Genomic DNA, 114,211 nt, shown 5'->3' with positions numbered 1-114,211 from the left:
CGCCGCGCACCTCGGCTACAGCACCCGCCAGGTCGAACGCCAGCTCCTGGCCGAACTGGGCGCCGGACCCCTCGCCCTCGCCCGGGCGCAGCGGGCCCAGACCGCCCGGCTGCTGATCGAGACGACCGCGCTGCCGATGGCCGAGATCGCCTTCGCCGCGGGTTTCGCCTCCATCCGCACCTTCAACGACACCGTGCGCGAGGTCTTCGCGCTGGCGCCGAGCGAACTGCGCGCCAAGGCGGCCGGACGCCGCGGCCCGGCCGTCACCGGAGCGCCCGGCACGCTGTCCCTGCGGTTGCCGTTCCGGGCGCCCCTCACCCCCGACAACCTCTTCGGCCACCTGGCGGCGACGGCGGTGCCCGGGGTGGAGGAGTGGCACGAGGGCGCCTACCGCCGCACCCTGCGGCTGCCCTACGGGCACGGCACGGTCGCCCTCACCCCGAACCCGGACCACATCGGCTGCCGACTGACCCTCACCGACCCGCGGGACCTCACCGTCGCCATCAGCCGCTGCCGCCGACTGCTGGACCTCGACGCCGACCCGGTCGCCGTGGACGCCCAACTCCACGCCGATCCGCTGCTCGCGCCCCTGATCGACCGGGCCCCCGGCCGTAGGGTGCCGCGGACCGTGGACGAGGCCGAGTTCGCCGTCCGGGCGGTGCTCGGCCAGCAGGTCTCGACGGCCGCCGCCCGCACCCACGCGGCCCGGCTGGTCCTCGCGCACGGCGAGCCGATCGAGGACCCCGCCGGCGGACTCACCCACCTCTTCCCCACCCCCGAGGCGCTGGCCGCCCTGGACCCCGAGACGCTGGCCCTGCCGCGCAGCCGACGGGCGACCCTGACGACGCTCGTCGCACGGCTGGCCGAGGGTGCGCTGCGCCTGGGCGCCGAGTCCGACTGGGCGAAGGCCCGCACCCAGCTCGGCGCACTGCCCGGCTTCGGGCCGTGGACCGTCGAGGTCATCGCCATGCGCGCACTGGGCGACCCCGACGCCTTCCTCGCCACCGACCTGGGGGTGCGCCGGGCCGCCGCAGGGCTCGGTCTGCCGTCCACCCCCGCCGCCCTCACCTCCCGCGCCGCCGCCTGGCGCCCCTGGCGCGCGTACGCGGTGCAGTACCTGTGGGCGACCGACGACCACCCGATCAACGTCCTCCCCGGGTGACGGCCCTCCCGTACCGCCGTACCCGCCACGACCAGGAGCACCGGCCATGAGCGCCACCAAGCACCACACCCACATCGACAGCCCGTACGGCACGCTGACCCTGGTCGCCACCGCAGGCGTCCTCAGCGGGGTGTACATGACCGACCAGCGGCACCGCCCGCCCGAGGAGTTCTTCGGCGACCGCGATCCCGGACCCTTCGCCGAGGCGACCCGCCAGCTCGACGCGTACTTCGCGGCCGACCTGACCGAGTTCGACCTGCCCCTGCGCCTGGACGGCACGCCCTTCCAGCGGTCCGTCTGGGACGCGCTCCTCACGATCCCGTACGGCGAGACCCGCACCTACGGGGAGTTGGCCGAGGCGCTCGGCAATCCCTCGGCGTCGCGCGCCGTGGGCCTCGCCAACGGCAAGAACCCGATCAGCGTGATCGTCCCCTGCCACCGGGTCATCGGGGCGAACGGCAACCTCACCGGCTACGGCGGCGGTCTGCCCCGCAAGCAGCGCCTGCTCGACTTCGAACGGGGTACGGGCACGGCCGCCCTGTTCTGACGGAGCGTCCCGCGGGCCTCAGGCGTCCGGACCGGGCTCGTCGGGCCCCGGGTCCCGGCGGGCCAGCCGCCGCAACCGCCGGTGCCGTTCGGGCCCCGCCTCGGAGATCGCCTCCCCGACCATCGCCCGCACCGCGTCCCGCAAGCCGTGCAACCGCTGCTGCCGGGGGAACCCGGCCCCCGGGTCCGTCCGCAGCTCCGTCACCAGGGCCCAGCACAGCACCAGCATCACCACCACGAACGGCACCGCCACCAGGATGGTCGCGGTCTGGAGCGATTGGAGTCCGCCGGCGACGAGCAGCACCGCCGCCACCGCGGCCATCAGCACCCCCCAGGTCACGACCAGCCAGGTCCGCGGGTGCAGCGTCCCGCGGCTGGTCAGCGACCCCATCACCAGCGAGGCGGAATCCGCGCTGGTGACGAAGTACGTCATGACCAGCAGCATCGCCACCCAGGCGGTGATCGAACCGAGCGGCAGCGCTTCGAGCATCGCGAACAGCGACGCCTCCGCGCCCTCCTCGACCTTCGCCGCCATGTCGACCCGGCCGGTCTCGTCCAGCCGGATGCCCGTCCCGCCCATGACGCAGAACCAGATGACGGTGGCCCCGCTGGGCACCAGCAGCACCCCCACCAGGAACTCACGGATCGTTCGGCCGTGCGAGATCCGTGCGATGAACGTCCCCACGAAGGGCGCCCAGGACAGCCACCACGCCCAGTAGAAGATGGTCCAGGCACCCAGCCACTCGCTGTCCGTGAAGGCACCGGTGCGGGTCGCCATGGGCAGCAGTTCGTGCAGGTAACCGCCGAGGCTCGCGGGGATGGCGTCCAGGATGTAGACCGTCGGCCCGAACAGGAAGACGAAGACCATCAGACAGGCGGCGAGCACGATGTTGAGAGTGCTCAGCCACTTCACTCCCTTGTGGAGCCCCGAGAACGCCGAGATCACGAACGCCGCCGACAGCACCACCACGATCAACAGTTGCAGGGTCGTCGAGTCCTTGATCCCCGCGGTCAGCCCGAGGCCCGTCGCGACCTGGAGCGTGCCGACCCCGAGGCTCGTCGCCGTGCCGAACACCGTCGCGAACACCGCGAGCAGGTCGATCACCCGCCCCGGCCAGCCGTCCGCGCGGCGCTGCCCGAGCAACGGCACGAACACCGAACTGAGCCGGTTGCCGCGGCCCTTGCGGAAGCCCGCGTAGGCGAGGGCGAGGCCGGCGATCCCGTAGATCGCCCAGGGCGTCAGCGTCCAGTGGAAGAACGAGTACTCCAGCGCGACCCGGGCGGCGGCCCCCGTCCGCGGTTCCACGCCGCTGGCCGGCGGCGGGTTCAGGTAGTGGGTGAGCGGTTCCCCCACGCCGTAGAACATCAGCCCGATGCCCATGCCCGCGCTGAACATCATCGCGATCCACGCCAGGCTGGTGAACTCGGGTTCGCTGTCGTCCGCCCCCAGTTTGACGCGCCCGAACCGGGAGAGGGCGAGCACCACGCACAGCACGAGGAAGGTGTCCGCGGCGATCACGAACAGCCAGGCGAAGTTGGCGAGGACCCAGTCCAGTGCGGTGCTCGAAACGGTGTCGAAGGAGTGCTTGCCGATCGCGGCCCAGCCGACTACGCCGAGGACGACGAGGACTCCCACTCCGACCACTACGGCGTCGGGTGCGGTGCTTTCGTCGTCCTGTGGGGCGGTGGCCTGTGTCTCTACGCTCATCGTGCCCCACTATGGTGGGAATCGTCCCCGTCCCGGGTGAGCCGCGCCGCGCAGTTCCCCGCGCCCCCTTCGGGGACGTTCCGCTCCCGGTGCGCTGCTCGGCCGCCGGTTCCCCGCGCCCCTTCGGGGTGCGTTCCCGTGCGGGTGCGCTGCTCGGCCGGCGTGCGCTGGCGTGTTGCGCAGTTCCCCGCGCCCCTCACCAGGCCCGCCATGCCCCCCGCCACCCCGCAGGGAAGCCCCGCCAGGGTCGCGGGCACCCCGCACCCGCAGGAAAGGTCCGGCCGCGGGCCCCGTCAGGGGCGCGGGGAACGGCGCGAGCAACCCCCACCGTCCCGCGGGGAGGGGCCCGGCCGTGGGGCCCGTCAGGGGCGCGGGGAACGGCGCGGGCAACCCCCACCGTCCCGCGGGGAGGGTCCGGCCGTGGGGCCCCGCTAGGGGCGCGGGGAACTGCGCGAGCAACCCCCACCGTCCCGCGGGGAACGGCGCGGGTGACCGGTCGCGACCCGCACCGGGAAACGGGTGTGGCCCCCCGGTCACAAGGACCGGGGGGCCACACCCGTTACCTACTGGCCGCCGCTACGGCATGTGCGCACGAGCCTCACGCCGATTGTCACGGAAGTTGTTCACCCGCCGGGCGGTCGCGAAGAGCGGGATCACCGCGCCCATCACGAGCTGGAGCGCGCAACCGGTCTGGAGCAGCAGCAGGCCCTCCGGCGCGTCGAACGCCCAGGCCGCCAGCAACCCCATGCTCAGCACGATCCAGGACAGCATCGCCACCGCGGTCCATCCCCGCGGCTTCGGGTACTCGACCCGGCTCACCATCAGCCACGCGGTGCCCACGATCGCGAGCAGCGTCGCGAAGAAGGGCAGGCCGAGCAGCACGATCGACACCACGGTCAGCGCCCCGAAGGGGCTGGGCATGCCCTGGAACACGCCCTCCCGCACGGTCACGCACGAGAACCGGGCGAGTCTCAGCACCACCGCCAGCAACACCACGATCGCCCCGACCGCGGCGACCTTCTGGTACGCGTCGTCGGCGACCATGCCGTAGACGAGCACGAAGTACGCGGGGGCGAGGCCGAAGCTGATCAGGTCGGAGAGGTTGTCCAGCTCCGCCCCCATCGGCGACGACCGCAGCTTGCGGGCGACGAGACCGTCGAAGAGGTCGAAGACCGCCGCGCACAGCATCAGGATCACCGCGGTGGCGGCGGAGTGCCGGGCCATGCCCGACTCGTCGCTGCCGGTGAGGTGCGGGATCAGGATGCCTGTGGTGGTGAAGTACACCGCCATGAAGCCGCAGGTGGCGTTACCGAGCGTGAGGGTGTCCGCTATCGACAGCCGCAGGGACAGCGGCATGTCCTCCGCATCGTCCTCCGCGCCGTCGGGTCCCTCGGACGCCTCGGCCTCCGGCACCCAGCCGGGTTGGGCCGGAGGCGAGGTCTCGGGATCAATCACGGTCAATGCGAGTCACCCCCGCGGTTGTCTTCTGTCCGACCTCGACATCCACGTCCACGCCCTCGGGCAGGTAGATGTCGACGCGCGAGCCGAAGCGGATCAGTCCGATCCGGTCACCCTGCTCGACCTTGGTGCCCTGCGGCACGTAAGGCACGATGCGGCGCGCGACCGCTCCGGCGATCTGCACCATCTCGATGTCGCCCAGCTCGGTGTCGAAGTGCCAGACGACGCGCTCGTTGTTCTCGCTCTCCTTGTTGAACGCCGGAACGAACCCGCCCGGGATGTGCTCGACCGACGTCACCGTGCCGGAGAGGGGGGCACGGTTGACGTGGACGTTGAGCGGGCTCATGAAGATCGCGACCCGGGTCCGTCCGTCCTTCCACGGCATGATGCTCTGCACCACTCCGTCGGCGGGGGAGATGACCCGGCCCTGGGCGATCTCGCGCTCGGGGTCACGGAAGAACCAGAGCATGCCGGCCGCGAGCGCGGTGGCCGGTACGGCGACGACGGCCGCCTTCGAGGAGCGACGCGACCGGGCCAGGCTGAGGGCAGCGGTGGCGACGGTCGGCAGGAGCCACGGCGACGCTCCGCGAGCGAGGCGGACCCGGCCGCGAGGTGCAGAGATTTGGCTGTCGGGCATGGATGACCTTCGTAGCGGATGATTGCCGCGCTGTACGGGGGACGGCGGCTGTACCGCGATCGTATCGGTTGCGGGCCGCAACTGGGCAAGCCAGGAAGCTGAGTCGGAGCCCGAACAAGGTGGACAGGATGTGACGTTCTTCTCGAAGAAACCACCCTTATCGGGGCAACCGACCCGATGCTCACCCGTGAAGTCGATACTCCTCAAGCAACCTGCGCCCGATGATCATCTTCTGGATTTCCGCGGTTCCTTCGCCGATCAGCAGCATCGGGGCCTCACGGTAGAGGCGCTCGATCTCGTACTCCTTGGAGAAGCCGTAGCCGCCGTGGATCCGGAAGGCGTCCTCCACGACCTCTTTGCAGTACTCGGAGGCGAGGTACTTCGCCATCCCTGCCTCAAGGTCGTTTCGTTCCCCGGAGTCCTTTTTGCGTGCTGCGTTCACCATCATCGCATGGGCGGCCTCGACCTTGGTAGCCATCTCGGCCAGCTTGAACTGGATGGCCTGGTGCTCGGCGATCGGCTTTCCGAATGCGTGCCGTTGCTGTGCGTAAGAAACGCCCAACTCGAAAGCACGGTGTGCGACCCCGCAGCCACGCGCGGCGACGTTCACCCGCCCGACCTCGACGCCGTCCATCATCTGGTAGAAGCCGCGGCCGGTGTCACCCCCCAGGACGCGATTGGCCGGAATGCGCAGGCCATCCATGATCAGCTCGGTGGTGTCGACGCCCTTGTACCCCATCTTCTCGATCTTCCCGGGGATGGTGAGGCCCGGCCTGACCTCCCCGAACCCCGGTTCCTTCTCGATGAGGAAGGTCGTCATCGAACGGTGCGGAGCGGTCCCCTCCGGGTGTCCCTCGTCACTGCGCACCAGCACGGCCACCAGGTGCGAGGTGCCCCCGTTGGTGAGCCACATCTTCTGCCCGTCCAGGACGTACTCCGCGCCGTCCCGCACCGCCCGGGAGGTGATCGCCGAGACGTCCGAGCCGAGCCCCGGCTCCGACATGGAGAAGGCCCCGCGCACCTCGCCGGTCGCCATCCGGGGGAGGAAGTGCTCCCGCTGTTCCGGCGTGCCGTGCTGCTTGATCATGTACGCCACGATGAAGTGGGTGTTGACGATCCCCGAGACGGACATCCAGCCGCGGGCGATCTCCTCCACGCACAACGCGTACGTGAGCAGTGACTCGCCCAGGCCCCCGTACTCCTCGGGGACCATCAGCCCGAACAGGCCCAGTTCCCGCAGGCCGTCGACGATCTCCTGCGGATAGGCGTCGCGGTGTTCCAGTTCCGTCGCGACCGGGATGATCTCCTTGTCGACGAACTCCCGGACGGTCGCCAGGATCTCCTGCTGGACCTCGGTGAGGCCGTGGGTCTGGGCGAGTCGGCTCATGGCGTCACTTCTCCTGCGGCTTCTGGGTCGGGTCGAGCGGCACGGGGCGGCCCGGCTGTTCACCGCCGCGCTCCGCGACGTGGGCCCGCGTGGGCACCATGACCTTGCGGCGGAACACGCACACCAGCGTGCCGTCCTGCTTGTGCCCCCGGGTCTCCACCTGGACCACGCCCCGGTCGGCCTTCGACCGTGACGGGGTCTTGCCGAGGACGGTCGTCTCCCCGTAGATCGTGTCCCCGTGGAACGTCGGCGCGACGTGGCGCAGCGACTCGACCTCCAGGTTCGCGATCGCCTTGCCCGACACGTCCGGCACCGACATGCCCAGCAGCAGGGAGTAGACGTAGTTGCCCACGACCACGTTCCGACCGAAGTCGGTCGCCCGCTCGGCGTAGTGGGCGTCCAGGTGCAGCGGGTGGTGGTTCATGGTGAGCAGGCAGAACAGGTGGTCGTCGTACTCGGTGACCGTCTTGCCGGGCCAGTGCTTGTACACGGCGCCGACCTCGAACTCCTCGTAGGTGCGGCCGAACTGCATCGCGCTCACCCCCGGGGTGCTTCGAAGGCGGAGGTGCGGGACAGTCCGGCGGCCCGGCCCTTGCCGGCGATCACCAGGGCCATCTTGCGGGACGCCTCGTCGATCATCTCGTCGCCGAGCATCGCCGACCCCTTCATCCCGCCCGCCTCCGAGGTGTGGTGGGCGTAGGCGTCGAGGATCAGCTCGGCGTGGTCGTAGTCCTCCTGCGCGGGCGAGAACACCTCGTTCGCCGCCTCCACCTGCCCGGGGTGCAGCACCCACTTGCCGTCGAAGCCGAGCGCCGCGGCCCGGCCCGCGACCTCCCGGAAGCCGTCCACGTTGCGGATCTGGAGGTAGGGGCCGTCGATCGCCTGGAGGTCGTGCGCCCGGGCGGCCATCAGGATGCGCATCAGGATGTAGTGGTAGGCGTCCGCCGGGTACCCGGGCGGCTGCTCGCCGACGACCAGCGTCCGCATGTTGATGGAGGCCATGAAGTCCGCGGGGCCGAAGACGATCGTCTCCAGTCGGGGCGAGGCCGCGGCGATGGCGTCGACGTTCAGCAGGCCCCGGGCGTTCTCGATCTGTGCCTCGATGCCGATCCGTCCGACCTCGAAGCCCATGGTCTTCTCGATCTGCGTCAGCAGCAGGTCCAGCGCCACGATCTGCTGGGCGTCCTGCACCTTCGGCAGCATGATGCAGTCGAGGTTCTGGCCGGCGCCCTCGACCACCGTCACCACGTCGCGGTAGGTCCACTCGGTCGTCCAGTCGTTGACCCGCACCACCCGGGTCTTGCCGCTCCAGTCGCCCTCGTTGAGGAACGTGACGATCGTGTGCCGGGCGGCCGGCTTGGCGAGCGGTGCGCAGGCGTCCTCCAGGTCCAGGAACACCTGGTCGGCGGGGAGCTGCTGGGCCTTCTCCAGGAACCGCGGATTGGAACCCGGCACCGCCAGGCAGGAGCGGCGCGGACGCAGTCGGTTGACGGGGGCGGTCATGCGGGGACCTCCAGGGGTGCTAGCTCGTTCGCTGAGCGGATCTCGTCGACGATACGGCCGATGATCTCGGTGATGGCGAAGTCCTTCGGGGTGAACACGGCGGCGACGCCGGCCCGCCGCAGCTGCTCGGCGTCGCCGTTCGGGATGATCCCGCCGACGATCACCGGCACCTCAGCGGCCCCGGCCGCCCGCATCCGTTCCAGGACGTCGGGGACCAGTGCGGTGTGCGACCCGGACAGGATCGACAGGCCCACGCAGTGCACGTCCTCGGCGAGCGCCGCGGCCACGATCTGTTCCGGCGTGAGGCGGATGCCCTGGTAGACCACCTCGAAACCGGCGTCCCGGGCGCGCACGGCGATCTGCTCGGCGCCGTTGGAGTGCCCGTCCAGGCCCGGCTTGCCGACCAGCAGCCGCAGCTTGCCCGCCCCCAGGTCGGCGGCGGTCCGGGCCACCCGGGTGCGCACCAGCGCCAGCGCGGTGCCCGCCTCGGCGGTCACCGCGACGGGGGCCGACGACACGCCGGTGGGCGCCCGGAACTCCCCGAACACCTCCCGCAGCGCCCCGGCCCACTCCCCGGTGGTCACCCCGGCGCGGGCGCACTCCAAGGTGGTCTCCATGAGGTTGTCCGTGCCGGCCGCGGCCGTCTTGAGCCGTTCCAGCGCCTTGCAGGGCCTCGGATGGTTGAAGGGCGGCTGGTAGCGGGTGTCCCGCCAGGCGCCCAGCGCGGCCACCACCCGGGCCTCCACCGCCGGGTCGACCGACTGGACGGCCGTGTCCAGATCGGCCGTCAGCGGGTTCGGCTCGCTCGTCGCGAAGACGTTGACCCCGACGACCTTCTCGGTGCCCGCTTCGATCCGGGCCCGCCGCTCGGCGTGCGAGGCCACCAGGCGCCCCTTCAGATAGCCCGACTCGACGGCGGCCATCGCCCCGCCCATCTCCTCGATCCGGTCCATCTCCGCCAGCGCCTCGGCGGTCAGGGCGATCACCTTCTCCTCGACCACGTGCGAACCGGCGAACAGGTCCTCGTACTCCAGCAGGTCCGACTCGTGGGCCAGCACCTGTTGGATGCGCAGGCTCCACTGCTGGTCCCAGGGCCGGGGCAGTCCCAGGGCCTCGTTCCAGGCGGGCAACTGCACCGCCCGGGCCCGGGCGTCCTTCGACAGCGTCACGGCCAGCATCTCCAGCACGATCCGCTGCACGTTGTTCTCGGGCTGCGCCTCCGTCAGACCGAGCGAGTTGACCTGCACGCCGTAGCGGAACCGCCGCTTCTTGGGGTCCGTGACGCCGTAGCGGTCCCGGGCCACCCGGTCCCAGATCCGGCCGAAGGCGCGCATCTTGCACATCTCCTCGACGAAGCGGACCCCGGCGTTCACGAAGAACGAGATCCGGGCGACGACGTCGCCGAACTCCTCCTCGGGCACCTGTCCGCCGGCGCGCACCGCGTCCAGCACGGCGATCGCGGTGCTCATGGCGTACGCGATCTCCTGGACGGGCGTCGCACCGGCCTCCTGGAGGTGGTACGAGCAGATGTTGATGGGGTTCCACCGGGGGAGGTGCCGGACGGTGTACGCGATCATGTCGGTGGTCAGCCGGAGCGAGGGGCCGGGCGGGAAGACGTGCGTCCCGCGCGACAGGTACTCCTTGACGATGTCGTTCTGCGTGGTGCCCTGGAGCGCGGTGAGGTCGGCGCCCTGTTCCTCGGCGACCACCTGGTAGAGCGCCAACAGCCACATGGCGGTGGCGTTGATCGTCATCGAGGTGTTCATCCGCTCCAGCGGGATGTCCCGGAACAGCCGCCGCAGGTCCCCGAGGTGGGACACCGGCACGCCCACCCGCCCGACCTCGCCGCGGGCGAGCACGTGATCCGGGTCGTAGCCGGTCTGCGTCGGCAGGTCGAACGCCACCGACAGGCCGGTCTGGCCCTTGGCGAGGCCCTGCCGGTACAGCTCGTTGGACGCCTCGGCCGTGGAGTGGCCCGCGTACGTCCGCATCAGCCACGGCCGGTCCTTGGATCGCTCGGTCATGCGTGCGCTCCCTTCCCGCGCTCAGACGTTCCGGAAGCGGTTGATGGCGTCGAGGTGCCGGGCGCGGGTCTCCCCGTCGCGCACGCCGAGCCCCTCCTCGGGCGCCAGGCACAGCACGCCGACCTTGCCCTGGTGGAGGTTGCGGTGCACGTCGTACGCGGCCTGCCCGGTGTCCTCCAGTGCGTACACCCGGGACAGCGTGGGGTGGATCTTCGCCTTGGCGACGAGCCGGTTGGCCTCCCACGCCTCGCGGTAGTTGGCGAAGTGCGAGCCGATGATCCGCTTCAGCGACATCCACAGGTAGCGGTTGTCGTAGGTGTGCTGGTAGCCGGAGGTCGATGCGCAGGTCACGACGGTGCCGCCCTTGCGGGTGACGTAGACGGAGGCGCCGAAGGTCTCCCGACCGGGGTGTTCGAAGACGATGTCGACGTCCTCGCCCCCGGTGAGCTCGCGGATGCGTTGGCCGAAGCGCTTCCACTCGCGCGGGTCCTGCTCGTGCTCGTCGCGCCAGAAGCGGTAGTCCTCGGCGTCCCGGTCGATGATCGCCTCGGCGCCCATGGCGCGGCAGATCTCCGCCTTCGCCGGGCTGCTGACGACACAGATCGGGGTGGCGCCGCCGGCCAGCGCGAACTGGGTCGCGTAGGAGCCGAGCCCGCCGCTGGCGCCCCAGACGAGGACGTTGTCGCCCTGTTTCATGCCCGCCCCGTTGCGCGAGACCAACTGCCGGTAGGCGGTGGAGTTGACCAGGCCGGGGGCGGCCGCCTCCTCCCAGCTGAGGTGGTCGGGCTTGGGCATCAGCTGGTTGGACTTGACCAAAGCGATCTCGGCGAGCCCCCCGAAGTTCGTCTCGAAGCCCCAGATGCGCTGTTCGGGGTCGAGCATGGTGTCGTTGTGCCCGTCGGAGCTCTCCAGTTCCACCGAGAGGCAGTGCGCGACGACCTCGTCCCCGGGGCGCCAGGCGTTGACCCCGGGTCCGGTGCGCAGCACCACGCCCGCGAGGTCCGAGCCGATGACGTGGTACGGCAGGTCATGGCGCCGGGTCAGCTCGGACAGCCTGCCGTACCGCTCCAGGAAGCCGAAGGTGGACAGCGGTTCGAAGATCGACGTCCACACGGTGTTGTAGTTCACCGAGGAGGCCATCACGGCCACCAGGGCCTCGCCGGGGCCCAGTTCGGGCACCGGCACCTCGTCCAGGTGGAGCGAGTCGCGCGGGTCCTTCTGCCGGGTGCTGAGGCCCGCGAACATCTCGGTCTCGTCCTTGTGCACGGTGACCGCGCGGTACGAGTCCGGGATGCGCAGGGCGGCGAAGTCGGCGGCCGTGCTGTCCGGCGACTGGATCGCGTCCAGGATTTCCTTCACGGTGTTGCCTCCGGCGAAGCGGTGTTCCCGACGGGGCGGGAGAACACGAGAGGGGATGCGGGGAACGCTCGGGGGCCCCGGGACGGGGCGGATGAGGTGCGTGGGCTGCCGTCGGTCCGGCGGAGGTGCGTGAGGCGCGGGTGGCGCCGAAGGTGCTGCCTGTGACGCAGGCGTCCGGGCGCACGGGCGGGTGCTCGCGGGGACAGTCCACGTACGGGGAATCCCGTGTCGTCGACCGCCCGGACCACTTCACGGTATTGGCACCCCGTGCCGCATCGCAAGACACTGCGTGCCAAGAATTGGTCTCATCTGGCTATTGCTTCCCTCAGATGAGCGATGATCGATCGTTCGCCCCACTCAGCCGCGCGATCACTCGGCCGCCCGGGTGCCCACGGGCACGGGAAACGCACACGGCCCTGGTGGCACCCCTCGTCGGGGTGTCACCAGGGCCGTGCGGGGCCTGCCGGAGGGGCGCGTGCTCAGTCGCCCGCGGGATGGCGCAGCGCGTGCTCGATGGTCCGCATGACCTCGTCCAACGGCGCATCGGTACGGGCGACGGCCACCAGTACCTGACCCTCGGTGCCCTCGGCGGTCGACACCGCCGTGCTGCGGCCCGAGCCGATCCCGGTGCCGAACGTCCGGCGGACGATGGCGAAGGCGTGGTCCAACTGTCCCTCGACGTCCCCCTCGCCGCCGGCCCGCAGCCACCGCCGCAGCACGTGGTTGTGCGCGGTCACCACCGCGGACGCGGCCACCTCCGCGAGCAGCGGATCGTCATTGCCGTGGTGGTGCGCCTGCTCGTCGAAGTGGGCCAGCAGATAACGCGTGAACAGCCGCTCGTAGCGGGCCACGGAGGCGATCTCCCGCTCCCGCAGGGTGGGCACCTCCCGGGTGAGCCGGTAGCGCTCCACGGACACCGCGGGCGAGGCGGCGTACATCTTCATGACCTCCTTGATCCCGCGGCACACCGTGTCGAGCGGATGCTCGTGCGGCGGGGCCGCGTTGAGCACGGCCTCGGCCCGGATCAGGGTGTCGTCGTGATCGGGGAAGATCGCCTCTTCCTTGGACCGGAAGTGCCGGAAGAAGGTCCGTCGCGCGACCCCCGCCGCCGCCGCGATCTCGTCGACCGTCGTGGCCTCGTACCCCTTGGTCGCGAACAGCTCCATGGCTGCCGCCGCCAGCTCCCGGCGCATCTTGAGCCGCTGCGCGGCGGCACGGCTCCCGGCCGCGCTCTCGGGTGCTTCGGACGTGGACGAGCGGGGTGCACGGCGGGCGGAATCCGCGGACTGGGACATGCCACGAACGTACTCCATCCCCGCGCACGGTTGCGCACGTCCCCGCTGCCCGCACAACGCGGGCGCGGGCAGCGGACGGGGCGGCGGACGGGACGGACGCGACCTGGCCCGCCGCGCCCGCCCCGCCCGAACCGGCCCGGTCCCGTGGGCGGTCGGGCCACCGCCCGACGGCTCAGCGACGGGCGTGCTCGCGGAAGCCGCGCCCCGACTTGCGCCCCAGGCAGCCCGCGGCCACCAGGTGTTCCAGCAACGGCGCCGGGGCGAGGCCCGGGTCCCGGAACTCGGCGTGCAGCACCTTCTCGATGGCCAGCGAGACGTCGAGCCCGACCACGTCCAGCAACTCGAACGGCCCCATCGGATAACCCCCGCCCAGCTTCATCGCGGCGTCGACGTCGTCGGGGGTCGCATAGTGCTCCTGCACCATCTTCACCGCGTCGTTGAGGTACGGGAACAGCAGCGCGTTCACGATGAACCCGGCGCGGTCACCGCAGTCCACGGAGTGCTTGCGGATGCCGGCGCAGACCTCCCGGACGGTCGCGTGCACGTCGTCCGCGGTCAGCACCGTCCGCACGACCTCGACCAGCTTCATCGCCGGCGCCGGGTTGAAGAAGTGCATCCCGATGACGTCCTCGGGCCGGTCGGTGGCCCGGGCGCAGGCGATGACGGGCAGCGACGAGGTGGTGGTGGCGAGCACCGCACCCGGCCGGCACACCCCGTCCAGCACGTCGAACAGCCGCTGTTTGACCCCCAGGTCCTCGGCGACGGCCTCGACCACCAGGTCCACCGGGGCGAACGCCTCGTACCCGCCGGCGGGCGTGATCCGGTCCAGCACCAGGGCGGCCGCCTCGGCGGAGGTCCGGCCCCGCGCGACCGAGCGGTCCAGGGAGGCGCCGATCCGGGTCCGGGCGGTCTCCGCCTTCGACCGGCTGCGGGCGGCGAGCACCACCTCGTACCCGGCCCCGGCGAAGACCTCGGCGATCCCGGAGGCCATGGTCCCCGACCCGGCCACGCCCACGGACCGCACCGGCCGCCCGGCGGCGGCACGCGGACCCGGCAGCCCGGGAGCGAGGGCGTCGGGTACCACCGCTGCGCCACCGCGCTCCTCGTACGTGTAGAAGCCGCGGCCCGCCTTGCGCCCCGTCAGACCCGCCGCCCCGAGCTGCCCGAGGACCGGGGCGGGCGCGTACAGCCGGTCGCCGGAGGCCGCGTACAGCGCCTCCAGGACGGTGCGGGCGGTGTCGACGCCGATCAGGTCGAGCAGGGCGAGCGGCCCCATGGGCAGTCCGCAGCCGAGCCGCATCGCCGCGTCGATGTCCTCGCGGCTCGCGTACTTCGACTCGTACATGGCGGCCGCCCGGTTGAGGTAGCCGAACAGCAGCCCGTCGGCGACGAACCCGGGCCGGTCGCCCACCGCCACGGGCTCCTTGCCGAGTTCCACCACGAGGTCCGTGACGGCGGCCACGGCGGCGGGCGCGGTGAGCACCGAGGAGACCACCTCGACCAGTCGCATCGCGGGCGCCGGGTTGAAGAAGTGCAGTCCGAGGAGGCGTTCGGGGCGCGCGGACTCGGCGGCGAGCCGCGTCACCGACAGCGCGTTGGTGCCCGTCGCGAGGACGGCACCGGGGGCCACGACCGCGTCGACCGCCCGGATCACCTGCTGTTTGGTCTCGTAGGACTCCGGGGTGACCTCGATGACGAGGTCCGCATCGGCGGCGGCCCGCAGATCGGTGGTGGCCCGGAACCGGGCGAGGGCGTCGGAGCGTTCGGGTTCGCTGAGCCGCCCGCGGCGCACCGCGCGGGCGGTGGACGCCGCCACGGTGCTGACGGCCCGGGCCGCGAGCTCGTCGGTGAGGTCCACGCCGACGACCTCGCGCCCGGCGCGCGCCAGCACCTCGGCGATTCCGGTGCCCATGGTGCCGAGGCCGATGACGGCCACCTTGCGCAGGGGACGGGGACGGGCGGCGTCGGGAGAAGGGGTCGGGAGGGGAGCAGGGGACAGGGGGGACGCGGGAGTTGCCATCGAGGGGACTCCAGGGAGGGAAGGGGTGACGTGCGTCCCGGGCCACGAGGGGCGGGCCCCGGGAGGAGAGCGGCGCGCCCTGTCCCGAGCCGCGCCGTGAGGAGACGTCCAGGGGGGGATGACGTGCCGTCACTGCCCCACCGGTCGCCGAACCGACCGCACTCCCGCCGGCTGCGTCACCAGGCCACCGGAAGCCGTACACGGGAGTTCATCCCGCTCGAATGAGCTTAACTCGCGAGTAACGAGCGCGCCAGCCCTCGGGAGGTGCGGCTTCTCGGTCACGGACGGCGACTGTCCGGTGACCCGAGGCGTCGATAGGCTCGTCGGCATGGACGAAGAGTTGCGAGCGCTCACGGAACGTCTCCGCAAGGAGTCCGGTGGGGCGGACCCGTTCGGGCCGCTCACCGCAACTGGTGACCCCGAGGTGCTGGCCGCGGTGCTGACCGCACCGGGCCAGCCGCTGTGGGCCCGTGAGCTGGCAGCCTTCCGGCTCGGCGGCGCCGGCGACCGACGCGCCTTCGAGACGCTGGTGCTGCTGCTCAACCACCGTGATCCCGCGCGGTGCGCGAGCGCCGCCACCGCGTTGGCCCGGCTTGCCGACCCGCGCACGGCCCGGGCGGCGGCGGCGCTCGCCACCAACGAGCTGCGCGTGGCGTACGCACTGCACCCCGTGCGCCTGCTGGTCGCCCTGCGCGCCCCGGAGTCGGTGCCCGCGCTGATCACCGCGCTGGAGCGCCGGTTGACCCCGGGCGACCCGTACCGTGCGGTGGCCCTCGCCTGTGTGGAGGGGCTGGGCGAGTTGGCTGACCCGCGGGCCCGCCCGGTGCTGCGGGCGGCCCGTGCGCACCCGGCGTTGACGGGGTCGGCGCAACGGGCCCTGGACCTGACCCGCTGACCCGTGCCGGGGTCGTCAGCCCTCGGTGGCCGGCGCGCCGGGCTCGGCCACGACGGCGTACGCCTCGATCTCCATCAGGAACTGCGGGGCGACCAGCGCGCCGACCTGGACGGCGGAACTCGCGGGCAGCCGGGCCGGGTCGAGGAACTCGCCGCGCACCGTGCGGACCGCGTCCAGGTGGGCGATGTCCACCAGGAAGTAGGTGAGCTTCACGACGTCGTCGAAGGTGGCGCCCGCGGCGGCGAGGCAGCGGCCGAGGTTGCCGAAGACCTGGCGGGCCTGGGCGACCGGGTCGCCCTCGCCGACCAGTCGTCCCTCTTCGTCGAGGGCCAGTTGGCCGGAGATCGCCACGAACCGTCCGGTTCCCAGGACGACATGGGTGTAGGCGGTGGCGGGGAAGACCCCGTCGGGCGCGGGCAGGCGGGTGAGATGGCTGGTCATGTCGCCATCCTCACCCACCCGTTCCCCGGCCCGACGGGCACCCCCGGTCAGCCCCGGAACCCGAGCAGTCCGTGCAGGGCGGCGCCCCGGGCGGCGGCGGAGCCGCGCGGGGCCCGCGGCTCGGGCTCCGGCAGACGCGCGCACACCGCGTCCGCCGCGGTCCCGTTGCCCGGGCCGTCCGGCACCCGCCCGGTGGCCAGGTAGTCGGACAGATGGCGGTCGAGGCAGGCGTTCCCGCTCAGGGTGACCCCGTGGTTGCCGCCGCCCTCCTCCACGACCAGCCGGGAGCCGCCCAGTGCGCGGCGCAGTGCGTGGGCGCCCGCCACGGGAGTGGCCCCGTCGTCAGTCGCCTGGAGGAGCAGTACGGGCGGGAGGTCGTCGGTGCCGATGTTCGGCGGCACCAGCGGTGCGGTCGGCCAGTGGGCGCACGGTGCGTTGTACCAGGCGTTGTTCCAGGTGGAGAACGGTGCCTTGGCGTGGGTCCGACGGTTGTCCGCCCGCCAGTCGTCCCAGTCGCGGGTCCACCAGGCGTCACGGCACTGCACCGCGGTGTAGGCGCTGTAGCCGTTGTCGCCCTCCGCGTCGACGGTGCCGAACGCCTCGTACGCCGCGACGAGCACGTCCGGGTCCCGCCGCTTGACGTACGCGGCGAACGCCTCGGCCAGGTACGGCCAGTAGCCGTCGAAGTAGGCGCCGGGCAGGAAGGTGTCCTCCAGTTCGGCGCCGCCCACCGTGCCGCCCGCCGGTTCGCGGGTCACGGCGGTGCGCATCGCGTACCACGCCTCCTCGATCCCGGCCGGGTCGGTGCCGAGCCCGTAGGCGGCGTCGTGCCGGGCGATCCAGGCGAGGAACGCCTGGTGCCGGGCCTGGAAGGCGGTGTCCTGGCCGAGGTTCGCCTCGTACCAGACCTCGTCCGGGTCCACCACCGAGTCCAGGGCCATCCGACGCACCCGCTGCGGGTACAGCGTGGCGTACACCGATCCCAGGTAGGTGCCGTACGAGTAGCCGAGGTAGCTGATCTGCGGGGCGCCCAGCGCGGCGCGGACGGCCTCCACGTCCCGCACCGTGCTGAGGGTGTCGATGTACGGGAGCACGTCCCCGTGCTTGGCGCCGCACGCCTGTGCGAAGGCCCTGGCCCGTTCGGTGTTCGCCGCTTCGACGGCGGGGGTGTCCGGCACGCTGGGCGGCCGTACCGGGTCGAAGTGGCCGGGGAGGCAGTCCAGGGCGGGCTCGCTCTTGCCGACGCCGCGCGGGTCGAAGCCGATGACGTCGTACTGGGCGGCCACCTCCGCGGGCAGTTCCCGGGCGACGTGTCCGGCGAGGGAGAGACCGCTGCCGCCGGGGCCGCCGGGGTTCACCAGGAGCGGGCCCTGGGAGGACTTCGCGGTGTGCGGGACCCGGGACAGGGCGAGGGTGATCCGTCGGCCGTCCGGGTCGGCGTGGTCGAGCGGCACGTCGAGGGAGGCGCACTGGAGTTCCGGGTACCGCCCGGTGCCGCACGCCTTCCACCGCAGGGTGGTGGCGGTCGGGGCGTCCGCGGCGGTGGTGGTGGAGGGGGTGGCGGTCGCGGAGTGGGGGAGGGCCGTGAGCGTCCCGGTCAGCGCCACGGCGATGCCGCAGAGCGCGGCTGCACGTTTCTTCATGGGGCCTTCAAGGGCTGAGGGTGCGGGGCCGTGGGCCCACGGCCCCCCGGGGCATGCTTCCGGACGCGGGCGCCGGATCGGCCCCGGCCGGCGGGGTGTTGCCGACCGTTGACCCGAAGGGGTGACCGCCCGGGCGTCCGGGCCCGGGCGGGCCCGCCCGTCGCCCCCGGGGTCACAGCAGCGACAACTGGGTGGCTCCGGGAGCCGGGGGCGACGGGCGGGGTGCGTCGTGGTCCGGCGTCCGGCCGGGCCGCCCCGGGCCCGCCGGGCCGATCCCGTACTCCTCGGCCAGTCGGTGCACCTGGCGGGTGATGCCGCGCTGGTACCAGTTCGGTGCGTACGCCCCGTGCGCGTACAGCCGTTCGTAGCGCGGCACCAGTTGCGGGTGGTGGCGGGCGAGCCAGGACATGAACCACTCCCGGGCGCCGGGCCGCAGGTGCAGCACCAGCGGGGTCACCGAGCTCGCCCCGGCCGCCGCGATCGCCCGGACCGTGTCGCGCAGCTGTTCGTGACGGTCGCCGAGGAACGGCACCACGGGAGCCATCAGCACCCCGCACCCGATGCCCCGTTCGGCGAGCGCCCGGACGACGTCGAGGCGGCGCCGGGGAGCGGGCGTTCCCGGCTCGATGCTCCGCCACAGCGCCGGATCGGTGAAGCCCACGGAGACGGAGACGCCGACCTCGGTGACCTCGGCGGCCTGCTGGAGCAGGTCCAGGTCCCGCAGGATCAGGGTGCCCTTGGTGAGGATCGAGAACGGGTTGGCCCGGTCGCGCAGGGCCGTGAGGATGCCCGGCATGAGTGCGTACCGTCCCTCCGCCCGCTGGTAACAGTCCACGTTGGTGCCCATGGCGACGTGCTCGCCCTGCCAGCGGGGCGAGGCGAGTTGACGCCGCAGCAACTCGGGTGCGTTGACCTTGACGACGATCTGGGTGTCGAAGCCGATGCCGGTGTCCAGGTCGAGGTAGCCGTGCGACTGGCGCGCGAAGCAATAGACGCAGGCGTGGGTGCACCCGCGGTACGGGTTCACCGTCCATTCGAACGGCATCCGGGAGGCCCCGGGCACCCGGTTCAGGATCGAGCGGGCCCGCACCTCGTGGAAGGTGACCCCGTGGAACTCGGGGGTGTCGAACGTCCTGGTGACGACCGCGTCCGCGTCGAACAGGGCGGGGGAGCGGTCCGGACGGTTCCCGGGCCCGTCGCTCAGGTTCTCCCAGCGCATGGTGCCTCCCTCGGTAGCACTCGTCCATAGAATAGAACACATGTTCCCTTCGGGTGGGGAGGGCGTCGGCGGGTCGTTTCCGTCGGTAGTCGGGAGGGCGCCTTCGCGTCACGGTCCGGCGCGAAGGTCGACCCCGATTTGGGGGCCCGGCCACCGGGGTGGTTGGCTTTCCGCGGACCGTTGGAAGAACAAGCCTTGGAGGAGTGCAATGGCGCAGGTCGAGGCCACCACGGAGCGGACCATCGCGGCGAACCCCGACGACGTCTTCGACGCGCTGGCCGACTACAGCGGTATGCGCGGGAAGCTGCTGCCGGAGCACTTCAGCGAGTACGAGGTCCGTGAGGGCGGTGACGGTCGGGGCACCGTCGTCCACTGGAGGCTCCAGGCCACCAGCAAGCGGGTGCGCGACTGTCTGCTGGACGTCACCGAGCCCAACGAGGGCGAGCTGGTCGAGAAGGACCGCAACTCCTCGATGGTCACCACCTGGGTCGTCACCCCCGGTGGCGAGGGCCGGGCCCGGGTCGTGGTCACCAGCCGCTGGCAGGGGGCCACCGGCATCGGCGGCTTCTTCGAGCGGACCTTCGCCCCCAAGGGCCTCGCCAAGATCTACGACGCGATCCTCGCCCGCCTCGCCGCGGAGATGGAGAAGTAGCGTCCGGTCCGGGGGTGCCCTGCGGGGCGCCCCCGGACGCTCCCGCGGCGCGCTCCGGGGCGCACCGCGGGGGTCCGGGTCCGCAGGGACGCCGGAGCAGGGGGGCGCACGGTAGTGGAAGACGGCGTGGGACGGCGCGAGTTCCTGCGTTGTCGCACACCGCGACACGGGCCGGACGTACCGTGGTCGCAGCGACCAGATCTTGTGGCACCGCCCGGAAGGAGCCTCGGTCATGGAGCACGGCACGGGACCGGTACGCCCCGGGGGTGCGGGGCCCGGCTCCCCGCGCCCGGCCGCCGGACGGGTCCCGCTGGCCGTCGTCGTCGTGGACGGCGGCGGCCTCGTCACCCACTGGAGCACCGGGGCCCGCCGCCTCTTCGGGTACGCGCGGGAGACGGCCGTCGGGTGTCGGGCCACCGATCTGCTCCCGGTCTCCGGCGCCCTGCGCGACCCGGACCACCCCGAACGCCCTGGTGGCCCCGACGACCCCGGTGACCCGGATGACCCCGACGGGTCGCCCGGGGTGCGCGAGGACCACGGTCCGGACCTCGTCGCCCCGCTGCTCGGCCGGACCGCCTACGCCACCGCCGGCCGCGCCCGGCTCTCCGTCGAGCCGGAGCCGCCCGCCCACCTCTCCAACGGTGCGGCCGGGCCCGCCGACGACCGGGTCCCGCGCCCCCGCTCCTCGAACGGCCGTCCCCCGGCCGAGGGCGGCGACGCCCCGGCCGGTACGCGGATCGACGTGCTGTGGTGGGCCTACCCGCTGGTCGGCCCGGGCCCGGAGCGGCTGCTCGTCCTCGCCGCGGAGGACCCGGGGTCGGGCGCGGACGGGACCCGGCGGGTCGTCCCCGGGTTCGCCCGGCACACCGACTTCACCGGCGCCGACGACCTGGCCCGGCGACTGCCCGAGATCCTGCCCAGCATGAGCGTCGCGGAGAGCGCCCGGATCGCCGCCCAGGTACTCGAACTCGGCTACCCCGTGATGGAGTTCAGTCAGCACGACCGGGTTCCCGTCACCCCGGACTGGGGAGTGGCCCGGCGGGCCGAGCGGATCGCCCGCCGGGAGCGCGCGGCCCGTGCCGCCGCCACGGGTGCGCCCCTGCCGCAGGACGGGTCCGGCGTCGACGACCTCGACGGCGGGGTCGACCTGGAGTACGCGGCCGTCCGTGAACGCCTGGAGTTCCTCAACGAGGTGAGCGGCCGGATCGGCTCCTCGCTCGACCTGTCGCGCACCATCGTCGAGGTGAGCCGGGCCGTCGTGCCCCGGTTCACCGATGTCGCGGGCACCTATCTGCGGGAGCAGGTCGTCGCGGGCGAGGGGTTCCCCGAGGGGCCGCCGGACGCGACCACGATGTGGCACCGGGTGGCCGTGGAACACACCGACGAGCCCGGGCGCTGGGACGACGTGGTGCCCGTCGGCGAGTCGATGCCGTTCCCCGTGCACACCCCGTTCTTCCAGTGCATGACCACCGGGGATCCGGTGCTCGTCCCCCGGATCAGCGAGGAGATGGGCAACGCCATCGCCGCGCAGTTCGAGAAGCGGGACATCCGCCCGCTGATCAACCACCGTTCGATGCTGGTCGTCCCGCTGAAGGCCCGCAACGTGGTGCTCGGCTTCATGATCCTGCTGCGCCACCGCGAGCGCCCGGTCTTCAACGACATGGACCGGGTCACCGGCGCCGAACTCGCCGCCCGCGCGGGGCTCGTGCTCGACAACGCCCGGATGTACACGTACCAGGAGAACGTGGCGGAGACGCTCCAGGACAGCATGCTGCCGCACATCGCGCCCCGCATGCCGGGCTGTGACATCGCCACCCGTTACCTCCCCGGCACCCTGCTCGGCCGGATCGGCGGCGACTGGTTCGACGCGGTGAAGCTGCCCGGTTCCCGTACCGCCCTGGTCGTCGGCGACGTGATGGGGCACGGGCTGAACTCCGCCGCGATGATGGGGCAGTTGCGGACGTCCGTGCAGACCATGGCGGCGCTCGACCTGCCGCCCGCCCAGCTGCTGCGCAATCTGGACGACCTGGCGCAGCGCCTCGGCGAGCACTACCTGGCGACCTGTCTCTACGCCGTGTACGACCCGGTCCGGGGCCATCTGGAGATCGCCAACGCCGGTCACATCCCGCCCGTGGTGGTCCGGGCCGCCGACGGGCGCAGCGAACTCCTCGACCTGCCCACGGGTGCCCCCATCGGGGTCGGCGGGGTGCCGTTCGAGACGGTGCGGGTGCCGGTGTCACCCGGTGACCGGCTGGTGATGTGCACCGACGGCCTGGTCGAGATGCGCGGCGAGGACATCGGCGTGGGATTGGCCACCCTGTGCGAGTCGGCGGCCCATCCGGCGGCCTCCATGGACCGCGCCTGCGACACCATCATCCGGACGCTGGCCCGCCGCGGCGGGCGCAAGGACGACGTGGCGCTGCTGATGGCCCGACTGAACGGCATCGCCCCCGAGGACGTGGCCCACCACCGGCTACCCGCCGATCCCGCCCGGGTGGGTGAGGCCCGGACGTTCGTCGTGGACCAACTCGGCGCCTGGGGCCTCGCGCCGCTCGCCGACACGGCCCGGCTGCTCGTCGGGGAACTCGTCGCCAACGCGGTGCGGCACGCCGGGGGCGGTGGGGTCGGGGTGCGGCTGGTGCGCGGCGGGGGCGCCCTGCTGTGCGAGGTGACGGACGACGACCACCACCTGCCCACCCTGCTCAGCGCCGGACCGACGGCCGAGGCCGGGCGCGGACTGCGGGTCGTCAGCGCGCTGGCCCGCGCCTGGGGCTCCGGTCGCACCGCCACCGGCAAGACGGTCTGGTGCGAACTACCGCTGCCGGCGCGGCGCACCCCCTAGGACCGCCGCCCGCGCGCGTGTTACTCCGGACGCCGCGGTACGTCGCCGAGCCCGGTCAGCAACTCCCGCAACAGGCCGGCCAGTTGCTGCTGCTTGTCCTCGTCGAGCGGGGTGAGGAGCCGCGACTCGGTGGCGAGGTGCCCCAGGAGGGCGGCCTCCACCGTGCGGTGGCCCTCGGGGGTGAGGGTGATCAGCAGGCTGCGCCGGTTGTCGGGGTCGGTCTCCCGGGTCACCAGTTCCTTGGCGACCAGCCGGTTCAGACGGTTGGTCATCGCCCCCGAGGAGATCATCGACGCCTCGCTGAGCGCCCCTGCGGTGAGGCGGTACGGAGGGCCGGACCGCAGCAGGGTCGCCAGGATGTCGAACTCGCCCAACTGGAGGCCGTGGGTCGCGAACTGCTCGGACAGTTCGCGTTCGAGCAGTCGGGCGGCGCGCTGGACGCGGCCGATCACCCCCATCGGGGTCGCGTCGAGTCCGGGCTTCTCGGCCCGCCACTGTGCGAGTACCCGGTCCACGTTGTCGCCCATGTGCTGTCCCCGCTCCCCGACCGCTCTGGATTGCTTTACATCGAACTGTTTGACGTGAAGGTAGCAGATCCGTACTCTGCTTCATGTCGAACAGTTCCACGTCAAACAATCCGGGGCGGGGTCCCGGAAGGGGAGGGACCGTCATGCGCGTCACCGTCTTCGGAGCCGCCGGGAACGCCGGCAGCCGGATCGTCAGCGAGGCCCTGGGTCGGGGGCACGAGGTCACCGCGGTCGTCCGCGACTCCGCCCGCTTCGCCCAACTGCCCGCCCGGGTCACCCCACGGGTCGGCGACGCCTCCCGGGCCGCCGAGGTGCGCGCCCTCGCCGTCGGGCAGGACGTGGTGATCGGCGCGACCCGCCCGCCGCAGGGCCAGGAGGACGAACTCGCCGCGGCGGCCCGGGGGCTGCTCGCGGGGCTCACGGGCACCGGGGTGCGGCTCCTGGTGGTCGGCGGCGCCGGAAGCCTCGTCGTGCCCGGCTCCGGCGGGCGGCTGCTGGTGGACGACCCCGCCTACGTGCCGCCCGCCTGGCGGCACGTCGCGCTCGGCAGCCAGCGGCAGCTGGAGGTCTTCCGGGCCGCCGCCGACGCCACCGACGCCACGGGTACGGCCTCCTCCGCCACCGACGTCCCCGGCACCGACGTCGACTGGGCCTACGTCAGCCCGCCCGCGATCCTGGAGCCCGGGGAACGCACCGGCCGCTACCGCACCGGTCACGACGAGGTGCTGACCGGGCCCGACGGACTGTCACGGATCTCGATGGAGGACCTGGCGATCGCCCTGCTGGACGAGGTGGAGCGCCCCCGCCACCACCGGACCCGCTTCACCCTCGTGGCCGACTGACGGCCCGCGCGCCTCGGTGCAGCGGTTCACGCCGGCGCGCCGGTCAGGGTGCGTGCGAAGTGGTCGCCGAGGTGGGGGAGCCACTGCGAGCGCGCATTGCCCAGGAGGTGGTCGCCGTGCGGGACGGACAGATAGCTGCCGCGCGGTGCCAGACGGGCCAGCGGCGCACCGTTCGTCACGCCGGGGATCACGTCCTGGCCGCCGTCCACGACCAGCAGCGGGGCCGTGATGCGGGGCGCCAGGGCGGTGAGGTCCACCCGGCGGGCGAACGCCCGGGCGGCGTCGGCTCCTCCGGTGCGTCGGGCCATGACGTCCCGTACCGGCGGGGGCAGTTCCTCCCAGTCGAGGCGGAAGGGGCCGCTGACCGTGGCGACGGCCGCCACGCGCGGTTCGAGCGCCGCGGTCCGGGCCGCGAAGTAGCCGCCCAGACTCAGGCCGACGAGCCCGATGCGGGCGACGCCGAGCGCGTCGACGACCCGCCCCACGACCCGCTCGTAGTCCGGTACGAGGGTTGTGCCGGCCGCGAGCGCGCCCTGCCCGGGGCCGTCCATCGCGAACACCGCCAGCCCCCTGGCCGTCAGCGCGGACACCAGATCGAGGAACTCCTCCTTGGCGGAGTCCAGACCGGGGACGACCACCACGGTCCCCGGCGCGTCACGGGGGCCGCGCAGCCAGCCGGTGAACCCCTCGCCGCTCACCCGCCGGGCGTCGGGCTCCAGCAGGGCGAGCGCCCTGCCCAGGGCGTGATCCGCCTCGGCGGCGGCCCGGGGTGTTTCCGCGCCCGGGCCCAGGGCGGCCAGGTGGAACCACCGGGCCGCCATCAGCAGGTGTGCACCCGCCGAGCGGGGCGATCCCGCGTCCTCGGCGTGCCGGAGGTGGCCGTGCCCGGTGCGCAGGAAGGCCGGCCCCCAGTCGGCGACGGAGGCGAGGCCCTCGGTGACCCGCCGGTACTCGTCGGGGTCCACGCCCGTGCCGAGGGCGCGGGTCCACAGGGCGGCGGCGAACTCGGCGGCGCTCACGGCGTTCCTCCGGTCAGCAGGACGGCCTTGCCGCGTATCCGGCGCTCCCGCAGGTCGACCAGCGTGTCGGCGGTCTCCGCCCAGTCGGCGGTGCGGCCGATCTCCGGATGCAGCCGGCCCTGCTCCACGAGGCGCACCAAGGTCGCGAGATCAAGGCCGTACGGGGCGCCGGCGTAGTGGAAGTGCTGGAGCGTGACCCGCTCGGGCCCTTCGAGCAGTTGGAAGAAGTCGAGGGTCACCGGGGTGCGGCTCGCCTGGCCGAACCAGACCACCACGCCGCCCGGGCGCACCTTCGCCAGGGCGAGCGGCAGATCCGGCCCACCCGTGGACTCCAGCACCACGTCGAAGGGTCCCCGGGCGTCCGCGACCCGGTGCACCACCTGCGCGCCCATGGCCGCGAGCCGTTCGCCGCGCGCCGGGGTCGCCGTCACCGCGGTCAACTCGGCCCCGGCCCCCACGGCGAGTTCCGTGACGTAGTGGCCGACGCCACCCGACGCGCCCGTCAGCAGCACCCGCCGGCCGGCCAGGGAGCCGGCCGTGCGCAGCAGCCGCAGGGCGGTGATCCCGGCCAGGGGCAGCGCAGCCGCCCGTTCGCTGTCGACGCCGTCCGGGAGCACCGCGAGCGAGTCCGTGGGCACGGCCGCGTACTCGGCCCAACCGCCCTGCGCCGGGTGCCCGACGACCCGGGTGCCGATGCCGGGACCGGAGCCGTCGGCCGCCGCCTGGACGACGAGTCCCGCGACGTCCTTGCCGGGCAGCAGCCCCGGCCGGGGGCGTTCGAGCAGGAACGTTTCGCCCCGGTTCGGGGCGAACGCCTCGACCTTGATCAGGGCCTCGGCGGGCTCCGGCAGGGGCGGGGGGACCTCGGCGAAGGCGACCGGGCGCTCCGCCTCTCCGGTGGGAATGAGTCTTCGCATGGAGGGGATGCAACCCCGGCGGGCACCCCGCGATCCAACAACGGCCGGGCACGGCCGACAACCATCGGTTGTCACCTAAGGTGAGGGCCATGGATCTCGACGTGGCGCAGGCCCGCGCCTTCGTGCGCACCGCCGAGGAACTCCACTTCGGCCGGGCGGCCGCGTCCCTCGGGATCTCCCAGCAGGCGCTGTCCAAAAGGGTCGCGCGGCTGGAAGCCCTGCTCGGCACCGCACTGTTGCACCGCGACGGCCACGGGGTGCGCCTCACCGAGGCCGGACGGCGTTTCCTCGCACCGGCCCGGCAGGCCGTCGCCGCCGCCGACACCGCCGTCGCAGCGGTGCTCGGGCCGCAACGTCCGCTGCGCGTGGACGTCTGGGGGCACCTCTACGCGCCGATGCGGACGCTGGCCCGGGTCGCCGGACGGGCCGGGGAACTGACCTCGGGACACGGGCGCGATCTGCCGTCGGTGACGACCGCGCTGCTGAACGGAGACATCGACGCGGCCCTCGGCCGGGTCCACCCCCCGCTGCCCGCCGGGCTCACCCACCGTCTCGTCCGCCTCGAACCGGTGGACGCCGTACTGGGCGCGGACCATCCGCTCGCCGCCGAACCGGCCCTGCGACCGGACCAGCTGGGCGACAGCGTGCTGTGGGCACCCGGTGCGCTGGACCGGCTCGACTTCCTGCACCGGTTCGCCGACCGGTTCGGCATCCGGGACACGGCCACGAGCGTCAACCTGGGGCTCGCCCACTTCCTCGCCGAGGTGGTGGCCGGGCCGCGACGCTTCTCGCTGGTGCCGGCCGACGTGCCGCTGCCGGAGGTGCCCGGGTTGCGCTCCGTGCCCCTCGTCGACCCCACGCCGCTGTACGCCTGGTCGCTGCTGTGGCGCTCCGGACACGGACACCCGGGGCTGAACGGCCTTGCCGCGGCCTGTGCCGAGGAGGCGGGGTGCAGCCGGTGGCTGGAGTACGACCCGACCCGCGACTGGCTGCCCGAACCGCCCACGAGCGGTCCCCGTCCCGGCCCCGGACCCTTGCCGACGGGTCCCCGGGAACGGTAGACCGGTCGTACCGGTGTTCGGTGAGGGCTCGTACGAACGGTGGAGGGGGGCGCGGATGAGCGTGGGACAAGCGCACAGGGCGGCGTGGCAGGGGTTTTGGGAGGGCGCACCCGGGGAAGCCGGCGGAGTCTTCTGGGACGCCGAGCCGGCGACCACCGTCGAGGTCCACCTGACCCTGTTCGAGTCCCACTTCGTCGGCGGTCTGCCGCTCGTGGACGTCGGGTGCGGCAACGGCACCCAGACCCGGTACCTCGCCCACCGCTTCCCCCGGGTCATCGGGACGGACCTGGCGCCCGCCGCGATCGCGCACGCCCGGCGCGGCGACCCCCGGGGCACCGTCGACTTCCGCACGGCCGACATGACGGACCCCGTCGAGACCGGGCGGCTGCACGACGAACTCGGTGACACCCACGTCTACATGCGCGGGGTCCTCCACCAGTGCCCGCCCGAGGACCGGCAACCGCTGCTGGACGGGATCGCGACCCTGCTGGGCGCCCGGGGCCGCGGATTCCTCGTCGAACTGGGCGAGGCCGCCGGCAGCGTGCTCCGGGGTCTCGCCGGCTCCCCGGCCGGACCCCCGGCGAAGCTCGCCCCGGTCCTCGCCCACGGCATCGCGCCCGGTGAGGTGTCCGACGAGTCCGCACCCGCGTACGTGCGGGCCGCCGGGCTGGACATCCTCGCCCGCGGAGAACTCCCGCTGGCCACCACGGAGGTCACCGAGGACGGCCCGATCGTGCTGCCGTCCCGCTGGATGCTGGTCACGGCCCGCGCCCGCTGAGCCCCCGTCGCGGCCCGCGCACCGGCCCGTCCCCGGCGCAGACCCGGCGCAGACCCGGACCGGTGAACCGGGCCGCGGGCTCCTGGCCCGACCCCGCCCCGGCGCGTACCGTGACGGCAAGGAAGAGGGGAGCCCCCTTGAAGATCCTCATCAGCGCCGACATGGAGGGCGCGACCGGAGTGACCTGGCCCGCCGACGTCCTGCCGGGCACCCCGCAGTGGGAGCGCTGCCGGTCGATGTTCACCTCCGACGTGAACGCCGCGGTGCTCGGCTTCTTCGACGGGGGAGCCGATGCGGTCCTCGTCAACGAGGCCCACTGGACCATGCGCAACCTGCTGCTCGAACACCTCGACGACCGGGTCGAGATGCTCACCGGCCGGCACAAGTCGCTGTCCATGGTCGAGGGCGTCCAACACGGGGACATCGACGGCATCGCCTTCGTCGGCTACCACACCGGCGCCGGGATGGAGGGCGTCCTCGCCCACACCTACCTCGCCAACTCCCTCACCGGCGTCTGGCTGAACGGCGAACGCGCCAGCGAGGGACTGCTCAACGCCCGGGTGGTCGCCGAGTACGGAGTCCCCGTCGTCCTCATCACCGGCGACGACCTGACCTGCGAGGACGCCCTCGGCTACGCACCCGGCGCGGTGAAGGTCGCCGTCAAGGACCACGTCTCCCGGTACGCCGCCGTGTGCCGCACCCCCACCCGCACCGCCGCCGCGATCCGCTCGGCCGCCAAGGAGGCGGCGGGCCTGTCGGAACGGCACGCACCCGTGTCTGACGGGCCGTTCACCGTGGAGATGGAGTTCGACGCGGAGCACCTGAGCCTCGCGGCCACCGTGGTCCCGGGGGTGGCCCGCACCGGTGAGCGCAGGGTCGCCTACACCAACGACACCATGTACGAGGGCATCAGGACCTTCAAGACGGTGACGACGGTCGTCTCGGCGGCGGTGGAGGAGTGTTATGGCTGACGCGGACCGGTCCGCCCTCGTGGAAGGCGCCGCCGGCGCCCGCGACGGCGTCGACGAGCAGGCGCTGGAGGAGGTGGTGCGGTTCACCTCCGACCTCATCCGCATCGACACCAGCAACGGGGGCGACGGGGACTGCCGCGAGCGGCCCGCCGCCGAGTACGCCGCGGCACTGCTCGCCGAGGCGGGCATCGAACCGACCCTCCTCGAACGGGTCCCGGGCCGCACCAACGTCGTCGCCCGCTACCCGGGCGGCGACCCCTCGGCGCCGGCACTGCTGCTCCACGGCCACCTCGACGTCGTTCCCGCCCGACCCGCCGACTGGTCCGTGCACCCCTTTTCCGGGGAGGTCCGCGACGGCGTGGTCTGGGGGCGGGGCGCGGTCGACATGAAGGACATGGACGCGATGATCCTCGCGACCGTGCGGCGGTGGGCGCGCGACGGCGTCCGCCCCCGGCGCGACGTGGTGATCGCCTTCACCGCCGACGAGGAGGCCAGCGCCGCCGACGGGGCGGGGTTCCTCGCCGACCGGCACGCCGACCTGTTCGAGGGCTGCACCGAGGGCGTCAGCGAATGCGGCGCCTACACCTTCCACGACGGGCGCGGCACCCAGATCTACCCGATCGGCGCCGGTGAACGCGGCACCGCCTGGGTGCGGCTCACCGCGCGCGGCCGGGCCGGACACGGCTCGAAGATCAACCACGCCAACGCCGTCACCCGGCTCGCCGCCGCGATCACCCGCATCGGCGACCACGCCTGGCCCGTCCGACTCACCCCGACCGTCCGCGCCTCCCTCACCGCCCTCGGCGCGTTGTACGGCCTCGACGCCGACCCGGGCGCACCCGACTTCGACGTCGACGCCTACCTCGACGCCCTCGGCCCGGCCGCCGCCCTGGTGGCCCCGGTCGTCCGCAACAGCACCAACCCGACCGTGCTGAACGCCGGCTACAAGGTCAACGTCATCCCCGGCGAGGCCACCGCCCTGGTCGACGGACGCTGTCTGCCGGGCACCGAGGAGGAGTTCCGCGACACCCTCGACACCCTCACCGGACCCGAGGTCAGCTGGGAGTTCCACCACCGGGAGATCCCGCTCCAGTCGCCCGTCGACACCCCCCTCTACGCACGGATGCGGGCCGCCCTGGAGGAGGCCGCGCCCGAGGCCCGGGTGGTGCCGTTCATGATGTCGGGCGGCACCGACGCCAAACACTTCTCCCGGCTCGGCATCACCGGGTACGGCTTCACCCCGCTGCGGCTGCCCCCGGGGTACGACTACGGCGCCCTGTTCCACGGCGTGGACGAACGGGTCCCCGTCGACGCCCTCCACTTCGGCGTCGAGGTCCTCGACCGCTTCCTGCGCACCGCGTGACCTCCCGCCACCCCCCGCGCACGGCGGCGGCCCGCCCCGCCCGACTGCGACCGGGCGCCCGGGTCGCGGTCGTCGCGCCCAGCGGCCCCGTCCCCGCCGACCGGCTCGCCGCCGGGCTGGACGTGCTGCGCGGCTGGGGACTCGACGCCCACGCCACCCGCCACGTCCTCGACGGCCATCCGCGGCTCGGCCACCTCGCGGCCACCGACGCCGACCGGGCCGCCGACCTCCAGCGCGCCTGGTGCGACCCCTCCGTGGACGCGGTGCTCTGCGCCCGCGGCGGCTACGGGGCGCAGCGGATCGCCGACCTCCTCGACTGGACGGCGATCCGGGCCGCCGGACCCAAGGCGTTCGCCGGGTTCAGCGACGTCACCGCCCTGCACGAAGCGTTCGCCGTGCGCGCCGGGTTCGCCACCCTCCACGCACCGATGACGGCCACGGCCGACTTCCTCGCCCTGCCCCCGCCCGGGGCCCCCGAGAGCCCCACGCACCCCACGCACCCCGAGACCCCCGACCGCACGGCCGCGCCGGACGGCACCCGGGCCCGGGACCACCTGCGGGCCACCCTCTTCGCCCCGGAGACCGTCCGCACCCTCGCCCTCGGCCGACCTCTGGTCCCGGGCCGGGCCGAAGGCGTCACCCTCGGCGGCTGCCTGTCGGTGCTCGCCGCCGAACTCGGCACCCCGCACGCCCGCCCCTCGGCCGCCGGGGGACTGCTCTGCCTGGAGGACGTCGGGGAGGAGCCGTACCGGCTCGACCGCTATCTGACCCAACTGCTGCGCTCCGGCTGGCTGGACGGCGTCGCGGGCGTGCTCCTCGGCTCCTGGTGCGACTGCGGCCCCTACGAGGCGGTGCGCGCCGTGCTGCTCGACCGGCTCGGTCCGCTGCGGGTCCCGGTGCTCGAAGAGTGCGGCTTCGGCCACGCCCCCGGTGCCCGCACCGTCGCGCTGGGCGCCCGCGCGGTCCTCGACGCCGATGCGGGCACCCTCACCCTCGCGGAACCCGCCCTGCGCTGACCGGTGCGTCCGCTCGCCGCGCGTAGGCGACCCCGGACGGCCGGTGACCGATGGCGTCCCCGCCGTGCAGGTCGGTCCTGCGCTGCCCATGCTGGTGGGGGAGGGGCGGGCCGGACCAGCGGAAGGGCATGCACCATGAGCCCCAGAACCACCACGAGCACCAAGTCCAAGAGCTCGGTCGGCGAGCTGGCCACCCCGGGCCGCGTCGTCGTCATCGTCCTCGCGATCCTCGCCCTGATCTTCATCTTCGAGAACACCCAGGACACGAAGATCAGGCTGCTGATCCCCGAAGTCACGATGCCGCTGTGGCTGGCACTGCTCGCCATGTGGATCATCGGGGCGGTGTGCGGGGCGTACTTCATGCGACGACGCGGACGCCGCTGACCCCCGACGCCGGCGGGCCGACGGAACAACGGCGTTGTCATCGGGGTCGTCGCCGTCCAGGATGGCCCGATGCGACGGATCGTGGTTCTTGACGCACCCTCCAACCTGGGCCTCCGCCCGCCCGCCCCCGGAACGGTCCCCGGCTGCCACAAACTCGCCGGCGCCCTGCGGGACCAACGGATCGTCCAGCGGCTGGGCGCGGTCGACGGCGGGGTCGTGGTCGCGCCCCGCTACGACCGGGGGGACTGGCAGGAGGGCGACGGGGTCTTCCACGCGGAGGCCATCGCCGCGTACACCGTGCGGCTCGCCGACCGGATCGGTGCCCACGTCGCCGCAGGTGAACTCCCCGTCGTCCTCGGCGGCGACTGCTCCGTCCAACTCGGCGCCTCGCTCGCCCTGCGCCGGGCCGGCCGCTACGGGCTGGTCGCCGTCGACGCCTCCGCCGACTTCCGGCACCCCGGGAACTCCGACCGGATCGGCGCGGCGGCCGGCGAGGAACTGGCGATCGCCACCGGCCGCGGCCCGGACTCCCTCGCCGACCTGGAGGGCCTGAAGCCCTACCTCAAGGACGCGGACGTCCGCCTGTTCGGCATCCGGGACGCCGACGAGGACCGTACGGAACTCGCCGCGCTGCACATCCCGGTGACCACCGTCGCGGAGATCCGGCAGCGGGGTGCTGCCGACCTCGCCCGGGCCGCCGAGCGGAGCTTCGCGCCCGACACCCACCGGGGGTTCTGGGTCCACCTCGACGCGGACGTCCTCGACCCGTCCGTGATGCCCGCCGTCGACAGCCCCGACCCGGACGGACTGCTGCCCCACGAGGTGACCGACCTGCTGCGGCCGTTGCTCGCCTCACCTCGCTGCGCCGGCATCAACATCACCATCTACGACCCCGACCTCGATCCCGACGGCACCGCGGGCGCGCTGCTCACCGACCTGGTGGTGAACGCCTTCCCCGCCGCCCGGGCCTGACGGCGGGCGGCACGCCGCCGACCTGGTCGGTACGGAGCGCCGCTGACGGGCCGTGCGGAGGGCCGTTGGCCGGCCGGTACGGAGCGCTGCTGACCGGCCGTGCGTAGGGGCGTTGGCCGGTCGGTGCGGAGCGGCACCGGGGCGGCCCGGCGGCGACCGGGAAAACCTTGGTGGAAACGTGACCGGCGAAAACCCTGGTCAGGACGGGCCCGGCGCTGTTCCATGGTCATCGTGAGGACGGGAACCGAAGAAGGAGAGGCTGCCGCCTTGACGCCGACGGCCACGACGATCCACCGCGACACCCTGACCCTGCCCGCCGCCGCGCTGGGTACGGCCAACCCGCTGCCCCCGCTGCGGTCCCGGCACGCGGTCCACGAGCTGGACGAACGCTCGCTGGTCGGGCTCCCCCGGGACATGGCCCGTCAGATCGGCTACGAACCGCTCCGCAGCGCCCTGCCCGCCCGGGTCCTCGACGGGTACGGGCGCGAGCGGACCGCCACCGCCCTCGACACGATCGTCATCGAGAACGACAAGCTGCGCGTCACCGTGCTGCCCGGACTCGGCGGCCGCATCCACGCCCTCCACCACAAGCCCAGCGGGCGGGACCTCCTCTACTCCAACCCGGTGTTCCAGCCGGCGGACTTCGCCCTGAACGGCGCCTGGTACTCCGGTGGCATCGAGTGGAACATCGGTGCCACCGGCCACGGCGCCCTGTCCTGCGCCCCGTACCACGCAGCGGTCGTCCCCGCCCCCGACGGCGGGTCGATGCTACGGCTGTGGGAATGGGAGCGGCTGCGCGACCTCCCCTTCCAGGTGGACCTGTGGCTGCCCGCGGACTCCGACTTCCTGTACGTCGGGGTCCGCATCCGCAACCCGCACGAGAAGCCGGCCCCCGTGTACTGGTGGTCGAACATCGCCGTCCCCGAGGAACGCCGGGTCCTCGCACCCGCCGACGAAGCCTGGCACTTCGGCTACGCACGCTCCCTGCGCAAGGTCCCCGTGCCCGCAGCCGACGGCGTCGACCTGACCTACCCGCTGCACAGCGTCCACCCGGCCGACTACTTCTACGACCTGCCCGACGGACAGCGCCGATGGATAGCCGCACTGGACGGCGACGGACACGGTCTCGTACAGACCTCCACCGACCCGTTGCGCGGCCGGAAGCTGTTCCTGTGGGGCAACGGCGCCGGCGGCCGGCGCTGGCAGGACTGGCTCACCGAGCCGGGCACCGGCGGCTACGCCGAGATCCAGGCCGGCCTGGCCCGGACCCAACTGGAACACGTCCGTCTCGACGCGGGCGCCGAGTTCAGCTGGCTGGAGGCGTACGGACCGCTCGGCGCTGACCCCGGGCTCGTGCACGGCGACGACTGGGCCGCGGCCCGGGCCGAGACCGAGGACCGGCTCGCCGCCGCCCTGTCCAGGGAAGCCGTCGACGCCGCGTACGCCGCCTGGCTCCCGCACGCCGACGCCGAACCCGTCGAGACCCTGGCCACCGGCTCCGGCTGGGGCGCCCTCGAAGTGCTGCGCGGCGGCTACAAGCTCCCCGGCACGCCCTTCGACGAGGCCCACCTCGGACCCGACCAGGAACCCTGGCACGCACTGCTGAGCACCGGTGACTTCCCGGTGCCGGACCCCACCGCGCCGCCCGGCCCCAGCCTGGTCGCCCCGCCCTGGCGGGACATGCTGGAGACGGCACTCGCCGAGCCCCACACCGAGTACCACCTCGGTGTGGCCCAGTGGCACGCCGGCGACCGGGCCCAGGCCGTCCGCAGTTGGGAGCGGGGCCTCGTCCTCGCCCCGTCGCGCTGGCCGTTGCTGCGCGCCCTCGCCGCCGCCGACCAGGTCGAGGGCTTCCCCGAACGGGCCGCCGACCACTACGCCGAGGCGTTCGACGCCCTGTGCGGGGAACGCCACGACGACGGGCCGGAGTGGACCGCCACCACCGCCGCGCTCGGCCGGGAAGCGCTCGCCGCGCTGATCGCCGTGGAGCGCACCGCCGAGGCCCGACGGGTGTGGGGGCAACTGCCCGCCGAGGTCCGGGCCCGGGGTGCCTTCCGGCTGGTCGAAGCCCAACTGCTGCTCGCCGAGGGGAAGCCGGAGGCGGTCCGGGCGGTCTTCGCCGAGGGCTTCGAGGTGGCGGACCTGAAGGAGGGCGCCGAGGTCCTCGGGCAACTGTGGGAGCGCGTCAGCGACGATCCCCTGCCCGCCCGCTACGACTTTCGGATGCGTCCTACCGCCCCCGCGGCCGGGCGGACGACCGCCGACTGAGCACCGGCGGCAGGACCGCCCATCGGTTCGTGGGCGCTACGTCCTGCCGGACGAAGGAGTGCGGTACGGCCGCGTCCGCCCGGCCCCGCCGGCCGGACGCGGCCCGTGCTGCTCGGTCGCCGGCCGGATGGTCAGGATTTCGCGGAATCCGCCGCGACGCCCGACCAGAAGTCGGAGCGCACATCGGGGGCCGGGATGGGGCTGCCCGCGTAGTTCGGACCGACGGTCTCGGCCGTGGGGGCCTTCACCGCGGAACGCTCCACGCACGGCGTCGCCACCTCGAAGAAGGCTTGGCCGTTGCCGCCGAACCGGAGACGCACCCGGAAGTCGTCCGGGGTCTCGAAGTACGTCGCGGGCATCTTCCTGCTCGCGTTGGCCCCGAGTGGGGAGAACCCCTCACCCTTCCAGTGGCGTTCGACCACGCCGAGGAAACTCCCCCGGCGTTCCTCCGAGATGACGGTCATCACCGCTCGACGACGCGACACGTCGCAGTCGCCCTCGCTGGTCTCGCCGTGCGTCCAGTTCACCGCGGGCTGCACGGCGGAGAGCGTGCGGTCCAAGATGGCGTCGGCTCGTTCGGCGGCTTCCTGCATGTTCATCTTTGCATCGTCTCCGTGTGGACCGTCCGAGGAACCGCATCCGGTCAGCAGCAACAAGGCAGCCGCCGGGACGGCTGCACGGGGGAACCTCATCGCGGCCTCTCCAGAACGATCTCATCTGACCTGCCGACGACGATGTTGGCGATGTTGTCGGCCGACATCTGGTCCTTCCTGGGGTTGAAGTAGTTGGAATGAGCGTCGACCCCGCCCGGGATGAGCGGCGTGCCGTCGTCCACGAGGAACCGGGTGGCGCCGAAGTCCTTGTGCGCCGGGTCGGTTCCGAAGTAGATCTGACTGGGGTCGGTCTGCGCGTCCTGGGCCAGGTACCCCGCGATGCCTCCCACGGCGGCACCCCCGATGCCACCGACCGCCGCTCCTAGGGGCCCGCCCATCCCCAGCCCCAGTGCGGCGCCCGCCGAGCCGCCGCCGAGGGCCCCCGTCTTGAGGCCGTCGGCCTCGTCGCGGTTGGGTAACTTGGACACGATGTCGTTGTCGGCCGCCCCGACGAAGACGTGTTCCTTGCCGACGTTGAGGTCCTCGGCGTGGTCGGCGTTGGTGCCGGGGCTGCCGACGATGACGATGTCGTCGGCCCCCGGGATGCCGCCCTCCTGCTGGGCCGCCAGCCCTACGGTGAGCGACCCGTAGGAGTGGCCGATGGCGGTCACGTGGGGGTCCGCCCCCTCGTTCGTTGCGGAGACTCCCGCCATGAACTCGTTGTAGGCGGGCGCGCCCGCCTCGGCGTGGTCCTCCTTCATGACGTTCTTGTCGCCGAAGGGCAGCTCGTCGAGGGAGAGTTGCGGGGCGTCGTAGCCGAGCCAGACGATCGACGACGTCGCGCTGTCCGGATCGGCCTCCCTCGCGCCCAGAGCGGTGTCGTGGGCGCGCTTCACCGTGCCCCCCGCGAACTGCTCGTCCAACTTGGTGTCCAAACCGGGGACGTACGCGGCGACGTTCTTGGCAGTGTCGGGATTCCCGTAGGCGATGATGGCGCGCCCGTTGCCCTCGTCCCCGACACCCAGGAGGAGCATGGGAGGCTCACTGCCCGCCTGGAGCTTCTGGTCGATCGCCCTCAACCCGTTCAGCATGGTCTGCGAGTCCTCGTCCCCCTGCCCTTCCAGCTTGGCCATCAGGAGCGGGAGGTTGTTGCGGTTCGCCTCGTCCCGCACCAGCGAAGGGACGCCGTCCAGGTTCCCGATGACGTCGGGGTAGACGGCCAGGTACTCCTCGCGCTGCTCCTGCGTGAGGTTGTCCCACCAGGCCTTGCGCTCGGCGGGAGTCGCCTCGGTGGGGATGTCCTCCTTCAAGTACTCGTCCACCGTGTCGCGGACGGCCGCCGCGTCCTTGGCGGCGTCACCCCAGGTGGCGGAGTCGACGGTCAGACCCTCCTTGGCCTTGAGCTTCCCGAGGGTCCCGCTGTAGCGGGCGTCGGTCTCGTTCGCCTCGCGGACGGCTCCGGCGATGCGGTCCGCGATGCCGACGGCGAGGGCGTGGTTCGGGTTCTGGTTGACCAGCCGCGACGCGTCACCGGGAACGAACCTGCCGTCCGGTGAGGGCCGCGGCTCCAGGAGCCCTGCGCGGCCCGCGACCCTGCCTCCGGGATACTCAGCACCGTCCTGGTACTTGTTCGCGCCTCCTGCCGGATAGCTGACCGTGCCGTTCGCCTCCACGGTGAACTGGCGCTCGGCCGCCTCGGCGAGGGCCTGCTTCAAGGCCCGCTGCGGGGCCCGGAGCTCGGCAGCGAGACCGTTGAGCGTGGAGCGGACGAGACCGCATTCGGTCTGCGTGTACGCGTAGTTCTGACTCAGCCGTTGTAACCGCTTCACCGCGGCCCCTGCGGCTTCGCCCTCCTGGGTCTTGCCGACCTTTCCGGTCATCTCGTTGTCGACGCGGTCACGGGCGGCGTCGGCGGAGTTGCTGACGGCTCCCCAGCCATCCGCGGCGCCGTCGAGCTGACCGCAGTCCAGGTCGCGCAGGAGTTGCCACGTCAGCACGGCGTCACCACCCCTTCAACTCGTTGCCGACACGGACGAAGTTCAGTTCCGACTTGACGCCGGCGTCGGTGCTCTTGAGGTCGCTCGCGGTGCGGCGAAGAGCGGGTCCGAGGGATTCACACTCGTCGCGCACCGCCTCCAACCGCTTCTCCCAGGAGGTGAGCACGGTGCGCAGCACCGCGAAGCTGTCCAACCCCTCGGTCCCACCGGACGTTGCCTGCGCCCCTGCGATCCCGTCGTGGGCCGTACTCAGCTTCACCAAGGCCTGGTTGGTGCTGGTCCGTAGTTCGCCGGCGACTCCGGCTGCGTCGTGCCAGGGCTTCCTGCTGTGCTGCAAACCGCCGCCTCCCCCCGGACCTCCTGACTGATTGAGCCGGGTACCCGCCCGTTCGGCAGCCGCGGTCTTCAGCTGCTCCCACTCGTCCCACGCCATCCCCGTGTCGCCCCTTCGCCCTTCCGGTTCCGTGCATCGCGAATGCGCGTCACAGTACCGTCCTCCGCGTCCGCCCCGATCATTCAGTTGATGGGGTGGCGCGGCACGTGGAACGCCCGATCGCATGGCTCGAAAACGCCTTGTCCAGATGGCTGTTGAAGCATTCGGCGAGCCGTGCGCACCGGGTCACAGGTGCCGTCCGTCGTGCATTCGGGCGATGTCGAGCCCGGCGCGGTGGACATCATCGTCTTTGCGATGGCAATCGAAGAGGACCTTCGGCGTCTTCCTGCGAGCGAACTCGGGGCAGCCCATGGTGAGCAAGTCCGGGGGAGGACGTGAACCGCCCACTGCTGTCCTCGACGTCGACGGGCCGCTCAACCCTTGTGCGGCCAAGGGGGGAGAGGTGCCCCGAGGGCGACACCACGCTCAGAGTGGCGCTGGACAGGGGGCGCCGCCGGAAGGAGTACAAGAACCTCTCCTCCCGGCGGCGCCCCCTGCGGGTCTGGCTCAACCCGGAGCACAGGTGTTCCGGTGGCCGGGAACGTGTCGTCGGTGGTGCTAGATCTCGCGGAGCCGGAAACTCTGATTGGAGTCGCCGCTGCAGCCGTACTGGATGATGCCCGCCCCAGCCGCCTCATCGGCGTTCTCGACGTCGAAGCACCTGAGGTCAACGGTGTGGATCGTGGACAGTCCAGTGCCTGCCGGGAAGGTCAGGAAGGTCTGGGTGAACCTCGGGAGCGTTCCGCACGGGTACTGGATGATCCTCGTCCCGTTGCCGCGCTTGGCGGCCTCCAGATCGAGACACAGGTTCCCGGCCGTCCGGATCTCCACACCGCCGGAAACGGTGTTCACCCAGAACCGCTGGGTGCGGGAGTTGCTGTCGCAGTCGGCCTGTACCAGGGGAGCGCCACTGTCCTCGGTCCGTACGTCGAGGCACTTGCTGGCGAAGGTCTCGACGGAGACCTGGGTTCCCGGTGGATCGGCCGACACGGCGGCGTCCGGTGCGGCGAGGGCTGTGGGACCGGTGATGACACCCACGGCGGCGGCCAAGACGGCCAGAGCGGTCAGCGCCTTGTGACGAGTACGCATGACGACACCTCAGTTCCTCGTGTTCTCCGGGGCAGCGTGTCGTGACGGGCCTGCCCCACGGCAGGAGGATGCTTGCCAGCCGAGGTTGTGGGAAACGGTGCAGGCCACTCGGTTCAGCCGTTCGGGTGAGGACGGCGTGGAACCGGATGCGGCGCCGGGTGAAGTCGTGCTTGACCACGAACCCACCCCGCGAGTCGTGCGCCGACGGGACCTAGTGGCCCGCTCCCCGGTCCGCGTACTCGAACACCGAACCGTCCGGGTGCAGCGCGATCAGGTTGCGCCCGGCCGGGGTGTCCACGGGGCCCGCGAGGACCTTCGCGCCGGACGCGTCGAGTGCCGCGGCCGTCTCGCCCACGTCCCGGACGGCGATGGTCGCGGTCACCCGGCGCAGGACGTCGAGTTCGTCCTCGGGCCCGCTCATCAGCAGGAAGCAGCCGACGGCGGCGGCCGACACCCCGCCCCGTTCGAAGCGCAGGGCCCGACTTCCCGTCAACCGCTCGTAGAAGGCCACCGAAGACTCCAGATCGGTGACGCAGATGCGCAGGGTGGTTCCCAGGATCTCCATGCGGGCGAGCCTAGTTGGGGACCGTGCGTCAGGTGATCGTTTCGTCGGAAGGCCGTCGGAAGGCCGTCCGAAGGTCGACTGAAGGCCGTCCGGGACGGTCCGCAGCGGTCCGGGGCGGTGCGCCGGCGTGTACGGGGGCGCCGGGCGGGTAGCCGAGCAGCGATGCTCCGGGGGGAGTACCCCGATCGGCTGGTCCTCGCCCCGGGTGCGCGCGGCCGGGCCCGGCGAGCGCCGGCTCGGGAGGAGTGGAGGGAAGGCTGGGCACCATGACCGATCCGCGCTACCTGTACGCCGTGTGCCGCCCCTGGAACGCACCCATCCAGGTCGACCTCCGGGGCGTCGCCGGAGCCCCGCCCAAGGAACTGCGACACGGTTCCCTCGTCGCGGTCGTCAGCACCGTGCCCGCGCGGGACTTCGAGGGCGAGGCGCTGCGTGCGCACCTGGCCGACCCCCAGTGGCGGGCCGACCTCGTCCGGTCCCACGAGGCGGTCGTCGCCGCCCTCACGACGGTCACCACCCCGCTGCCCGTCCGGCCGGGTGCGGTGTTCCCCGACGACAGCGCGGTACGGGTGCTGCTGGCGGCGGAGGGCGACCGGCTGGACCGGGTGCTGGACCGGCTCGCGGACCGGGTGGAATGGGAGGTGACCGTCACCGTCGCCGCAGCGGACGCCGCGCAGGTCGACGAGGCCGACCCCGTACGGGAGTTGCACGACCGGCTGTCGACGCTGGCCGACGCCGCACGGCTCGACCCGCCGGGCCGGTTCGGTACCCCGGCCGGCCCCGTGGAGCCGGTGTTGCTGCGTGCCGCGTACCTCGTGCCCCGCGGGGCCTGCGAGGAGTTCGTCGAAGCGGTCGAACACCACCGGGCAGACCGGGGCGCGCGCCGCGGGCCCCAGGTGTCGCTGTCCGGCCCCTGGGCGCCGTACTCCTTCACGCCCGCCCCGTACGGCGACGACTGACCGGTGTTCGGGGGCCGTTCGGCCGGCCCCCGAACCGCGGACGTGTTCCTACGCGGTGGCGGTCCGCCCCGCTCCGGACCTCAGACCCGGCACAGGACCTCCCCGTGCAGCACCGAGAACCAGGCGTCCGGAGCGGCGCTCCACTCACGCCAGGCCCCGGCCACCGCGTCGAGTCCCGCCCGGTCGGTGTGGCCGCCCGCGACGGCCCGGTCCGCGTAGTCCGAGGCCACCGTACGGTCCGCCCACAGACCGCCCCACCAGGCCCGTTCCTCCTCGGTGGCGAAACACCAGGTGCTGGCGGACGCCGTCACGTCGGTGAACCCGGCGGCCAGCGCCCAGGACTTGAGCCGCCGCCCCGCGTCCGGTTCCCCGCCGCCCGCCCGCGCCACCCGTTCGTACAGGTCCAGCCAGGCGTCCAGCCCCGGGGCGATCGGGTACCAGACCATGGCCGCGTAGTCGGCGTCCCGGACGGCCACCAGTCCGCCCGGCCGGGTGACCCGACGCATCTCGGACAGCGCCCGCACCGGATCGCCCACGTGCTGGAGCACCTGGTGGGCGTGCACGACGTCGAAGGAGTCGTCGGGGAAGTCGAGGTCGTGGACGTCCGCGACGGCGAAGTCCGTGTGGTGCAGGCCGCGGGCGGCGGCCGTGGCACGGGCCTGGTCCAGGATCTCCGGAGCCCGGTCCACCCCCGTGACGTGTCCGTCCGGGACCAGTTCGGCCAGGTCCGCGGTGATGGTGCCGGGGCCGCAGCCGATGTCCAGCACGCTCATGCCCGGGGTCAGCGAGCCGATGAGGTAGGCGGCGGAGTTCGCCGCGGTCCGCCAGGTGTGCGACCGCAGTACCGACTCGTGGTGGCCGTGCGTGTAGACGGCGGTGTCCTTCGACATCTGCTGCTCCCCTGTCCCCTGTTCCCGGTCCCCGCCCGTGGTCCCGCCCGGCCGACGGCACGGATGGGACCACGGCCCCGCGCCCGCCCGGTCGGGTGACCGGCGCACGGCGCCAGGGGCCCGCGGCACAGCGCCGCGGACCGTCCCTCCACGGTACGCATCCGGTCGCATGGTGAGACAGGCTGTCTTGTCATGTGGGACGAGGGCGGTTTACAAGGTCAACGGTCGGTACACCGTCAGCGCCTCGTGGAGCTTGTCGACCCGCAACACCGGACCGCACGGGCCGATCTCCCCGTCGTACGCCAACTGCGTCCCCGGTGCGATGCCCTCGACCCGCAGGCGCAGGCGTCGCACCGCCGCGTGCAGGGGCGAGCGCGACAGCGGTCCGGCGAGCGCCGCCCCCAGCAGCCGCACGCCCGGCCACCGCCCGCCGTGCACCGCCCGCACGTCCAGCAGCCCGTCCGCCAGGTCCACCCGCCGCCCCGCGGTCAACCCCATCCGGCTGTACGTGCAGTTCCCCGCGAACAGCAGCCACAGGGCCCGCCGCCTGCCGTCCACCACCGCCCGCAGCGGGCGCCCCCGGCGTCGTACGTGGAAGGCGGCGACGACGTCCGCGAGCCGTCCGCCGATCCGCCCCGACCACCGCTCCCGCTCGTGCACCAGCTCCGGGTACACCCCCAGGCTGAACGTGTTGAGGAAGATCCCCGAGGTGCCTTCGGGACCGGACCGGAAGCGGCCCACGTCCACGGCGACCGCGTCCCCGCGCTCCACCGCACGGACCAGGTCCTGCGGGTCCTCGACCCCCAGGTCGTACGCGAAGTGGTTCAGGGTGCCGCCCGGCAGCACCGCCAGCGGCAGCCCGTGCCGGAGCGCGGTGGCCGCCGCGGCGTTCACCGTCCCGTCGCCCCCGCACACGCCGAGCGCCACCGCCCGGGACGCCGCCCGGTCCAGGTCCCGGACCAGATCGCCGCCCACCGTCTCCACGACCTCCATCAACGGCAGGGCGTCCCGCAGCGCCCGTACGCGGTCCGGGGTGCCCGCCCCCGTGTTCACCACCATCACCAACCCCTTCCCGCCGGGCAGCGCGGGCGTGTCCACCAGGGGGCGCCCGGGCGACGGCATCTGGTCGCGGGTCGGCACCAGACCCCGCACCGCGAAGGCCGCGCCCACCCCGAGCGCCGCACCCGCCAGCACGTCGCCCGGATAGTGGACGCCCGTGTAGACGCGCGAGAACGCCACCGAGAAGGCCAGCGGCGCCACGACCGCGCCCCAGCCCCGGGACTCCAGCGCCACCCCCGCCGCGAACGCCGCCGCCGAGGCCGCGTGCCCCGAGGGGAACGAGCTCGTGATCGGCTGGCGCTTCAGCTGACGGACCAGGGGCACCGCGTCGAGCAGCGGCCGGGGCCGCCGCACCGACCGTTTGCCGAGCGTGTTGATGGTCGCCGAGGCCACTGCCAGCGACGCCATGCCCCGCACCGCACCCCGTCGGGCCCGCGGCGACCGGGTCAGCGCCAGGCCCGCCGCGACCGCCCCCCACAGCACCCCGTGGTTGGCGCAGCGGCTCAGCGACGGCAGCACCCGGTCCCCGTACGGCCAGTGGTGATCGGCGACGGACTCGAACAACCAGGTGTCCGCGGCGGCCAGCCGCTCGCGCAGCGAGGGCGGCACCGTCGGCCCGTCCGACCGGTCCGGCAGCCGCGACGGCAGCTCCCGCAACCGTTCGTACACCGCGCGGCCGAAGCGGCGCGCCGGGTCCCCGAAGGTCGGTCCGAAGCCGTTCATGTGATCTGGGTGCATTCCGGTCGCTTACCCGCTCGGATCGTCGTGATCCCGCACCGGACGAAATCCATTTGGTCCCGACCCCGTCCAGCACGGAGAATGCGACCCCATGGGACATCTGGAAGCCGCGCACCTCGAGTACCACCTCCCCGACGGCAGGGCTCTGCTCGGTGACGTCTCCTTCCGGGTCGGCGAGGGCAGGGTGGTGGCGCTCGTCGGTCCCAACGGGGCGGGGAAGACCACCCTGCTGCGTCTGCTCTCCGGGGAGCTGAAGCCGCACGGCGGCACCGTCACCGTCACCGGCGGGCTCGGCGTGATGCGGCAGTTCGTCGGCTCCGTGCGCGACGAATCCACCGTCCGCGACCTGCTGGTCTCCGTGGCCGAACCGCACATCCGCGCGGCGGCCGCGGCCGTGGACCGCGCCGAACACGCGATCATGACGGTGGACGACGAGGCCGCCCAGATCCGGTACGCCCAGGCCCTCTCCGACTGGGCCGAGGTGCGCGGCTACGAAGCCGAGACGCTGTGGGACGTGTGCACCACGGCGGCCCTGGGCGTCCCCTACGAGAGCGCGCAGTGGCGCGAGGTGCGCACCCTCAGCGGCGGCGAACAGAAGCGCCTCGTCCTGGAGGCCCTGCTGCGCGGCACCGACGAGGTGCTGCTCCTCGACGAGCCCGACAACTACCTCGACGTCCCCGGCAAGCGCTGGCTGGAGGAGCAGCTGAGGGAGACCCGCAAGACGGTCCTGTTCGTCTCCCACGACCGGGAGCTGCTGGCCCGCTCGGCCGAACGGATCGTGAGCGTGGAGCCCGGGCCGGCCGGGGCCGACGCCTGGGTGCACGGCGGCGGCTTCGACACCTTCCACGAGGCCCGCAAGGAACGGTTCGCCCGCTTCGAGGAGCTGCGACGGCGCTGGGACGAGAAGCACGCCCAGCTCAAGAAGCTGGTGCTCACCCTCCGCCAGGCCGCCGAGATCAGCCATGAGCTGGCCTCCCGGTACAAGGCCGCACAGACCCGGCTGCGCAAGTTCGAGGAGGCCGGGCCGCCGCCCGAGCCGCCCCGTGAGCAGGACATCCGGATGCGGCTGCGCGGCGGACGCACCGGGCTGCGGGCGGTCACCTGCGAGCAGCTGGAGCTGACCGGCCTCATGAAGCCGTTCGACCTGGAGGTCTTCTACGGCGAACGGGTGGCCGTGCTCGGTTCCAACGGCTCCGGCAAGTCCCACTTCCTGCGGCTGCTCGCCGGGGGTGAGGTCGCCCACACGGGGCACTGGAAGCTGGGCGCCCGGGTCGTCGCCGGGCACTTCGCCCAGACCCACGCCCACCCGGAACTGGAGGGGCGCACCCTGCTCGACATCCTCTGGCGCGAGCACGCCAAGGACCGGGGTGCGGCCTCCTCGCTGCTGCGCCGCTACGAGCTCACCGCCCAGGCCGAGCAGAGCTTCGACCGGCTGTCGGGGGGACAGCAGGCCCGCTTCCAGATCCTGCTGCTGGAACTGGCCGGGGCCACCGCGCTGCTCCTCGACGAGCCCACGGACAACCTGGACCTGGAGTCGGCGGACGCCCTCCAGGAGGGTCTTGAGGCGTTCGAAGGCACCGTGCTCGCCGTCACCCACGACCGCTGGTTCGCGCGTGCCTTCGACCGGTTCCTGGTGTTCGGCAGCGACGGCCGGGTACGGGAGACCCCGGAGCCGGTCTGGGACGAACGGCGGGTCGTCCGTAGCCGCTGACCCGCCGTGACCGCCCGGTACCGGCGGGTCCGACAGGCGGTGCGGCGGTCCAGCGGGGACAGTGGGAGGAGGACGTCCCCGACTGGGAGTGGGGTGCCGCCATGACCGGAGTCGATCCCGCGCGTCTGGACGACCAGCAACTCATGCGGGAGCTGGAGACCATTCACCGGACCCGTCACGACACCCTGCTGCACGGCTCCAACGACGCGCTGCGCGTGCACAACGCGCGGATGGCCGAGCTGGAGGGGGAGTACCTGCGCCGACATCCGCGACGGCCGGTGGCCCCCGGTCGGACGCGGGAGGGCGCACGTGAGCGGAGCCCCGTCCCCGGAACCCCTTGAGACCGCTGGGACCCACGGGGTTCCGGGCGGTGCCGGTGAGCCGGTCCGGGGACGGCACGCGAGCCACGTACACGCTCCCTCTCGCCCGGCACGTGTCGGACGGGGCCCGGGCGCACGGTGCCGGTGGGCTCCGCCGGGGGCGACGCTCCGCTCCCGGTCAGTGACGGGACACGGCCGACTCGTCGGCGGCCCCGGGGGGTTCCAGCGGCCGGCGGGACCCGCTCGTCGGGCCGGGGAACGTCGGGAGGTCACGGGCCCGTCGGATCGGGGAGAACACCAGGATCAGCGCGGCGAGCGGGACCGCTGCCGTCATGACCGCGATGGCGGTACGGAGGCCGAGCACCGTTCCCAGTGCCCCGCCGAGCAGGGCGCCGAGGGGGATCGTGCCGTAGCCGAGGAACGCCGTGCTCGCGGTGAGGCGACCGAGGAGGTGCGGCGGACAGTACCGCTGCTGGAAGCTCGCCTTGATGACGTTGCCGGCCACCACCCCGGCGGAGACGCAGAACCCGCCGGCCAGGAAGAACAGGACGCCGGCCCCGTCGACGGTGAACGGAATGAGCAGCGCGAACGCGGGAAGTCCCAGTTCGCACAGCAACGTGGCGCGGGCCGTGCCAATCCGGCCGGCCACCCGGCGCGCGACGAGCGCTCCGGCCACGCCCCCCGCGCTGGTGGCCGCGACGAGCACGCCCACCGGGCCGGGGCCCAGGCCGACGGTGCGCACCAGGAAGACCACCTGGATCGACTGGTACCCCATCAGGGCCAGGTTCGACGCGGCCCCGAAGAGGGTGAAGGTGCGCAGCCAGGGGTCGCCCGCGATCAGCCCCAGTCCTTCGCGCACATCGCCGAACAGCGTTGCGGGGCGGCGTTCGGCCCGGGTGACGCGCGGTTCGCGGTGCCGGATGCCGGCCAGGCAGAGCAGCGAGACGAGGAACGTCGCGGCGTTGGCGAGCAGCCCGTTCACGGCCCCCGCCAGTTGCGCGATCAAGCCGCCCGAGCCGAGCCCGGCGATCTGTGCGGCGGAGGCGCTGCCGTGCAGCTTGGCGTTCCCCTCGGGTTGGTCCTCGGGTTCCAGGATGGTGGGGAGATAGGCGCTGTAGGCGGTGTGGAAGAACACGGCCGCCGTGCCCGTCGCCAGGGCGACCGTCCACAGCACGCCGATGCTCAACCAGCCCGTCCACGCGGCGATCGGGACCGAGGCGAAGACCACCAGGGACGCCGCGGCGGCGGCCAACATGACCGGTCTGCGTCGCCACCGGTCCACCCAGACGCCCACCGGAAGGCCGATGAGCAGCCAGGGCGCCCAGGTGGTGGCGCTCAGCAGACCGACCTCGAACGTGGTGGCGTCCAGGGTGGAGACCGCGATCAGCGGGATGGTCACCCCGGTGACGGCCGCACCGTACTTGCCGGCGGTCTCGCCGCACCACAGCAGTCGGAAGTCGCGGTGGCGACGCAGGAGGCCACCGCGCACACCTCGGCCCATGCCGTCCAGCGCTCCTTCCGGGGCGGATTTCCGTGTCGTGCCGTTCCCCTGGTGTCGAGGCTGCCACAGGTGAAGTCCGCGTACCGGAGCGTGCCGTGGTCCTCGCTCGTGCCACCGACCGTCGAGCCGGCACCACCGCGCTCCCGACGACCCTCCGGGCGGGGGACGCTGAAGGTGCCTCACCGGGTGGGCCCGCCGTGGAACTTCGACGTGCCGATGCGCGTTCTCACCAGGGCGGGCGGAACGCACGCGGACGAGCAACGGGTAACCGAGGTGGCACGGATGGCGATGTGGGACCGGATCAAGGACCAGGCCAAGGGCTTGCAGCAGGCGCAGGGAGCAAGGAGCTCCGGCGGCCACGCACCGTCGGGATCGGGGTCCGGCGGCGGATCGAAGGCCCAGCTCGTGGGCCTGCTCAAGTCCCAGCTCAGCTCCCTCAAGACGGAGCTCAAGAGCGGTTCCTACCGGGACGCCAGCATGGCCATCTGTGCCTTGGTCGCCGCGGCTGACGGATCGGTCGACCCGGCCGAGCGGCAGCACGTGGAGTCCCTGATCCTCCAGAACGACGTCTTGCAGAACTTCCCGCCCGAGCAGCTCCGGCAGCGGTTCAACAAGCACGTGGACCAGTTGATGTTCAACTTCCCGCAGGGCAAGACCGAGGCCCTCCAGGAGATCGCCAAGGCCGCGAAGAAGCCGGTGGAGGCCAAGGCGGTCGTCCAGACCGGCTTCGTCGTCGCCGGAGCCGACGGGTACATCGCCCAGGCGGAGGCACAGGTCCTGCGGGAGGCTTGCACCGCGCTCGGGGTGTCCCCGCACGAGTTCGGCCTCTGACCGGGTCCTAGCGGAGGACGCCCAGGGCTCCCGTGGACGCAGTCGCCAAGGAGCCCGAAGCCTCCCGGGAGTTGCTGCTGACGGGCGGCCCGCCCGCCGGTTGACCGGCGAGGGCCGCCCCGGAACCCGCTGCCGGTGCGGGCGGGCCGACCCGCTTCGCTACCGGTGCGCGCGGACCCGTCACCGCACGGGCAGCGGGGTCACCCCCTGCGCCCCCTTCGTCCGCTGCGCCCCGCCCGGTTCCGTCCCGCAGAACTCCGCGTTCAGGGGCGCGGCCAGGTCGTCGCCCCGCCAATCGCTGTTCACGTTGAAGGCCAGCGAGTGCTTCCCGTCCTCCGTGGTGACGGCCAGCGACAAGGAACCGAGCCAGCCGCCGCTGTGCCCCCAGACCGTGGTGCCGCACGCCGTCCTGGTCTTGATCAGGCCCAGGCCGTAGCCGGTGTCCGGGTCCGCGGCGTTGGGCACCAGGGTCTTCATCGCCGCGAGCTGCTCCGGAGGGAGCACCTTGCCGCCGAGGAGGGCGCTGAAGAAGCGGGTCAGATCGCTCGCGCTGGAGATCATGTCCCCGTCGGCCCAGGCCTGGGTCCCGTTCTGGAGGGTGACGTCGTAGACCTTCGGCGCGGCGAGGTCCGGCGACAGCTTGGAGTACGAGCGGCTGCTCGGCTTCGGCAGGCCCACGGTGTTGCCCGGCATGACCGTGCCGCTCAGCTTCAGCGGCTTGATGATCCGCTCCCGCACCTCACGTTCGTAGGAGCGCCCGCCGGCCTTCTCCATGATCAGTGCGGCCAGTACGTAGTTGGTGTTCGAGTACGCGTGGTGGGCACCCGGCGCGGCGGTGGGCGGATGCTGCATCGCCACCGCCACGGCGGCCTGGGGCGTGCGCGCCTTGAAACGGTTGTGCAGGTAGTTCGGGGCGTACATGTAGTCGCGGGCGTAGTCCGCGTCGTTCAGGTAGTCGTACACCCCGCTGGTGTGGTTCAGCAGTTGACGGACCGTCATGTTCCGGCCGTCGTGTCCGTTGCCGCGCACCAGGCCCGGCAGCCACCGCTCCACCGTGTCGTCCAGGTCGAGCTTGCCCTCGGCCTCCTGCTGGAGCAGGACCGTCGCCACGAACGTCTTCGTGATGCTGGCGATCCGGAACCGGTCGTCCTTGCCGCGGGGCGCCCCCGTCCTGACGTCGCCGACGCCCGCCGCGTCCTTCCACACCCCGTGCCGGTCCCGTGCCTGCCCCGTGATCCCGTAGAGCCCGTTGCGCACCACCAGGTCGAACGCGCGCTGGGTCGCCCCGTGGCCCGTTCCGCCGGTGCTGCCCTGGGCTTGCGCCGGGACGGTGAACGCGGTCGCCAGGACGGTCGCCGCCGCGATCCCGACCATCCCCGTCCGCGTCCAACTCCTCGTAGCCATGCGTCTGCTCCTTCGTTCGTACGACCGGTCGACGATTGCTGCACAGGAGGACCGTCCCGCCCGCCCCGGGGTTGACTCCCGTCCGCCCGGCACCTGTTGGCGTCACCCGAGTGGCGCCGTCCGACCGGGTCGGCTGCGCGTCCGCCGTACCCCCGGGCGGCCGTCGCCGGACCCGGACGTCGAGGCGCGACCGGGGCGCACCGGGGTGCGCCACCGCTCGTGTCCGGTAGCGCACGCCCCCCATCGGCGGAACCCTGGGTACGAGACCGGGAGGCACCGGGCCCGGTGCCGGAATCGCGGAGGCGCACATGCGGCGGACGGACCAGGCGGACCACGGCCCGCCGACCGGCCACGGCCCGCTCCGCTACGCACCGACCCTGCCCGGTACAGGCCGGCCCGTACCGGAGGGAACGGCACGCGCCCTCGCCGCCGCCGTGGACGGGCCCGCCGAACCGGTCGGCGGCGGCCCCTGGCTGCGCGACGCGGCGTGCGGGTACTGGGCACGGCGGGGGTTCGCGGTCCGCCGGCACCAGGTCGCCGCCGCTCCCGGCGGGGCCGTGCTGCTGCTCGCCCTGGCCGCCGCGCTGGGCGGTGACGTCCTGCTGCCGCGTCCCTGCGCCGCCTGGTGGATCCCCGAAGCCCGACTGCTGGGACGCACCGCGTACCCGGTGCCGACCCCGGCGGAGTGCGGCGGGGTCCCCGACCCGTACGCGCTGCTGGAGACGGTGCGGCGGGTGCGCGCCGAGGGCGGCGACCCCCGGCTGCTGGTGCTCGCCGTCGCGGACGACCCCACCGGTACGGTCGCCCCGCCCGAGGTGCTCCACGAGGCCGTCGAGGCCGCCGCCGGGGCGGGGCTGCACATCGTCAGCGACGAGACCTGGCGGGACACCGTCCACCCCGGGCCGGACGGCCCGGGGCCCGTGCTGGCCGACCCCGCCGGGATGCTGCCGGACGGGGTGACCGTGCTGATCGACCTGGCCGGCGCGTTGTTGCCCGGTGCGTGGCCCGCCGCGGTCGCCCGGTTCCCCGCCACCGACCGGGGCGCGGCCCTCCACGACCTGGTGCTGGACGTCCTCGCCGGCACCGGGGCGTTCCTCGCGACGCCCGTCGCCGCCGCGGCGGCGCACGCGCTCACCGAGCCGGCCGGGGTCACGGCCCCGGGTTCCGCCGCGGCCCGGGTCCACGGCGTGCTCGCCGCCGCCGTCCACCGGGAGCTGCGGCGGGCGGGCGCCCTGGCGCTGCCGCCCCGCGCCGGACGGCACCTGTACGCGGACCTCGGGCCGCTGCGCGCGGCGCTCACCGCCCGCGGCGTCGGCGACGCCCAGGAACTGGAGGACCACCTCAGCGGGCTGCTCGGCACGCCCACCCCCGGCGGGCACCGCTTCGGCGACGACCTGGGCGCGCTGCGGGTCCGCCTCGCCACCGAACCCTTCCTCGGAGCCACCGCACCGGAGCGGGCCGCCACCCTCGACGCCGCCGAACCACTGGCGGAACCCCCGGTACGGGACGCACTGACGAGGTTCGCGGCGGCCTTGGACGGCCTGCGCACCGACGCCCGGCGAAGGGAGCCGCGCCGATGACCGCCCCCCAGACCCGGCCGACCCGGTCGACGGGGCGGCCCGACGCCGATGACCCCCCACGGCCGGCAACCGGCTCCACCGCGCCGACGACCGCGCCCCGCCCGGCCCCCGACACGGTCCCGTCCGCTCCGCGCCAACTGTGGCCCGCGTCCTTCGCCGACCGGCTCACCGCTCCGCTGCCCGGACTGCGGGCCCTGGCCCGGTTCGCCCGCGAGGGCGCCCTGCGACCCGGCCCCGAAGCGCTCCGCGACATCCCGGCGCTGCCGTACGACCCCGGGCCGCTGCCCCGCACCGACGCCCGGACGGTCGCCGTCACCTGGGTCGGGCACGCCAGTTGGGTGGTGCGGATCGGCGGGCTGACCGTCCTCACCGACCCCGTGTGGTCCCGTCGCATCCTCGGCACCCCGGCGCGGGTGACCCCCGTCGGGGTGGCCTGGGAGGCGCTGCCGCCCGTCGACGCCGTCGTCATCAGCCACAACCACTACGACCATCTGGACGCCCCCACCCTGCGCCGGCTGCCCCGCGACACCCCGGTACTGGTCCCCGCGGGCCTCGGCCGCTGGTTCCACCGGCGGCGGTTCAGCCGGGTCACGGAACTCGACTGGTGGCAGGGCACCGCGCTGGGCGGGGTCCGCTTCGACTTCGTGCCCGCGCACCACTGGTCCAAGCGCACCCTCCTCGACACCTGCCGCAGCCTGTGGGGCGGCTGGATGCTGACCGACGCGCACGGGCGGCGGGTCTACTTCGCCGGGGACACCGGGTACGGCCACTGGTTCGGTCGGATCGGCCGCCGCTACCCGGGCATCGACCTGGCGCTGCTGCCGATCGGCGCCTACGCACCCCGCTGGTGGCTGCGGGACGTGCACTGCGACCCGGAGGAGGCCGTCCGGGCCGCGCGCGACCTCGGCGCCCGACGGATGGCCCCCATGCACTGGGCCACCTTCCTGCTCTCGGCCGAACCCGTCCTCGAACCCCTCACCCGGGTACGGGCCGCCTGGCGCGCCGCCGGACTCGACCGGGACGACCTGTGGGACCTCCCCGTCGGCGGCAGCCGGCTGCTGCCCGCGGGCTGACGCCCACCAGCTTCAGCCCGGCGTGGACCGGGGGCCGCGCAGCCGCCGCCACAGGGCGGGCACCGCACTCAGCAGCAGGGTCAGGCCCACCGCCGTGGCGACCCCCTCCCAGGGCTCCGCGAACAGCGCCCCGCCCAGGATGCCGATCAGTTGGTACGTCACCGCCCAGGCCAGGGCGGCCGGTACGGCGCCCCGGGCGAACCGGCGCAGCGGCCACTCGGCCATCAGACAGGCGAGCATCACCGGGACGCGGCCTGCGGGGACCAGCCGGGACAGCACCAGGACCGTCACCCCGTGGTCCCGTAGTCCCTGTTGCGCCCGCTCCAGCCGGTCCGCGGGGGCGTGCGCGCGGATCGCCGCGAGCCAGCGCGAACCGCCCTTGGACCGTATGCCGCGCTGCCCCAGCCAGTAGAGCGCGAGGTCCCCGGTGAGCGCCGCCAGGGCGGCCACCGCGAAGACCGCGAGCAGGGCGAACGGCACGGTCTGGTGGAAGGCGACGACCGCCGCCGAACTCACCAGGGCGCCCGTCGGCACCACCGGCACCAGCGCACCGATCAGCACCAGCAGGAACAGCGACGGATAGCCGAGGGCCTGCTGGGTGGACTCGGGCGGCACCGCGGAAGCGGCCAGCCAGTTCACCGGTCGACCTCCGGCCGCACGCTCTCGCCGTGCCCGAGCAGGTGCACCGCCACCTCGGGCGCGCGGGCGGCGGTCAGCCGGACGAACTCGTCGCCGGGGGAGTAGAACTCGTGGGGGCGCACCCCGTCCAAGCCGATCGGCCAGTAGGTGCCGAAGTGCACCGGCACCGCGCAGCCCGGCGCCAACCGGGCCGCGGCCTCCGCCGCCCGGCCCGCGTCCAGGTGTCCGTGCCCGAGGAACGGTCCCCAGCCGCCGACCGGCAACAGGGCCACGTCCACCCGCCCCACCTCGGCGGCCATCCCCTCGAACAGGCCCGTGTCCCCCGCGAAGTAGGTGCGGGCCTCGCCGCTCACCACGAACCCCAGCGCCGGGATGTGCCGGGGACCCACCGGCAGGCGCCGCCCGTCGTGCGCGGCGGTGACCGCCCGCACCACCAGATCGCCGTGCGTCGCCTCCTCGCCCGGCCCGATCTCGGTGATCCGCAACCCGGTGAGCCGGCGCAGCGCCGGTACCGCCCGCCGGGCACCGCGCGGCACCACGACCCGGGTACCGGGCGGCAGCGCGGCGAGCGAGGGCACGTGCAGGTGGTCGGCGTGCAGATGCGAGACGAGCACCAGATCGGCCGCCCGCGCACGCTCCGTGGGAAGGGCCCCGCGACGCCGCCGCAGGTGCGCCAGGCGCCGGGCGAACAGCGGATCGGTGAGCACCCGGGTCCCCGAGTCCTCGACCGTGCAGGTGGCGTGCCCCCACCAGGTGATCTCCACCGGCACCGCTTTTCCTCCTCCGCGCGACTCCCCCCGAGCCTACGGGCAGCGATAGGGTCGACGCCCGAACGATGACGTGAGGGGCACCCCATGAATGGCGGCGTTGGCGGCCTTGGCGGCGACGGCGGCGACGGCTGCGAGGGGGCCGGCGAGGCGCCGGGCACGGTCCGGGTCGCGGCGATCGCGAGTCTCACCCCGTTGGAGGAACTGGACGCCGAGCCGTTCCTGGTGGACTCCCGCAGCCAGTACGCGATGTGCGCCCGCTGGGCCGCCGCCCAGGGGTACGTCATCACCAGCGAACTCCTCGTGCACGCGCTCCGGCACGACCACTGCGCGCTGTGGGTCGACGTGGACGAGGGCCAGGTCGACCTGTTCGTGGCTCCGAGCCGTCGGGTCCTGGAACGGGCGCTCAGCTCCGTGGACGCGTTCACCGAGGAGTGCGCCCGGCGCGGGGTGCGCGTGGAGACGGTCGGCAGCGAGGAACCCGCCTACAACGCCGAGATGAAGGCCCGGGTGCACCGCAGGCTGTCGATGCCGACCGCGGGCTACGACGGCCGCTGACCCGGGCCGGGGGCGCGCCCGTACGCGGGGCGCCCGTGAGCGGGGCTCAGGCCGCGCCGAACCGTTCCCGCGCGGCGCCCCGCAACCGCGCTCCGGGAACCCCACGCCCGAAGGCGACGAGCAGGAGTTCCTGGGCCGGGCCCACCAGCTCGGGCCCCGTACCGAAGGACCAGTCGAGGTCGTCGGCGACGAGCCGCACCCCGGTGAGGTCCGCGCCGAAGAACCGCCCCGACGTGACCGTCACCCGTTCCAACAGGGGGCGCAGCCGCGGATGCGGCACCTCGCGGCCCAGCCCCAGGGCCACCGTGATGTCCAGACCGTGCACCACGTCGTGACCGAGCGCCGCCGCGATCCCGCCGACCGGGGGACGCCACGGATGGCGGGCGTGGTCACGCAGGGCCGCCGCGAGCTGGGGGGTCCCGAGCGCCGCCGCGTCCGCGCGGGCCCGGCGGTCCGTCATCCGGTGCAGACCGCCCCGGGCACGGACCAGCTCCCACAGCACCCGGGGCAGCGGGTACCGGAAACCCAGCGACATGTGCGCCGCCACCTCCCGCACCCGCCAACCCGCGCACAGGGAGGGGGCGTCCCACTGCTCGGGGGTCAGCGTGTCCAAGATGTCGGCCAGCTCCCTGCGCTCGGCAGCGATGGCGTCCCTGACGAAGTCGTCGTCCGTGCGTTCACCCATGCCCCGAGCATGATCGCCACCCGCCCATAAGTCCAAGAGCGGAAAGTGCTGCCAGCTAGCACTGATGCTTATGGGGTGACAGTGGTGTGGAGGGTTCGCGGACCGGCGTGCGCACCAGGAGCGGGGCGCACCCAGCCCTTCCGTCGCGCCCCCGTACGCCGGACGGCTCCCCCGTACGGATGTGCAAGGCTGGAACGCGGAACCAAGAGCGCGTGAGGCGGGTGGAACGGCGAGTGGCCACGACACGATGGCGGAGGATCGTCAGTGCCGCATGGCGCTCGATCACCGTGTGGGCGGTCAGCACGCTCACCATGCTCGTCCTCGCCGGCATCCTGCCGGACTTCCGCCTCCAGTCGCCCGACGGCGACAGCGCCACCCGCATCGCGATCACGGCAGCCCTCGGCGCCGGAGCGTTCGGCCTGCTCAGCGCCGTGGTCTGGCCGCTGCTGGTGCGCACCCTGCTGCTCGTCCCGGCCCTCGTCCTCGGGCTGCTGGTCTTCTTCCTGAACGGCTCCCTGCTGCTCCTCGCGATGCGCCTCAACCCGGCGGGTCGGGGCGAGGTCGCACCGGAGACCGCCGTGGTCGTCGCCGCGGTGATGTCCGCGGTCGCCTCGGCGACCGGCGCGGCCCTCGCGGTCCGCGACGACGACGCCTACCGCCGCCGGCTCTCCCGGTTGGCCGACCGGCGCCGCCGCCGCGACCCGGACCCCGGGTGCCCGCGCACCCCGGGCACGGTGTTCCTCCAACTCGACGGCGTCGGCCACGACGTCCTCGTCTCCGCGATCGGCAAGGGCCTGATGCCCACGGTCGCCACCTGGCTCGGCGCCCCCGACGACCCCGCCCGCTCCGATGACGAGGTCCCGTCGGGCGCCACCCACCGCCTCACCCCCTGGCGCACCGACTGGTCCAGCCAGACCGGGGCCAGCCAACTGGGCATCCTGCACGGCAGCAACCACGACGTCCCCGCCTTCCGCTGGTACGAGAAGGACACCGGCGAGGTGATGGTCTGCAACCGTCCCACCAGCGCCGCCGAACTCCAGCGCCGGGCCGTCCGACGCACCGGCGACGGCGGCCTGCTCACCGTCGACGGCGCCAGCCGCGGCAACCTGTTCAGCGGTGGCGCCGACCAACTCGCGCTGGTGCTGTCCGTCTCGGCGCGCCGGGGCCCGCAGAACCGGTCCCGCGCGGGCTACTTCGCGTACTTCAGCGATCCGGCGAACGCGGTGCGCACCGCCCTGTCCTTCGTCGCGGAGGTCGCCCGGGAGCTGGGCCAGTCCACGTACGCTCGGCTGCGCCGGCACCGACCGCGGGTCTCCCGGGGCGGGCTGTACCCGCTGATCCGGGCGTTCGCGACGGTCGTGGAGCGCGACGTGGTGGTCGCCGCCGTGATCGGCGACATGCTCGCCGGCCGCGGCGCGGTCTACGCCGACCTGGTCGCCTACGACGAGGTCGCCCACCACTCCGGTCCCCGCGGTCACGACACGGAACGCGTGCTGATGCGCCTCGACCGCTCCCTCGCCCTGCTCGCGAAGGTCGCCGACCACGCCCCGCGCCCCTACCGGATCGTGGTCCTGTCCGACCACGGGCAGAGCCCCGGAGAAACGTTCCTCGGGCGTTACGGCCTCACCCTCGCCAACCTGGTGCGGGCGGGCTGCGGCCTGCCCGTGCCCCGGCGCGCGGGCCGCACCCACAGCGGGGCCGAGGCCAGGGCGGCCGTCCGCGCCGCGCTGCACCGCCCCGTCGAGGAGACCCGTGTCCCGGTCACCCCGGCGCGCGGTTCCGAACCCGTCGTCCTGGCCTCCGGGAACCTGGGACTGATCTCGTTCCCCGACGTGCCGCACCGGATGACCCGCCAGGAGATCGACCGCCGCCACCCCGCGCTGCTGTCCACGCTGGCCAACCACCCCGGGATCGGGTTCCTGCTGGTCGCCGACGAGGTGCACGGCGGAGTGGTGCTCGGCGCGCGCGGCGTCGAGGTCCCGCTGGCCGATCTGGACCACGATCCCGGCCCGCTCGCCGAGTTCGGGCCGGGGGCTGCCCGGGCGGTCCGCCGCACCCACTCCTTCCCGCACGTCGCGGACGTCATGGTGAACTCCTGGTACGACCCGGTGGACGGCGAGGTCCTCGCGTTCGAGGAGCAGATCGGTTCGCACGGTGGCCTCGGCGGCAGCCAGAACCTCCCGTTCCTGCTCTCGCCGCTCGACCTGCCGGATCCGCTCGCCGATCACAAGGAACTCGTCGGTGCGGAGCAGCTGTACGAACTGTTCCGTTGCTGGCTCGGTGCTGCGGAGGGGCCCCAGGTGCCGGTGTCGCTCACGCACCCTGGGCGTACGCGGGCCGGTACGTTCCGCCGCACGTAGGCGGTTCCCGCGCGGGTGCGCGGTGGTCACCCGCGCAGTTCCCCGCGCCCCTTCAGGTGCTCCCGCTGCACGTGCGTTGCTCCTGTGCGGGTGCGCTGTGGTCGTGCGCAGTTCCCCGCGCCCCTATCGGGGCCCTTCCCCCACAGGCCCACCAGAAGCGCCCCGCCAGGGGCGTGGGGAACTGCGCGAAACGGCCACGACGCACCCGCAGGAAACATAATCAGCTGCGGCGGACCCAGCGGGCCCGCAAACTGGGCACCGTCCGCGCCCCGAGCCCAGGAGTTCCGCGTGCAGCCCGCCGTGACCGTCACCCCCGCCCGGATACCCGAACTGCTGCTCGGCCTCGCAACGGTGCGCCCGGTGTTCCTGTGGGGAGCCCCCGGCATCGGCAAGTCCTCACTGGTACGGGAGTTCGCCCGGTCCCTGGGGCTGGAGTGCGTGAGCCTGCTCGGCACCCAACTCGCCCCCGAGGACCTCATCGGCGTCCCGCAGATCCGCGACGGACGGTCCGTGTTCTGCCCGCCCGAGGCCATCGCCCGCGACGAGCCGTACTGCCTCTTCCTCGACGAACTCAACGCCTCGACGCCCGACGTGCAGAAGGCGTTCTACTCGCTGATCCTCGACCGCCGGATCGGCAGCTACGAACTGCCCGAGGGGTCCATCGTCATCGGCGCCGGCAACCGGGCCACCGACAACGCCCTGGCCCGCCCCATGGCGTCCGCCCTGCTGAACCGGCTCACCCACGTCCACCTCCGGGCGTCCGCGACGGACTGGCTGGCCTGGGCCGCGGCCCACGGCATCCACTCCTGGGTGCTCGACCACCTCACCGACCGCCCCGACCACCTGTGGTCCGCGCCGCCGAAGACCGAGGAGCCGTTCTCCACGCCCCGCTCCTGGCACATGCTCTCCGACGCCCTGCACTCCTTCGGGCCGGCCCTCGACGAGGACACCCTGAAGGTCATCGCCCACGGCACGCTCTCCCCGGCGCACGCCGTCGCGTTCTGCGGCTACGTGAAGATCGTCCGGCATGCGTACGGCATCGACGCCATCCTCAAGGGCGATGCCTCCTGGCCGCGCGGGCAGGCCGACCGCGACCTCCTCTACTACCTCGCCGAGGCGTTCCGGGGACGGCTCGTCAAGGAACTGCCCGCGAGCAAGGAGCACGTGTCCGAGGCGGGCCGCCAGACCGCGTACCGGGCCAAGGCGCTGCTGGTGCAGTTGGCGGAGATCTCCGTGGAGGTCGCCCAGGCCGTCATCGCCGACGACGCCGAGGGACAGCCCGTGCTCCCCGCCTGGTTCCTGATCGAGGCGGCCCGCGACATGCCGCGGCTGGTGGAGGCCCGACGGTGAGCCGCCGCGGCGCTGACCGCACGGGCAAGGTCGCCGCGGACCCGGCCGCCGAGGCGTTCACCGCCGGGCTGCGCCTGGCCCTGGGCAATCCCGCGCTGGGCGCCCTGGAGCCGACCGTGTGCCGGAGCAAGGAGTGCCGCGACCACCCCGAGCACGGGCTGTGCCGCATCGACTCCTCGGGCACCCTCCACGTCCACCCCACCCGTCGCGCCGAACCCGCCGACTGGGCCTGGGCCGTCGCCCACTGCGTGATCCACCTCGGATTCGGCCACGTACCGGCGGCGACCGGCAGCCGGGTCCAGCCCGACCGCTTCGACCTGGCGGCCCGCTGCGCGGTGGTCAACCGCTTCCAGGAGACGTTCCCCTGCGGGCGCGCCCCCGACGACCTCCCCGCGAGCTGGCCCGGCGGCGACGAGGAACAACTCGCCGCCCGCTGGCGCCGCGACGGCCTGCCCGCGGCGTACGAACACTGCGGCACCGGCGGCGGCGCCCCCGACCAGCTCCTGGTCCCCTGGCCCGACCACTCCTGGCAGCCGGGGCCCACCGACTGGCGGGAGGCGTTCGCCCGGGCCCTCACCCGTGGGGTGTCCGTCGCCATGGACGTGGCGGGCGGGCACCGGACCTCCTTCACCGATCCGGACCCGGTGGTCCGGCCCTGGCACCGGGCGCTCAACTGGTTCGTCTCCTCGTACCCGTTGCTCGGCGGGATCGCCGCCGGGATGACCGTCGTCGCGGACGCCGAACTCGCCCGCACCCACGACATCGCGATCGCCGCCGTCAACGCGACGGCGGGCGAGATCTACGTCAACCCGCTGGCGCACCTGACCGAGGAGCAGTGGCGGTTCGTCCTCGCCCACGAGATGCTGCACGCCGCCCTGCGGCACGGCGAGCGCACCGGCGGGCGGGACCCGTACCTCTTCAACGTGGCCGCCGACTACGTCGTCAACGGCTGGCTGCGCGACATGGACGTCGGCGAGATGCCCGAGGGGCTGCTGTACGACGCCGACCTCGCGGGTCTGTCGGCCGAGGAGGTCTACGACCGGATCGCCGGGGACCTGCGGCGGCTGCGGCGGCTGTCGACCCCGCGCGGCCGGGGCCGCGGGGACGTGCTCGGCGAGCCGCTGGCCCGCGGCCCCGCTGACTACGTGGACCTCGACGGGTTCTACCGGCGCGCCCTGGTCCAGGGCTTCGACCTGCACGGGTACCAGGACCGGGGGCTGCTGCCCGCCGGGCTCGTCGAGGAGATCCGGGCGCTGAGCCACCCACCGCTGCCCTGGGACGCCCGGCTCGCCCGCTGGTTCGACGTGTTCGTGCCCCGTCCGGAGCCGGTGCGCAGCTTCGCCCGTCCGTCCCGTCGACAGGCGTCCACCCCCGACATCCCGCGGGCGGGCCGCTGGCACCCGCCGGAGGAGGTCGCCCGCTGCACCTTCGGGGTCGTGCTCGACACCTCGGGCTCCATGAGCCGGGTCCTGCTGGGCAAGGCGCTCGGCGCCATCGCCTCGTACGCCGCGGCCCGTGACGTCCCCGCCGCGCGGGTGGTGTTCTGCGACACGGCCCCGCACGACGCCGGGTACCTGCCCGTCGAGGAGATCGCCGGCCGGGTCCGGGTCACCGGGCGCGGCGGAACCGCCCTCCAACCGGCCGTCGACCTGCTCGGCCGGGCCCGGGACTTCCCCGCGAGCGCGCCCCTGCTGATCATCACGGACGCCCGGTGCGAGGTGCTGCGGGTCCGACGCGAGCACGCGTACCTGATTCCGCACGGCGCGGGCCTCCCGTTCCGGCCGGGCGGACCGGTCTTCCGGGTCCGTTGAGCGGTCGGGTGCGCGTCCGACCCCCGGAATGTGATCGGATGGGGGCACGGGGGTCCCGGCGACGGGGCCTCAGATGACCGTCAGGAAGGGCACTAACGTGGCAACCACGCGCTCCGCGCACACCGTGTGGGAAGGCAATCTGCTCCAGGGGAACGGCGTCGTCACCTTCGACTCCTCCGGCATCGGCCAGCAGCCGGTGTCGTGGCCGTCCCGCTCCGAGCAGGCGAACGGCAAGACCAGCCCCGAGGAACTGATCGCCGCGGCGCACTCCAGCTGCTTCTCGATGGCGCTCTCGCACGGCCTCGCCGGTGCGGGCACCCCGCCCACCAAGCTGGTGACCTCGGCGGACGTGACCTTCCAGCCGGGCGAGGGCATCACCGGCATCCACCTCACGGTGGAGGGCGAGGTCGAGGGCGTCGACGAGGAGACCTTCGTCGCCGCGGCCGAGAACGCCAAGGCCAACTGCCCGGTGAGCCAGGCGCTCACCGGCACGACGATCACCCTCTCGGCCAAGCTGGCCTGACCGGACGGCGGTGCCGTGGCCCGGCCGGGCCACGGCACCGCCCCCGGACCCCGCGGGGGGTCAGTGGACGGTGAACCCGGCGTACCCGTCGCGGGCCACCGCGTCGCACCGTTCCCGGTACACGTCGGCGCCGCCGAGGTACGCGAGGAACCCGCGCGGCTTTCCGGGCACGTTCGCGCCCGTGTACCAGGACTCGGCCGTCGGGTAGAGGGTGCGGCCGGCGACCTCGGCCGCGTGCGCGACCCAGGCCTGCTCCGCCTCGACGGTCGCCTCGATCTCGGTCAGCTCCCCGTCCCGCAGGGAGCGCACGCAGTCGGTGATCCACTCCACGTGCTGCTCGATGGAGACCGCCATGTTGGTGAGCACCGAGGGGCTGAGCGGTCCGGTGACCGTGAACAGGTTGGGGAACCCGGCGCAGGCGAGTCCCAGATAGGTGACCGGCCCCCGTGCCCACTTCTCGCGCAGCGTCACGCCGTCCCGACCCACGAGGTCGATCGTGGTCAGCGCCCCGGTCATCGAGTCGAACCCGGTCGCCAGGACCAGCACGTCGGCGGGGTGCTCCTCCTCGGTGGTCCGCACGCCCTTGGCCGTGATCTCCACGAGGGGAGCGGACCCCAGGTCCACCAGGCGCACGTGGGGCAGGTTGAACGTCGCGTAGTACCCGGTGTCCAGACAGGGGCGCTTGGTGCCGAAGGGGTACGTCCGGGGCGACAGCAGTTCGGCGGTGGCCGGATCGGCGACGGTGCTGCGGATCTTCCCCCGCACGAACTCGGCGGCGGTCTCGTTCGCCCTCGCGTCGGCCAACAGGTCGGTGTACGAACGCAGCACCGCACTGAGCACGCCCTCGGACCAGGCCGCCTCGTAGCGGGCGTGGCGTTCCTCGGCCGTCACCTCCAGCGCCGAGCGGGTCGGCGCGGCGAACACGGAGCCGCCCTTGGATCGCCGTTGGGCGGCCCGGAACTGCGGGTACTCGGCCTTGCGCGCGGTGACTTCCGCGTCGGTGAGCGGCCGGTTCAGCGCGGGCAGTGCGTAGACCGGGGTGCGTTGGAACACCGTCAGCTCCGCGGCTTGGCGGGCGATCAGCGGGACGCACTGCACCCCGGACGCCCCGGTGCCGATCACCGCGACCCGGCGGCCGGCGAACTCCATCCCTTCGCGGGGCCAGCGCGCGGTGTGGTGCACCGGGCCGGCGAACTCCCCGACTCCCGGCACCTCCGGCCCCTTGGGCACGGTGGAGCAGCCCGAGGCCATGATCAGGAACCGGGTGGTGAGCCGCTGCCCGGTGTCCGTCGACACCACCCACCACCGGGCCGCCCCGTCGTACACGGCACGGGTGACCCGGGTCCGCAGGGTGATGTCCGGGCGCAACGCGAACCGGTCGGCCACGTGGTGGAGGTAGCGCAGGATCTCGGGCTGACCCGCGTACCGCTCGCTCCACACCCACTCCTGGTCCAGCTCGGGGGAGAAGGAGTACGAGTACGTCATGGACTCGATGTCGCAGCGGGCCCCGGGGTAGCGGTTCCAGTACCAGGTGCCCCCGATGTCGTCACCGGCCTCGAACACCACGGTCCGCAGCCCCAGTTCACGGAGCTTGAGGAGTTGGTAGAGACCGGACATCCCGGCTCCGACGATCACGGCGTCGGTATCGGGCCGGGCGGTGGGGGGCGCGGTGGCGGTGGGCATGGCTCTCCTGGACGACGGGGATCGCCGCGGAACCGCCATTCCGCACACGGGGTCGCCGTCGATGCTGCGCCCGGAGCGGCCCCGGGCGCCACCGACCGCACGGGATCGGCGTGAATACCCCCCGGGTGTTGGCCTGATCACTGCGTTCGACGGGTCCCGGGGGCCGCTCGTCGCCTAGGCGGGCGCAGTGGGGGAGGGGCCGCGGTGGCGTCCGGCGGCCGGCGGGCTGCCGTCCGTCGGGCCGTCGGAGGCGCCCCGCATCCGTACCGCGCGCAGCAGGAGGAAGACCGGCAGGGCGAACGGTGACAGGAGGATCGCGAAGACCAGCAGCGGGCCGGTCACCCAGGGGCTGATCTTCAGACGACGGGCCTCCAGGAAGATCCACTGTCCGATCAACAGGTCCCAGGCGATGATCTGCGCCCAGACGGCTCCCGCGCCGTCGGTGAGCGCGGTCAGCTCCTGCATCCCTTCGAGGGTCGGCGAGGTGACGAGGGCCCACAGTTCGGGCAGGACCGGCACGACGAGCACCGTGTAGACGACGAGGACCGGCAGCGCCGTCAGCGGCGAGGACGCGATCCGCACCGTCACGCTCCAACGGGGAGCGAAGATCATCAGCAGCCAGACGGGGGTGGCGCACCAGAAGGCGAGGTCGAACAGCAGGTCCGTCATGCCGAGGTCTCCTCGTGGGTGCGCCCGGCACGGTCCGGGTCGCCGGGGTCGGACGGGGTGCCGGTCGCCCCGGAGCGGGCGCGGGGCGTGGCGTTGAGCGAGACGCCGACGGCGAGGGCGGCGCCCAGGGCGACGGCGGCACCGACCGCGAGGGTGGCGGTGTCGGGTTTCAGGAGCGGTTGGCCGCGCAGCGCCTGCCAGGTGATCAGGGCCAGGACCGCCGCGTACGTGCCCGAGGCGGCGAACACCAGCCGCAGCCGGACGGTTTCGTCCCGTAGCCGGGGCAGGTGCGGGGCGAGGGCCACCAGGGCGAGCAGCAGCAGCGGCAGCACCTGGAGGGCGTGCATCCCAACGAAGTGCGGGATGCGGAGGTCGCCGCCGGTGGTGGACCAACCGGTGAGGGGCATCGACGGTCCGCCGTCGGGCACGCCCACGCTGTGCGCTCCGACGACGTCGACCGGGCCGTTCTCCGCGGCGGCCCGCTGCTCCGGGGTGGGTTGGGGCATCAGGAAGCCGAGGGCGGCACCGATCACCGCGAGCAGCGATCCGAGGCGCAGGGTCCAGGCGGCGGCGCGGTCCTCGATGCGGGAGCGGAAGAGCAGGACGGCGATGGTCACCGCGCCCGTCCACAGCACGACGATGGTGACGGCCATGACGTCGTAGAGGGCGGCGTCGAAGGGTGTTTCGCGGTTGAAGTGGCTGATCTTCCCGCGGAAGACCTGGCCGATGATGATCACCATCTCGACGGTGCCGGCCACGGCGACGACGGTGCCGGCCCACCAGGCGAGCCGCCGGGCGCGGGTGGCGAGGGAGAGCGTCCAGGCCAGGGAGAGCGCGTAGACCGTCAGGGAGAGCGAGAACTTGAAGGGCTTGAACCAGATGGGGGAGCCCGTGAGGGTGCGGTCGTCGGCGAGGAGGCCGACCGCGGAGCCGACGCCGGCCACGATCATCAATGCGGCGAAGAGGAGTAGGGGGCGGTGCCAGGAGCGCCAGGAGGACATGGAGGATCCCGTTCGATGGATAGTAGCGCTATCCGCTATCTGTCGGGGACACTCTCTAGGATGGGGGGTGTGAAACGCAAGGGTGGAAGGGCGAGCGGGTCGTGCGCATCGGTGAACTGAGCAGGCGAACCGGGGTCCCGGTGCCGACCATCAAGTACTACGTACGGGAAGGACTGCTCCCCGGCGGCGAGTTGACCAGCCGCAACCAGGCCGACTACGGGGACGCCCATGAACACCGGCTCCGACTGATCCGCGCGCTGCTGGACGTCGGTGGGCTGCGCATCGCGGCCATCCGGGACGTCCTCGCGGCGGTCGACGACCCCGGCCGGTCGGTGCACAGCGTCCTGGGCGCCGCCTCCGACCTGCTGGTGCAACGACTGCCCACGGGCGACGGGCAGGCCGATGACGACGGAGTGCTCACGGCGGCCCGCCGTCAGGTGGACGAACTGATCGCCCGCCGGGGCTGGTTGGTCTACGACGACTGCCCGGGCCTCGAAGCGCTCGCCGCCGCCCTGGCGGCGCTGCAACGGGTGGGGCTCGGCGATTTCACCGCCGTGCTCGACGACTACGCCGGGGCCGCCGAACTGGTCGCCCGGGCGGACCTCGACTTCGTGGCGACCCGGGGCGTGCTCGACGAACTGGTGGAGAGCGTCATCGTCGGCACCGTCATGGGCGATGCGATGTTCGCGGCGCTGCGCAACCTGGCGCAGATCGACCGTTCCACCCGCCAGTACGGGGGCGGCACCACCTGAGCCGCGGGGCTCCCGCGCCCGGGGGCGGACCCGTCAGGCGGGGTGGTGCTGGGCGCCCGCCTGGCACCGGCCGGCGTCGAGGGCTTCCGCCTCCTCGCGGAACGCCTGCTCCTTGGCCTGCGCCCGGTAGTGGTCGCGGACCTCCCGCAGGATCTCCCGGGTGCGGTCGGTGGAGGCGGCCTGGGCCGACATGTGGTCCAGGACCTCCAGGTGGTTGGCCACCTCGATCTGCGAGTCGAGGTACAGCGCCCCGGTCAGGAACTCGCAGTACACCATGTCCTGCAACTCCGCCTGGGCGAACCGGAACAGGGAGAAGGGCCCGTACGTTCCCGGATGGGGTCCGTTGTGGAACTCGGCGATCTGGAGGGTGAGCCCGGGGGTGCGGGCGGCGGTGAGCAGCCGGTCCATCTGCTCGGCCATCACCTCGGGTCCCGCCACCGGACGGCGCAGCACCGTCTCGTCCATGATGATCCACAGGTGCGGGGCGTCCGGCTTGGCCAACAACTGCTGGCGGTCGATGCGCAGCTCGACGTGGCGCTCCACCTCTTCGGGGCGGGTGTGCCCGATGGTGCCCGCCGTCATGACCTCGCGCGCGTAGTGGTCGGTCTGGAGGATGCCGGGCACGAAGTGCGGCTCGTACGACCTGATGAGCCGTGCCTCGGCCTCCAGGCTGACGTAGAGGCTGAACCACTCGGGCAGGACGTCGTGGTACCGCTGCCACCAGCCCGGCTGATTGGCCTCCTCGACGAGGGACAGAAAGCCCTCGACCTCCTCCGCGGACGCCCCGTACATGCCCAGCAGCACGTGCACGTAGGGCACCTTCAACGCCACTTCGGCGGTCTCCATCCGCCGGACGGTGGCCGCGGTGACCCGCAGTTCGGCCGCCGCCTGTTCGCGGGTCAGCTCCTTGGCCTCCCGCAGTTCCTTGAGCCGCTTGCCGAGGACGACCTGTCCGACGGTCGGCGCGGCGCGCCTTTCACTCACGTCACGCCTCCCCACGTGCCGAACAAACGTGAGCAGTGTGTCATGTCGCGGCTACGCGGCGGGGCCAGTCCGTCGTTCACAGCGGAAGTGACGTTCCGGTGATGCGCCCGCCGCCGGGTGGGAACCGGGCGTTCGGGAAGAGAACAGACGGACTACGGCCCTGTGTGGTGGCGTAAGTCACACGACAAAGTCTGGCCGGAAGGGAACGCCCGCCGAAAGGTCACGCCCCGTCAACCGTCCAGCGACCGGAGGTAGTCGGAGGTGGCCCGGTCCGCCGGGAGGAACGTCTCGATCGCCAGCTCCGCGACCGTCACGTCCATGGGGGTGTTGAAGGTCGAGATCGACGACACGAACGAGAGCACCCGACCGTCGTGCTCGACCTGCATCGGCAGCGCGAAGTACGGATGGGTGGCCCCGTGCGCCGCCGGTACGCCCTCGTTGAGCACCGGATACGCAGCCACCTCCTCGTACAGGTCCCGCAGCGCCGGCGACCGGTCGAGCGCGATCTGACGCTCCATCTGCTCCAGCAGGTGCCCGCGCCACTCGCGGAGGTTGCGGATGCGCGGAGCCACGCCCTCCGGGTGCAGGATCAGCCGCATCGCGTTCAACGGCGGGACCAACAGGCGCTCCGGAACCCCGGCGAGCAGCATCGTGATGCCCCGGTTCGCCGCGATCACGTCGTACGTGGCGTCGACCACCAGTGCCGGATACGGCTCGTAACCGGTCAGCAGCCGATCCAGCCCCTCGCGCAGACCGTCCAGCGCCGGATCGTCCATCGATGTCTCCGGGAACCGCGGCGCATAACCCGCCGCCAGCAGCAGCGCATTGCGCTCGCGCACCGGAACGTCCAGATGGTCCGCCAGACGCAGGATCAGCTCCTCGCTCGGGCGGGAACGCCCCGTCTCCACGAAGCTGATGTGCCGCGCCGACGACCCCGCGCGCAGTGCCAGTTCCAACTGGCTCACCCGCTGCCGCTCCCGCCAGTCACGCAACAGCGGGCCCACGCCGCGCGCTGCCGGGGAGCCGGGGGAGTCGCTACGGAGGGACCGGGGCGCGGCGGGCAGGGCGGTAGTCATGCTCCGAAGGTAGACGACGGGCGCGCCCGGTGCGTGACCAGATGGGCCGCTGTGGCCCCACCTGTGACCCCTTCGGCAAGGAGGAGTCACAGCATTTGGTGGGGAAACGGGCGACGGTGGCGCGATCACGCCAGGGTGCGCGGCGGGCAGCCGTCTCCCCCGAACCCGAGGTGGCGGTGCGCCTCGCACGTCGAGCCCGGCGCCGTACAGGAAGCGGTTTTGCCGGATCAGCAACGGGAGTGGCTCCGCGACGTGCCCCGCGCGCACCCTGACCGTACGGCGGGCGCCACGGCGGGCGCACCGCCACCCGCGCACCCGACGGAAGGCGGACCCATGGCGCACGCACCCCACCGGCACGACCCCGCGAACCAGCATCAGGACGGCGGACACCACCACGCCCACACCATGGACTGGACCCAGCTCGCCCCGCACCTCGAACGGGAGGGCGAGACGGCCGCGCCCCAGTACCGCGAGATCGCCCGCTGGATCGCCGCCTCCCACCCCGCGCCGGACCGGATCCTCGACGTGGGCAGCGGCCCCGGAGTCGTCTCCTGCCTCCTCGCCGAGGAGTTCCCGGAAGCCGTGGTCAGTGCCGTCGACCCCGAAGAGTTCCTGCTCGCCCGCGCCCGGCAGCGCGCAGAGCGCGCCGGACTCACGGAGCGGGTCCACACCCACCGGGCCGAGCTCCCGGACGGCCTCGGCACCCTGGAACCCGCCGGACTGGTCTGGCTCGGCCGGTCGCTGCACCACGTGGGGGACCAGCGGGCCGCGCTCGCCGCGATCGCGCAGCGGGTCGCGCCGGGCGGCGTCGTCGCCCTGCTGGAGGGCGGGCTGCCCACGCGCGTACTGCCCCGGGACGTCGGCTTCGGACGCCCCGGCCTCTGGAGCCGCATCGACGCCGCCGAACAGGACCGCTTCTCCGCGATGCGGGCCGAACTGCCCGGCTCCACCCGGGAGACCGAGGACTGGGCCGCGCTGCTGGCCTCCACCGGGCTGAAGCCCGGTGCCAGCCGCACCTTCCTCCTCGACCGGCCCGCCCCGCTGTCCGACGGCGACCGGGAGTTCGTGATCGACACCGTCCGACGCCGTCGCGAGATGGTGACCGACGTCCTCGACGCGGACGACCTGGCCACCCTCGACCGGCTCCTCGACCCCGACGCCCCCGAGGGGCTGGCCCGACGGCCGGACGCCTTCCTGCTGTCGGCGCAGACCGTGCACACGGCCGTCGCCGCGCCCGCCTGACGCACGAAACCCGCCCCGGGGCACCTGAACCCGGGGCGGGAGTGCGGGCCGCGGCGCCGCCGGGGCGCCGGACGGCTCAGGTCACGTTGAAGTCGGCCGGGTCCGGACCCAACCGACGGTCCTCGTTCAGCGCGCTGATCGCCGCGACGTCCTCCGTGTCCAGCTCGAAGCCGTACACGTCGATGTTCTCGACGATCCGGGACGGGGTCACCGACTTCGGGATCACCACGTTCCCCAACTGGACGTGCCAGCGCAGCACCACCTGAGCGGGGGTGCGCCCGTGCTTCTGCGCGATCGCGACGATCGCCGGCACGTCGAGCAGCCCCTTGCCCTGGCCCAGCGGCGACCACGCCTCCGTGGCGATGCCCTGCTCCGCGTGGAACTCCCGGGCGGCCCGCTGCTGGAGCCTGGGGTGCAACTCGATCTGGTTGACGGCCGGGATCACCGAGGTGGCGTCGAGCAACTGCTCCAGGTGCTCGGGGAGGAAGTTCGACACGCCGATGGACGTGGCCCGCCCGTCCGCATGGATCTTCTCGAACGCCTTGTAGGTGTCGACCGCCTTGCCCAGGGCGGGGGCCGGCCAGTGGATCAGGTACAGGTCCACGTACTCCAGGCCCAGCCGTTCCAGGGAGGCGTCGAACGCGCGCAGCGTCGCGTCGTACCCCTGCTCGCTGGTCCAGAGCTTCGTGGTGACGAACAGGTCCTTGCGGGCGATGCCCGAGGAGGCGAGGGCCCGGCCCGTGCCCTCCTCGTTCCCGTAGACCGCGGCGGTGTCCACACTGCGGTACCCGGCCTCAAGGGCCGTGGCCACCGCCCGCTCGGCCTCGTCGTCCGGCACCTGCCAGACGCCGAACCCCAGCTGGGGCATCTCGACGCCGTTGTTCAGGATGATCGGGGGGACCTTGCTGCTCACGGATTCTCGATCCTTCGCGTCGTGGGTGGTCGCTGGCGCGTACAGGGGTGTCCTTCCATCGTGAACGATCACGTCCGCCGGCGCATTCCGTTCGCGGGGCCGCATTCCCGTTCCCGGGATGCTCACACCTCACGGTGTCCCCACGGTCACCACCCGCCACTCACACCCGGTACAGCGCCTCCACCTCACCGGCGTACGCCCGCTCGATCGCCGCCCGCTTCAGCCGGCCGGACGGCGTGAGCAGCCCGTGCTCCTCGGTGAACCGGTGGGCGAGTATGCGGAAGGTGCGGATGGCCTGGCCCGGTGGCACCCGGGTGTTCGCGGCGACCACCGCACGGCGCACCTCGGCCTCCAGATCGGGATCGCGCACCAACTCCGCCACCGGCGGCACCCCCTCGCCCCGCATCCCCAGCCAGTGGGCCACCGCCTCCGCGTCCAGGGTGACCAGCGCGGCCGCGTACGGGCGGTCGTTGCCCACGACGATGCACTGCGCGACCAAGGGATGGTTCCGCACCCGGTCCTCCAACGGGGACGGGGACACGCTCCCGCCGTCGGCGGTCACCAGGACCTCCTTCTTGCGGCCCGTGATCGTCAGATGGCCGTGCGCATCGAGCGTCCCGAGGTCACCGGTGGCCAGCCAGCCGTCCAGGAGCGCCGCCTCCGTCGCCTTGGCGTCGTCCAGGTACCCGTGGAAGACGTGCGGACCGTGCAACCACACCTCGCCGTCCGCCGCGATGTGCACCCGGGTGCCCGGCAGCGGCGGTCCCACCGTCCCGCAGCGCACCCGCCCCGGCGGGTTCCCCGTCGACGGGCCCGTCGTCTCGGTCAGCCCGTACCCCTCGTACACCGTGATCCCCGCGCCCGCGAAGAACAGCCCCAACGAACGCTCCATCGCCGCACCGCCCGACAGCGCGCACCGGACCCGCCCGCCCAGCGCCCGACGCAGCTCGGCGTAGACCGCCCGGTCGTACCACCGGTGCCGGACGCGCAGGGCCGCGGAGGGTCCGGGGCCGGTGCCGAACGCCCGGTCCTCCCGCGCCTCGGCGTAGGCCACCGCCGTCGCCACGGCCTTCTCGAACCGGGCGAGCCCGCCCTCCCGCTCGGCCCGCCGACGGGCCGCCCGGAAGACCCGCTCGAAGAGGGACTCCACGGTGAGCAGGAACGTCGGCCGGAACGTCGCCAGCCCGGCGAGCAGCCCCGGCCCGTCCGGCTCCGGCAGATGACCGAACCGCACCCTCCCGCGGACCGCCGCCACCTGCACCGTCCGACCGAAGACGTGCGCCAGCGGCAGGAACAGCAGGATCGACGGCGCGCCGCCCCGCCGGGGCCGGAAGGCTTCCCGCCACCCGTGGTAAATCGTGTCAGCCTCGAACATCAGATTGCCGTGCGTGAGCGCGCAGCCGCGCGGGCGCCCCGTGGTGCCGGACGTGTACACCACCGTCGCGATCGACTCCGGACGCACCAGCCCGCGGTGCCGGTCGACCAGGTCGTCCGCCAGGTGCGCCCCCGCCGCGCACAGCTCCCCCAGCGCGCCCGCGTCGAGCTGCCACAGTCGACGCAGCCGCGGCAGCCGGTCGATGACGGTGGCCACGGTCATCGCGTGGTCCTCGTGCTCGACCACCGCGGCCACCACCCCGGCCTCCTGGAACATCCACAGGACCTGCTCCGCCGACGACGTCGGGTGGACCGGGACGACCTCGGCCCCGACGGTCCACAGCGCGAAGTCGCACAGCGTCCACTCGTAGCGGGTCCGGGACATGATCGCGACCCGGTCCCCGGCGCGGACGCCCTCCGCCAACAGGCCCTTGGCGAGCGCCATGACCTCATCACGGAACTCCGCGGCGGTGACGTCGCGCCAGACGCCCGGCTCCTCCTGCCGGGCGAGCACCACGTGCCGGGGATCGGCGCGGGCGCACGCGAAGACGGAGTCGGCGAGACCGCCCACGAGCGGCGGCGACACCTCGGGCAACGGCGGGCTGGCGAACTCGCGCAACTGGGCTCCTTGTGGCGGCTCTCCCACGGCGCCGCGACCGTACCCCACCCGAACGCCCTGCGGGAGGGGGCGTCGCACCCCCCTTCCGGCGGGGGTCCCGGGCGGCGCCGACCGTCCGTGCGGGCGAGCCCGGCGCCCTCACCCGCACCCACATCGTGGCCCTCCACCGGGCCCCGACGGCGGGACCTGCACCGGATCGCCACCGCTTCCGCCCGATCGTCACGCCGCCCCCACGACCACCACCGGTGCGGGATCCGTACCGGGCGTGCGGTCCGTGCCCGCCGCGGTGCACCCGTCCGCGGTGTCACTCCCCGGCCGACAGCCGCACCCGCAGGAACCGCGGCCGGTACAGCGCCACGTTCCGGTTGACCTCCGCGTGCGCCGCGCCCGCCGCGGCGTCCAGCCAGTTCACGTCGTAGCTGACCAGCAGACCGCCCCCGCCGCCCAGCGAGGGATGGGCCCGCGGGTTGTACGCGGCGAGCCCCCGCCCGCCGCCCGCGTCCTCGGGCAGCGGCGGGGTGAAGCCCCGCACGGGACCGTGCCAGGGGCCGGTCGGCGAGCACGCCCAGTACCCCGCCACCGAGGTCAGCCCCTCCGCGCCGGACGCCATGGTGAGCAGGGCGTACGCGTCCCCGTCCCGGACCACGGTGAACGCACTGCCCACCCCTTGCCTCCGCCCGTCCCCCAACACCGGACGCGGCGCCGCCCGCGCACTCCAGCGACGGCCGTCCCAGTACCGCCACGCTTCGGGCTCCGCGAGCCTCCCCACCGGGACCCGGGCCACGTACGCGTACGCGCGTCCCCCGAGCGCCGAGCGGCCGTCGTCCCCGCCGAACACGTACGTCCACCCCCCGTCCGTGACGGTCGCCGTACCGAACAGCACCCGCCCGGCGGGGTCCGGGACCGACGTCTGGTCCAGCACCGTCACGACCTCCTCCACCCTGAGGTCCGGCAACGACAGCGTGGCGACCTCCGTCGCGGCGGGCACTCCGTAGATCCACGGCGACCGCCCCGGGTCCCGCGTCCACAACAGCACCCGCAGCACCCGCTCCGCGGAGCCGACGGCCCGCGGCTCCACCTGCGCGGCCACCGGCCAACGCCAGCGGCCCGGCAACGGGTCGGGGAACAACGGGGCGGGCAACGTCCGCTCCAGCGTTCCCGACGCCGACATCAGCACCCCGCTGTTGCGGACCGCGGGCGCGCTCATCTCCCGCCACGCGTGCGGTTGGCCCACCGGGTTCGGCGGCGGTCGCACCTCCCCGAGGAACGTGTCCGAGAACAGCCACAACACCCGTCCGTCCGGCAGCCGCACCGCATGGGTGCCGTCCCCGCCCGTCCAGTCGTCCGCGCGCGCGGTGTCGTCGCCGTACCGGGCGAACTCCCCGGTCACCGCGGGGTCCGGGCGCCAGGACGCCACGGTGCGCGGGGAACAGGACGCGCCGTCCCGCGCGCCGCGCCCGTCCCGCAGCGCCCACACCGTGCCGGCGACCAGCACCACGAGCGCCACCGACGCGCCCGCGACGGCACGGGCCGGGCGACGGGGCCGAGCCGCACGCACCTGCGGCTCCCCGGGGGCGAAGGACACGGGGGCGACGCTAGTCGCCGCGGACCACCCGGGTCCACGGTGCGACCGGCCCCGCCCCGGGCGGTCAGGGCGCCGGATCGCCCAGCACCACCCGACGGTCGTGCGCGTACACGTTCATCGACGACCCCCGCAGGAAGCCGATCAGGGTGAGCCCCGCCTCGTCCGCGAGGTCCACCGCCAGGGACGAGGGCGCGGAGACCGCCGCGAGCACCGGGACCCCCGCCATCACCGCCTTCTGCGCCAACTCGAAGGAGGCGCGACCCGAAACGAGGAGCACGCTGCGGGACAGCGGCAGCCCGCCCGCCCGCAGCGCCCGGCCGATCACCTTGTCGACGGCGTTGTGGCGCCCCACGTCCTCACGCACGTCCAGCAGTTCCCCGTCCTCGTCGAACAGGGCCGCCGCATGCAGCCCGCCGGTACGGTCGAACACCTGCTGCGCCGCCCGCAGCCGCTCCGGCAACTCCGCGATCAGCGCGGGGGACAGCCGCAGCGGCGGGTCGTCGGCGATGGCCCAGCGCGCGTGGGTGCGCACCGCGTCGAGGCTGGCCTTGCCGCACAGCCCGCACGACGAGGTCGTGTACACGTTCCGTTCCAGGGTGATGTCCGGAACCGGCACGCCGGGGGCGAGCCGCACGTCCACCACGTTGTACGCGTTCGAGCCGTCCGCGGCGGCGCCCGCGCAGTAGGCGATCGTGCGCAGGTCCGCCGATGAGCCCAGCACCCCCTCGCTCACCAGGAACCCCGCTGCCAGCGCGAAGTCGTCGCCGGGCGTCCGCATGGTGATCGCCAGCGGCTTGCCGTTCAGCCGGATCTCCAGCGGCTCCTCGGCGACCAGGGTGTCCGGCCGGCGGTCCACCCGTCCGTCCCGCACGCGGACGACCCGTCGACGCTCGGTGACCCGTCCCATGTGTGACCGTCCTGGTTCTCTGCGTAGCGACCGTGGCCCGTGAGCCGCGGCCGGGGCCGTTCCCGCCCCGTGCCGTTCCGTCATTCTTCCGCACGACGGGCGACCGCCGGCCTGGGGTCATGATCGGAGCCAACAAGACGTGCGGCCGATTCCTGTCGCTTTACTCGTCCGCATAATGGCGGGTCGCTCCCCAGACTGGAACTTCCGTGATCTCACCGGAACCCGAGGGGGACTCTTGCAGGGCACGCGCATCGCGGCGCTGGGTCACTACCAGCCGGCCGGCGTCCTCACCAACGAGGACCTTGCGGGCATGGTGGAGACCAGCGACGACTGGATCACCTCCCGCGTCGGCATCCGCACCCGGCACATCGCCGGACCCGAGGAGCCCGTGGACGAGCTGGCCGCGCACGCCGGGGCCAAGGCCCTCGCCGCGGCCGGTCTCACCCCCGCGGACGTCGACCTGGTGGTGGTCGCCACCTCCACCGCGATCGACCGCTCCCCGAACACGGCCGCCCGGGTCGCCGCCCGCCTCGGCATGCCCGGCCCCGCGGTCCTCGACCTCAACGTGGTCTGTGCCGGCTTCACCCACGCCCTCGCCACCGCCGACCACACGGTGCGGGCCGGGGCCGCCAATCGCGCCCTGGTCATCGGCGCCGACAAGATGACCCAGATCGCGGACTGGACCGACCGCACCACCTGCGTCCTCGTCGGTGACGGCGCCGGTGCGGCGGTCGTGGAACGTTGCGCGCCCGGCCAGGAGCCAGGGATCGGTCCGGTGCTGTGGGGTTCGGTGCCGGAGATGGGCAACGCGGTGCGGATCGAGGGCACCCCCCCGGTCTTCGCCCAGGAGGGCCAGAGCGTCTACCGGTGGGCCACCACCCGCCTTCCGCCGCTGGCCCGGCAGGCGTGCGAACGCGCCGGCATCGCCCCCGCCGACCTCGCGGCGGTCGTCCTGCACCAGGCGAACCTGCGGATCATCGAGCCGCTCGCCGAGCGGATCGGCGCGGTGAACGCCGTGGTCGCCCGCGATGTCGTCGACTCGGGCAACACCTCGGCGGCCAGCATCCCGCTCGCCTTCTCCAAGCTCGTCGAGCGCGGGGAGATCACCTCGGGGGCGCCCGTCCTGCTCTTCGGCTTCGGCGGGAACCTCTCGTACGCGGGACAGGTCGTCCACTGCCCCTGACCTCGTCGGTCCGGGGGTGCGCAGATGCGTTCCGGGGGGTCGGAACCGGTCGCCGGTGACGAGCGGTCACGTGGTGTGACGGTCTGGGCGCTGACCGTCTCCCACCCCTCGGGCCTGCGGATACGTGGGTGAAACCCACTCCGAAACCTTGGTATTGTTGTCCATGTCGCCGCGGGGAACACCCCGCGAACACCACACCGGTCCGGGTGGCGGAATGGCAGACGCGCTAGCTTGAGGTGCTAGTGCCCTTTATCGGGCGTGGGGGTTCAAGTCCCCCCTCGGACACCAGTAGGAACCCCAGTTGATCTGGGGTTCTTCTGTTTCTCCGGCAGCGACGTGACCAGCCGCCCCGAGCGGCACGTCGCCGCCCCCTCGGTGACCCAGTGGCCGTCGTCGCCCCCTCGTCCCTCCCGCATCGCACTCCAGCATCAGTGACCCTGCGGACCCGTGCGCCCCGCCCGCCACCTCATCGCGCATCTGACGGCACGTGGCCCCGCCGGGCTGCATGACGGGCTCGGTCCAGTGATGCCGGCATCACCTCCGTGATGACGGATTGCGGTCACATTCCGACAGCGAATCATCAAGAATGACGATCATTCGATTTTGCGTCGACAGATTCTGTCGACGCATTGTGTGGTGCCTGCTCCGTCCGTCAAGGTCTGCGTGCCGATTCCTTACGTCAGGAGTGATTCCGCAATGGCAGAGATCAAGCGTCCCGCACTGATCGAGGTGCAGCGAGGAAGGGCCATGGTGTCGACCACGTTCACCTCGGCCCAACTGCACGCTGCGACGGACGTCGACGCCTACGACCCGGAGCGGGGAAATGACCCCGAGAACGGCTATCAGCGCCGGGGATCGGCTACGCGCATGGCGCAAGCCGCCTCCTTCTACGGCGAAGGCGAAGAGAAGCGCCAAGGCCGGGTCTTTGAAGACCGGCACGGTTTGATGCCCAACCCGATCATCGCCAACATCAGGCCGGCTGGCGACGGAAGTCCCACGAACGGCTGGGGGATCGGCCTGCCGGCCGGTGTGAACATCGAGATCTCCTCCGACGAAGACCGGCAACGCGTGCACGCCGCGATTCACGGGGGTGGCAGCGCCACGGCGGCCGGGACGATCACCCTTGACGAGGAGATCACCACGTGGATCGTTGACGGGCAGCACCGCAGCGGCGCCATTCGCATGCTCAGTGAGCGGAGCAGGCTTGCCGATGACTTCCCGGTGCCGGTCAAACTCATGCTGGGGTTCGACCGCAACGAGGAAATCAAACAGTTCTACTACATCAACCGTGAGGCCAAGAGCGTCCCCACCGATCTGACGGCCGACCTGCTCCAGCGGATGGCCCGCCAGGACAGTCATGAGGCCGAATACCTCAGTGAGCGCAAGGGCAAGGGCAGCCTTCTCGTGGGTGCTGCCATCTACGACGCGATGGTGAGCAAGGGCAGCCCCTGGCTCAAGCGCATCCGCAAGCCGAACGAGAAGATTTCCAAGGACACCTCGATCGCCGTTTCGCAGTTCATCGGCAGCCTGAAGCCGCTCCAGACCGCGCAGATGCCGCGCGAACTCAGTCCGCAGGAGTGGGCGCTGATCATCGACGCGTTCTGGGAAGCCGTCGCCCGGATGCTGCCGACCCCGTTCGACCCGACCGAGCAGCCCGGGGACTGGGTCCTGCTCAAGACCACGGGCGTGACCACGATGCACCGTGTGCTCGCCGACTGCCTGCCGATCGTCATCCAACGTGGCGCCCGACTCTCGGACACCGACCAGTACGAACAGTTGCTTGCCGATCTGCCCACCCTCGCCGGGATCGTCATCGACCCGGACACCGGTCAGGAGCAGCAGGTCGACGGCGCCGAGTTCTGGCGGTCGGCGTCAAGCGCCTCGCAGTACACCGGCCGCTACGGCACCGATCGCCTCGTCGGCATGATCCGCGGCCTCATCGCGAAGACGAACAGCGCCATCACCGTCTGAGCGGACGAGCGCGACCCCCGGTGCGAACACCGTGCGCAGCTTGCGCACGGTGTTCCTTCATGCGTATGGTGTGCGCATCGAGGAACACCGTACGCATCGAGTGGGGGCAGACATGTCGAACAACGTGAGCTGGGACGAGCAGGGCAACTGGGCCGCCGAGGGCCCGTGGGGGACCCGGGACTCGGCGGGCCGGAAGCTGGACCTCGCCCACTGGCAGTCCCGGCTCGACGAACTGCGCGCCAAGCACCACGTGCCGGCCGCGTCGCTGGCGGTCCTGGTCGACGGCGCCGTCCACGAACTGGCCAGCGGCGTGCTCCACCGTGGAACCGGGGTGGAGGCGACGACCGACTCGGTCTTCCAGATGGGCTCGATCGCCAAGATCTACACCGCCACCCTGATCATGCAGCTCGTCGACGCGGGCCGACTGGACCTGGACGCACCGGTCGTGGACGTACTGCCGGAGTTCTCGGTCGCCGATCCCGAGGTGACCAGGATGATCACCACGCGCCAACTGCTGAGCCACACCAGCGGCCTCACCTGCGACTTCACCCATGACAGCGGGCGCGGCGACGACTGCCTCGCCCGGTACGTCGAGGCCGCGAAGGGCGTGGCGCTCGACTGCCCGCCCGGTGAGGCGCTCTCGTACAGCAGCGTCGGGTACAACGTGCTCGGCCGCATCGTCGAGGTGCTCACCGGCAAGGTCTGGGACGAGGCGCTCAAAGACCTGCTCCTCACCCCGCTCGGACTCGACCGCACCGTGACGCTGCCCGAGGAGGCACTGCGGTTCCGCGCGGCGATGAGCCACCTGGGCGAGCCGGGCCGGGACCCGGAGCCGGCGCCGTCCTGGGACCTGATGCCGCGCTCGGCCGGCCCCTACGGTCGGGTCATCGCCACCGCCGGGGACCTCGCGCGGCTCGCGCGGATGCACCTCGCGGGCGGGACGGCGGAAGACGGTGGCCAGGTGCTCTCCGAGGAGGCCACCGCGCTGATGCAGCGTCGGGTCGTGGACTCCCCGGACCGGTGGTCGGTCAGCGCCGACGGCTGGGGCCTGGGCTGGACCCTCTACGACTGGGACGGCGTCCAGGGCTACGGCCACGACGGCGCCTCCATCGGACAGTACGGCTACCTGCGCGTCGTTCCGTCCGCGGGCGTCGCGGTCGTGCTGCTCACCAACGGCGGCGGGGCGCGCGAACTGTACGGTGCGCTGTACCGGGAACTCCTCGCCGAACTGGCCGGGGTGACGATGCCGGACGCCTTCGCCCCGCCGGCCACGCCCCCCGTGGTCGACTTCGCGCCGCTCGTGGGCACGTACCGGCGCGAGGGCGTGGTCATCACCGTCACCGAGCGGGACGGCGCGGGGCACCTGGTGTACGAGTTCGTCGACGGCATGAAGGACTTCTCCGAACCCCTGGAGATCGACCTGGTGCCGGTGACGGAGACGGTCTTCGCCGGCACCGGGGTCGGCGCGGCGTTCAGCGAGGGCTACATGCCCGTCACCTTCTCCACGCTGCTGGACGGCACCGGGTGCGTGTACATCGGGATGCGCTGCGGCCCCAAGGTCGCGTAGACCGGCCGCGCCCGCCCGCCCGAGCCGGCGCGGCGCCCCGACTCCGGTCAGGGGGCCGGCGCCGGGCCGGTCCCCGAACCGGTACAGCCACCACACGTCCCGACCGAACGACCAGGTCAGCGCCGCCAGCGCCGTCAGGACCAGACCCGCCCGCACGAGGTGGGGCAGGAACGGCACGGTGGCCAGCAGCAGGGCGATCCCCTGGAACGCGGCCACCGCCTTGCGGCCCGTGCGCGGCGGCAGGGGAGCGCCCAGCCAGCACAGCCCGCGGGCGGCGACCACGAACGCGTAGCGCATCGCGCCGATCAGCAGCACCCAGGGGCCGAACCGCACCGCGGCGTCCACGCTGAGCACCAGGATCAGGGCCGCGTCCACCTCCATGTCGAACCGGGCGCCCCACGGCGTCGCGGTACCCGTGCGTCGGGCCACCCGGCCGTCCACCGCGTCGAGGACCAGGGCCACCGCCGTCAGCGCGATCAGCGGGAGCACCGGACGGGAGTCCCCGAACGCCTCGGCGACCAGGGCGCTCACCCCGCCGACCAGGAGCGTCCGTGCCAGGGTGACCCGGTCCGCCGGGCCGAACCGGTGCGCGCCGGCCCGGTCCAGCGCACGGGTCAACACGACCCAGGTGCCGGCCCCGAAGACGAGCCCCGCCAGCCACCCCGCCGCGCCCAACCCGACCGTCGCGGCGAGCAGGGCCAACAGCAGCACCTGGGCGGCCGCACCGATCGCCGCCTCGTGTCGCGGCGTCGGGAACCCCCGTCGCCCGCGAGCCTGGTTCAGGTCCATCACGCACCTTCCTCCCCGGTGACAGGGCTGATCCCCGCCGCGTACCGTGTCGCGGTCTCTGCCTCAGTACGCGGGGCGCCGGGGGAACGTTCACCCCCGCGGCGGTGCTCCTGCACCCGCCCGGCCCCGTTCCGTGACCGACGACAGGAGCGCCCGTGACACCGCGCACCCCGCCCCGTACCGCCCGCGCCTACTGGCTGACCGCCCCCGGGCAGGGCGAGATCCGCAGGGTGCCGCTGCCCGAACCGGGGGAGGGGGACGTCGTCGTCCGGACCCTGTACTCGGGGGTGAGCCGGGGGACCGAGACACTGGTGTTCCGCGGCGGTGTCCCGGCCAGCCAGCACACCGCGATGCGGGCCCCGTTCCAGGACGGCGACTTCCCGGCGCCGGTCAAGTACGGGTACCTCAACGTGGGACGGGTGGAGGCGGGACCGGCCGGACTCCTCGGCCGCACGGTGTTCTGTCTGTACCCGCACCAGACCCGGTACGTCGTGCCCGCCCGCGCCGTCACGCCCGTGCCCGACTCCGTGCCCGCCGCCCGGGCCGTGCTCGCCGGGACCGTCGAGACCGCGGTCAACGCCCTGTGGGACGCGGCCCCCCTCGTCGGGGACCGGATCGCCGTCGTGGGCGGCGGAATGGTGGGCGCCTCGGTCGCCGCGCTGCTGGCCCGCTTCCCCGGCGTACGCATCCAACTGGTGGACGCCGACCCGGGCCGGGCCGCCCTCGCCGAGGCGCTCGGCGTCGCCTTCGCCGTGCCCGGGGACGCCCTGGACGACTGTGACCTCGTCGTGCACGCCAGTGCCACCGAGGAGGGGCTCACCCGCTCCCTGGAACTCCTCGGCCCCGAGGGCACCGTGCTCGAACTCAGCTGGTACGGGGACCGGAAGGTGTCCCTGCCGCTCGGCGAGGCGTTCCACTCGGGCCGACTGGTGGTGCGCGGCAGCCAGGTCGGGGCCGTGGCCCCCGCCCGCCGCTCCCGACGCACCTTCGGGGACCGGCTCGCCCTCGCCCTCGACCTGTTGGCCGATCCCGCCCTCGACGCGCTCGTCTCCGGCGAGTCGACCTTCGACGACCTCCCGCGGGACATGGCACGGATCGCGTCCGGGGAACTGCCCGGCCTGTGCCACCGGGTCGTGTACGGGGACGACGGGTGACGGAAGGGAGGGGGACGAAGGGAGGCGGGGCAAGCGGTGAGGTGGTGAGGTGGTGAGGTGGTGAAAAGTCACGCTGCCTGAACGAATCGCGCGAGGAATCCGTAGAAGGGGGCGAGCCCCGGCACCGGACCGGTACGCCGTACCTGGAGGGTCCTTGTTCAGCATCACCGTCCGCGACCACCTGATGGTCGCCCACAGCTTCCGCGGCGAGGTCTTCGGGCCCGCGCAGCGACTCCACGGCGCCACGTTCCTCGTGGACGCGACCTTTCGCCGGACCGCCCTGGACGCCGACGGCATCGTGGTCGACATCGGCCTGGCCACCCGCGAACTAGGAGCAGTCGTGGCGGAGTTGACGTACAGAAACCTGGACGAGGAGCCGGCGTTCGCCGGGGTCAACACCTCGACCGAGTTCCTGGCCCGGGTGATCGCGGACCGGCTGGCCGAACGGGTGGGCTCCGGCGCCCTGGGCGAGGGCGCCCGGGAACTGTGCGGCATCTCCGTCACCCTCCACGAGTCCCACGTCGCCTGGGCCAGCTACGAGCGTGAACTGTGACCCCGGCTCCCGCGCCGACCCCGGCCCACAGCTCCGCCCCGCACCCGCACGGCCCGCACGGCCCGCCCCCCGTGGTGCCGATCGAGGTCCGCGGCCCCGCGACGCCCGCCGCGCTCAGGCCGACCGAAGCCCGTCCGGTGCACTTCGTGATGCCCGGCGGGGTGGACGACCCGGACACGCCCAGCGGCGGCAACACCTACGACCGACGGGTCAGCCTGGACCTGTCGGGCTTCGGCTGGGACGTCCGGGCCCTCGCCGTCCCCGGCACCTGGCCCCGCCCCGACACCCCGTCCGTCGCCCAACTCGCCCACCTGCTGGCCGGGTTGCCCGACGAGAGCGTCGTGCTCCTCGACGGACTGGTGGCCTGTGCGGTGCCCGAGGTCGTCGTCCCCGAGGCCGAACGGCTGCGGCTCGCCGTGCTGGTGCACCTGCCGCTCGCCGACGAGACCGGACTCGACCCCACGACCGCGACCGAACTCGACGCCCTGGAGCGCACCACCCTGCGCGCCGTCTCCGCGGTCATCGCGACCAGCGACTGGGCGGCACAACGACTGGTCAACCACCACGGCTTGGCCCGCCGCCGGGTGCACGTCGCTGCTCCCGGCACGGACATCGCCCCGCTGGCCACCGGGACCGACGGCATCTCACGGTTGGTGTGCGTCGCCTCGGTCACCCCGCGCAAGGGCCAGCACCGGCTGGTCCGGGCCCTCGCCAGTGTCGCCGACCTGCCGTGGACCTGCGTGTGCGTCGGCAGTCTCGACCGCGACCCCGACTACGTCACCAAACTGCGCGCCCTGATCGCCCACCACGGGCTCACCAACCGGATCGGGCTCGCCGGTCCGCAGACGGGGACGGCGCTCCACGCCAGCTACGCGAGCGCCGACCTGATGGTGCTCGCCTCCCGCACCGAGACCTACGGCATGGCCGTCACCGAGGCCCTGGCGCGGGGCGTGCCCGTGCTCGTCAACGACGTCGGTGGACTACCCGAAGCGGTGGGCCGCGCCCCCGACGGCGCGCTGCCGGGAGTGTTACTGCCGCCCCAGGACCCCGCCGCGCTGAGCACCGCGATCCGCCGCTGGTTCGACGAGCACGACGAACGCCAACGACTCAAGGCGGCGGCCCGGCAGCGGCGGACCTCGCTCGACGGATGGGCGACCACCGCCCGCAGTCTCTCCGGGGTCCTCGAACAACTCCGCCGCGACAGTTGGAGCGCCCCGTGACGAGGACCGTCCCCGAACCGGCGGCGTTCACCCCGCAATGGCTCGCCCTGCGCGAACCCGCCGACGCCGAGGCCCGCTCGGCCGCCCTGCTCGGTCCGCTGCGTGCCCGGCTCGGGCACCGGCTCCCCGCCGGCTCACCCCTGGTCGTCCATGACCTGGGCTGCGGCACCGGGGCCATGTCCCGCTGGCTGGTGCCCCGGCTGCCCGGGCCCCAGCACTGGGTCCTGCACGACCACGATCCCGACCTCGCGCGACGGGCCGCCGAGGGCACGCCCCCGTCCGCCGCCGACGGCTCCCCGGTCACCGCGGTGGTCCGGGACACCGACGTGGGCCGGCTGTCGGCGGCCGTGCTCGCCGACGCCTCGCTGGTCACGGCGTCCGCGCTGCTGGACATCCTGACCGCCGGAGCCGTCGACGCACTGGCCGCCGCCTGCGCGGGGGCCGGCTGCCCGGCCCTGCTGACGCTCTCCGTGCTCGGCCGGGTGGACCTGACCCCCGCCCACCCCGCCGACGCGGAGGTCACGGACGCCTTCAACGCGCATCAGCGCCGCGGAGGGCTGCTCGGTCCGGACGCCGTCCCCACCACCACCGATGCCTTCGCCCGCCAGGGCATGACGGTCCGGGTCCACGCCAGCCCCTGGCGGCTCGCGTCCGGCTCGCCCCTGCTCGGTGAGTGGCTGCGCGGTTGGGTCGGTGCGGCCCGGGAACAACGACCCGACCTGGCGGGCCGACTGGACGACTACCTCGTCCGTCGGCTGGCCGCCGACGCAGCCGGCGAGCTGAGTGCGACCGTCCACCACGCGGACGTCCTGGCCCTCCCCAGGAACCGGGACACCACATCGTGACGCCCGCCCCGAGCACGACCGGGTCCCGTCGCCGCGGGCTGCGCAGACATGCGTCCTGGCTCGCGGGCGTCGCCGTCCTGGCCGCCCTCCTCCGGTACCTCGACACCGCGGCCCTCGTCGCCGCGCTGGACCGCATCGACCCCGCCACCGCGCTCGCCGCCCTCGGCATCGGGGCGGTGACCACCCTGCTCAGCGCCGGTCGCTGGTGTCTGGTCGCCCGCGCGCTCGGCCTGGGGCTGGGCCTCGGTCGGGCCGTCGCCGACTACTACCGCTCGCTGTTCCTGAACGTGGTCCTGCCGGGCGGTGTGCTCGGCGACCTCGACCGTGCGCTGCGCCACGGCCGGGACAGCGGTCACCCGAGCCGTGCCGTGCGCGCGGTCGTCCTGGAACGGGCGGCCGGACAACTGGCCCTGTGCGCGGTCGGCTTCGGCGTGCTGCTCGGTCTGCCGTCCCCGGTGTCCGAGCGGGCCCGCGCCCTCGCCACCGGTCCCCCCGCGCTGGCCGCCGTCGCGGTCTGCCTCCTCGTCGCCGGTGCGGTGGCGGCCGCGGGCCCGCGGGCCCGACGGCTGCGGTCGGCGTGCGCGGGCGCGTGGCGCGTCCTGTGCGCGCCCGGGGTACTCGGTGCCTCGTTCGCGGCACTGGCCGGACACCTCTGCCTGTTCTGGCTCGCGGCGCGCGTCACGGGAGTCGGCGCACCCTTCACCGTCCTGCTCCCGCTGATGCTCCTCGCCCTGCTGGCGATGTCGCTCCCGTTGGGCGTCGGAGGGTGGGGACCCCGCGAGGGCGTCACGGTGTGGGCGTTCGCCGCTGCCGGACTCGGCGCGGGGCACGGTCTCGCCGCGTCCGTGGTGTACGGGGTGCTGAGTGCCGTCGCGGCGCTGCCGGGCGCCGTGGTGCTCCTCTCGCGTCGGTACACGGAACGCGTCCCCCACTCCGGTGCACGCCCCCGCCCCCTACTGGCCGGTCGAGCCGGTCGGACCGGTGAGGTCGAACTCGAAGAGCGTGTCCCCGCCGAGGAACGCCCGGCGCAGCGGCGGGCGCCGTGCCTCACGCATCACGTCCGGACCGTCGAACCGCAGCCCGGGAACCCCGTCCCCGAGCAGGACGGGCGCCACCGTCACGTACAGCCGCTCCAGGGCTCCGGCGTGCAGGAAGCGGGACACCGTGACGCCGCCCCCTTCGACGAGGACCCGACCCAGCCCGCGCCGGTCCAGCACCTCGACCAACCGCTGCGGTGCGAACGCCTCCCGGTCGGGCAGCCGTACCACGGTCACCCCCTCGGCGACGGGGTGCGCGGGCCTCCCGTCCGGACCGACCAGCCACAGGGTGGGCGCCGATCCGTCGGTGAAGATGTGTCGGTCGGCGGGGACCCTGCCGTGCGGGTCGAGCACGACGCGCACGGGATGGGCCCCCGCGCAGGCCCGGACGGTGAGCCGCGGGTCGTCGGACACCGCGGTGCCCGCTCCGACCAGCACCGCATCGGCCAGCGCGCGCAGTCGGTGCAGATGGCGGCGGTCCTCGTCGCCGGTGACGTAGTCGGCGTCACCGGTCCGGGTGGCGATGAACCCGTCCACGCTCTGGCCGAGTTGGGCGAAGGCGAGGCGCGGGCCGGCGAGACAGAGCGGGAGGTAGCGCTCCATGAGATCCGTGGCCGCTGCCGTTGCGGGCCCGTCCCAGCACCAGGTCCCGTCGGAGCGTTCGACGAGCCCGACGCTGCGGGCGTGCGCCGGGGTGCGGACGGTGAGCAGCCGCCGCCAGGCCGAAGCCGCGGTGAGCGCGCCGGCGGAGGAGGTCCCGGTCACGGTGCGTCGCCCCCGATGCCGCGCGACAGCAGCGCGTGGTGGGCGCCGAAGGAATCCGTCAGCGACTCCAACAGCGCCTTCCCCTTGGCCGCCGTGGCACGGGACGGCCGGCCGATGACACCGGACTCCGTGTAGGCGCGCATGCCGAGGGTCAGGAGGTGCGCACGATCGCCCGCGCAGTGGTCACCGGACGCGTAGCCCGGGCGCAGGAGTTGTGGATGCGTGTGCAGCAGGATCGACGTTTCGATCTCGCCCGCGTGCATGTCGTCGCGGGCGGAGGTGACGATGCCGGCGGCCGCACCGGCGGACCTCCAGTCCGCCGGGCCGGGGAACAGGGACATGCGCGTTCCCCGGGCGGCGGATTCCTGCACGGTGTTGCGCAGGACGTAGTTGCCGCCGTGACCGTTGACGAGTGCGAGCGCGTGCACCCCGGAGTTCCGGAGCGAACGGGCGACGTCCTCGACGACGTGGTGGAGGGTGACCGCGGAAATGCTCACCGTGCCCGGCCAGTCGGCGTGTTCGTGGGAACACGAGACGGTGAGCGGAGGAAGGAGGAGGACCGCATGGGAACCGGCGATCCGATGGGCCAGTTCGTTGGCTATCAACGTATCCGTGGCCATCGGGAGGAAGGGACCGTGCTGTTCGAAACTGCCGACGGGAAGAACGGCGACCACGGCGCCGCGTTCACGAATCTCCTCGGTGGTGTCCGTCGGTAGGAAAACGACGGCGTCGTGACCGGATGTCGGTTGAGTCATTTCGCTCCTGTGGAATTCCGCTGGACGGCAGGAGCAGCGTACGCGCCCCGGACCAACTCCGGTCGAGGGGGACGGAAATGGGTGGTTGATGAGGTTCTTGACGACGTTCGCCCGTCCTCGGAGGCGGGTGCCGGCGGCCGGGTCCGATGGGGTGGCAGCAGCCGTCCCGAAGGCCGTCAACGGCGCCCGGGAGGGTGCCGGCGCCCCGGCCGGCACGCGCACCACCGTTCCTCCGGACGGTGTCGAACGGATCGTGGACGTGCGCCTTTCCACCGAGTACGGCGAGTTCACCGCCGTCGGCTACCGACCCCGTGACTCCGGTGCGGAACAGATGGTCCTCGTCCACGGCGAGCCCGGCGGGGAGCACGTACTGACCCGGCTGCACTCGGAGTGCCTGACCGGGGACGCGTTCGGTTCGCGGCACTGCGAATGCGGCGAACAACTCGCTGCCGCACTGGAGTTCATAGCGGCCGAGGGGGCCGGGGTCCTGGTGTACCTCCGCGGCCACGAAGGGCGCGGGATCGGGCTGGTCGCCAAGCTCCAGGCGATGCGGCTCCAGGCGGAGGGGCTCGACACCGTCGAGGCGAACCTCGCCCTGGGGCTCCCCGTGGACGCCCGTGACTACGCGGTGGCGGCCCGGATGCTGGACGACCTCGGGGTGCGTTCGGTGCGACTCCTTTCCAACAATCCGCGCAAGGGGGAGTCACTGCTCCGGCACGGCATCGGGGTCAGCGAACGCGTACCGCTGCTCATACCGCCGCGCGCCGAGAACCTGGCCTACCTCCGGGCCAAACGAGAACGCCTCGACCACGTCCTGCCGCACCTCGACCGAAGGGCCGGACCTTCCTGACGGCCGGCTTTCGGAGCAGGAACTCCCGCATGCCGAAGCGGGCCGTGCCGCCGTTGACGTTCCGGCATTCGGGTGCCCGTTCCGGCGGCTCTTCCCGGGGGTTTCGCACGGTTTTCACTCCGTCTCTCCTCGTATTCTCCAAGGGGCTCCGCGGATCGCGGGCGCAGGCCGTGCGGCATTCCGCCCGGTCCCGAATTGCTTTCACAGAGAGGAATTCCCCCGACCCCATTAGGCTGTGCCTGGTCGTCCAGTGATGGACCGCAACGAACCGGGCGGGTCGCAGGGTGCGCCGACCGCCCGGGCACCGCTCCGGGGGCGAGACGCGAGGACCCGATGGCAGCCACGACACCGGCCACGACCCCGGGGAACCACGGCCTCGTCGTCGGGCGGGAGCACCCCCCGTCCGCCGCACCGCAAGCGGGCGTCCCGGCCGTCCTCACCGCAGGCCCCGCCGCCCCGGCCCGCACCCTGATCGACGTGCTCGACGCGTCCGTGCGCCGCCATCCCGGGGAACCCGCGCTGGACGACGGCACCACCCGACTCACCTACCGGGCCCTGGCCGTGGAGGTCGAGCGGCTCCGTCGCCGCCTCGCCGGAGCGGGGGCGGGGCCCGGCACCCGGATCGGGGTCCGTGTCCCGTCCGGCACCAACGACCTGTACGTGGCGATCCTCGCCGTCCTGGCCAGCGGGGCCGCGTACGTGCCCGTGGACGCCGAGGACCCCGACGAACGCGCCGAGCTGGTGTTCACCGAAGCCGGCGTACGGGCGGTGATCGGCGCCGGCCACCGCCTCACGCACCGCGTCCCGCTGCCCGGACCCGACCCCACCCCGCGCACCGCCGCCACCGCACCCGTCGGTCACCGGGCGAGCGGGCCCGGAGTGCCCGCGCCCCCACCCGCGCACGCGCCCCCACCCGCGCCCGCGCACGACGCCTGGATCATCTTCACCTCCGGCTCCACCGGCACCCCCAAAGGCGTGGCCGTCACCCACCGCTCCGCCGCCGCGTTCGTCGACGCGGAGGCCGCCCTGTTCCTCACCGACGACCCGATCGGCCCCGGGGACCGGGTCATGGCCGGACTGTCCGTCGCCTTCGACGCCTCCTGCGAGGAGATGTGGCTCGCCTGGCGCCACGGCGCCTGCCTGGTCCCGGTACCCCGCTCCCGGGTCCGCGACGGCGTCGACCTGGGACCCTGGCTGGCCGCCCAGGAGATCACCGTCGTCTCGACCGTGCCCACCCTCGCCGCCCTGTGGGAACCGGAGACCCTCACCCACGTCCGGCTCCTCATCTTCGGCGGGGAGGCGTGCCCGCCGGAGCTGGCGCAGCGACTGGTGACCGAGGGCCGTGAGGTGTGGAACACCTACGGGCCCACCGAAACCACCGTCGTCGCCTGCGCCGCGCTGCTCACCGGCGCGGAACCCGTCCGGATCGGTCTGCCCCTCAACGGCTGGGAACTCGCCGTCGTCGACGACACCGGGCGGCCCGTACCGATGGGCGCCACCGGACAACTCGTCATCGGCGGCGTCGGACTCGCCCGCTACCTCGACCCCGTCAAGGACGCCGAGAAGTACGCACCGCTGGACCCCCTCGGCTGGCCGCGCGCCTACCGCAGCGGCGACCTCGTCCGGGCCGAACCCGAAGGTCTGGTGTTCCTCGGCCGGGGCGACGAACAGGTCAAACTCGGCGGCCGCCGCATCGAGTTGGGGGAGATCGACGCGGCCCTGTCCGCGCTGCCCGGCGTCACCACCGCCGCGGCGGCCGTCCGCACCGCACCCGGCGGCAGCCAACTCCTCGTCGGCTACCTCGTCGTCGGGGACGACTGGGACCGGACCGCGGCCCTGAACCGGCTACGCACCGAACTACCCGCCGCCCTGGTGCCGTTGCTCGCCCCGGTCCCCGGGCTGCCCACCCGCACCTCCGGCAAGGTCGACCGCGACGCCCTGCCCTGGCCGCTGCCCGGACTCCCCTCCGACGCACCCGTCGGGACGTCGTCCCCCACCGAAGCCTGGCTCGCCGAACAGTGGAGCCGGGTCCTCGGCGCGCCCGTCACCAGCCGCGACGACGACTTCTTCGCCCTGGGCGGCACCAGCCTCGCCGCCGCCCGACTCGTCACCCGACTGCGGAGCCGCTACCCGACGGCCGCCGTCCTCGACGTCTACCAGCAGCCCCTGCTGCGCACCCTCGCCCGACGCCTGGAACGGTCCGCCCGCGACACCGCCGCCGCCCGCACCGTCGCCCCCGTCCCCCGGCGCGCGCAGGCCCTGCAAACCCTGCTGCTGCTCCCCCTGTTCACCGTCACCGGACTGCGGTGGAGCGTGCCGCTGTTCGCCCTCGGCAACGTCCTGCACTCCCTCGGGCCCTACCCGTGGGCCCCCACCGCCCCCTGGTGGCTGGTCCTCGCCGCAGCCGCCGCCCTGTTCACCCCGCCCGGCCGGCTCGCCCTCGCCGCCGGCGGCGCACGACTGCTGCTGCACGGGGTGCGCCCCGGCACCCACCCGCGCGCGGGCTCCGTCCACCTGCGGCTGTGGACCGCCGAACGCCTCGCCGAACACACCGGCGCCACCGCCCTGACCGGCGCCTGGCTCCAGCGGTACGCCCGCGCCCTGGGCGCCCGCATCGCCACCGACGTCGACCTGCACTCCCTGCCGCCCGTCACCGGACTGCTGCGGCTCGGCCGGGGCTGCGCCGTGGAGTCCGAAGTGGACCTCTGCGGCCACTGGCTGGACGGCGACCGGCTGCACATCGGCACCGTCCGGGTCGGCGCCGGAGCCGTGATCGGCACCCGCAGCCTGCTGTTCCCCGGCGCCCGGATCGGCAAGCGCGCCGAGATCGCCCCCGGCTCCGCCGTCACCGGCCGGGTGCCCGCCGGACAGCGCTGGGCCGGGGCCCCCGCCGTCAAACTCGGCAAGGCGAAGCGCGACTGGCCCCACACCCGCCCGCCCCGCTCGCCGCACTGGCGCGCCATGTACGGGGCCACCGGCTCGGCCCTGCTCCTGCTCCCGCTGCTCCCCGCCCTGCCCGCGCTCCTCGTCGCGGGCGCGTTCATCGACCCGGCGGCCACCCTGCCGGACGCCCTGGACGACGCCCTGCTCGCGGTCGTCCCGGCGGCACTGGCCTTCGGCCTCGGATACGCGCTGCTGCTGCTCGTCGCCGTCCGGCTGCTCAGCCTCGGACTGCGCACCGGCGTCCACCCCGCCCACAGCCGCACCGGATGGCAGGCGTGGACGGTCACCCAGCTCATGGACCTGGCCCGCGACACCCTCTTCCCCCTGTACGCCGGTTTGATCACCCCCGTCTGGCTGCGGCTGCTCGGCATGCGGATCGGCCGGGGCGCCGAGGTGTCGACCGTCCTCGCCCTGCCCAGCCTCACCACCGTCGGGGAGGGCGCCTTCCTCGCCGACGACACGCTCACCGCCCCGTTCGAGCTCGGCGGCGGCTGGGTGCGCATCGGCCGCGCCCGGATCGGCCGCCGGGCCTTCCTCGGCAACTCCGGCATGACGGCACCCGGCCGCCGCGTCCCGGACGGCGGACTCGTCGGCGTGCTGTCCGCCACCCCGAAGAAGGCCAAGAAGGGCAGCTCGTACCTGGGGCTCCCCCCGGTCCGGCTGCCGCGGGCCACCGAGGACGGCGACCACAGCCGTACCTACGATCCCCCCGCCCGGCTGCTGTGGGCGCGCGCCCTGGTCGAGCTGTGCCGACTGGTGCCCGTGTTCCAGTCGGTCGCCCTGGCGGTCCTGACCCTCGCCGCCCTGAGCGCCCTGGCCGCCGCCCTCGGCCCCCTGGCCGCCGTCGCGCTGTCCGGAGCGGTCGTGCTCGCCGCGGGCCTCGCCGCCTGCCTGGTGACGGTGCTCGCCAAGTGGCTGCTCGTCGGACGGCACCGGACCGGTGAACACCCGCTGTGGAGCGGCTTCGTCTGGCGCAACGAACTCGCCGACACCTTCGTGGAGGTCCTGGCGGTGCCCTGGCTCGTCGGTTCGGTGCCCGGAACGCCCCTGCTGACGTGGTGGCTGCGGGCCCTCGGCGCCCGGATCGGGCGGGGCGTGTGGTGCGAGAGCTACTGGCTGCCGGAGACCGACCTGGTGGCCCTCGGCCCCGCCAGCACCGTCAACCGGGGCTGTGTCCTCCAGACGCACCTCTTCCACGACCGCATCCTGCGGACCGACGCGGTGGAGTTGCGGGCGGGCGCCACCCTCGGGCCGAACGGGATCGTCCTGCCCGGCAGCACGATCGGCGCCCGCACCAGCGTGGGGCCCGCCTCCCTCGTCATGGCCGGCGAGTCGGTGCCCGCCGACTCCCGCTGGCTGGGCAACCCGATCGAAGCGTGGCGGCCCTGAACGGCCCGCCGCCGCAGCACCGGCCCCGCGCGGGGAGCGCGCCGGCGCCGAGCGGCCACCGGCTCCCCGACCCCGACCCGTACTTCCCGGGACACGGCGACGCCCGATTCCGGGTGCACCGCTACGAGATCGCCCTCGACTACCGCCCGGACCCCAACCGACTCGCCGGCACCGCCCGGATCACCGCCACGGCCGGACCCGCGCCCCTGACGGAGTTCCAACTCAACCTGAACGACTTCCGGATCGGCCGGGTGCGCGTCGACGGACGACAACCCCGCTGGACGCACCGCGGCGGCCGGCTGCGACTGCACCCGGTCAAGGCCCCGCGGGCCGGAGCCGCGTTCACCGTCGAGGTCCAGTGGTCCGGCAACCCGAAGCCGGTGCGCAGCCCGTGGGGCGGCCTGGGCTGGGAGGAACTGACCGACGGCGCCCTCGTCGCGAGCCAGCCCATCGGCGCACCGTCCTGGTTCCCCTGCAACGACCGGCCCGCCGACAAGGCGTCCTACCTGGTCTCGGTGACCACCCCGTCCGCGTACTCCGTGGTGATGGGGGGACGGCTGCTCACCCGGGTCGCCAGGGCCAGCACCACGACCTGGGTGTACGAGCAGTCCGCGCCGACCTCCAGCTACCTCGTCGGCCTCGCCATCGGCCGGTTCCGCACCGTCCTCCTGGGCGATCCGACCCTCGGCGTTCCCCAGAGCGCGCACCTACCGGCGCACCTCTTCCCGAAGTTCACCCGGGACTTCGCCCGGCAACCCCGGATGATGGACCTGTTCGAGGAACTCTTCGGCCCGTACCCCTTCGACGAGTACACCGTGGTGATCGCCGACGAGGAACTGGACGTGCCCGTCGAGGCACAGGGCCTGTCCCTGTTCGGCACCAACCACGTGGACGGCGCCGGGGGTTCGGAGCGCCTGATCGCCCACGAACTGGCCCACCAGTGGTTCGGCAACAGCGTGAGCATCGCCGACTGGCGACACATCTGGCTCAACGAAGGACTCGCGAAGTACGCCGAGTGGCTGTGGTCGGAGCGCTCCGGCGGACGTACCACCGGCCAACTGGCCAAGGTCGCCCACCGGATGCTCGCCTCGCACCCGCAGGACCTGCTGCTCGCCGACCCGGGCCGCCCGCACCTGTTCGACGACCGGCTCTACGAGCGGGGCGGCCTCACCGTGCACGCACTGCACCGCGCACTCGGGGGCGTGGCGTTCTTCCGGATGCTCCGGGGGTGGGCCGCCCGGCACCGCGGCGGCGCGGTCAGCACCGCCGCGTTCGCCGCCCACGCGGCCCAGTACGCGCCCCGGCCGTTGGACGACCTGTTCGCGGCCTGGGTGCACGGCACCGAACTGCCCCCGCTGCCCACCGGCTGATCCCACCGACGCGCTGCCGGGCGTCGTCCGACGTCAGCAGGTCTGCTTGCCGAAGGTGTAACCCCGGGCCTTGAGCGTCTTGAGGATCTTCGGCAGCGCCGCCACGGTCTGACTGCGGTCGCCGCCCGCGTCGTGCAGCAGCACCACGGACCCGTTGCGGACGTTGTTCAGGACCCGCGACTCGATCGCCGCCCGACCCGGCCGGGCCCAGTTCTGGGTGTCCACCGACCACAGCCGTATCCCCTTGCGCAGCGCCGCCGCCCGGTCGCGGACCGTCTGGTTGACGGCCCCGTACGGCGGGCGCAGGCAGGTGGGCGTCGTGTTCGTCTGGGCGCGTATCGCGGCGTCCGTCCGGTTCACCTCGGACTTGAACGTCGCCGCGCTGACGGTCCTCAGGTCCACGTGCGACCAGGTGTGGTTCTGGATGCTGTGGCCCTCCCGGTGGGCCCGCTTGGTGGTGGCGGGCCGCGCCGCGACGTTGGCCCCGTTCTGGTAGAACGTCGCCTTGGCGCCGTACTGCTTCAACAGGTCCAGCACCTTGGGCGTGTGGACGCCCGGGCCGTCGTCGAAGGTCAGGTACACCACCTTGGCGGGCGCCGCCGGCGCGGCGACGGCGGGCGCGGCGACGAGGACGGACCCGGTCAGCGCCCCGGCCACCACGACGCTGATCACGGCCGTGCGCCCCCGCCCGGTGGCCCCGGTCTTCCCCCGCGCTTCCTGGGCCGGCCGCCCGCCCCGTCCGTTCCGTCCACTGCCTACGGTCATGCCTGTGCCCATGAGAATGCCTCTCCGTACCGGGAGTTGTGCGAATCGATCACGTCGAGCAGGTGCGTCACCGGGAGTTGCCCACGGCGCCGATCAAGTCACCGCTCGACGACGACAGTTCAGACACGCGCAGGGAGGCGGTCGGTTGCATTCCGTTTAGCTCCGGTGCGCCCGTCCGCCGGGCGCACGGAAAAGCAGTGGCACGGGTCACCCCGGTCGCTTACCTTGTCCGCTCGTGACCCATGACGCCCAGCGCTCGTCGACGAACCCGACCCCGCCCGAGCCGTCCGCCCCCTCGGACCCCGAGCGCCCCGTCGAGGCCCCCGAGAAGCTCTTCTCCAAGACGTACCTGGCGGCCACCACCACCTTCGCGGCGGTGATGTTCCTGACCGGTCTCGCCGCGCTCGCCGTGATCCCCACCCTGCCGACGGCCGCCGAAGCCCTGGACGGAGTGAGTCTCTTCCCGCTGGTGGCGGGCTGTTTCGTGGCCGCGAGCCTGTTCGGCGGGGTCCTGGGCGGCCACTGGGCGGACCGCTCCGGCGCCCACCGCCCGCTGGCCGCCGGAATGGCGCTGGCCGTCGTCACCCTGGTCGTCTCGGGCGCCAGCACCTCGATCTGGCACCTGGCCGCCGGACGGTTCCTCGACGGCGTGTCCGCCGGAATGGTGGCGGTGGCCGTCAACACCGCGATCGGCCAGTCCTACCCCCCGGCCCTGCGCCCGCGTGCCCTGGCGCTGATGAGCACCTGCTGGATCGTGCCCTCACTGGTCGGGCCGCCGCTGGCCGGGGTGGTGGCCGAGGTCTGGTCCTGGCGCACGGTGTTCCTCGGGCTCGCCGTGCTCACCCTGATCCCGGCGCTCGCGGTGGTGGCCGTACTGCGCGGCGCGTCCTGGTCGGCCACCCCCACGGCGGAGGCGGCGGAGACGGCCGGGGCGACCCGGCCCCCGCTGCTGCTCGCGGCGACGGTGAGCGTCGGCGCCGCGCTGGCCCAGTACGGCGTGTCCGGCTGGGACCCGTGGCACCTGCTGTTCGCGGCCGGCGGCCTCGTCCTGCTCATCGCCTTCACCCCGAGGCTGCTCCCGTCGGGGACCTTCCGGGCCGCGCGCCGACTGCCCGTGACGGTGCTGCTGCGCGGCCTGGGGTCCGGGGTGTTCTTCACCCTGGAAGCACTGGTGCCCCTGATGCTCGTCACCGACCGGGACGCACCGCCCCTGGTGATCGGTCTGGCCTTCACCGGTGCCGCGATCGCCTGGGCCGCCGCCTCCTGGGTCCAGGGCCACCTGCTGACGGGCTGGTCCCGACACCGGCTGGTCCAGGTGGGCGCGGTGGTGTTGGCCCTCGCGGTCGTGGTGGCCGCCGTCGGCACCTCGGGCTCGCTCCCGCCGTACTTCGCCGCCTCGGCCATGGTCGTGGCGGCCCTGGGGATGGGGCTGATCGCCCCCTCGCTCACGGTGCTGTCCCTGGCGCACAGCCCGGCCGGTCGGCAGGGCTACGCCAGCGGTGCGATGCAGACCTCGCAGAACCTCGGCCAGATCTCGGTCCTGGGCATCGGTTCGGCCGCCCTGAACGTCTGCCTCGCCGTCGGTACGGACCGCTCCGCGGGGTACGCCACCGCGTTCGTCCTGCTGCTGGTCCCCTGCCTCCTCACCGTCCTGCTCTCCGCCCGGACCCGCCACCCGTAGACGTCGGTCAGTCCACGACCACGGTGGGGCGTGCGGACCCGCGGGCCCACTCCGCCCGCCGCCCGGCTCGGTCGAGTGCGCGGTCCGGCCGGGTTCACTTGGCCGGGTTCACTTGGTGGAGAACCTCTGCATCACCGGCCCCGACCACCACCAGGCCGACGCCGAGCACATGGTCGCCACCCTCCTCGCCGGATGCCGTCGCAAGGCGTAGCGACGGGACCCGGCCGGCCCGCACGACGAGCTGTGCACGGCCGAGACCGTGCCCACCGGTCGAGAGGGCGAGGAACCGGCGTGGGGGACACCGGTCGTGGCGACGCGAGGTGGTCCCGGGCATCGCTCGCGGCGCACTGGGGGTGGGGCGTTGGAGTCCTCGCCGCTGAACGAGGCCCGCGCACCGGCGGCGGCGACGTGGCCGACCCCGGTCGCAGCAACCCGCTGCCCGCCGTGGGCGCGGGGCGCCGGCGACCCGCCGCCCCCGTGGCGGAGCCGCCACCGCCCGGCCAGCAACGCTCCGGCCCGGGCGTCGGCGTCGGCGACGGATCCCGATCGTGCCCCGCGTCCCGGTACGGGGACCCTCATCCGTGCCGGGAGCACGCCCCGTGCACCAACGTGAAGAACTCCCGCTCGTTGCCCACCAGGCCGGCGGCGGCCAGCGCCCGCTCGGCCTCGGCGAGGACCCCCTCCGGGACGACGACCGGCCGGGCCGGTCCGGGCGGCGCGTCGAGGACCGCCCGTACGGTGTGCAGCAGACGTAGGTACGCCTGGACCGCGGAGCGCTCGCTGTCGGTCATCACGGCGGTGGGCATCGGTCGTCTCCCTGAGCGTCGGGGATCGTGCGATCGGCTGGACACGGCACTGCGCGTACCAGCTTGCCCCCTGCCACTGACAACCCGTCCGCTCCACGCCCGCAACGGCCCCCGTGCGCAGCCGGTCGGGCGACGGACCGACCACCCGCCCCGCGGGTCCGCGGCCCGGGCGGCGGGGTCAGTCCGCTGACGGACGGTCGGCCGTGCGGGCCGCCGCGACCACCGGGGAGTGGCGCAGTGCCAGGGACATCCGCACCAGGTCCCGCGGGCCCTCACCGGACAACGCGGCGGGCGGTGCCGCGGCGTCACGGTCCAGCGCGTTGCCCTCGGGGTCGGCGGCGCGCGCCCGGACCGCCGCGGTCACCATCACCGCGTCGGCGACGGCGTGCGCCTGGTCGGGGCCGCTGCCGTCCCGTACGGCGGCGGCGTAGGCGCCGGCGCGGACCCGGCCGTCGAAGTACGGGTACAGACAGAGCATTCCGTCGTGGATGTCGGACTCGCGCTGGATGACGAGGAGTTCGGCCGACGGCCACCAGACCAGGCGTGGCGTGTGCCCCCCGTGCGGGCCGAGTCCGCGCAGCTCGTGCCAGAGCGGGCCGAGCCGCCGGTAGGTCGACCAGATCTCCAGCCGGTCCGTCAGGCGTTGGAAGGCGAGCGGCAGGCAGAAGCCGACCGCGGTGAAGCCGGCCGCGACCGAAGCGAGCAGGGGAGCGGTGTCGGTGCTCAGCCCGTCGAGGTCGGTCCGTCCCGACCAGCAGGCGAACACGGCGGTGAACTTGGCGGTGGCGTAGGCCAGGTTGAACAGGTACCCGGTGGCGATGCAGATCAGGCCGGCGCGCAGCAGTCCGCGCACCTGGAGCGACCAGCGCAGGCACAGCCAGGCCATCGCGACGCCCGCGACCGTCAGCCCGGTCAGGTAGAGCACGATCATCTCGCGGATGTACGGGGTGTTCGCGTAGTACGTGTCGAGGTCCCGCAGCCGCTCCACGGGGGCGTCTCCGAGGGCGAACAGGGCGATGAGGGCCAGGCTCACCGCCGCGTATCCGCCGATCCACAGCCGTGAGGTGCGCCGGGTGGCCTCGGCGGGCCCGCCCCGCCAGTTGACCATGAGCACCAGGCACGAGGCGCTGAACGCGGAGAGCAGGACGTAGACCAGCGGCGCGGAGATGTTGGGGACTCCGGTGAGCCGGTTGACCCGGACGATCGTCGGCGGGGCGGAGAAGAAGAACACCGAGGTGCCGAGGGCGAGCAGTGCGGTGACGGACCGCAGCAGGGGGTCGCGCCAGTTGCGCACCAGGGCCGGGACCTTCAGTGCGAGCGCGAACCCGGTGGCCGCCGCGGGGAGGTAGTAGTCCGGCCCGTTCACGTCCTCAGCCTTGGGGCCTTCGATAGCCGAGGGACGCCTCGATCCGGGCGGCGATCCCGTCGCTGGGCACCTGACCCCGCCCGGGGGTGCCCAGCAGCCAGGGGCGGCACTTGCTGGCCAGGAGCAGGCCGAAGCTCTCGGCTTCCTCCTCCTCGGCGGCGTGCGAGCGGCTGCGCGCGGCCACTTTGAGGACGGTGTCCTTGAGGTCCACTCCGCCGGCGAGCAGCCGGGCGGCGACCCCGGTGCCGTCCCCGTCGACCTGCCGCCTGCTGTGGCCGGCCGTCATGTGCCACAACTCGTGTCCGAGGATCACCAGTTGGTGGTCCGGGGCGGTGCGCTCCTCGATGACGATGAGGTCCTGGTCGGCCATGTCCAGCCACAGTCCGCTGGCGGTTCCGGGAGGGAAGGTCGCCATCCGGTGGTTGACCGGCCGGCCGCGCCGGACGCTCATGGCCGCGCACAGGGCGGTGAGGATGTCGTTGGGTCCGCCGGGGACCTCGGGCGGTAGTTCGGCGATGAGTTCGCCGCACAGCCTGCGCATGTCCTTGCTGACCCGGGCACGCATCAGGGCTCCGTGGGGCCGTGGGGCGGCTTGACGCTTTCCAGCAGCATGTCCAGCCACTCCGTGACCTTGTCGCGGTGCTTGTCGGTGGGGAGTTGGGCGGCCCGCCAGGCGATGCCGCGTACGCCGTGGTCCTGGAGGAGGCGTTCCAACGCGTCGTCCATGCCGTCGGGGTCCTGCGGGTCGTCGAGCCCGTCGTGCGGGTGGCCCGGCGCGCGGAGGTGGTCACCCGGCTCCGGGCCGTCCGGTCTGCTCGACCCGCTCGATCCGTCCGGCCGGTGGGACCCGCGGGCCGGACGGCGCTTGCGGGCGGGTCTTTCGTGGACGGCGGCCCGTTGGAGGAGTTCCTGTTCGGTGAGTTGCAGCGCGAAGGCGAGGGCGTCGGCGTCCTCGGCGGAGAGGAAGCCCGCGTGCACGCCGAAGAAGCGCTGGATGGCCGCGCAGTGTTCCATCGTGGGCCGCCGGTCACCGTTGATCAGGGCCCCGGCCTGCTGGCGGGACATCTTGGCGCCGTCCGCGATCTCCTGCTGGGTGTAGCGGCGTCCGTTCGGCTTCAGTCGGGTCCGGCGCAGCAGGTCGAAGCGCTGGAGGAACCGGGCCTGGAGGTCGGGTTCGCCGCCGGGACGTGCGGACAGCAGGTCCTTGACGACCGCTTCGGGCACCCCCGAGGCCACCGAGAGTCGGGTGACGTCGAACACCTCGGCGTGGGGCACGCCGAGCCGGTCGGCGAGACCGCGGACCCGGGCGAGCACGCCGGGCAGTGAACCCGAAGGGGTGACGCCACCCGGTACCGAGAAGCCATCCGTCACCGAAGGTCTCCTAGAACCGACAGGCCGAACAGGACCGACATCCCTCACGAGCACACCCCCCTCAGCCGCTCCGGCAGAGCCGGACGGCGCGTACGGGCGGTCCGCACGGGAACCGCCGCGGTCCGCCGGGGGCTCTCCGGTGGTGCCGGGCGCACGGCGCATGGGGGCCCGGTGTGCGGGCCCTGGACGTCGCTGTCCGGCATCGTGCAATGGACAGCACCAGAGGCTAGCCCGCCGACCCGTCGGGCGGCCAGACCGCGCCACATCTGTGGCGCGAATCAGCCGTCAACCGACTGTAAATGCCACGATAGTTGACATGTGTGCGGACGGAGTAGCACGATCATCACGCGGTGTTGAGGGGCCTTGGTCCTTCCTTGGTCCTCCTTCGGTCCCTGATGCCGTGTCGCACGACCAGCGCTCGCCGTCAGAGCCGTAAGAGGGGTGACCACCCGATGGCATTCAAGGCAAACGGGCGCCGACTACCGGTCCGGGGGAGCACGGGGCCCGAGCCGGAGAGCCGGGCCTATCTCCAGGACTACGCCGCACTGTTGGATGCTGTTTCGTTCCCCTCCCTCGTTCTCGACCACCGCTGGAACGTCGTCCACGCGAACGACGCCTTCGATGCGCTGTTCGGTGCCGTGGCGCCGCATCCGACCGCCATGCCCGGGGACAACTTCCTCCGGTTCGTCCTGTTCCATCCGGATGCCGGATCGGTGCTGGCGGACCGGGAGACGAGCTGGTGCCTCCCCATGCTGGCGCACTTCACCGAGGCGATCGAACGCCACCCGGACGACGAGGAGTTGTGGGCGGTCCGGCGGGCCATCGCCGACGACCCGATCATGGACGCCGCGTTCCGGGACGGGCTGCCCCGCTGGATCAGGGCCGTCGGCCTGGACGCCGTCGCCAACGACGGGGCGCTGCGCCCGCTGACGCATCCCGACCCGCGCTGGGGGCGGACCTACTGCCGGGTCGTGGGGGAGACGCCGCGCACGCTCCAGGCCCTGGGGCTCTCCCGGCTGACGCTGGTCCTGCGCGAACCGCGTCGGGCCCCCGAAGCGCGCCCGGTGCGACGGGGCACCCCCCGCCGCCCCGTGGCACGGCACCTGCGAGCCGTCCCCGCGGACGGCTGAGCCGGACCCGGGAGGGCGGCGTCGCGACCGGTCAGGGGGCCGCGGCGCCCGCCCTCCCCTCCTTCCTCCCCCCTGCGGAGGACGGGCCCCCGCCCGTGCGGTGGGGGCCGAAGGCGTCCAGGAAGCGGTTCCGGAACGCGTCCATGCGCCAGACCTGTGCGGTGGGCGCGGGAACGAGCCCCTCCGTCCACCGCCAGCCGGCGACGCGGTCGAGCACTGCCGGATCCCGCGCGACCACCGACACCGGTACGTCACGGGAGGCGTCACGGCCCACCACCGCGGGCACCGGCTGGTGGTCCCCGAGGAAGACCAGGACCGTGTCCTCGTCGCCGTACCGCTCCAGGTACGACAGGAGACTGGTCAACGAGTACTCCACGGAACGCCGGTACTCCGTACGCAGGCGCTCCGGGTCCTTCCACACCTCCCGCGGGTCCTCGCCCCGTTCGTGGACCCCCGCGTAGACCGAGCCGTCGCCGAGCCCGTCCCAGGGCAGGATCCGGGGGATCGGTGCCCACGGGTTGTGGCTGGAGACCAGGACGATCTCCGCCATCAGCGGACCCCGCCCCGCCCGGCCGTGCTCCAGCCGCTCGAACGCGGCCAGGCTGAACTGATCGGGTACCGGCGCCCAACTGAACTTCGGCCCCCGGTAGCCGAGTTCACGCGAGTCGTAGACGTGGTCGAGACCGTAGAAGCGGCCCTCCGGCCAGGCGCGGGTCACCCCGGGCACGATGCCGACCGTGCGCCAGGCGCCCGTCCTGCGGAACGCCCCGGTCAGGGTCAGGTGCTCGCTGCTGGTGACGCTGCGGTACCGCTGCTGGTTGTTCACCCACCGACCGGACAGGAACGTCGAGTGCGCCAGCCAACTGCCGGCGCCGGTCGTCGGCGAGGTGAGGAACCCGCTGCGCGCCCCGTAGCCCGCCCTGCGCAGCCGCTCGCCGCCCTCCCGCAGCACCCGTCCCACGTGCGGGGCCATCGCCGGGTCCGTCAACGCGTCGCGCCCGTAACTCTCGACGAACACGAACAGCACGTCCTTGCCGCGCAACCCGGTGAGCAACCGCTCCGGCGGGACCTCCCCGTACGGGTCCACGGCGGCCTCCCGCGCGAACCGTTCCTCGTCGGCCAGGGTCGCGTTCACCTGGGCGACCCGGCTCCGCAGCGCCTCCGAGGTGGTGCGCGCGGCCAGCGGAGCCCCGGCGAGTTGGGCGCCGAGCGCCGCACACACGGTCCACACCGTGCCCGCGACCAGAGTCACGGGGGCCGCCACCACCCGGTGCCGGGCGAGCAGAGCACCGGCCCGCAGCGCCGAGAACACCATCAGGGCCGGTACGAGGAGCACCAGGGCCGCCCCCGCGGCGCCGATCAGGACGGTGCCCGTCCGACCCACCGAGTCCTTCAGGAAGGCCAGCCCGTCGTCGAGGAGGATCCAGTCCAGGACCGGGTCGAAGTCCCGTCCCAACGACTGCCCGAAGCCCAGGTCCAGCGCACCGAGCAGGACCGTCCCGCCGAGCAGCAGCCCGATGAGCACGGCCGCGGCACGTCGTGCCCGGTCCGGCAGGACCAGGAACAGCGCCGCCCCGAACACCGCCTCGACCGGTAGCCGCACGAACGACCGCCAGTCCACTGCGTCGAGCCGGGGCGGCACCAGCAGTGCGGCCAGGACCAGGACGACCGCCGCCCCCGTCGCCACGGCGGACGCGATCCGCCGGGCCCGCCCGGACCCGGCGCCCGGGGAGGCGGACGTGTCACCGATCGTGGCGTCCGGCGTCCCGGCCGCCCCGGCGACCGGTGGCGGACGGTCGGGGTCCCGTCGCCGGAGCGGGTGCAGGGAGTGACTCAACCCGAACGTCCTTCCACGAGGGCCCGGTGCGGGTACGGGGGCGGGTACCGGTACGGGTGCTGCGGACCGGGGTGCTGCGGACCGGCGGAGGGCCCGGTCGCACCGCCCTCCAGTACGGGCGCCCACGGCCTTCGGTTCATCCTCGGGTCCCGGCGGGTTCCGGACCCGCCCGCTCCGGCCGGGGCGGCGAGGTCGCCCGCTCCCGCCGTGGCGCGCGTCACCTGCGGGACTTCCCCCGCAGCGACCGGCCTTGACCGTCCTGACCCACGCCTGATTTGATCGAGTGCATGCGGCAACGACAGGAACTCACGAGGCGACGCCACGTCGACCTCGCCCGCGTCGCCAGCTCCTTCTGTCGCCCCTGACCGCCGGCCCCGACGCCGCTCGCGGTCCCCGCGACCCCGGGTGAGCACGCTCTCCACGGCAGGACTCCGCGCCCCCTGTGGGGCCAGCCAGCACCGCGCCTCCCGGTCCGTGCGCGAGCACACCGGCCACCGCCTCCCCACCCGCTCGTCCCGGGAACTCCCACCGTTGCGTGCTCCCGGGCCGTTCGTGCCCGCACCTCGTCCACCGCCCCGCGCCGCTCCCGTGGTCGCGTTCCCGCGGCGCGGGACGTGCGGGCCCACCCGCTCGCTCGTGCACTCTCGACCCGAAGGAACTCCCATGGCCACCGTTCTGTCCGTCTCCGGTAGTCCCTCCGCCACTTCCCGTACCGCCCGCCTGCTGCGGCACCTGGACGCCCGACTCCGGGACCAGGGACACGAGGTCATAGCCCTGGACGTGCGCACCCTGCCCGCCGAGCCGCTGCTCGGAGCGGACTTCGCGCACCCCGCGATCGTCCACGCCGGTTCGCTCTTCGCGCAGGCCGACGGCGTCGTCATCGGGACGCCGGTCTACAAGGCCGCGTACTCGGGGCTGTTGAAGTCGCTGCTGGACCTGCTGCCGCAGTACGCCCTGGAGGGCAAGACCGTCCTGCCGCTGGCCACGGGCGGGACCAACGCCCATGTGCTCGCCATCGACTACGCCTTGCGGCCGGTGCTCAACTCGATGGGCGCCGACCACATCGTCCAGGGGTGGTTCACCCTCGACCGGCACATCACCGTGGAGGCCGACGACAGCCTCACCCTCGCGCCCGAGGCGGCGGAGGCGGTGACCCAGGTGCTCGACCGCTTCTCCGCGGCCCTCGGCGCCCCGACGCTCGCCACCACCGGCTGAGCCCCCGCCCGGGCGCGGGCCCGGCACGCACCCGGACCGCACACCCGCCCGCGCGCTGCGGCGACCCCCGGCGAACGCGCCCCGGACGCATAGGATGCGGTCGGAACACGAGGGCGGTGGCGCGATGAGACTGGTCGTTCTGGGTGGTGGGGGGTTCCGGGTCCCCCTGGTGTACGGAGCCCTGCTCGGGGACCGGGGCGAGGGCCGGGTCGACGAGGTCGTGCTGTACGACACCGACCCGCTGCGGCTGCGGACCATCGCCCGGGTGCTGGCCGACCAGGCGGCGACCGCCGCGGTGACCGACGCCCCGCGCGTGCGGGTGACCACGGACCTCGACACCGCCCTGCGCGGCGCCGACTTCGTGTTCTCCGCGATCCGCGTCGGCGGACTGGAGGGGCGCGCCGCCGACGAGCGGATCGCCCTGGCCGAAGGGGTCCTCGGGCAGGAGACCGTGGGCGCGGGCGGCATCGCCTACGGGCTGCGGACCCTGCCGGTCGTCGACCGCATCGCCCGACGGGTCGCCGAGGTGGCGCCCGACGCGTGGTTCATCAACTTCACCAACCCGGCGGGGCTGGTGACCGAAGCGATGTCCCGGCACCTCGGCGACCGGGTGATCGGGATCTGCGACTCACCGGTCGGGCTGGGGCGCCGGGTCGCCCGGGCGCTGGGCGCCGATCCGGCGACCGTCGAGGTCGACTACGTGGGCCTGAACCACCTGGGGTGGCTCCGCGCGCTCCGGGTGGACGGCAAGGACGAGTTGCCGCGCCTGTTCACGTCCGCAGCGCTCCTGGAGAGCTTCGAGGAGGGGCGGCTCTTCGGCGCGGACTGGCTGCGGTCGCTCGGCTGCGTCCCCAACGAGTACCTGCACTACTACTACTTCAACCGGGAGGCCGTGCGCGCCTACCAACAGGCCGACCTCACCCGGGGGGCCTTCCTGCACCAGCAGCAGGCCCGCTTCTACGCCCGCGCGTCCGATCCGACCGTCCCGGCGCTCGCCACCTGGGACGAGGTCCGGGCCGAACGGGAGGCCACGTACATGGCGGAGAGCCGGGAGGCGGCCGGAGCGGGCGAACGCGACGAGGCGTCCCTCACCGAGTCCGGCGGCTACGAGAAGGTGGCCCTCGCCCTGATGCGCGCCATCGCCCGCGACGAGCGGGCCACCCTCGTCCTGAACGTCCGCAACCGCTCCACCCTCGCCGGACTGGACTCCGACGCGGTCATCGAGGTGCCCTGCCGGGTGGATTCCCGGGGCGCCCACCCGCTGCCCGTGGACCCGCTGCCCGCCCACGCCCTGGCCCTGGTCACCGGGGTGAAGGCGGTGGAGCGCGAGGCGATGGCCGCGGCGGACGCCGGCTCGCGCGCCGGTGCGGTCAAGGCGTTCGCCCTGCACCCCCTGGTCGACTCGGTGTCCGTCGCCCGTCGACTGGTCGACGGGTACGCCCGCGCGCACCCGGGGCTCGCCTACCTCCGGTAGCCGCGTGCTACGCGCGCCGCCGCCCGGCCGACCGGCGGAACCGGGTCGATGCCGCCCCGGCGCCGGGCCCGGGAAGGACGGCACCGCAGCAGCCGGCCCACGGTCAACCGGACGCCCCGCAGCGCCCCGTGCCGCTCCAGCGCCCGCACCGCGTAGGTGGAGCAGGACGGACGGTACGGGCAGCGCGCGGGCAGGCGCGGGCTGACCTCGGTCCGGTACCGGACGACGGCCGAGTACAGCACACCCGCGACGGTCCCCGACGGGCGGCGCGCGGCCGGGTCGGTGCGCTGCGCGCGAGGGCCCGTCGTGCCCTGCGTCGAGCCGGGGCGCAGCGCCAGGAGGACCAGCACCGGGAACCAGTTCGCCGGACAGCAGTAGTAGTGGCCGACGTAGGTGTCCATGGCGGTCGTGCAGCAGCCGTCCTTCTCCTCCTCCGGCGGCCCGTCCCGCCGGGAGCGGTACCGCCCCGAGGCCCCGTCCTTGCGCCGCCGCCGCTGGTGACGCCCGTGTTCCTCCCGGCGCTCGTCCATGCCGTGCCGCCCCCGTCGTTCCCGTGCTGGTGACCGTGCCGGGTCCGACCGTACCGACCGGGCCGCGACCGGCCGCTGTCGACCCCGGTGGCCGGGGGTACGGGGTCCGGACGGCCCGTCAGGGGGCGGGCGTCAGCGGTGGGGGAGCGTCCGCGGCGCTGCTCAGACCGTCCCGCGGGCCGGGGCGGGGCACGCTCGTGCCGGACACGACGACCCGGGAGGCGCCCGGCCCCGCGTCCCGGAGCCCGACGGAGGCCCGACTGAGCACGAGGACCCCGCGAGCCGCGACCACCGCACCGGCCAGGGCCAGCCCCAGCCCCGGTGCGCCGCCCCGGAACCCCTCACCGAGCAGGGCGATCCCGATCGCCGACGCGGCCACCGGGTTGGCGAGGGTGAGCAGCGCGAGGGGCGCACCCAGCCCGTGGCGGTAGGCGGTCTGGGCGAGCAGCAGACCGGCCGAGGCGAAGCCGGCGACCAGCAGGGCCACCACGGCCACCCGGGTGCTCAGCAGCCCGGCCGCCGTCGCGGTGGCGGCGACGGTCACCGTCTGGGTGAGCGCCGACGCGACCCCGGAGGCGATGCCGGACGCGGTCGCGTGCCGCAGCCCCGGCCGGGCCCCGGGCCACGCCAGCAGCCCCAGCAGCAGGATCGACACCCCGGCGACACCGAGTGCTTCGCCCAGCGACAGGGCGTCCTCGGGCGCCGGCCCCGACGCGGCGAACGTCAGGGCGCCCAGTCCGGCCAGGGTGAGGCAGACCCCCCGCCACTCCGGGCGGCCCACCCGTCGTCCGGCGAGCCGGGCGCCCAGGGGCACCGCCGCGACCAGGGTGAGGGCGCCGAGCGGCTGCACCAGGGTGAGCGGCCCGAACCGCAGGGCGGCGACGTGCAGCAGGGCGCCGCCCGCGTTGAGCGCCACGGCGCCCCACCACACCCGGGCGCCCAGCAGCCCGCGGAGGTGGCGTCCGTCCCGGCTCCGGGCGGCGAGCCGCTCCTGGGCGACGGCGGCCGAGGCGTACGCGACGGCCGAGAGCAGGGAGAGGGCGACGGCGACGGCGGTGGCGTTCATCGCTGCGCCCCCGAGCGGGGCAGGGGGCGCCGGCGGAGCGCCCGGTGCGGCTCCGGCGGGGATGCCCCGGTACGGGAGTCCATTCCCTGCCCCTTCGTGTGAGAGCTGCTGGGTGGTGCGGCGGCGCACGTGCCGTGCGGACCGTGCAGCCCGGGCACGGGCCGGCCGCGCGACACCCCATCGATACGTGAGTGTACCGATACGGGCCCGTATCGGTACACTCACGTATCGATGGGGTCGCCGGATCGTTACCGCCACGGCAGCGGGACCGGCCCCGGGAGCGGCGCGACGCGCACCACGCACGGAGGGAGACGGAGCCACGATGACCACGGGCACCCCAGGGGAACCGGCACCGCGGACAGCGGCTCCGGCCCGCCGCTCGAAGATCAGCCCCGAGCGGGAGCGGGAGTTCTTCGCCGTCGCGCTCGACCAGCTCCGGGAGTGCGGGTACGAGTCGCTGACCATGGAGGGCGTCGCCGCTCGTGCACGGTGCGGCAAGTCCACGCTCTACCGGCAGTGGGGCACCAAACCCCGCTTCGTGGCCGCCGCCCTGCGCTCCGAGCGCTGCCCCCGCTTCGCCGGCATCGACACGGGCAGCCTGGCCGGGGACCTCCGCGCCGCCGCCCGGGCGGCCGGCGCCGAGTCCTGCGACGACACCCGGCTGCTGCACGCCCTCGGCCACACCACGCTCCAGGACCAGGAGCTCCAGCAGGCACTGGGCGAGGCGCTGGTCGAACCGGAACTGGTGGCCCTCGACGCCATGCTCGCCCGGGCGGTGGACCGGGGCGAGATCCGTGCGCAGCATCCGGCCGCGGAGTACGTCGCGGCCCTGCTCTTCGGCGTCACCCGGGTCCGCCCCCAGTTGGAGGGCCGCTTCGCCGATCCGGAGTACCTGATCCGGCTGGTGGACGCCGTGATCCTGCCCGCCTTCGGCCTCCACGGAGCGGTCACCGCCGACCGCTCCCCGTGAGCGACGGGCCGCCGGGGACGGATGACCCGCGGCGGCCCGTCAGCGCCGCACCGTGGGGACGGGGGCGGCGCGCACCCCGGGCCGGACGGGTCCCCGCCACACGGGACCCGTCCGGCTCCCGGTCCGACGATCAGGCCGGTCGACCGCTGCCCGACCCCTTGGGAGCCTTCTTGATGCCCTTGGTGATGTCGTCCATCACGGACAGCTCGGGCGCCTTGTCGTTCACGTCGAAACCGAACCGCACCACGACGAACTGACCCTTGTCCCGGGGCGAGGGGAAGGCCAGCGTCTGCACGTAGCCGTCGTCGCCCTTCTCGGTGATCACCTTCCAGCGGACCAGGTAGCCCTTGCCGCCCGCGACGGTGGCCGACCGGGCGGCCACCTCGCTGTGCGAGGTGATCCCGCCGTACGAACTCTTCCCGTACGCCTCCTCGGCCGCCTCCTTGATGTCCGCCTTCGCGATCGCCTCGGCCGAGGACTGGTTCCGCTTGAACGCCTTCGCCGGACCGGAGTTCGCGCCGGCCCGCGCGCACATGCTCTTGGTGTCGCCCGGGCACTTGTAGGGCCCGGTGGTCACCTGCGCCCCGATGGGCGAGGACTGGCCGGTCCACCCCTGGGGGACCGGCAGGCTGATGCCGCTCGCCAGGTCGGTGGCGTACCCCTTCTCCAAGGGCGGCGCCCCCTGCTCCGGTACTCCCGGCCCGCTCGGGCCGCCGCCGTCCCGGCCGCCCGGCCCACCGGACCCGTCCGGCGTGCTGGGCACGGCGTCCTCCGGCCCCCCACCGGGGGGCTGCGCACCGTCCGGGGACTGCGTGCCCTCCGGGGCGGCGGACGAGGCGGTGGGGGCCGGCGCTGTGCGGTCGTCGCCCCCGTCGTCGTCCAGCGTCAGCGCGTACACTCCCCCCGCGAGGCCGCCGAGCACGGCGAGCGCGACCGCGGTGCCTATCGCCGCGCGTATCGCCTTGCGCCGCTTCGAGGTCGGGGGCGCCACGGGCCAGGACGGGGCGGTCGGGGGACCCCAGGCGCCCGATGCGCCGAGCACCCGGGTCTGTTCCGTCCACGCGGTGCCGTCCCACCATCGTTCGGTCGGCGGCCCGTCACTTGTCTGCCCGGGGTCGGGGTACCAGCCGGGCGGCGTCATCTGGGTCATGACGCAACAGTAGGAGCCCCTCCTGAGATCCGGATGAGAGGGGGCAGATCGGTAGCGGGGCTGTGACCAGCGGCGCAGTGTTCCGGCCACCCCCGTCCACCGTGGCCCCACGCACCTCGGTGGACGACGGGCTGACCCCCCGTGCGCAGAACGCCCGTTCGCCCTGCTCGGGGCGGTGCCGTCACTCGACGTGGGGCAACCTGCCCGTCCGTCGGCGCGTTCGGGTCCCGGCGGGCTAATCTCGTTGGTTTGTACGCCGGTTGGGTGATCTGAGAGGACGCGGGATGACGCAGGGACGGCCGGACGCGGCCGGCGCGAGGAAGCTGTGGGAACGCGACCGCGAACTCGACGCCGCTCGGGAAGCCATCGCCGACCTGTGCCGGCACCGGCCCGCGACCGTGCCCGGCAGCCCCGCACCACCCGGCCGCCTGCTCGTCTTCACGGGTGAGCCCGGCATCGGCAAGACCGCGCTGCTCGACGCGATCCGTCGGACCGCGCAGGGCGCCGGGTGCGTCGTCTGGTCGGCCCGCAGCGGCGAGACGCTCACCTCCGTACCCTTCCACGTGGTCCGGCAGTTGATCCAGCCCGCGCTGATCACCCTCACCCCCGACGAGGCGCGAGGACACCTCGACGAGTGGTACGGCATCGCCGGTCCCGCCCTCGGCATCGCCGAACCGAGCGAAGCGTTGGTCGACCCGCAGGCCGTCTTCGACGGACTCGTCCACGTCGTCGGCAACCTCGCGAAGGAGCACTTCCCGCTGGTCCTGCTGATCGACGACGCCCAGTGGGCCGACCCCGAGACCCTGCGCTGGTTGGCCGGCCTCGCCGAACACCTCGACGAGGCGCGGGTCCTGGTCGTCGTCGCCCACCGCACCCTCGACCCCGGTCACGCGGCCACACCGTACCTGCGCCGGATCGGCGGAGCCGCCCAACTCCACAGCGTCCTGCACCGTTTCACGCCCGAGGCGGCGGCCCAGCTCACCCGGGCCACCCTCGGCGCCCACGCCGACGACCCGTTCTGCCGCCAGGTGTGGGCCGTCACCGGCGGCAACCCGTACGACACCGTCGAACTGCTGGCCAAGGTCGAGGACCGCGCCCTACAGCCCACCGAGTCCTCGGCCGACGCCCTGCGCGGCCTCAACAAGGCGGCCCGGGACGGCGGCCTCATCTCCCGGCTGGACGCACTCGGTGCCGAGACCGCCCACTTCGCCCGGGCCGCCGCCATCCTCGGCACCGACATCCCGCTGCCCGTCGTCGCCCGACTCGCCCGGGTCACCGAGGACGTGGCCCACGGCCGGGTCGCGGAACTCCGGGCGGCCCGCATCCTCGCCGAGCCCGAAGCGGTCCCCGCCACCGGGTCCGACGGGCTGGAGTTCGTGCACCCGCTGATCGCCAGCGCCGTCTACCAGTCGATCAGACCGGCCACCCGCACCCTGATGCACGGCCTGGCCGCGCGGGTGGTCCTGGACACCGGCGGGTCACCGACCGCCGTGGCCCGCCACCTCCTGGAGGTCCACCCGGACGACGACCCCGAGCTCGTGGAGCAGCTACGGGCCGCGGCGCGGGAGAGCCTCGCCGTCGGTGCGCCCGAGGCCGCCGTCCGCTGTCTGGAACGTGCCCTGAGGGAGCCCCCGCCGCCCGAGTTCCAGGGACACGTCCTCTACGAACTCGGCTGCGCCACGCTGTTGACCGCGCCCGCCAGGACCGTCGCCCATCTGCGCGAAGCCCTCGCCGTGCCCGGGTTCTCGGGTGACGACCGGGTCGACGCGGTCTGTCGGCTCGCCCAGGCCCTCGTCCACAACGACGAGTTGAAGGAAGCCGTCCGCGTGATCGACCAGGAGGCCGGCCACCTGGAGCCCGGCCCCCAGCGACTGCGCCTCCAGGCGTTGCGGTACATGTGGGAGGGCATCCACGCCGAGAAGGTGAACTCGTCCACCCGTTCCGACAGCCTCGCCGCGCTCGTCAAACCCCTCACCGGCTGCGACAACACGGAACGCGCCCTCCTGATCATCCGGGCCTTCGACGCCATGACCCGCGGTGAGAGCGCCGAGGCCGTCGTCGAACTGTGCGACCGGTCCCTGGTCAACGGGGTCCTACCGGCCGGTCTCGGCTGGACCGACACCGAGTGGGGTTTCGAACTCCTGATGATGCTGGGCAGTTCGTACCTGTTCACCGACCGGCTCGACCGTGCGGAGAGCCTCTTCAGCGAAGCGCTGCGCGTCTACCAGTCCCGCGGCTGGAGCGGCGGCCACCTGGCGCTCGCCCACGCCTTCGTCGGCTTCGTCCTGCGCCGCCGCGGGAGGCTCGCCGACGCCGAGGGACTGTTGCGCGAGGGCCTGCGGCTGGCCGACCGGGTGGGCTCCGGGCTGCCGATGCACTGGGACGCGGCCTGCATGCTGATCGACACCCTGGTCGCCCGCGGCCACCTCGACCAGGCCATGGAGGTCGTGGAGCAGTACGGCATCACCCCGCCGTACCCGTCCACGATCATCATGCCGGACGCCCACTCGGTCCGCGGCCGGCTGCTGATCGAGGCGGGGCGGGTGACGGAGGGCGTCCGGGCGCTGGAGGCGGCCGAGGAGTCCGCCGCCGTCGGCGGACGGCACAACACGGTGATGGCGCCCTGGGCCGCCGACCTGGCCCGCGCGCTGGTGCGCGAGGACCCGGCACGGGCGGCCGAACTGGCCGCCGTGGCCCGTGCCCAGGCCGAACGCCTCGGCACCGACACGGCCATGGGGGAGGCGCTGCGGTGCGCCGCCGCGCTGGAGACCGGGCAGCGGTCCGTCACGCTCTACGCCCAGGCGGTGGCCTATCTGGAGGCGTCGCCCTGTGCCTACGAACACGCCGTCGCCCGGATCGACTACGGCATCGCGGCCCGCTCCGCCGCCGAAGTGAACCGGGGCCTCACGCTCGCCCGCTCCTGTGGCGCCGACGGTCTGGTGATCCGTGGGGAAGCGGCGCTCGCCGCCTGGCGCACCCGCGACTGACGGCCCGGCCCCACCGGCTCAGCGGGCCACCAGCACCACCCAGACCGGCCCGGCCGCGAAGTCGAGCGGCTTGCCGTCGCGGGTGGTGAAGGTGGTTCCGTCCGAGGCCGACGGCCGCTTCCACTCGCCCTCGTGGGCGCGCCCGTCCCGCAGCACCTCGGCGGAACCGGAGCCCACGGTGACCGTGAACGGCGAGTTGTTGCCCATGAAGTCCTGGAACTGCGAATCGCGGATCTCGACCCGTTGGACGACGACGGTCGCCGCCGTCACCGGGGTGCCGTTCGGCTCCGTGCTCCGGCGGCCGTCCATCGAGACGAGCCACCGGCCCTCGTCGGCCGACCAGGTGAAGGTGAACCGGGCCGACGGGAAGCTGACGGTCCGCTCGTCGACCTGCTCGCCGCCGGCCGGTGCCGGGCCCGTGCGGAACCCGGTCTGTGCCAGGGCCGCCGCCCCGGCGGGCCCGTCCACCACCTTCGCGGGGTGCAGCATCAGGTCGTGCGGCGCGGACCGACCGGGATCCCGGGTGTACGCCCCGGCCGGCGCCCCGTCGGGCGGCACCGGACGCAGCGGCGCCGCCTCGATCAGGGGGAGCAGCTTGGACTGCGCACCGGAGAAGGCGAGCACGGGGTCCTCGAACTGCGCGAGCAGTTCCAGGTCGGACTCGCGGGCGCTGCGCACCGGGCCCACGGTGTCGGGCAACCGGGTCGCGTACAGCGCCAACAACCGGCTCAACCCGGCCTCGACCTGTTCCGCGTACACGACGTCGGCCGCGGCGAGGCCGGTCTGCGGACGGGCCGCGGCCACGTTGTCGACCTTCACGGCCAGCACCGGGCCCACCGCGGGGGCCGTTTCCGACTCCTGCGGCGACGGGCCCCCGCCGGAGCAGGACGTGCCGAGCACACCCAGCACCAGCGCGGCGACGGTGACGGTGACCGCGCGCCGGGTCCGCCCGGCTGCGCGGGTCCGACTGATCGGTTCCTTCATCTGGCACCCCCGGTGACGGACGTGATCTCCACGGTACGACCAACCGGACCGTCCGTCCGCGCGAACGCCCGCGCCCGCGCGGACGGCACGCTCAGGGGCCGAGGATCTGCCCGAGGTCATAGCGCACCGGCTCCTCCAACTGGTCGAACGTGCAGCTTGCCGGCGTCCGGTCCGGGCGCCAGCGGCGGAAGCGTGCGGTGTGCCGGAACCGCGCCCCGTTCTCCATGTGGTCGTACGCCACTTCGCAGACCCGCTCGGGCCGTAGCGCGACCCACGACAGGTCCTTCTTCCCCGACCAGCGGCTCGGTGCCCCCGGCAGTCGCGCCGACGCGTGCGCGGACTCCTGTGCCCAGGCCGCCCACGGGTGGTCCGTGGCCGACTCCATCCGCAGCGGCTCCAGTTCGGTCACCAGTTCGGCCCGGCGCTTCATGGGGAACGCCGCGCACACCCCCACGTGCTGGAGGGTGCCCTGCGCGTCGTGGAGGCCGAGCAGCAGCGAGCCGACGACCGGTCCGGACTTGTGGAAGCGGTAGCCCGCCACGACCACGTCGGCGGTCCGCTCGTGCTTGACCTTGAACATCACCCGCTCGTTCGGCCGGTACCGCAGGTCGAGCGGCTTGGCGACGATCCCGTCCAGGCCCGCGCCCTCGTAGCTCCGGAACCAGACGCGCGCCACCTCGGGGTCGGTCGTCGCGGGTGCCAGGTGCACGGGGGCGACGGTCCCGGCCAGTGCCCGGGAGAGCAGGGCGCGCCGGTCCGCCAGCGGGACCTCCAGCAGAGCCTCGTCGCCGAGGGCGAGCAGGTCGAAGGCGACGAAGGAGGCCGGGGTGCGCTCCGCGAGCAGCCGGACCCGGGAGTCGGCCGGGTGGATGCGCTCGGTCAGTGCGTCGAAGTCGAGCCGCCCCTCCCGGGCGATCACGATCTCCCCGTCCACCACGCACCGGGCCGGTAGCCGCGCGGACAGCGCCCCGACCAGTTCGGGGAAGTAGCGGGTCAGGGGTTTGCCGGTGCGGCTGCCGATCTCCACCTCCGGGCCGTCGCGGAAGACGACGGCCCGGAAGCCGTCCCACTTGGCCTCGTACTGCATGCCGGGCGGGATGTCCTTCACGGACTTGGCGAGCATCGGCTTCACGGGTGGCATCACCGGCAGATCCATAGGGCGATTGTCTGGTATGTGTGGATTTTCGGCCCGATCTGAGGTGGGTGTGCGTCCGATGCGGGCCCCGTGCGGGAGTGCCCGTGTGGGTGTAGGGGGTCGATGGGTGCCGAGTGGTGCCATGTGGCGCCACTCGGCGCCATCCTGTGGTGCTCTGGCGCCAGATGGGCGCGCACCGCTGTGAGCTGCATGAATGTGGCGATCGGGTGACCTGGGGTGCCGGTTCGTGTCATCGGTGGCGCTGTCGCACTTGCCAGTGGCGCCAAAGTGGTGCCATTATTGCGTCATGGACCTCACGCCGTACGTCGAAACACTCCGCAGGGAACTCGCGGTGGCCGCCGAGGCCGGAGGTGGGGAAGCCCGTGAGCTCGCCGAGCGGCTGACCGCCCCGCTGGAGTCGGCCACCCGCTTGACCCTGCTCAACGTGCTGTCCGCGGCCATGGACGAGATCACCCGTGAACTCGCCCCCGGCTCGGTCGACGTGCGACTGCGGGGCCTCGACCCCGACTTCGTGGTGGTGCTGCCGCAGCGCGAGGACCGGGCGGAAACGCTCGACGCGACGGCGCCCGCACCCGCCCCGCCTCCGGTCCCCACCGACACGGACGAGGGCGGCACCGCCCGCGTCAATCTGCGCCTGCCCGCCCCGCTCAAGGCCCGCGCCGAGGAGGCCGCGAGCCGCGAGGGCCTGTCGGTCAACGCCTGGCTCGTGCGCGTCGTGTCGGCCGCCGTCGACACGGGTGCCGCCGGCCCCCGTACCCCCGGAAAGACCAGGACCGTCGGTCAGAGCTTCACCGGCTGGGTGCACTAGCCGGCCCTTCCGAACGACTCCACCCACGCCCCGTTCACCAGCGGGGACGCCGAGAACACCTCACAGGACCCAGAGGACGGGACAGCCATGCCTTCTTTCGACACGCCCGAGCCGATCGCGGTCAAGGCCCATGTGTACTCAGGCTCCATCCAGTTCACCGCGGGCGACCGGATCGACACGGTCGTCGAGGTGCAGCCCCGGGACCGGGCGAAGGACCAGGACGTGCGGTCGGCCGAGCAGGCCGAGGTCACCCAGGCGGGCGGAGTCCTGACCATCCGGACGCCCAAGCCGCGCAACCCCCTCGCCCGTCCCGGCACCGTCGACGTGACGGTCGAACTGCCCGCGGGTTCACACGTCGACGTCGGCGGCGCCTGGACCCAGGTGCTCGGCGAAGGGCGGCTCGGTGAAGTGCAGGTGAGGACCTCCTCCGGGGACGTCCGCCTCGACACGACCGGGCCCCTCCGACTGACCGCCTCCCACGGCTCGATCACCGTGGACCGGATCGAGGGGACGGCCGAGATCAGCACCAGCTCCGGCAGTCTGCGCGTCGGCAGCGTCGAGGGTTCGGCCGTCCTGAAGAACTCGCACGGCTCCACGACCATCGGGGTCGCGGCCGGCGACCTGCGGGTGCGCGGGGTCAACGGCGACATCGACATCGAACGGGCCGAGGGCTCCGTCACCGCCACCACCGCCCACGGCACCCTGCGCGTCGCCGAAGTCGCAGGCGGAACGGTCCAGTTGGAGACCTCATACGGTTCCATCGAGGTCGGCATCCGGGAGGGCACCGCCGCCTGGCTCGACGTCAGCTCCAGCTCCGGGCAGGTGCGCAACGGGCTCACCACGTCCGACGCCCCGAAGGAGGTCGAGGGCACCGTCAAGGTCCGCGCCCGGACCCGGCACGGCAACATCGACATCCGCCGCGCCCGCGTCTGATCGGCTCCGCCTCCCCCTTCGTTCCCTTCCCTTCGCGTCCCCGCCCGTCCCTTCCAGTCCGTTCCTGCCCCCGATCGGGAGAGCCCCATGGCTTCATCTGTCATGCCCATGCCCAATGAGTCCGATGGTCGGACACCGCCCCCCGCCGTCTCCGCCGTCGGACTGCGCAAGTCCTACGGTGACAAGGTCGTCCTCGACGGGATCGACCTGCACATCCCCGCGGGCACCGTCTTCTCCCTGCTCGGCCCGAACGGTGCGGGCAAGACCACGGTCGTGCAGATCCTCTCCACGCTCATCGCGGCCGATGGCGGGCAGGCACAGGTCGCGGGTCATGACCTCGCCACGTCACCGCAGGGGGTGCGGTCGGTGATCGGTGTGACGGGGCAGTTCTCGGCGGTCGACGGTCTGATCACGGGTGAGGAGAACATGCTCCTCATGGCG

The 114,211-nt window shown here is 73.4% G+C and carries 97 protein-coding genes, 1 tRNA gene and 3 pseudogenes (1 of these 101 cut by a window edge); 50 read left to right on the top strand and 51 right to left on the bottom strand.

Going from position 1 to position 114,211, the window contains the following annotated elements:
- Both ACFYOU_RS20745 and ACFYOU_RS20740 read left to right on the top strand, forming a co-directional pair.
- Positions 1-1,162 carry the 3' portion of an AlkA N-terminal domain-containing protein gene (locus ACFYOU_RS20745; RefSeq protein WP_391307656.1) on the top strand. The gene continues 317 nt to the left of window position 1, outside the view, so 1,162 of the gene's 1,479 nt are visible here — the last part of the coding sequence; the start codon falls outside the window, past its left edge; the stop codon is at positions 1,160-1,162.
- Between the two features lie 46 nt (positions 1,163-1,208).
- A complete protein-coding gene (locus ACFYOU_RS20740) occupies positions 1,209-1,709 on the top strand; it encodes a methylated-DNA--[protein]-cysteine S-methyltransferase (protein ID WP_391307392.1) in 501 nt (166 codons plus the stop codon).
- Positions 1,710-1,727: 18 nt separating this feature from the next.
- On the opposite strand, the gene ACFYOU_RS20735 is transcribed toward ACFYOU_RS20740, so the two are convergent.
- From ACFYOU_RS20735 to ACFYOU_RS20690, 10 genes are all read right to left on the bottom strand, one after another.
- Positions 1,728-3,416, bottom strand: coding sequence for a BCCT family transporter (locus ACFYOU_RS20735; RefSeq protein ID WP_389763343.1), 1,689 nt, complete (start codon positions 3,414-3,416; stop codon positions 1,728-1,730).
- A gap of 576 nt (positions 3,417-3,992) precedes the next feature.
- Entirely contained in the window at positions 3,993-4,772 is a 780-nt protein-coding gene (gene pssA, locus ACFYOU_RS20730) for a CDP-diacylglycerol--serine O-phosphatidyltransferase (RefSeq protein ID WP_385491227.1), read from the bottom strand.
- A 91-nt stretch (positions 4,773-4,863) separates the two neighbouring features.
- Positions 4,864-5,511 (bottom strand): phosphatidylserine decarboxylase, encoded by a 648-nt coding sequence (locus ACFYOU_RS20725; RefSeq protein WP_391307391.1) that lies wholly within the window; start codon positions 5,509-5,511, stop codon positions 4,864-4,866.
- 181 nt (positions 5,512-5,692) lie between these two features.
- Complete coding sequence (locus ACFYOU_RS20720; protein ID WP_391307389.1) at positions 5,693-6,898, bottom strand: acyl-CoA dehydrogenase family protein; 1,206 nt, start codon at positions 6,896-6,898, stop codon at positions 5,693-5,695.
- Between the two features lie 4 nt (positions 6,899-6,902).
- Positions 6,903-7,430, bottom strand: coding sequence for a MaoC family dehydratase (locus ACFYOU_RS20715; protein ID WP_389763690.1), 528 nt, complete (start codon positions 7,428-7,430; stop codon positions 6,903-6,905).
- Between the two features lie 5 nt (positions 7,431-7,435).
- Positions 7,436-8,401 (bottom strand): HpcH/HpaI aldolase/citrate lyase family protein, encoded by a 966-nt coding sequence (locus tag ACFYOU_RS20710; RefSeq protein ID WP_385490970.1) that lies wholly within the window; start codon positions 8,399-8,401, stop codon positions 7,436-7,438.
- Complete coding sequence (locus ACFYOU_RS20705) at positions 8,398-10,425, bottom strand: methylmalonyl-CoA mutase family protein (protein WP_391307386.1); 2,028 nt, start codon at positions 10,423-10,425, stop codon at positions 8,398-8,400. The genes ACFYOU_RS20710 and ACFYOU_RS20705 overlap by 4 nt, the downstream gene beginning before the upstream one ends.
- Before the next feature lie 21 nt (positions 10,426-10,446).
- The gene (gene ccrA / locus ACFYOU_RS20700; protein ID WP_389763336.1) at positions 10,447-11,784 is read right to left on the bottom strand and encodes a crotonyl-CoA carboxylase/reductase; all 1,338 of its coding nucleotides are present in this window, start codon (positions 11,782-11,784) and stop codon (positions 10,447-10,449) included.
- A gap of 479 nt (positions 11,785-12,263) precedes the next feature.
- Positions 12,264-13,079, bottom strand: a complete 816-nt coding sequence (locus ACFYOU_RS20695) for a TetR family transcriptional regulator (RefSeq protein ID WP_391307384.1) — start codon at positions 13,077-13,079, stop codon at positions 12,264-12,266.
- Between the two features lie 172 nt (positions 13,080-13,251).
- Entirely contained in the window at positions 13,252-15,099 is a 1,848-nt protein-coding gene (locus ACFYOU_RS20690) for a 3-hydroxyacyl-CoA dehydrogenase NAD-binding domain-containing protein (protein WP_391307383.1), read from the bottom strand.
- Between the two features lie 328 nt (positions 15,100-15,427).
- On the opposite strand from ACFYOU_RS20690, the gene ACFYOU_RS20685 reads away from it, so the two are divergent.
- Complete coding sequence (locus ACFYOU_RS20685; protein ID WP_391307381.1) at positions 15,428-15,994, top strand: HEAT repeat domain-containing protein; 567 nt, start codon at positions 15,428-15,430, stop codon at positions 15,992-15,994.
- Between the two features lie 15 nt (positions 15,995-16,009).
- Here ACFYOU_RS20685 and ACFYOU_RS20680 read toward each other — a convergent pair whose 3' ends face one another.
- The 3 genes from ACFYOU_RS20680 to ACFYOU_RS20670 form a co-directional block, all read right to left on the bottom strand.
- On the bottom strand, positions 16,010-16,435 hold the full coding sequence (locus ACFYOU_RS20680) for a Rid family hydrolase (protein ID WP_391307380.1): 426 nt from the start codon (positions 16,433-16,435) through the stop codon (positions 16,010-16,012).
- Positions 16,436-16,482: 47 nt separating this feature from the next.
- Positions 16,483-18,078, bottom strand: coding sequence for an alpha/beta fold hydrolase (locus ACFYOU_RS20675; protein WP_391307378.1), 1,596 nt, complete (start codon positions 18,076-18,078; stop codon positions 16,483-16,485).
- A 172-nt stretch (positions 18,079-18,250) separates the two neighbouring features.
- On the bottom strand, positions 18,251-19,297 hold the full coding sequence (locus ACFYOU_RS20670; protein WP_391307377.1) for an Rv2578c family radical SAM protein: 1,047 nt from the start codon (positions 19,295-19,297) through the stop codon (positions 18,251-18,253).
- Positions 19,298-19,505: 208 nt separating this feature from the next.
- Here ACFYOU_RS20670 and ACFYOU_RS20665 point away from each other — a divergent pair, with 208 nt between their 5' ends.
- Both ACFYOU_RS20665 and ACFYOU_RS20660 read left to right on the top strand, forming a co-directional pair.
- Positions 19,506-19,949, top strand: a complete 444-nt coding sequence (locus ACFYOU_RS20665) for an SRPBCC family protein (RefSeq protein WP_385490992.1) — start codon at positions 19,506-19,508, stop codon at positions 19,947-19,949.
- 232 nt (positions 19,950-20,181) lie between these two features.
- A complete protein-coding gene (locus ACFYOU_RS20660; RefSeq protein WP_391307375.1) occupies positions 20,182-22,791 on the top strand; it encodes a SpoIIE family protein phosphatase in 2,610 nt (869 codons plus the stop codon).
- A 20-nt stretch (positions 22,792-22,811) separates the two neighbouring features.
- Here the strand turns inward: ACFYOU_RS20660 and ACFYOU_RS20655 are convergent, their stop codons facing one another.
- Entirely contained in the window at positions 22,812-23,318 is a 507-nt protein-coding gene (locus ACFYOU_RS20655) for a MarR family transcriptional regulator (protein ID WP_391307373.1), read from the bottom strand.
- Between the two features lie 143 nt (positions 23,319-23,461).
- Here ACFYOU_RS20655 and ACFYOU_RS20650 point away from each other — a divergent pair, with 143 nt between their 5' ends.
- Positions 23,462-24,160: an NAD(P)H-binding protein gene (locus ACFYOU_RS20650; RefSeq protein ID WP_391307371.1), complete on the top strand. Its 699-nt coding sequence runs from the start codon at positions 23,462-23,464 to the stop codon at positions 24,158-24,160.
- A 26-nt stretch (positions 24,161-24,186) separates the two neighbouring features.
- On the opposite strand, the gene ACFYOU_RS20645 is transcribed toward ACFYOU_RS20650, so the two are convergent.
- Positions 24,187-25,179 carry an alpha/beta fold hydrolase gene (locus ACFYOU_RS20645; RefSeq protein WP_391307369.1) on the bottom strand — a complete coding sequence of 331 codons (993 nt, stop codon included), beginning with the start codon at positions 25,177-25,179 and terminating at the stop codon, positions 24,187-24,189.
- Complete coding sequence (locus ACFYOU_RS20640; protein ID WP_391307367.1) at positions 25,176-26,096, bottom strand: zinc-binding dehydrogenase; 921 nt, start codon at positions 26,094-26,096, stop codon at positions 25,176-25,178. The genes ACFYOU_RS20645 and ACFYOU_RS20640 overlap by 4 nt, the downstream gene beginning before the upstream one ends.
- Before the next feature lie 89 nt (positions 26,097-26,185).
- Between ACFYOU_RS20640 and ACFYOU_RS20635 the strand changes: the two genes are divergently transcribed.
- The 8 genes from ACFYOU_RS20635 (at position 26,186) to ACFYOU_RS20600 (ending at position 34,909) form a co-directional block, all read left to right on the top strand.
- Positions 26,186-27,157, top strand: coding sequence for a LysR family transcriptional regulator (locus tag ACFYOU_RS20635; RefSeq protein WP_391307365.1), 972 nt, complete (start codon positions 26,186-26,188; stop codon positions 27,155-27,157).
- A gap of 55 nt (positions 27,158-27,212) precedes the next feature.
- Positions 27,213-27,935 carry a methyltransferase domain-containing protein gene (locus tag ACFYOU_RS20630; protein WP_391307364.1) on the top strand — a complete coding sequence of 241 codons (723 nt, stop codon included), beginning with the start codon at positions 27,213-27,215 and terminating at the stop codon, positions 27,933-27,935.
- 137 nt (positions 27,936-28,072) lie between these two features.
- The gene (locus tag ACFYOU_RS20625; protein WP_391307362.1) at positions 28,073-28,906 is read left to right on the top strand and encodes a M55 family metallopeptidase; all 834 of its coding nucleotides are present in this window, start codon (positions 28,073-28,075) and stop codon (positions 28,904-28,906) included.
- Positions 28,899-30,269, top strand: coding sequence for a M20/M25/M40 family metallo-hydrolase (locus ACFYOU_RS20620; protein WP_391307361.1), 1,371 nt, complete (start codon positions 28,899-28,901; stop codon positions 30,267-30,269). The genes ACFYOU_RS20625 and ACFYOU_RS20620 overlap by 8 nt, the downstream gene beginning before the upstream one ends.
- Positions 30,266-31,285, top strand: coding sequence for an LD-carboxypeptidase (locus ACFYOU_RS20615; RefSeq protein ID WP_391307360.1), 1,020 nt, complete (start codon positions 30,266-30,268; stop codon positions 31,283-31,285). The genes ACFYOU_RS20620 and ACFYOU_RS20615 overlap by 4 nt, the downstream gene beginning before the upstream one ends.
- Before the next feature lie 135 nt (positions 31,286-31,420).
- Positions 31,421-31,669 carry a DUF1049 domain-containing protein gene (locus ACFYOU_RS20610; protein WP_385491024.1) on the top strand — a complete coding sequence of 83 codons (249 nt, stop codon included), beginning with the start codon at positions 31,421-31,423 and terminating at the stop codon, positions 31,667-31,669.
- 69 nt (positions 31,670-31,738) lie between these two features.
- Positions 31,739-32,641, top strand: coding sequence for an arginase family protein (locus tag ACFYOU_RS20605; RefSeq protein WP_391307357.1), 903 nt, complete (start codon positions 31,739-31,741; stop codon positions 32,639-32,641).
- A 267-nt stretch (positions 32,642-32,908) separates the two neighbouring features.
- A complete protein-coding gene (locus ACFYOU_RS20600; RefSeq protein ID WP_391307355.1) occupies positions 32,909-34,909 on the top strand; it encodes a DUF5107 domain-containing protein in 2,001 nt (666 codons plus the stop codon).
- Between the two features lie 131 nt (positions 34,910-35,040).
- Here the strand turns inward: ACFYOU_RS20600 and ACFYOU_RS20595 are convergent, their stop codons facing one another.
- The 3 genes from ACFYOU_RS20595 to ACFYOU_RS20585 all read right to left on the bottom strand — a co-directional run bounded on the left by ACFYOU_RS20595 (position 35,041) and on the right by ACFYOU_RS20585 (position 37,836).
- Positions 35,041-35,508: a hypothetical protein gene (locus ACFYOU_RS20595; RefSeq protein ID WP_389763298.1), complete on the bottom strand. Its 468-nt coding sequence runs from the start codon at positions 35,506-35,508 to the stop codon at positions 35,041-35,043.
- Between the two features lie 89 nt (positions 35,509-35,597).
- The gene (locus ACFYOU_RS20590) at positions 35,598-37,499 is read right to left on the bottom strand and encodes an alpha/beta hydrolase (protein ID WP_391307352.1); all 1,902 of its coding nucleotides are present in this window, start codon (positions 37,497-37,499) and stop codon (positions 35,598-35,600) included.
- 4 nt (positions 37,500-37,503) lie between these two features.
- Complete coding sequence (locus ACFYOU_RS20585; protein WP_391307350.1) at positions 37,504-37,836, bottom strand: hypothetical protein; 333 nt, start codon at positions 37,834-37,836, stop codon at positions 37,504-37,506.
- Between the two features lie 431 nt (positions 37,837-38,267).
- On the opposite strand from ACFYOU_RS20585, the pseudogene ACFYOU_RS20580 reads away from it, so the two are divergent.
- Positions 38,268-38,453, top strand: a pseudogene (locus ACFYOU_RS20580) (hypothetical protein); the annotation flags it as partial.
- A gap of 37 nt (positions 38,454-38,490) precedes the next feature.
- Here ACFYOU_RS20580 and ACFYOU_RS20575 read toward each other — a convergent pair.
- Together ACFYOU_RS20575 and ACFYOU_RS20570 are read right to left on the bottom strand one after the other, a co-directional pair.
- The gene (locus tag ACFYOU_RS20575) at positions 38,491-39,021 is read right to left on the bottom strand and encodes a ricin-type beta-trefoil lectin domain protein (protein ID WP_391307348.1); all 531 of its coding nucleotides are present in this window, start codon (positions 39,019-39,021) and stop codon (positions 38,491-38,493) included.
- 211 nt (positions 39,022-39,232) lie between these two features.
- On the bottom strand, positions 39,233-39,586 hold the full coding sequence (locus ACFYOU_RS20570; protein ID WP_389763290.1) for a VOC family protein: 354 nt from the start codon (positions 39,584-39,586) through the stop codon (positions 39,233-39,235).
- 266 nt (positions 39,587-39,852) lie between these two features.
- On the opposite strand from ACFYOU_RS20570, the gene ACFYOU_RS20565 reads away from it, so the two are divergent.
- Positions 39,853-40,545 (top strand): GvpL/GvpF family gas vesicle protein, encoded by a 693-nt coding sequence (locus ACFYOU_RS20565; RefSeq protein ID WP_391307346.1) that lies wholly within the window; start codon positions 39,853-39,855, stop codon positions 40,543-40,545.
- Positions 40,546-40,625: 80 nt separating this feature from the next.
- On the opposite strand, the gene ACFYOU_RS20560 is transcribed toward ACFYOU_RS20565, so the two are convergent.
- Positions 40,626-41,435 carry a methyltransferase domain-containing protein gene (locus ACFYOU_RS20560; RefSeq protein WP_391307345.1) on the bottom strand — a complete coding sequence of 270 codons (810 nt, stop codon included), beginning with the start codon at positions 41,433-41,435 and terminating at the stop codon, positions 40,626-40,628.
- Between the two features lie 210 nt (positions 41,436-41,645).
- Positions 41,646-43,217: a phosphatase PAP2 family protein gene (locus ACFYOU_RS20555; RefSeq protein ID WP_391307343.1), complete on the bottom strand. Its 1,572-nt coding sequence runs from the start codon at positions 43,215-43,217 to the stop codon at positions 41,646-41,648.
- 106 nt (positions 43,218-43,323) lie between these two features.
- Here ACFYOU_RS20555 and ACFYOU_RS20550 point away from each other — a divergent pair, with 106 nt between their 5' ends.
- Together ACFYOU_RS20550 and ACFYOU_RS20545 are read left to right on the top strand one after the other, a co-directional pair.
- Positions 43,324-44,943, top strand: a complete 1,620-nt coding sequence (locus tag ACFYOU_RS20550; RefSeq protein ID WP_391307341.1) for an ATP-binding cassette domain-containing protein — start codon at positions 43,324-43,326, stop codon at positions 44,941-44,943.
- 101 nt (positions 44,944-45,044) lie between these two features.
- Positions 45,045-45,284 carry a DUF6158 family protein gene (locus tag ACFYOU_RS20545; RefSeq protein ID WP_385491050.1) on the top strand — a complete coding sequence of 80 codons (240 nt, stop codon included), beginning with the start codon at positions 45,045-45,047 and terminating at the stop codon, positions 45,282-45,284.
- A 157-nt stretch (positions 45,285-45,441) separates the two neighbouring features.
- Here ACFYOU_RS20545 and ACFYOU_RS20540 read toward each other — a convergent pair whose 3' ends face one another.
- On the bottom strand, positions 45,442-46,764 hold the full coding sequence (locus ACFYOU_RS20540) for an MFS transporter (protein ID WP_391307339.1): 1,323 nt from the start codon (positions 46,762-46,764) through the stop codon (positions 45,442-45,444).
- A 282-nt stretch (positions 46,765-47,046) separates the two neighbouring features.
- On the opposite strand from ACFYOU_RS20540, the gene ACFYOU_RS20535 reads away from it, so the two are divergent.
- Positions 47,047-47,595, top strand: coding sequence for a tellurite resistance TerB family protein (locus ACFYOU_RS20535; protein WP_389763279.1), 549 nt, complete (start codon positions 47,047-47,049; stop codon positions 47,593-47,595).
- 180 nt (positions 47,596-47,775) lie between these two features.
- On the opposite strand, the gene ACFYOU_RS20530 is transcribed toward ACFYOU_RS20535, so the two are convergent.
- Complete coding sequence (locus tag ACFYOU_RS20530) at positions 47,776-48,999, bottom strand: serine hydrolase (protein WP_391307337.1); 1,224 nt, start codon at positions 48,997-48,999, stop codon at positions 47,776-47,778.
- A 308-nt stretch (positions 49,000-49,307) separates the two neighbouring features.
- Here ACFYOU_RS20530 and ACFYOU_RS20525 point away from each other — a divergent pair, with 308 nt between their 5' ends.
- A complete protein-coding gene (locus tag ACFYOU_RS20525) occupies positions 49,308-50,579 on the top strand; it encodes an aminotransferase class I/II-fold pyridoxal phosphate-dependent enzyme (protein WP_391307335.1) in 1,272 nt (423 codons plus the stop codon).
- Positions 50,576-51,652 carry an MBL fold metallo-hydrolase gene (locus ACFYOU_RS20520; RefSeq protein WP_391307334.1) on the top strand — a complete coding sequence of 359 codons (1,077 nt, stop codon included), beginning with the start codon at positions 50,576-50,578 and terminating at the stop codon, positions 51,650-51,652. The genes ACFYOU_RS20525 and ACFYOU_RS20520 overlap by 4 nt, the downstream gene beginning before the upstream one ends.
- A 12-nt stretch (positions 51,653-51,664) precedes the next feature.
- On the opposite strand, the gene ACFYOU_RS20515 is transcribed toward ACFYOU_RS20520, so the two are convergent.
- Both ACFYOU_RS20515 and ACFYOU_RS20510 read right to left on the bottom strand, forming a co-directional pair.
- A complete protein-coding gene (locus ACFYOU_RS20515) occupies positions 51,665-52,291 on the bottom strand; it encodes a DedA family protein (protein WP_385491072.1) in 627 nt (208 codons plus the stop codon).
- Positions 52,288-53,061, bottom strand: coding sequence for an MBL fold metallo-hydrolase (locus ACFYOU_RS20510; RefSeq protein ID WP_391307332.1), 774 nt, complete (start codon positions 53,059-53,061; stop codon positions 52,288-52,290). The genes ACFYOU_RS20515 and ACFYOU_RS20510 overlap by 4 nt, the downstream gene beginning before the upstream one ends.
- A gap of 84 nt (positions 53,062-53,145) precedes the next feature.
- Between ACFYOU_RS20510 and ACFYOU_RS20505 the strand changes: the two genes are divergently transcribed.
- Positions 53,146-53,616 (top strand): hypothetical protein, encoded by a 471-nt coding sequence (locus tag ACFYOU_RS20505; protein ID WP_385491078.1) that lies wholly within the window; start codon positions 53,146-53,148, stop codon positions 53,614-53,616.
- A 46-nt stretch (positions 53,617-53,662) separates the two neighbouring features.
- On the opposite strand, the gene ACFYOU_RS20500 is transcribed toward ACFYOU_RS20505, so the two are convergent.
- Positions 53,663-54,301, bottom strand: a complete 639-nt coding sequence (locus ACFYOU_RS20500; protein ID WP_391307330.1) for a maleylpyruvate isomerase family mycothiol-dependent enzyme — start codon at positions 54,299-54,301, stop codon at positions 53,663-53,665.
- Between the two features lie 179 nt (positions 54,302-54,480).
- On the opposite strand from ACFYOU_RS20500, the gene ACFYOU_RS20495 reads away from it, so the two are divergent.
- The 4 genes from ACFYOU_RS20495 to ACFYOU_RS20480 all read left to right on the top strand — a co-directional run bounded on the left by ACFYOU_RS20495 (position 54,481) and on the right by ACFYOU_RS20480 (position 60,345).
- A complete protein-coding gene (locus ACFYOU_RS20495) occupies positions 54,481-56,661 on the top strand; it encodes a phage holin family protein (RefSeq protein ID WP_391307329.1) in 2,181 nt (726 codons plus the stop codon).
- Positions 56,662-56,949: 288 nt separating this feature from the next.
- Positions 56,950-58,011 carry an AAA family ATPase gene (locus tag ACFYOU_RS20490; protein ID WP_391307327.1) on the top strand — a complete coding sequence of 354 codons (1,062 nt, stop codon included), beginning with the start codon at positions 56,950-56,952 and terminating at the stop codon, positions 58,009-58,011.
- Positions 58,008-59,822: a hypothetical protein gene (locus tag ACFYOU_RS20485; protein ID WP_391307325.1), complete on the top strand. Its 1,815-nt coding sequence runs from the start codon at positions 58,008-58,010 to the stop codon at positions 59,820-59,822. The genes ACFYOU_RS20490 and ACFYOU_RS20485 overlap by 4 nt, the downstream gene beginning before the upstream one ends.
- 97 nt (positions 59,823-59,919) lie before the next feature.
- Positions 59,920-60,345 carry an OsmC family peroxiredoxin gene (locus ACFYOU_RS20480; RefSeq protein ID WP_389763265.1) on the top strand — a complete coding sequence of 142 codons (426 nt, stop codon included), beginning with the start codon at positions 59,920-59,922 and terminating at the stop codon, positions 60,343-60,345.
- Positions 60,346-60,405: 60 nt separating this feature from the next.
- Here ACFYOU_RS20480 and ACFYOU_RS20475 read toward each other — a convergent pair whose 3' ends face one another.
- From ACFYOU_RS20475 to ACFYOU_RS20465, 3 genes are all read right to left on the bottom strand, one after another.
- Positions 60,406-62,028, bottom strand: coding sequence for an NAD(P)-binding domain-containing protein (locus ACFYOU_RS20475; RefSeq protein ID WP_391307323.1), 1,623 nt, complete (start codon positions 62,026-62,028; stop codon positions 60,406-60,408).
- A gap of 174 nt (positions 62,029-62,202) precedes the next feature.
- Complete coding sequence (locus ACFYOU_RS20470; protein WP_391307321.1) at positions 62,203-62,697, bottom strand: abscisic acid-deficient protein Aba4 family protein; 495 nt, start codon at positions 62,695-62,697, stop codon at positions 62,203-62,205.
- On the bottom strand, positions 62,694-63,698 hold the full coding sequence (locus ACFYOU_RS20465; protein ID WP_391307319.1) for a hypothetical protein: 1,005 nt from the start codon (positions 63,696-63,698) through the stop codon (positions 62,694-62,696). Before ACFYOU_RS20465 ends, ACFYOU_RS20470 begins: the two co-directional genes overlap by 4 nt.
- A 101-nt stretch (positions 63,699-63,799) precedes the next feature.
- On the opposite strand from ACFYOU_RS20465, the gene ACFYOU_RS20460 reads away from it, so the two are divergent.
- Positions 63,800-64,450, top strand: a complete 651-nt coding sequence (locus tag ACFYOU_RS20460; protein ID WP_385491115.1) for a MerR family transcriptional regulator — start codon at positions 63,800-63,802, stop codon at positions 64,448-64,450.
- Between the two features lie 33 nt (positions 64,451-64,483).
- Here ACFYOU_RS20460 and ACFYOU_RS20455 read toward each other — a convergent pair whose 3' ends face one another.
- Positions 64,484-65,434, bottom strand: coding sequence for a Scr1 family TA system antitoxin-like transcriptional regulator (locus ACFYOU_RS20455; RefSeq protein ID WP_391307318.1), 951 nt, complete (start codon positions 65,432-65,434; stop codon positions 64,484-64,486).
- A 230-nt stretch (positions 65,435-65,664) separates the two neighbouring features.
- Positions 65,665-66,510: a helix-turn-helix domain-containing protein gene (locus tag ACFYOU_RS20450; RefSeq protein WP_391307317.1), complete on the bottom strand. Its 846-nt coding sequence runs from the start codon at positions 66,508-66,510 to the stop codon at positions 65,665-65,667.
- 333 nt (positions 66,511-66,843) lie between these two features.
- On the opposite strand from ACFYOU_RS20450, the gene ACFYOU_RS20445 reads away from it, so the two are divergent.
- Entirely contained in the window at positions 66,844-67,752 is a 909-nt protein-coding gene (locus ACFYOU_RS20445; protein WP_391307316.1) for a methyltransferase domain-containing protein, read from the top strand.
- A gap of 76 nt (positions 67,753-67,828) precedes the next feature.
- On the opposite strand, the gene ACFYOU_RS20440 is transcribed toward ACFYOU_RS20445, so the two are convergent.
- From ACFYOU_RS20440 to fdhD, 4 genes are all read right to left on the bottom strand, one after another.
- The gene (locus ACFYOU_RS20440; protein WP_389763251.1) at positions 67,829-68,665 is read right to left on the bottom strand and encodes an aldo/keto reductase; all 837 of its coding nucleotides are present in this window, start codon (positions 68,663-68,665) and stop codon (positions 67,829-67,831) included.
- 160 nt (positions 68,666-68,825) lie between these two features.
- Positions 68,826-70,658, bottom strand: coding sequence for an AMP-binding protein (locus tag ACFYOU_RS20435; RefSeq protein WP_391307315.1), 1,833 nt, complete (start codon positions 70,656-70,658; stop codon positions 68,826-68,828).
- A 304-nt stretch (positions 70,659-70,962) separates the two neighbouring features.
- Complete coding sequence (locus ACFYOU_RS20430; RefSeq protein WP_391307314.1) at positions 70,963-72,243, bottom strand: hypothetical protein; 1,281 nt, start codon at positions 72,241-72,243, stop codon at positions 70,963-70,965.
- A gap of 64 nt (positions 72,244-72,307) precedes the next feature.
- Positions 72,308-73,150 (bottom strand): formate dehydrogenase accessory sulfurtransferase FdhD, encoded by an 843-nt coding sequence (fdhD, locus tag ACFYOU_RS20425; protein WP_391307313.1) that lies wholly within the window; start codon positions 73,148-73,150, stop codon positions 72,308-72,310.
- 235 nt (positions 73,151-73,385) lie between these two features.
- Here fdhD and ACFYOU_RS20420 point away from each other — a divergent pair, with 235 nt between their 5' ends.
- The 4 genes from ACFYOU_RS20420 to ACFYOU_RS20405 all read left to right on the top strand — a co-directional run bounded on the left by ACFYOU_RS20420 (position 73,386) and on the right by ACFYOU_RS20405 (position 77,871).
- The gene (locus ACFYOU_RS20420) at positions 73,386-74,333 is read left to right on the top strand and encodes a beta-ketoacyl-ACP synthase III (protein ID WP_389763245.1); all 948 of its coding nucleotides are present in this window, start codon (positions 73,386-73,388) and stop codon (positions 74,331-74,333) included.
- A gap of 200 nt (positions 74,334-74,533) precedes the next feature.
- A tRNA-Leu gene (locus tag ACFYOU_RS20415) sits at positions 74,534-74,621 on the top strand.
- Positions 74,622-75,029: 408 nt separating this feature from the next.
- The gene (locus ACFYOU_RS20410; protein WP_391307311.1) at positions 75,030-76,304 is read left to right on the top strand and encodes a DGQHR domain-containing protein; all 1,275 of its coding nucleotides are present in this window, start codon (positions 75,030-75,032) and stop codon (positions 76,302-76,304) included.
- 112 nt (positions 76,305-76,416) lie between these two features.
- Entirely contained in the window at positions 76,417-77,871 is a 1,455-nt protein-coding gene (locus ACFYOU_RS20405; RefSeq protein WP_389763242.1) for a serine hydrolase domain-containing protein, read from the top strand.
- A gap of 78 nt (positions 77,872-77,949) precedes the next feature.
- Here the strand turns inward: ACFYOU_RS20405 and ACFYOU_RS20400 are convergent.
- A pseudogene (locus ACFYOU_RS20400) lies at positions 77,950-78,660 on the bottom strand (CDP-alcohol phosphatidyltransferase family protein); the annotation flags it as partial.
- Positions 78,661-78,815: 155 nt separating this feature from the next.
- Between ACFYOU_RS20400 and ACFYOU_RS20395 the strand changes: the two are divergent.
- The 5 genes and pseudogenes from ACFYOU_RS20395 to ACFYOU_RS20375 all read left to right on the top strand — a co-directional run.
- Complete coding sequence (locus tag ACFYOU_RS20395) at positions 78,816-79,814, top strand: zinc-binding alcohol dehydrogenase (RefSeq protein ID WP_391307310.1); 999 nt, start codon at positions 78,816-78,818, stop codon at positions 79,812-79,814.
- A 154-nt stretch (positions 79,815-79,968) separates the two neighbouring features.
- Positions 79,969-80,367 carry a 6-carboxytetrahydropterin synthase gene (locus ACFYOU_RS20390; protein WP_391307308.1) on the top strand — a complete coding sequence of 133 codons (399 nt, stop codon included), beginning with the start codon at positions 79,969-79,971 and terminating at the stop codon, positions 80,365-80,367.
- A gap of 149 nt (positions 80,368-80,516) precedes the next feature.
- Entirely contained in the window at positions 80,517-81,587 is a 1,071-nt protein-coding gene (locus ACFYOU_RS20385; protein ID WP_391307653.1) for a glycosyltransferase, read from the top strand.
- Complete coding sequence (locus tag ACFYOU_RS20380) at positions 81,584-82,432, top strand: SAM-dependent methyltransferase (protein WP_391307306.1); 849 nt, start codon at positions 81,584-81,586, stop codon at positions 82,430-82,432. Before ACFYOU_RS20385 ends, ACFYOU_RS20380 begins: the two co-directional genes overlap by 4 nt.
- Positions 82,429-83,256: pseudogene (locus tag ACFYOU_RS20375) on the top strand (lysylphosphatidylglycerol synthase transmembrane domain-containing protein); the annotation flags it as partial. The gene ACFYOU_RS20380 and the pseudogene ACFYOU_RS20375, both read left to right, overlap by 4 nt.
- Positions 83,257-83,385: 129 nt before the next feature.
- On the opposite strand, the gene ACFYOU_RS20370 reads toward ACFYOU_RS20375, so the two are convergent.
- Complete coding sequence (locus ACFYOU_RS20370; protein WP_391307304.1) at positions 83,386-84,234, bottom strand: dihydrofolate reductase family protein; 849 nt, start codon at positions 84,232-84,234, stop codon at positions 83,386-83,388.
- On the bottom strand, positions 84,231-84,989 hold the full coding sequence (locus tag ACFYOU_RS20365) for a creatininase family protein (protein ID WP_391307303.1): 759 nt from the start codon (positions 84,987-84,989) through the stop codon (positions 84,231-84,233). The genes ACFYOU_RS20370 and ACFYOU_RS20365 overlap by 4 nt, the downstream gene beginning before the upstream one ends.
- A 151-nt stretch (positions 84,990-85,140) precedes the next feature.
- Between ACFYOU_RS20365 and ribA the strand changes: the two genes are divergently transcribed.
- The 3 genes from ribA (at position 85,141) to ACFYOU_RS20350 (ending at position 91,541) form a co-directional block, all read left to right on the top strand.
- Positions 85,141-85,839, top strand: coding sequence for a GTP cyclohydrolase II (gene ribA, locus ACFYOU_RS20360; protein WP_391307301.1), 699 nt, complete (start codon positions 85,141-85,143; stop codon positions 85,837-85,839).
- Positions 85,840-86,172: 333 nt separating this feature from the next.
- Positions 86,173-90,171, top strand: coding sequence for a Pls/PosA family non-ribosomal peptide synthetase (locus tag ACFYOU_RS20355; protein WP_391307299.1), 3,999 nt, complete (start codon positions 86,173-86,175; stop codon positions 90,169-90,171).
- Between the two features lie 113 nt (positions 90,172-90,284).
- Positions 90,285-91,541 (top strand): M1 family aminopeptidase, encoded by a 1,257-nt coding sequence (locus ACFYOU_RS20350; protein ID WP_391307651.1) that lies wholly within the window; start codon positions 90,285-90,287, stop codon positions 91,539-91,541.
- A 33-nt stretch (positions 91,542-91,574) separates the two neighbouring features.
- Here ACFYOU_RS20350 and ACFYOU_RS20345 read toward each other — a convergent pair whose 3' ends face one another.
- Positions 91,575-92,306 carry a polysaccharide deacetylase family protein gene (locus ACFYOU_RS20345; protein WP_391307297.1) on the bottom strand — a complete coding sequence of 244 codons (732 nt, stop codon included), beginning with the start codon at positions 92,304-92,306 and terminating at the stop codon, positions 91,575-91,577.
- Between the two features lie 235 nt (positions 92,307-92,541).
- On the opposite strand from ACFYOU_RS20345, the gene ACFYOU_RS20340 reads away from it, so the two are divergent.
- On the top strand, positions 92,542-93,987 hold the full coding sequence (locus tag ACFYOU_RS20340; RefSeq protein ID WP_391307295.1) for an MFS transporter: 1,446 nt from the start codon (positions 92,542-92,544) through the stop codon (positions 93,985-93,987).
- 575 nt (positions 93,988-94,562) lie between these two features.
- Here the strand turns inward: ACFYOU_RS20340 and ACFYOU_RS20335 are convergent.
- From ACFYOU_RS20335 to ACFYOU_RS20320, 4 genes are all read right to left on the bottom strand, one after another.
- The gene (locus ACFYOU_RS20335; RefSeq protein ID WP_391307293.1) at positions 94,563-94,793 is read right to left on the bottom strand and encodes a hypothetical protein; all 231 of its coding nucleotides are present in this window, start codon (positions 94,791-94,793) and stop codon (positions 94,563-94,565) included.
- A 178-nt stretch (positions 94,794-94,971) separates the two neighbouring features.
- Complete coding sequence (locus ACFYOU_RS20330) at positions 94,972-96,159, bottom strand: MAB_1171c family putative transporter (protein ID WP_391307291.1); 1,188 nt, start codon at positions 96,157-96,159, stop codon at positions 94,972-94,974.
- A gap of 4 nt (positions 96,160-96,163) precedes the next feature.
- On the bottom strand, positions 96,164-96,700 hold the full coding sequence (locus tag ACFYOU_RS20325) for a toxin-antitoxin system, toxin component (protein ID WP_389763682.1): 537 nt from the start codon (positions 96,698-96,700) through the stop codon (positions 96,164-96,166).
- A gap of 23 nt (positions 96,701-96,723) precedes the next feature.
- Complete coding sequence (locus ACFYOU_RS20320) at positions 96,724-97,530, bottom strand: helix-turn-helix domain-containing protein (RefSeq protein WP_391307289.1); 807 nt, start codon at positions 97,528-97,530, stop codon at positions 96,724-96,726.
- Positions 97,531-97,982: 452 nt separating this feature from the next.
- Between ACFYOU_RS20320 and ACFYOU_RS20315 the strand changes: the two genes are divergently transcribed.
- Positions 97,983-98,660: a hypothetical protein gene (locus ACFYOU_RS20315; RefSeq protein ID WP_389763216.1), complete on the top strand. Its 678-nt coding sequence runs from the start codon at positions 97,983-97,985 to the stop codon at positions 98,658-98,660.
- Positions 98,661-98,691: 31 nt separating this feature from the next.
- On the opposite strand, the gene ACFYOU_RS20310 is transcribed toward ACFYOU_RS20315, so the two are convergent.
- The gene (locus tag ACFYOU_RS20310) at positions 98,692-100,497 is read right to left on the bottom strand and encodes a sulfatase (RefSeq protein WP_391307286.1); all 1,806 of its coding nucleotides are present in this window, start codon (positions 100,495-100,497) and stop codon (positions 98,692-98,694) included.
- A gap of 287 nt (positions 100,498-100,784) precedes the next feature.
- On the opposite strand from ACFYOU_RS20310, the gene ACFYOU_RS20305 reads away from it, so the two are divergent.
- From ACFYOU_RS20305 to ACFYOU_RS20295, 3 genes are all read left to right on the top strand, one after another.
- The gene (locus tag ACFYOU_RS20305; RefSeq protein ID WP_385491244.1) at positions 100,785-100,862 is read left to right on the top strand and encodes a putative leader peptide; all 78 of its coding nucleotides are present in this window, start codon (positions 100,785-100,787) and stop codon (positions 100,860-100,862) included.
- A gap of 298 nt (positions 100,863-101,160) precedes the next feature.
- The gene (gene ssuE / locus ACFYOU_RS20300) at positions 101,161-101,712 is read left to right on the top strand and encodes an NADPH-dependent FMN reductase (RefSeq protein WP_387010532.1); all 552 of its coding nucleotides are present in this window, start codon (positions 101,161-101,163) and stop codon (positions 101,710-101,712) included.
- 124 nt (positions 101,713-101,836) lie between these two features.
- Positions 101,837-103,186, top strand: a complete 1,350-nt coding sequence (locus tag ACFYOU_RS20295) for a 6-phospho-beta-glucosidase (RefSeq protein ID WP_391307284.1) — start codon at positions 101,837-101,839, stop codon at positions 103,184-103,186.
- Here the strand turns inward: ACFYOU_RS20295 and yidD are convergent.
- A complete protein-coding gene (gene yidD / locus ACFYOU_RS20290; RefSeq protein WP_391307283.1) occupies positions 103,174-103,716 on the bottom strand; it encodes a membrane protein insertion efficiency factor YidD in 543 nt (180 codons plus the stop codon). The genes ACFYOU_RS20295 and yidD overlap by 13 nt on opposite strands.
- A gap of 118 nt (positions 103,717-103,834) precedes the next feature.
- Positions 103,835-104,782 carry a hypothetical protein gene (locus ACFYOU_RS20285; protein WP_391307281.1) on the bottom strand — a complete coding sequence of 316 codons (948 nt, stop codon included), beginning with the start codon at positions 104,780-104,782 and terminating at the stop codon, positions 103,835-103,837.
- A 322-nt stretch (positions 104,783-105,104) separates the two neighbouring features.
- On the opposite strand from ACFYOU_RS20285, the gene ACFYOU_RS20280 reads away from it, so the two are divergent.
- Positions 105,105-105,752 (top strand): TetR/AcrR family transcriptional regulator C-terminal ligand-binding domain-containing protein, encoded by a 648-nt coding sequence (locus ACFYOU_RS20280; RefSeq protein WP_391307279.1) that lies wholly within the window; start codon positions 105,105-105,107, stop codon positions 105,750-105,752.
- Between the two features lie 130 nt (positions 105,753-105,882).
- Here ACFYOU_RS20280 and ACFYOU_RS20275 read toward each other — a convergent pair whose 3' ends face one another.
- Positions 105,883-106,902, bottom strand: a complete 1,020-nt coding sequence (locus ACFYOU_RS20275) for a DUF2510 domain-containing protein (protein ID WP_391307277.1) — start codon at positions 106,900-106,902, stop codon at positions 105,883-105,885.
- Positions 106,903-107,186: 284 nt separating this feature from the next.
- Between ACFYOU_RS20275 and ACFYOU_RS20270 the strand changes: the two genes are divergently transcribed.
- Complete coding sequence (locus ACFYOU_RS20270; RefSeq protein ID WP_391307275.1) at positions 107,187-109,889, top strand: AAA family ATPase; 2,703 nt, start codon at positions 107,187-107,189, stop codon at positions 109,887-109,889.
- A gap of 18 nt (positions 109,890-109,907) precedes the next feature.
- On the opposite strand, the gene ACFYOU_RS20265 is transcribed toward ACFYOU_RS20270, so the two are convergent.
- Complete coding sequence (locus ACFYOU_RS20265) at positions 109,908-110,873, bottom strand: DUF3048 domain-containing protein (RefSeq protein ID WP_391307273.1); 966 nt, start codon at positions 110,871-110,873, stop codon at positions 109,908-109,910.
- A 91-nt stretch (positions 110,874-110,964) separates the two neighbouring features.
- Positions 110,965-112,029, bottom strand: coding sequence for an ATP-dependent DNA ligase (locus tag ACFYOU_RS20260; RefSeq protein WP_391307271.1), 1,065 nt, complete (start codon positions 112,027-112,029; stop codon positions 110,965-110,967).
- Positions 112,030-112,315: 286 nt separating this feature from the next.
- On the opposite strand from ACFYOU_RS20260, the gene ACFYOU_RS20255 reads away from it, so the two are divergent.
- The 3 genes from ACFYOU_RS20255 to ACFYOU_RS20245 form a co-directional block, all read left to right on the top strand.
- Positions 112,316-112,837, top strand: a complete 522-nt coding sequence (locus ACFYOU_RS20255) for a hypothetical protein (protein ID WP_391307270.1) — start codon at positions 112,316-112,318, stop codon at positions 112,835-112,837.
- An 87-nt stretch (positions 112,838-112,924) separates the two neighbouring features.
- Positions 112,925-113,770 (top strand): DUF4097 family beta strand repeat-containing protein, encoded by an 846-nt coding sequence (locus ACFYOU_RS20250; RefSeq protein ID WP_391307268.1) that lies wholly within the window; start codon positions 112,925-112,927, stop codon positions 113,768-113,770.
- Positions 113,771-113,857: 87 nt separating this feature from the next.
- Positions 113,858-114,211 (top strand): ATP-binding cassette domain-containing protein (locus tag ACFYOU_RS20245; RefSeq protein ID WP_391307266.1); only part of this gene is annotated, 354 nt, incomplete at its 3' end.

Source organism: Streptomyces sp. NPDC005955, assembly GCF_042871255.1.
Lineage (GTDB): Bacteria > Actinomycetota > Actinomycetes > Streptomycetales > Streptomycetaceae > Streptomyces.
This window is presented reverse-complemented; position numbering and strand designations above follow the sequence as displayed.

Coding starts and splice junctions, on each gene's coding strand:
- ACFYOU_RS20270 (WP_391307275.1), top strand. CDS start 107,187: ATGACGCAGGGACGGCCGGACGCGGCCGGCGCGAGGAAGCTGTGGGAA.
- ACFYOU_RS20650 (WP_391307371.1), top strand. CDS start 23,462: ATGCGCGTCACCGTCTTCGGAGCCGCCGGGAACGCCGGCAGCCGGATC.
- ACFYOU_RS20665 (WP_385490992.1), top strand. CDS start 19,506: ATGGCGCAGGTCGAGGCCACCACGGAGCGGACCATCGCGGCGAACCCC.
- ssuE (WP_387010532.1), top strand. CDS start 101,161: ATGGCCACCGTTCTGTCCGTCTCCGGTAGTCCCTCCGCCACTTCCCGT.
- ACFYOU_RS20670 (WP_391307377.1), bottom strand. CDS start 19,297: ATGCGCTGGGAGAACCTGAGCGACGGGCCCGGGAACCGTCCGGACCGC.
- ACFYOU_RS20720 (WP_391307389.1), bottom strand. CDS start 6,898: ATGAGCCGACTCGCCCAGACCCACGGCCTCACCGAGGTCCAGCAGGAG.
- ACFYOU_RS20295 (WP_391307284.1), top strand. CDS start 101,837: ATGAGACTGGTCGTTCTGGGTGGTGGGGGGTTCCGGGTCCCCCTGGTG.
- ACFYOU_RS20595 (WP_389763298.1), bottom strand. CDS start 35,508: ATGAACATGCAGGAAGCCGCCGAACGAGCCGACGCCATCTTGGACCGC.
- ACFYOU_RS20640 (WP_391307367.1), bottom strand. CDS start 26,096: ATGCGAAGACTCATTCCCACCGGAGAGGCGGAGCGCCCGGTCGCCTTC.
- ACFYOU_RS20735 (WP_389763343.1), bottom strand. CDS start 3,416: ATGAGCGTAGAGACACAGGCCACCGCCCCACAGGACGACGAAAGCACC.
- ACFYOU_RS20655 (WP_391307373.1), bottom strand. CDS start 23,318: ATGGGCGACAACGTGGACCGGGTACTCGCACAGTGGCGGGCCGAGAAG.
- ACFYOU_RS20695 (WP_391307384.1), bottom strand. CDS start 13,079: ATGTCCCAGTCCGCGGATTCCGCCCGCCGTGCACCCCGCTCGTCCACG.
- ACFYOU_RS20535 (WP_389763279.1), top strand. CDS start 47,047: ATGGCGATGTGGGACCGGATCAAGGACCAGGCCAAGGGCTTGCAGCAG.
- ACFYOU_RS20450 (WP_391307317.1), bottom strand. CDS start 66,510: ATGACTACCGCCCTGCCCGCCGCGCCCCGGTCCCTCCGTAGCGACTCC.
- ACFYOU_RS20575 (WP_391307348.1), bottom strand. CDS start 39,021: ATGCGTACTCGTCACAAGGCGCTGACCGCTCTGGCCGTCTTGGCCGCC.
- ACFYOU_RS20285 (WP_391307281.1), bottom strand. CDS start 104,782: ATGAACGCCACCGCCGTCGCCGTCGCCCTCTCCCTGCTCTCGGCCGTC.
- ACFYOU_RS20255 (WP_391307270.1), top strand. CDS start 112,316: ATGGACCTCACGCCGTACGTCGAAACACTCCGCAGGGAACTCGCGGTG.
- ACFYOU_RS20680 (WP_391307380.1), bottom strand. CDS start 16,435: ATGACCAGCCATCTCACCCGCCTGCCCGCGCCCGACGGGGTCTTCCCC.
- ACFYOU_RS20475 (WP_391307323.1), bottom strand. CDS start 62,028: ATGCCCACCGCCACCGCGCCCCCCACCGCCCGGCCCGATACCGACGCC.
- ACFYOU_RS20470 (WP_391307321.1), bottom strand. CDS start 62,697: ATGACGGACCTGCTGTTCGACCTCGCCTTCTGGTGCGCCACCCCCGTC.
- ACFYOU_RS20635 (WP_391307365.1), top strand. CDS start 26,186: ATGGATCTCGACGTGGCGCAGGCCCGCGCCTTCGTGCGCACCGCCGAG.
- ACFYOU_RS20355 (WP_391307299.1), top strand. CDS start 86,173: ATGGCAGCCACGACACCGGCCACGACCCCGGGGAACCACGGCCTCGTC.
- ACFYOU_RS20610 (WP_385491024.1), top strand. CDS start 31,421: ATGAGCCCCAGAACCACCACGAGCACCAAGTCCAAGAGCTCGGTCGGC.
- ACFYOU_RS20505 (WP_385491078.1), top strand. CDS start 53,146: ATGAATGGCGGCGTTGGCGGCCTTGGCGGCGACGGCGGCGACGGCTGC.
- ACFYOU_RS20705 (WP_391307386.1), bottom strand. CDS start 10,425: ATGACCGAGCGATCCAAGGACCGGCCGTGGCTGATGCGGACGTACGCG.
- fdhD (WP_391307313.1), bottom strand. CDS start 73,150: ATGGGACGGGTCACCGAGCGTCGACGGGTCGTCCGCGTGCGGGACGGA.
- ACFYOU_RS20565 (WP_391307346.1), top strand. CDS start 39,853: ATGACCGATCCGCGCTACCTGTACGCCGTGTGCCGCCCCTGGAACGCA.
- ACFYOU_RS20725 (WP_391307391.1), bottom strand. CDS start 5,511: ATGCCCGACAGCCAAATCTCTGCACCTCGCGGCCGGGTCCGCCTCGCT.
- ACFYOU_RS20365 (WP_391307303.1), bottom strand. CDS start 84,989: ATGACTCAACCGACATCCGGTCACGACGCCGTCGTTTTCCTACCGACG.
- ACFYOU_RS20560 (WP_391307345.1), bottom strand. CDS start 41,435: ATGTCGAAGGACACCGCCGTCTACACGCACGGCCACCACGAGTCGGTA.
- ACFYOU_RS20260 (WP_391307271.1), bottom strand. CDS start 112,029: ATGGATCTGCCGGTGATGCCACCCGTGAAGCCGATGCTCGCCAAGTCC.
- ACFYOU_RS20500 (WP_391307330.1), bottom strand. CDS start 54,301: ATGGGTGAACGCACGGACGACGACTTCGTCAGGGACGCCATCGCTGCC.
- ACFYOU_RS20540 (WP_391307339.1), bottom strand. CDS start 46,764: ATGGGCCGAGGTGTGCGCGGTGGCCTCCTGCGTCGCCACCGCGACTTC.
- ACFYOU_RS20495 (WP_391307329.1), top strand. CDS start 54,481: ATGTGCAAGGCTGGAACGCGGAACCAAGAGCGCGTGAGGCGGGTGGAA.
- ACFYOU_RS20530 (WP_391307337.1), bottom strand. CDS start 48,999: ATGGCTACGAGGAGTTGGACGCGGACGGGGATGGTCGGGATCGCGGCG.
- ACFYOU_RS20525 (WP_391307335.1), top strand. CDS start 49,308: ATGCGGCGGACGGACCAGGCGGACCACGGCCCGCCGACCGGCCACGGC.
- ACFYOU_RS20280 (WP_391307279.1), top strand. CDS start 105,105: ATGACCACGGGCACCCCAGGGGAACCGGCACCGCGGACAGCGGCTCCG.
- ACFYOU_RS20660 (WP_391307375.1), top strand. CDS start 20,182: ATGGAGCACGGCACGGGACCGGTACGCCCCGGGGGTGCGGGGCCCGGC.
- pssA (WP_385491227.1), bottom strand. CDS start 4,772: ATGCCGCTGTCCCTGCGGCTGTCGATAGCGGACACCCTCACGCTCGGT.
- yidD (WP_391307283.1), bottom strand. CDS start 103,716: ATGGACGAGCGCCGGGAGGAACACGGGCGTCACCAGCGGCGGCGGCGC.
- ACFYOU_RS20250 (WP_391307268.1), top strand. CDS start 112,925: ATGCCTTCTTTCGACACGCCCGAGCCGATCGCGGTCAAGGCCCATGTG.
- ACFYOU_RS20685 (WP_391307381.1), top strand. CDS start 15,428: ATGGACGAAGAGTTGCGAGCGCTCACGGAACGTCTCCGCAAGGAGTCC.
- ACFYOU_RS20325 (WP_389763682.1), bottom strand. CDS start 96,700: ATGCGCAGGCTGTGCGGCGAACTCATCGCCGAACTACCGCCCGAGGTC.
- ACFYOU_RS20520 (WP_391307334.1), top strand. CDS start 50,576: ATGACCGCCCCCCAGACCCGGCCGACCCGGTCGACGGGGCGGCCCGAC.
- ACFYOU_RS20620 (WP_391307361.1), top strand. CDS start 28,899: ATGGCTGACGCGGACCGGTCCGCCCTCGTGGAAGGCGCCGCCGGCGCC.
- ACFYOU_RS20405 (WP_389763242.1), top strand. CDS start 76,417: ATGTCGAACAACGTGAGCTGGGACGAGCAGGGCAACTGGGCCGCCGAG.
- ACFYOU_RS20715 (WP_389763690.1), bottom strand. CDS start 7,430: ATGCAGTTCGGCCGCACCTACGAGGAGTTCGAGGTCGGCGCCGTGTAC.
- ACFYOU_RS20605 (WP_391307357.1), top strand. CDS start 31,739: ATGCGACGGATCGTGGTTCTTGACGCACCCTCCAACCTGGGCCTCCGC.
- ACFYOU_RS20545 (WP_385491050.1), top strand. CDS start 45,045: ATGACCGGAGTCGATCCCGCGCGTCTGGACGACCAGCAACTCATGCGG.
- ACFYOU_RS20315 (WP_389763216.1), top strand. CDS start 97,983: ATGGCATTCAAGGCAAACGGGCGCCGACTACCGGTCCGGGGGAGCACG.
- ACFYOU_RS20445 (WP_391307316.1), top strand. CDS start 66,844: ATGGCGCACGCACCCCACCGGCACGACCCCGCGAACCAGCATCAGGAC.
- ACFYOU_RS20555 (WP_391307343.1), bottom strand. CDS start 43,217: ATGAACGGCTTCGGACCGACCTTCGGGGACCCGGCGCGCCGCTTCGGC.
- ACFYOU_RS20345 (WP_391307297.1), bottom strand. CDS start 92,306: ATGACCGTAGGCAGTGGACGGAACGGACGGGGCGGGCGGCCGGCCCAG.
- ACFYOU_RS20675 (WP_391307378.1), bottom strand. CDS start 18,078: ATGAAGAAACGTGCAGCCGCGCTCTGCGGCATCGCCGTGGCGCTGACC.
- ACFYOU_RS20275 (WP_391307277.1), bottom strand. CDS start 106,902: ATGACCCAGATGACGCCGCCCGGCTGGTACCCCGACCCCGGGCAGACA.
- ACFYOU_RS20570 (WP_389763290.1), bottom strand. CDS start 39,586: ATGGAGATCCTGGGAACCACCCTGCGCATCTGCGTCACCGATCTGGAG.
- ACFYOU_RS20465 (WP_391307319.1), bottom strand. CDS start 63,698: ATGTCCTCCTGGCGCTCCTGGCACCGCCCCCTACTCCTCTTCGCCGCA.
- ACFYOU_RS20385 (WP_391307653.1), top strand. CDS start 80,517: ATGCCCGGCGGGGTGGACGACCCGGACACGCCCAGCGGCGGCAACACC.
- ACFYOU_RS20410 (WP_391307311.1), top strand. CDS start 75,030: ATGGCAGAGATCAAGCGTCCCGCACTGATCGAGGTGCAGCGAGGAAGG.
- ACFYOU_RS20335 (WP_391307293.1), bottom strand. CDS start 94,793: ATGCCCACCGCCGTGATGACCGACAGCGAGCGCTCCGCGGTCCAGGCG.
- ACFYOU_RS20630 (WP_391307364.1), top strand. CDS start 27,213: ATGAGCGTGGGACAAGCGCACAGGGCGGCGTGGCAGGGGTTTTGGGAG.
- ACFYOU_RS20305 (WP_385491244.1), top strand. CDS start 100,785: ATGCGGCAACGACAGGAACTCACGAGGCGACGCCACGTCGACCTCGCC.
- ACFYOU_RS20265 (WP_391307273.1), bottom strand. CDS start 110,873: ATGAAGGAACCGATCAGTCGGACCCGCGCAGCCGGGCGGACCCGGCGC.
- ACFYOU_RS20740 (WP_391307392.1), top strand. CDS start 1,209: ATGAGCGCCACCAAGCACCACACCCACATCGACAGCCCGTACGGCACG.
- ACFYOU_RS20550 (WP_391307341.1), top strand. CDS start 43,324: ATGGGACATCTGGAAGCCGCGCACCTCGAGTACCACCTCCCCGACGGC.
- ACFYOU_RS20710 (WP_385490970.1), bottom strand. CDS start 8,401: ATGACCGCCCCCGTCAACCGACTGCGTCCGCGCCGCTCCTGCCTGGCG.
- ACFYOU_RS20690 (WP_391307383.1), bottom strand. CDS start 15,099: ATGGCAACTCCCGCGTCCCCCCTGTCCCCTGCTCCCCTCCCGACCCCT.